Source organism: Photobacterium kasasachensis (assembly GCF_050336885.1).
GTDB lineage: Bacteria > Pseudomonadota > Gammaproteobacteria > Enterobacterales > Vibrionaceae > Photobacterium > Photobacterium kasasachensis.
Window position 1 is genome coordinate 346,029 of the sequence record NZ_JAKJSH010000004.1, and the last position, 115,343, is coordinate 461,371.

90 protein-coding genes (1 of these 90 only partly in view) are annotated in these 115,343 nt (G+C 48.1%); 38 read left to right on the plus strand and 52 right to left on the minus strand.

The window, feature by feature from the left end; genetic code table 11:
* Positions 1–158: 158 nt before the first annotated feature.
* Genes L4D19_RS01575 through L4D19_RS01585 form a run of 3 tightly spaced genes read right to left on the minus strand, consistent with a single transcriptional unit; the run spans position 159 to position 5,326 of the window.
* Positions 159–2,816, minus strand: coding sequence for a M14 family zinc carboxypeptidase (locus L4D19_RS01575; protein ID WP_428450862.1), 2,658 nt, complete (start codon positions 2,814–2,816; stop codon positions 159–161).
* A 9-nt stretch (positions 2,817–2,825) separates the two neighbouring features.
* Positions 2,826–4,316 carry an ATP-grasp domain-containing protein gene (locus tag L4D19_RS01580; protein ID WP_428450863.1) on the minus strand — a complete coding sequence of 497 codons (1,491 nt, stop codon included), beginning with the start codon at positions 4,314–4,316 and terminating at the stop codon, positions 2,826–2,828.
* A complete protein-coding gene (locus tag L4D19_RS01585) occupies positions 4,313–5,326 on the minus strand; it encodes an ATP-grasp domain-containing protein (protein ID WP_428450864.1) in 1,014 nt (337 codons plus the stop codon). Before L4D19_RS01585 ends, L4D19_RS01580 begins: the two co-directional genes overlap by 4 nt.
* 176 nt (positions 5,327–5,502) lie before the next feature.
* Here L4D19_RS01585 and L4D19_RS01590 point away from each other — a divergent pair, with 176 nt between their 5' ends.
* The 4 genes from L4D19_RS01590 to L4D19_RS01605 all read left to right on the plus strand — a co-directional run bounded on the left by L4D19_RS01590 (position 5,503) and on the right by L4D19_RS01605 (position 11,662).
* Entirely contained in the window at positions 5,503–6,621 is a 1,119-nt protein-coding gene (locus tag L4D19_RS01590; protein WP_428450865.1) for a M20/M25/M40 family metallo-hydrolase, read from the plus strand.
* Positions 6,622–6,843: 222 nt separating this feature from the next.
* Positions 6,844–8,556 carry a transporter substrate-binding domain-containing protein gene (locus tag L4D19_RS01595; protein ID WP_428450866.1) on the plus strand — a complete coding sequence of 571 codons (1,713 nt, stop codon included), beginning with the start codon at positions 6,844–6,846 and terminating at the stop codon, positions 8,554–8,556.
* Positions 8,553–9,965, plus strand: a complete 1,413-nt coding sequence (locus L4D19_RS01600; RefSeq protein ID WP_428450867.1) for a sigma-54-dependent transcriptional regulator — start codon at positions 8,553–8,555, stop codon at positions 9,963–9,965. The genes L4D19_RS01595 and L4D19_RS01600 overlap by 4 nt, the downstream gene beginning before the upstream one ends.
* 407 nt (positions 9,966–10,372) lie before the next feature.
* Positions 10,373–11,662 carry a dicarboxylate/amino acid:cation symporter gene (locus L4D19_RS01605; RefSeq protein ID WP_428450868.1) on the plus strand — a complete coding sequence of 430 codons (1,290 nt, stop codon included), beginning with the start codon at positions 10,373–10,375 and terminating at the stop codon, positions 11,660–11,662.
* 84 nt (positions 11,663–11,746) lie between these two features.
* Here the strand turns inward: L4D19_RS01605 and L4D19_RS01610 are convergent, their stop codons facing one another.
* Complete coding sequence (locus tag L4D19_RS01610; protein WP_428450869.1) at positions 11,747–13,051, minus strand: anaerobic C4-dicarboxylate transporter; 1,305 nt, start codon at positions 13,049–13,051, stop codon at positions 11,747–11,749.
* An 894-nt stretch (positions 13,052–13,945) separates the two neighbouring features.
* Here L4D19_RS01610 and aspA point away from each other — a divergent pair.
* Together aspA and ansB are read left to right on the plus strand one after the other, a co-directional pair.
* Positions 13,946–15,376: an aspartate ammonia-lyase gene (aspA, locus tag L4D19_RS01615; protein WP_428450870.1), complete on the plus strand. Its 1,431-nt coding sequence runs from the start codon at positions 13,946–13,948 to the stop codon at positions 15,374–15,376.
* A gap of 70 nt (positions 15,377–15,446) precedes the next feature.
* The gene (ansB, locus tag L4D19_RS01620) at positions 15,447–16,508 is read left to right on the plus strand and encodes an L-asparaginase 2 (protein ID WP_428450871.1); all 1,062 of its coding nucleotides are present in this window, start codon (positions 15,447–15,449) and stop codon (positions 16,506–16,508) included.
* A 137-nt stretch (positions 16,509–16,645) separates the two neighbouring features.
* Here ansB and L4D19_RS01625 read toward each other — a convergent pair whose 3' ends face one another.
* A complete protein-coding gene (locus L4D19_RS01625; RefSeq protein WP_428450872.1) occupies positions 16,646–17,563 on the minus strand; it encodes a LysR substrate-binding domain-containing protein in 918 nt (305 codons plus the stop codon).
* Between the two features lie 377 nt (positions 17,564–17,940).
* Here L4D19_RS01625 and L4D19_RS01630 point away from each other — a divergent pair, with 377 nt between their 5' ends.
* On the plus strand, positions 17,941–19,128 hold the full coding sequence (locus L4D19_RS01630; protein ID WP_428450873.1) for a dicarboxylate/amino acid:cation symporter: 1,188 nt from the start codon (positions 17,941–17,943) through the stop codon (positions 19,126–19,128).
* Positions 19,129–19,206: 78 nt separating this feature from the next.
* Positions 19,207–20,892, plus strand: coding sequence for an NAD-dependent malic enzyme (locus L4D19_RS01635; RefSeq protein WP_428450874.1), 1,686 nt, complete (start codon positions 19,207–19,209; stop codon positions 20,890–20,892).
* Between the two features lie 120 nt (positions 20,893–21,012).
* On the opposite strand, the gene L4D19_RS01640 is transcribed toward L4D19_RS01635, so the two are convergent.
* The 3 genes from L4D19_RS01640 to L4D19_RS01650 form a co-directional block, all read right to left on the minus strand.
* A complete protein-coding gene (locus tag L4D19_RS01640; RefSeq protein ID WP_428450875.1) occupies positions 21,013–21,642 on the minus strand; it encodes a LysE family translocator in 630 nt (209 codons plus the stop codon).
* Between the two features lie 53 nt (positions 21,643–21,695).
* The gene (locus L4D19_RS01645) at positions 21,696–22,559 is read right to left on the minus strand and encodes an SMP-30/gluconolactonase/LRE family protein (protein ID WP_428450876.1); all 864 of its coding nucleotides are present in this window, start codon (positions 22,557–22,559) and stop codon (positions 21,696–21,698) included.
* Between the two features lie 85 nt (positions 22,560–22,644).
* Complete coding sequence (locus tag L4D19_RS01650; RefSeq protein ID WP_428450877.1) at positions 22,645–23,100, minus strand: GNAT family N-acetyltransferase; 456 nt, start codon at positions 23,098–23,100, stop codon at positions 22,645–22,647.
* Positions 23,101–23,376: 276 nt separating this feature from the next.
* On the opposite strand from L4D19_RS01650, the gene L4D19_RS01655 reads away from it, so the two are divergent.
* Positions 23,377–25,230: an ABC transporter ATP-binding protein gene (locus L4D19_RS01655; RefSeq protein WP_428450878.1), complete on the plus strand. Its 1,854-nt coding sequence runs from the start codon at positions 23,377–23,379 to the stop codon at positions 25,228–25,230.
* Positions 25,231–25,326: 96 nt separating this feature from the next.
* On the opposite strand, the gene L4D19_RS01660 is transcribed toward L4D19_RS01655, so the two are convergent.
* From L4D19_RS01660 to L4D19_RS01745, 18 genes are all read right to left on the minus strand, one after another.
* A complete protein-coding gene (locus tag L4D19_RS01660) occupies positions 25,327–25,971 on the minus strand; it encodes a protein kinase domain-containing protein (protein WP_428450879.1) in 645 nt (214 codons plus the stop codon).
* A gap of 135 nt (positions 25,972–26,106) precedes the next feature.
* A complete protein-coding gene (locus L4D19_RS01665; protein WP_428450880.1) occupies positions 26,107–27,366 on the minus strand; it encodes a hypothetical protein in 1,260 nt (419 codons plus the stop codon).
* Positions 27,367–27,530: 164 nt separating this feature from the next.
* The gene (gene tssM / locus L4D19_RS01670) at positions 27,531–30,986 is read right to left on the minus strand and encodes a type VI secretion system membrane subunit TssM (RefSeq protein ID WP_428450881.1); all 3,456 of its coding nucleotides are present in this window, start codon (positions 30,984–30,986) and stop codon (positions 27,531–27,533) included.
* Positions 30,987–30,991: 5 nt separating this feature from the next.
* Positions 30,992–32,134: a type IVB secretion system protein IcmH/DotU gene (gene icmH, locus L4D19_RS01675; RefSeq protein WP_428450882.1), complete on the minus strand. Its 1,143-nt coding sequence runs from the start codon at positions 32,132–32,134 to the stop codon at positions 30,992–30,994.
* 11 nt (positions 32,135–32,145) lie between these two features.
* Positions 32,146–33,468, minus strand: a complete 1,323-nt coding sequence (gene tssK / locus L4D19_RS01680) for a type VI secretion system baseplate subunit TssK (RefSeq protein WP_428450883.1) — start codon at positions 33,466–33,468, stop codon at positions 32,146–32,148.
* A gap of 6 nt (positions 33,469–33,474) precedes the next feature.
* Positions 33,475–33,948, minus strand: coding sequence for a type VI secretion system lipoprotein TssJ (tssJ, locus tag L4D19_RS01685; protein ID WP_428450884.1), 474 nt, complete (start codon positions 33,946–33,948; stop codon positions 33,475–33,477).
* 1 nt (position 33,949) lies between these two features.
* Positions 33,950–34,972, minus strand: coding sequence for a type VI secretion system-associated FHA domain protein (locus L4D19_RS01690; RefSeq protein WP_428450885.1), 1,023 nt, complete (start codon positions 34,970–34,972; stop codon positions 33,950–33,952).
* A gap of 1 nt (position 34,973) precedes the next feature.
* The gene (locus L4D19_RS01695) at positions 34,974–35,654 is read right to left on the minus strand and encodes a substrate-binding periplasmic protein (protein WP_428450886.1); all 681 of its coding nucleotides are present in this window, start codon (positions 35,652–35,654) and stop codon (positions 34,974–34,976) included.
* A 76-nt stretch (positions 35,655–35,730) separates the two neighbouring features.
* Positions 35,731–36,885: a D-alanine--D-alanine ligase family protein gene (locus L4D19_RS01700; RefSeq protein WP_428450887.1), complete on the minus strand. Its 1,155-nt coding sequence runs from the start codon at positions 36,883–36,885 to the stop codon at positions 35,731–35,733.
* 91 nt (positions 36,886–36,976) lie between these two features.
* Positions 36,977–39,589 (minus strand): type VI secretion system ATPase TssH, encoded by a 2,613-nt coding sequence (gene tssH, locus L4D19_RS01705; protein ID WP_428450888.1) that lies wholly within the window; start codon positions 39,587–39,589, stop codon positions 36,977–36,979.
* Between the two features lie 15 nt (positions 39,590–39,604).
* Positions 39,605–40,582 carry a type VI secretion system baseplate subunit TssG gene (locus L4D19_RS01710; RefSeq protein WP_428450889.1) on the minus strand — a complete coding sequence of 326 codons (978 nt, stop codon included), beginning with the start codon at positions 40,580–40,582 and terminating at the stop codon, positions 39,605–39,607.
* Positions 40,564–42,348: a type VI secretion system baseplate subunit TssF gene (tssF, locus tag L4D19_RS01715; RefSeq protein ID WP_428450890.1), complete on the minus strand. Its 1,785-nt coding sequence runs from the start codon at positions 42,346–42,348 to the stop codon at positions 40,564–40,566. The genes L4D19_RS01710 and tssF overlap by 19 nt, the downstream gene beginning before the upstream one ends.
* The gene (gene tssE, locus L4D19_RS01720; RefSeq protein ID WP_428450891.1) at positions 42,341–42,763 is read right to left on the minus strand and encodes a type VI secretion system baseplate subunit TssE; all 423 of its coding nucleotides are present in this window, start codon (positions 42,761–42,763) and stop codon (positions 42,341–42,343) included. The genes tssF and tssE overlap by 8 nt, the downstream gene beginning before the upstream one ends.
* Entirely contained in the window at positions 42,760–44,133 is a 1,374-nt protein-coding gene (locus tag L4D19_RS01725) for a type VI secretion system contractile sheath domain-containing protein (RefSeq protein WP_428450892.1), read from the minus strand. The genes tssE and L4D19_RS01725 overlap by 4 nt, the downstream gene beginning before the upstream one ends.
* Positions 44,134–44,173: 40 nt before the next feature.
* Positions 44,174–45,655 (minus strand): type VI secretion system contractile sheath large subunit, encoded by a 1,482-nt coding sequence (tssC, locus tag L4D19_RS01730; protein WP_428450893.1) that lies wholly within the window; start codon positions 45,653–45,655, stop codon positions 44,174–44,176.
* Positions 45,655–46,164 (minus strand): type VI secretion system contractile sheath small subunit, encoded by a 510-nt coding sequence (tssB, locus tag L4D19_RS01735; protein WP_239411770.1) that lies wholly within the window; start codon positions 46,162–46,164, stop codon positions 45,655–45,657. The genes tssC and tssB overlap by 1 nt, the downstream gene beginning before the upstream one ends.
* 81 nt (positions 46,165–46,245) lie before the next feature.
* Entirely contained in the window at positions 46,246–46,764 is a 519-nt protein-coding gene (locus tag L4D19_RS01740) for an Hcp family type VI secretion system effector (RefSeq protein WP_239411771.1), read from the minus strand.
* Between the two features lie 44 nt (positions 46,765–46,808).
* Positions 46,809–48,176, minus strand: a complete 1,368-nt coding sequence (locus L4D19_RS01745; RefSeq protein WP_428450894.1) for a type VI secretion system protein TssA — start codon at positions 48,174–48,176, stop codon at positions 46,809–46,811.
* A gap of 756 nt (positions 48,177–48,932) precedes the next feature.
* On the opposite strand from L4D19_RS01745, the gene L4D19_RS01750 reads away from it, so the two are divergent.
* The 3 genes from L4D19_RS01750 to L4D19_RS01760 are packed head-to-tail and all read left to right on the plus strand — an operon-like array spanning position 48,933 to position 51,804.
* On the plus strand, positions 48,933–50,936 hold the full coding sequence (locus L4D19_RS01750) for a type VI secretion system Vgr family protein (protein WP_428450895.1): 2,004 nt from the start codon (positions 48,933–48,935) through the stop codon (positions 50,934–50,936).
* Positions 50,936–51,505, plus strand: coding sequence for a DUF6931 family protein (locus tag L4D19_RS01755; protein WP_428450896.1), 570 nt, complete (start codon positions 50,936–50,938; stop codon positions 51,503–51,505). Before L4D19_RS01750 ends, L4D19_RS01755 begins: the two co-directional genes overlap by 1 nt.
* A gap of 2 nt (positions 51,506–51,507) precedes the next feature.
* Positions 51,508–51,804: a PAAR domain-containing protein gene (locus L4D19_RS01760; protein ID WP_428450897.1), complete on the plus strand. Its 297-nt coding sequence runs from the start codon at positions 51,508–51,510 to the stop codon at positions 51,802–51,804.
* Between the two features lie 42 nt (positions 51,805–51,846).
* On the opposite strand, the gene L4D19_RS01765 is transcribed toward L4D19_RS01760, so the two are convergent.
* The gene (locus tag L4D19_RS01765; protein WP_428450898.1) at positions 51,847–52,218 is read right to left on the minus strand and encodes a VanZ family protein; all 372 of its coding nucleotides are present in this window, start codon (positions 52,216–52,218) and stop codon (positions 51,847–51,849) included.
* Positions 52,219–52,298: 80 nt separating this feature from the next.
* Between L4D19_RS01765 and L4D19_RS01770 the strand changes: the two genes are divergently transcribed.
* Both L4D19_RS01770 and L4D19_RS01775 read left to right on the plus strand, forming a co-directional pair.
* Positions 52,299–53,093 carry an AraC family transcriptional regulator gene (locus L4D19_RS01770; protein ID WP_428450899.1) on the plus strand — a complete coding sequence of 265 codons (795 nt, stop codon included), beginning with the start codon at positions 52,299–52,301 and terminating at the stop codon, positions 53,091–53,093.
* 80 nt (positions 53,094–53,173) lie between these two features.
* On the plus strand, positions 53,174–54,112 hold the full coding sequence (locus L4D19_RS01775) for a DUF3179 domain-containing protein (RefSeq protein WP_428450900.1): 939 nt from the start codon (positions 53,174–53,176) through the stop codon (positions 54,110–54,112).
* A gap of 89 nt (positions 54,113–54,201) precedes the next feature.
* Here L4D19_RS01775 and L4D19_RS01780 read toward each other — a convergent pair whose 3' ends face one another.
* Positions 54,202–55,389 carry a dicarboxylate/amino acid:cation symporter gene (locus L4D19_RS01780; RefSeq protein WP_428450901.1) on the minus strand — a complete coding sequence of 396 codons (1,188 nt, stop codon included), beginning with the start codon at positions 55,387–55,389 and terminating at the stop codon, positions 54,202–54,204.
* Between the two features lie 711 nt (positions 55,390–56,100).
* Here L4D19_RS01780 and L4D19_RS01785 point away from each other — a divergent pair.
* The 4 genes from L4D19_RS01785 to L4D19_RS01800 all read left to right on the plus strand — a co-directional run bounded on the left by L4D19_RS01785 (position 56,101) and on the right by L4D19_RS01800 (position 59,406).
* Positions 56,101–56,682: an outer membrane beta-barrel protein gene (locus L4D19_RS01785; RefSeq protein ID WP_428450902.1), complete on the plus strand. Its 582-nt coding sequence runs from the start codon at positions 56,101–56,103 to the stop codon at positions 56,680–56,682.
* A 172-nt stretch (positions 56,683–56,854) separates the two neighbouring features.
* Entirely contained in the window at positions 56,855–57,709 is an 855-nt protein-coding gene (locus tag L4D19_RS01790; RefSeq protein ID WP_428450903.1) for a LysR family transcriptional regulator, read from the plus strand.
* Positions 57,710–57,879: 170 nt separating this feature from the next.
* Positions 57,880–58,767, plus strand: coding sequence for an EamA family transporter (locus L4D19_RS01795; protein ID WP_428450904.1), 888 nt, complete (start codon positions 57,880–57,882; stop codon positions 58,765–58,767).
* 18 nt (positions 58,768–58,785) lie between these two features.
* Positions 58,786–59,406 carry a nitroreductase family protein gene (locus tag L4D19_RS01800; RefSeq protein WP_428450905.1) on the plus strand — a complete coding sequence of 207 codons (621 nt, stop codon included), beginning with the start codon at positions 58,786–58,788 and terminating at the stop codon, positions 59,404–59,406.
* 38 nt (positions 59,407–59,444) lie between these two features.
* On the opposite strand, the gene L4D19_RS01805 is transcribed toward L4D19_RS01800, so the two are convergent.
* The gene (locus L4D19_RS01805; protein WP_428450906.1) at positions 59,445–60,005 is read right to left on the minus strand and encodes a sugar O-acetyltransferase; all 561 of its coding nucleotides are present in this window, start codon (positions 60,003–60,005) and stop codon (positions 59,445–59,447) included.
* Between the two features lie 240 nt (positions 60,006–60,245).
* On the minus strand, positions 60,246–61,139 hold the full coding sequence (locus L4D19_RS01810) for a LysR substrate-binding domain-containing protein (protein WP_428450907.1): 894 nt from the start codon (positions 61,137–61,139) through the stop codon (positions 60,246–60,248).
* Positions 61,140–61,307: 168 nt separating this feature from the next.
* Here L4D19_RS01810 and L4D19_RS01815 point away from each other — a divergent pair, with 168 nt between their 5' ends.
* The 4 genes from L4D19_RS01815 to L4D19_RS01830 all read left to right on the plus strand — a co-directional run bounded on the left by L4D19_RS01815 (position 61,308) and on the right by L4D19_RS01830 (position 66,878).
* Positions 61,308–62,240 carry a DMT family transporter gene (locus L4D19_RS01815; RefSeq protein ID WP_428450908.1) on the plus strand — a complete coding sequence of 311 codons (933 nt, stop codon included), beginning with the start codon at positions 61,308–61,310 and terminating at the stop codon, positions 62,238–62,240.
* 57 nt (positions 62,241–62,297) lie between these two features.
* On the plus strand, positions 62,298–63,521 hold the full coding sequence (locus L4D19_RS01820; RefSeq protein ID WP_428450909.1) for a bifunctional alpha/beta hydrolase/OsmC family protein: 1,224 nt from the start codon (positions 62,298–62,300) through the stop codon (positions 63,519–63,521).
* A gap of 182 nt (positions 63,522–63,703) precedes the next feature.
* Positions 63,704–66,136 (plus strand): ATP-binding protein, encoded by a 2,433-nt coding sequence (locus L4D19_RS01825; RefSeq protein ID WP_428450910.1) that lies wholly within the window; start codon positions 63,704–63,706, stop codon positions 66,134–66,136.
* Between the two features lie 196 nt (positions 66,137–66,332).
* Positions 66,333–66,878: a sugar O-acetyltransferase gene (locus tag L4D19_RS01830; RefSeq protein ID WP_428450911.1), complete on the plus strand. Its 546-nt coding sequence runs from the start codon at positions 66,333–66,335 to the stop codon at positions 66,876–66,878.
* A 134-nt stretch (positions 66,879–67,012) separates the two neighbouring features.
* On the opposite strand, the gene L4D19_RS01835 is transcribed toward L4D19_RS01830, so the two are convergent.
* From L4D19_RS01835 to L4D19_RS01845, 3 genes are all read right to left on the minus strand, one after another.
* The gene (locus L4D19_RS01835; protein ID WP_428450912.1) at positions 67,013–68,629 is read right to left on the minus strand and encodes a pullulanase-associated domain-containing protein; all 1,617 of its coding nucleotides are present in this window, start codon (positions 68,627–68,629) and stop codon (positions 67,013–67,015) included.
* Positions 68,630–69,080: 451 nt separating this feature from the next.
* Positions 69,081–69,986 carry a DMT family transporter gene (locus L4D19_RS01840; protein WP_428450913.1) on the minus strand — a complete coding sequence of 302 codons (906 nt, stop codon included), beginning with the start codon at positions 69,984–69,986 and terminating at the stop codon, positions 69,081–69,083.
* Positions 69,987–70,194: 208 nt separating this feature from the next.
* Positions 70,195–71,226 carry a GlxA family transcriptional regulator gene (locus L4D19_RS01845; protein WP_428450914.1) on the minus strand — a complete coding sequence of 344 codons (1,032 nt, stop codon included), beginning with the start codon at positions 71,224–71,226 and terminating at the stop codon, positions 70,195–70,197.
* A gap of 131 nt (positions 71,227–71,357) precedes the next feature.
* Between L4D19_RS01845 and L4D19_RS01850 the strand changes: the two genes are divergently transcribed.
* Positions 71,358–71,969, plus strand: coding sequence for a LysE family translocator (locus L4D19_RS01850; RefSeq protein ID WP_428450915.1), 612 nt, complete (start codon positions 71,358–71,360; stop codon positions 71,967–71,969).
* Positions 71,970–72,053: 84 nt separating this feature from the next.
* On the opposite strand, the gene L4D19_RS01855 is transcribed toward L4D19_RS01850, so the two are convergent.
* Positions 72,054–73,166, minus strand: a complete 1,113-nt coding sequence (locus L4D19_RS01855) for a methyl-accepting chemotaxis protein (protein ID WP_428450916.1) — start codon at positions 73,164–73,166, stop codon at positions 72,054–72,056.
* A gap of 438 nt (positions 73,167–73,604) precedes the next feature.
* Here L4D19_RS01855 and L4D19_RS01860 point away from each other — a divergent pair, with 438 nt between their 5' ends.
* Positions 73,605–75,680: a methyl-accepting chemotaxis protein gene (locus L4D19_RS01860; RefSeq protein ID WP_428450917.1), complete on the plus strand. Its 2,076-nt coding sequence runs from the start codon at positions 73,605–73,607 to the stop codon at positions 75,678–75,680.
* A 70-nt stretch (positions 75,681–75,750) separates the two neighbouring features.
* On the opposite strand, the gene L4D19_RS01865 is transcribed toward L4D19_RS01860, so the two are convergent.
* Entirely contained in the window at positions 75,751–77,022 is a 1,272-nt protein-coding gene (locus L4D19_RS01865; protein ID WP_428450918.1) for a sensor domain-containing diguanylate cyclase, read from the minus strand.
* A gap of 293 nt (positions 77,023–77,315) precedes the next feature.
* Between L4D19_RS01865 and L4D19_RS01870 the strand changes: the two genes are divergently transcribed.
* Positions 77,316–77,810: a hypothetical protein gene (locus L4D19_RS01870; protein ID WP_428450919.1), complete on the plus strand. Its 495-nt coding sequence runs from the start codon at positions 77,316–77,318 to the stop codon at positions 77,808–77,810.
* A gap of 76 nt (positions 77,811–77,886) precedes the next feature.
* On the opposite strand, the gene napC is transcribed toward L4D19_RS01870, so the two are convergent.
* From napC to L4D19_RS01900, 6 genes are read right to left on the minus strand one after another with little or no spacing between them, the layout of a single operon-like run.
* Positions 77,887–78,477, minus strand: a complete 591-nt coding sequence (gene napC, locus L4D19_RS01875) for a cytochrome c-type protein NapC (RefSeq protein ID WP_428451394.1) — start codon at positions 78,475–78,477, stop codon at positions 77,887–77,889.
* A gap of 14 nt (positions 78,478–78,491) precedes the next feature.
* Positions 78,492–78,926 (minus strand): nitrate reductase cytochrome c-type subunit, encoded by a 435-nt coding sequence (locus L4D19_RS01880; protein ID WP_075766823.1) that lies wholly within the window; start codon positions 78,924–78,926, stop codon positions 78,492–78,494.
* On the minus strand, positions 78,916–79,782 hold the full coding sequence (gene napH, locus L4D19_RS01885; RefSeq protein ID WP_428450920.1) for a quinol dehydrogenase ferredoxin subunit NapH: 867 nt from the start codon (positions 79,780–79,782) through the stop codon (positions 78,916–78,918). The genes L4D19_RS01880 and napH overlap by 11 nt, the downstream gene beginning before the upstream one ends.
* The gene (gene napG, locus L4D19_RS01890; protein WP_160651490.1) at positions 79,782–80,546 is read right to left on the minus strand and encodes a ferredoxin-type protein NapG; all 765 of its coding nucleotides are present in this window, start codon (positions 80,544–80,546) and stop codon (positions 79,782–79,784) included. Before napG ends, napH begins: the two co-directional genes overlap by 1 nt.
* Before the next feature lie 17 nt (positions 80,547–80,563).
* A complete protein-coding gene (gene napA, locus L4D19_RS01895; protein WP_428450921.1) occupies positions 80,564–83,050 on the minus strand; it encodes a nitrate reductase catalytic subunit NapA in 2,487 nt (828 codons plus the stop codon).
* Positions 83,037–83,312 carry a chaperone NapD gene (locus L4D19_RS01900; RefSeq protein ID WP_428450922.1) on the minus strand — a complete coding sequence of 92 codons (276 nt, stop codon included), beginning with the start codon at positions 83,310–83,312 and terminating at the stop codon, positions 83,037–83,039. The genes napA and L4D19_RS01900 overlap by 14 nt, the downstream gene beginning before the upstream one ends.
* A gap of 483 nt (positions 83,313–83,795) precedes the next feature.
* Between L4D19_RS01900 and L4D19_RS01905 the strand changes: the two genes are divergently transcribed.
* From L4D19_RS01905 to L4D19_RS01935, 7 genes are all read left to right on the plus strand, one after another.
* Positions 83,796–84,422: a response regulator gene (locus L4D19_RS01905; RefSeq protein ID WP_428450923.1), complete on the plus strand. Its 627-nt coding sequence runs from the start codon at positions 83,796–83,798 to the stop codon at positions 84,420–84,422.
* A complete protein-coding gene (uhpB, locus tag L4D19_RS01910; protein WP_428450924.1) occupies positions 84,422–85,999 on the plus strand; it encodes a signal transduction histidine-protein kinase/phosphatase UhpB in 1,578 nt (525 codons plus the stop codon). The genes L4D19_RS01905 and uhpB overlap by 1 nt, the downstream gene beginning before the upstream one ends.
* 90 nt (positions 86,000–86,089) lie before the next feature.
* Entirely contained in the window at positions 86,090–87,418 is a 1,329-nt protein-coding gene (locus tag L4D19_RS01915; protein ID WP_428450925.1) for an MFS transporter, read from the plus strand.
* A gap of 136 nt (positions 87,419–87,554) precedes the next feature.
* Positions 87,555–88,589 carry an ABC transporter substrate-binding protein gene (locus tag L4D19_RS01920; RefSeq protein ID WP_428450926.1) on the plus strand — a complete coding sequence of 345 codons (1,035 nt, stop codon included), beginning with the start codon at positions 87,555–87,557 and terminating at the stop codon, positions 88,587–88,589.
* Between the two features lie 199 nt (positions 88,590–88,788).
* Positions 88,789–90,885, plus strand: a complete 2,097-nt coding sequence (locus tag L4D19_RS01925) for an ABC transporter permease (RefSeq protein ID WP_428450927.1) — start codon at positions 88,789–88,791, stop codon at positions 90,883–90,885.
* Positions 90,886–90,903: 18 nt separating this feature from the next.
* Entirely contained in the window at positions 90,904–91,959 is a 1,056-nt protein-coding gene (fbpC, locus tag L4D19_RS01930; protein ID WP_428450928.1) for a ferric ABC transporter ATP-binding protein, read from the plus strand.
* A 115-nt stretch (positions 91,960–92,074) separates the two neighbouring features.
* Positions 92,075–93,976 carry an MOSC N-terminal beta barrel domain-containing protein gene (locus tag L4D19_RS01935; protein ID WP_428450929.1) on the plus strand — a complete coding sequence of 634 codons (1,902 nt, stop codon included), beginning with the start codon at positions 92,075–92,077 and terminating at the stop codon, positions 93,974–93,976.
* Between the two features lie 61 nt (positions 93,977–94,037).
* On the opposite strand, the gene murQ is transcribed toward L4D19_RS01935, so the two are convergent.
* From murQ to L4D19_RS01960, 5 genes are all read right to left on the minus strand, one after another.
* A complete protein-coding gene (murQ, locus tag L4D19_RS01940; protein ID WP_428450930.1) occupies positions 94,038–94,937 on the minus strand; it encodes an N-acetylmuramic acid 6-phosphate etherase in 900 nt (299 codons plus the stop codon).
* Positions 94,938–95,343: 406 nt separating this feature from the next.
* Entirely contained in the window at positions 95,344–95,559 is a 216-nt protein-coding gene (locus L4D19_RS01945) for a hypothetical protein (RefSeq protein WP_428450931.1), read from the minus strand.
* Positions 95,560–95,749: 190 nt separating this feature from the next.
* Complete coding sequence (locus L4D19_RS01950; protein ID WP_428450932.1) at positions 95,750–96,958, minus strand: ammonium transporter; 1,209 nt, start codon at positions 96,956–96,958, stop codon at positions 95,750–95,752.
* Positions 96,959–97,272: 314 nt separating this feature from the next.
* Positions 97,273–98,673 carry a tryptophanase gene (locus tag L4D19_RS01955; RefSeq protein WP_428450933.1) on the minus strand — a complete coding sequence of 467 codons (1,401 nt, stop codon included), beginning with the start codon at positions 98,671–98,673 and terminating at the stop codon, positions 97,273–97,275.
* Between the two features lie 374 nt (positions 98,674–99,047).
* Positions 99,048–99,371, minus strand: a complete 324-nt coding sequence (locus L4D19_RS01960; protein ID WP_428450934.1) for a hypothetical protein — start codon at positions 99,369–99,371, stop codon at positions 99,048–99,050.
* Positions 99,372–100,078: 707 nt separating this feature from the next.
* Here L4D19_RS01960 and L4D19_RS01965 point away from each other — a divergent pair.
* The 3 genes from L4D19_RS01965 to L4D19_RS01975 all read left to right on the plus strand — a co-directional run bounded on the left by L4D19_RS01965 (position 100,079) and on the right by L4D19_RS01975 (position 103,665).
* On the plus strand, positions 100,079–100,279 hold the full coding sequence (locus L4D19_RS01965; protein WP_160651452.1) for a hypothetical protein: 201 nt from the start codon (positions 100,079–100,081) through the stop codon (positions 100,277–100,279).
* A gap of 523 nt (positions 100,280–100,802) precedes the next feature.
* The gene (locus tag L4D19_RS01970) at positions 100,803–102,710 is read left to right on the plus strand and encodes a methyl-accepting chemotaxis protein (protein ID WP_428450935.1); all 1,908 of its coding nucleotides are present in this window, start codon (positions 100,803–100,805) and stop codon (positions 102,708–102,710) included.
* Between the two features lie 70 nt (positions 102,711–102,780).
* On the plus strand, positions 102,781–103,665 hold the full coding sequence (locus L4D19_RS01975) for a LysR substrate-binding domain-containing protein (protein WP_428450936.1): 885 nt from the start codon (positions 102,781–102,783) through the stop codon (positions 103,663–103,665).
* Here L4D19_RS01975 and L4D19_RS01980 read toward each other — a convergent pair.
* Positions 103,658–105,454 (minus strand): sigma-54-dependent Fis family transcriptional regulator, encoded by a 1,797-nt coding sequence (locus L4D19_RS01980; RefSeq protein WP_428450937.1) that lies wholly within the window; start codon positions 105,452–105,454, stop codon positions 103,658–103,660. The genes L4D19_RS01975 and L4D19_RS01980 overlap by 8 nt on opposite strands.
* Before the next feature lie 274 nt (positions 105,455–105,728).
* Here L4D19_RS01980 and exaC point away from each other — a divergent pair, with 274 nt between their 5' ends.
* Positions 105,729–107,249, plus strand: a complete 1,521-nt coding sequence (gene exaC, locus L4D19_RS01985) for an acetaldehyde dehydrogenase ExaC (RefSeq protein WP_428450938.1) — start codon at positions 105,729–105,731, stop codon at positions 107,247–107,249.
* Positions 107,250–107,771: 522 nt separating this feature from the next.
* Here exaC and L4D19_RS01990 read toward each other — a convergent pair.
* The 4 genes from L4D19_RS01990 to L4D19_RS02005 all read right to left on the minus strand — a co-directional run bounded on the left by L4D19_RS01990 (position 107,772) and on the right by L4D19_RS02005 (position 112,783).
* The gene (locus L4D19_RS01990) at positions 107,772–108,980 is read right to left on the minus strand and encodes an MFS transporter (RefSeq protein WP_428450939.1); all 1,209 of its coding nucleotides are present in this window, start codon (positions 108,978–108,980) and stop codon (positions 107,772–107,774) included.
* A gap of 9 nt (positions 108,981–108,989) precedes the next feature.
* Positions 108,990–110,426 (minus strand): Mur ligase family protein, encoded by a 1,437-nt coding sequence (locus L4D19_RS01995; protein ID WP_428450940.1) that lies wholly within the window; start codon positions 110,424–110,426, stop codon positions 108,990–108,992.
* 184 nt (positions 110,427–110,610) lie between these two features.
* The gene (locus tag L4D19_RS02000; protein ID WP_428450941.1) at positions 110,611–111,642 is read right to left on the minus strand and encodes a DUF2955 domain-containing protein; all 1,032 of its coding nucleotides are present in this window, start codon (positions 111,640–111,642) and stop codon (positions 110,611–110,613) included.
* Positions 111,632–112,783 carry an HlyD family secretion protein gene (locus tag L4D19_RS02005; RefSeq protein ID WP_428450942.1) on the minus strand — a complete coding sequence of 384 codons (1,152 nt, stop codon included), beginning with the start codon at positions 112,781–112,783 and terminating at the stop codon, positions 111,632–111,634. The genes L4D19_RS02000 and L4D19_RS02005 overlap by 11 nt, the downstream gene beginning before the upstream one ends.
* 204 nt (positions 112,784–112,987) lie before the next feature.
* Here L4D19_RS02005 and L4D19_RS02010 point away from each other — a divergent pair, with 204 nt between their 5' ends.
* Together L4D19_RS02010 and L4D19_RS02015 are read left to right on the plus strand one after the other, a co-directional pair.
* Positions 112,988–113,269: a hypothetical protein gene (locus L4D19_RS02010; protein WP_428450943.1), complete on the plus strand. Its 282-nt coding sequence runs from the start codon at positions 112,988–112,990 to the stop codon at positions 113,267–113,269.
* A gap of 97 nt (positions 113,270–113,366) precedes the next feature.
* A complete protein-coding gene (locus L4D19_RS02015; RefSeq protein WP_428450944.1) occupies positions 113,367–114,401 on the plus strand; it encodes a helix-turn-helix domain-containing protein in 1,035 nt (344 codons plus the stop codon).
* A gap of 93 nt (positions 114,402–114,494) precedes the next feature.
* On the opposite strand, the gene L4D19_RS02020 is transcribed toward L4D19_RS02015, so the two are convergent.
* A protein-coding gene (locus tag L4D19_RS02020) for a metal-dependent hydrolase family protein (protein ID WP_428450945.1) crosses the window boundary here: on the minus strand, positions 114,495–115,343 show its 3' portion. The gene runs 426 nt beyond the window's last position; 849 of the gene's 1,275 nt are visible here — the last part of the coding sequence; its start codon lies beyond the right edge, outside the window; its stop codon occupies positions 114,495–114,497.

Consider the following 115,343-nt stretch of genomic DNA (forward strand, 5'->3'; position numbering starts at 1 on the left):
TAATAACATCCCTTCAAATGTCGATTGTTATTTGACACATATGCACATCACATCCTAACCTTTTATTAATAATAAGCCTTAATAATCTATTGAATAAAAAAGCCATTTGCACTTATCAACAAATGGCTTTTAAAACCTACTTATACCCAGGCAACCTATTAGTCCCCCTCACGGTACTGCTTTTCCACTTCATCCTGCGGCTCAAACTCATCATACTCAACAGGCATAACCTCTTCGGCACTAAACTTTAGCGACGCTGGGACCGAGTAATTCGGGACATTATCGTAGCTAAAAACTGAATAGTATTTAGGCAAGTTAGCATTGCCAAACCTGTCAAAGGTATAGCTGTCTTTGCCGGCGTAAAGCTTCACACCATCAAACGGTGAACGTGGTGGATGAAAACTATTTCGAACCACATACGAGCCGACAAAGTCGGCGTGTTCAGGATTAGTCCACGTTAATTTGACCAATCCGTTCTCCAGGCTTGCCTGTAGCTCTTGGGGAGCCTCAAGCGCCTGCTTACGCCGCTCAATATATTCAATCACCAGTTGAGGACGCTGCTCGCTGTCGATTGCCTGCCAGTTGACCAGCGCATCTTTTTGACGCGATGCAGACGTGGCACGAATGATCAGATTGACCGTTTTTTTGTCGCGATGGAATGACTCGAGATGCTGTCTGGCCGAGCTATCAAACATAAATATCTGACGTGGCGTTTTCCCCAACTCCTGGCTGCTGACCTCGTAGCCAAGATATTCAATCTTTTCCCGGTGTTTAACGCTACAGAAATTAAGGTCGTCCAGCTCGGCAATTTCCGCCGTGAACCGCATGGGTTGTGATACCCCACTCAAGGACTCACACTCAATGGCAAAATAAGCCTGAGTGATCACGATATCGGATTCGTCACTGATACAAGACAGCGAAAATGCCACCTGACCAAATACCGTCTCACCTTCAGAATCAAACCCGCACTGCAACTCCCCTTGCTGTAACTTATCCTGGCTGATGGTATGGCAATCAGACGCTGCTAACGCCAGTTGATAAGGACGGCGAGTATAAATAAGGTCGAGGCAAGGGCGGTAGTGGATCCCACCACCGAAACGACCATAGCCAATATCAAACTGCATCATTTGTGAATCGTTGCCGAGCGGCAAACTGTCCGGACCTTGCAGTCGAAGCAGCAACCGGCCCTTTTCAAGCTGATCCTGTACCAGCTGTTTTTCCATCGCACTAAAACGCCAGCTTTTCCAAATTCCCTGAGTCAGCTGATCAGAATCAATCGCATCACCCAGCGTCTGCAAAGGAGGTGCTTGATGGATCTCCTCATAGATAGAAAGCTCATTGATATCGTCAGGATTTAGGATTGATACTGACCACTCGCCATAATTCTCAATTTTTGCCCCTACCCGATTCATCGGATACAGCGAGAACACCGCATTCTTAATAATGGCATCAGGCGGGATCCTGTCCATATCAAAAGCAATTACGCCGTAGCACACTCCTTTGGTCTTATTTACTCCGATAAATAGCGAATTATGGCCGAAATGTTCCGCATTATGGCTTTGAGTCAGTTCACCGACATAACCAATTTGCTCCGGTTTAGGAAATAACGTAAAAGCGAACTCATCTTTTTCCAGACAGGTCTTTATTTTCACCTCAGGAGAAAACGGCGATTTTATCCGGCTCACCCGGTTTACTTTACGCAAATTGTAATAATAGCGATGGCCTGATTTTAGCTGCTTGTCGATATATTCATTCTGCGAGGTAATTGCAATTAAGTTTTCTCGGTTGCAATGATATTTCGGCGACTCACTGCGATATACCTGATAATAGCAACCTTCATCATCCGATGAGTGCTCCCAGCATAATATCGCCTGATTGGCCGTTATCTCCCTGACCGTAAAGTTACCCGGTCTAGTTGGGGCCAAATCCGAGTAATTAATGGCATTACCCAGTGCATACAATAAAGCCGGGATATTTTCATCCACACTCTGCGACATGTTAATCAGATAATCGGGAATATTCCTGCTGCCGACTTCCACCACAGCAGACAATATCCCACGATCATAATAATACTCACGTCCGCTACCGTGGATCAGGTTAGCCGGTGGCTTACCACGATGAATACCGTACTGACGTTGTGTGACCTTATATATTTCCTGAGCCATATTGGCACACAGAATGTTTAAGTCTGTCCCTTCAATTTCAGCTTCGTGGTTAAACTTGTGGGCAGGGAAAAACACATTCCCCTGTGAATGATAATCCAACGCGATCCGGATGTTGCTGTGCGCCTCCACAAAGTGTTTGATAGCCTGAGTTTCAGGTTCCGAGAATGGCCCGGGTCCACCATAGATATTCGACTGGGTATCATTTGAGCGACGGAAGTTAATACCAAAGTTACGGTTCAGATCGACTCCAAATGTTCCATCGCCATTATCTCGCCGGTTCTTGCGCCAAAATGAGAAATGCTTGCGAGAATACTCGAAACCATCCGGATTGAGACAAGGCACCATGTATAACGTATTACGGGTCAGCGCTTCGACGACATCTGGATTACTGGGGTAATTATCAAGCAGGTACTGAACAAAATTCACCGCCAGCTCGATACCGATCCACTCGCGAGCATGAATTGTACCGGTATACAGCAGTGCCGGCTTGAGATGGGCGTACGCCACATCCTGCGATACCGTTACCATCATTATCGGCCGACCTTCATGAGTCTCCCCAATGCTTTCCAGCCGAATGAGGTTGGGGTACCTTTCCATTGCCTGAGTCAGGAAGTCAATCGTCTCCTGATAAGACAGGTATTGTTTTTTCATTGCCGCCCCCTAGCAGACAAACTCATGCTCTTCCCAGCACCGAAGTATCGCCTCAAGTTTCTTCTGTTTGAGGTTTCTGAACGCCGTCAACTGCTGCGGTTCATGCTCAAGCGCATATAACACACCGCTCACACCGAGCGTATCGACAATTTCCTGCGACAACACCTTGCCTATACCTTTCACACTCTGAAAGAAAGCCACAAGATGTTCAGGCTCAGGTAGGTGCCCGGCATCAGTCTCGGGCTTAACTTCAAGCTTTGATTCAGAGACCGCTCCAGATAAGGAGTGATGATCTGCCACAGTGACTTCTTGATGATCTTCAATGCCGGTATCAAGAAAACTGTCTGGCTGATTGATTTGAGTTTGTGTTTGTCCGTTGCCAACTGCCCCATGCTCATTACGGTTGTATGGGTTGACTCCGGACAACCGGTGCATATCCTGGAAATTCCATGCCTTACTCGGCCACTCTTCACCTCGAACATGGCGTGTTTCTAGCAAAGAGTACTGCTCATCAGCGGGAGCATATTCACCGGTATCTGTCGAATGACTAGCCTGACCGAAACTAATATGTCGCATCGTACGTAGCAACGAGGAATCAATCTTGCCCAGCTCTTCCCAGTTTTTATGGGCAAAATACGGTTTGTCGAAGCGCTGTGGAGCCAGTAGCCACATCAGGTACTGACCAATCCAGTCACGAATATAGGGGAAGGCAGCAAAGGCCGTCGCACACTCCAAAATGGTGTATTCATCATCGGTACTTACCGCGATATCGCAGGCCCAGTACTCAGCATTGGCTGCCTTCGATGCCCGAACAGCGAGCTCCAACACTTCCTCGGGAACATTCTGATAGTCCATGCTGCCGCCCTGGCTGGTATTGGTCAGCCACTCTCCCTCGGGTGGCCGACGCCAAAATGCACAAACTGGCTGATGGCCCACCAGCATGACCCGGATATCCGCCTTCATTGGGACAAAGTCCTGGATATAGGCGGGGTAATAACGCTTCTCGGAGAATAGACGCACCGCCTCTTCGGCACTGTCAATCTTATGGACAAAATAGCCGCCGTAATTCGACGGGCCATATGAACGCTTCACAATCTTGGGATACTGGGTATTGTTGATGTAAGCCAGCGCCTCCTCAACCAGATAAAAAATCTTGGTTTTAGGGATCGGCAGTTGGTATTTGTGGCAAAAGTGCGTGACGTTTTCCTTGGACTTGTTACAGAACTGGCTATCCAGCGTCGGAATAAACCTCACCTCCGGCAAAGCGCGGGCAATCTCACGGAATGTTTCATAGGCAGTCGCCGGCACATTGCCGATCAGAACATCAATTTTTTTCCTTTTTACTTCATCGATAAAGCGCTGTTTGTCATTCCCCCAGTGATAGACCACCTGTTCAATCTTATCCGGCCACCCCTTGAAGTTAGACTTATCGAAAAAACGCAAAACATGATCGAGGTAAAGCATACCGATCCTGGGTAAAGACTGCTTTGGCATGGTCATAGTGTTTCTTCCTTAACAAGAGGGCTTGAAGTTGCGGCAAGATCAAGGGCAGCGAGATCAACAACGGCGGAATTCAGTTCACTGCGCTGGTCTTCTCTGGTCTTTTCTTTGCAGGCAGTTCGCTCAATTAGATCGACCAAATAGGCAATCTTGGTATCGTTAAAATTGAGCCCGGCTTTTTCCTGATCCGGGGTAGCGAAGGCCGGGATCCCGTTCACTTCCAAGACCACGTACTGCTGATGCTCAATGTCATAAATAATGTCGACGCCAGCCACTTCCAGGCCGGTAACTTTAGCGGCCTTCAAAGCCAGTTCTATCACCTCGGGGGTTGGCTCGCGGCAAATCACACTGCCACCGCTGGTCACATTGGTTTTCCAGCTTCCCGATGCTGCCTTACGGCCGTAGCAGGCCACAAACTTGTTATCGACAATATCTATCCGGTAGTCGGTGAAGTCATTTTCGATCACCCTCTCAATATAGAACTGCGGCGAGCTTTGCTTGGTGATATATGGATGAATCAAGTCCAGATCACGTTCGCTCTCGAGCTTGATGATCCCGTTCCCCCCCCAGCCGTTCACCGGCTTGCAGATAGCCTTACCCTGCCAGAACCGCAAGTGCTCCCTGAGTTGTTCGATATTGTTTTTGTTACAGACAATATAGTCTGAGGTAGGAATGCCGTGTTTCTTCAACAAATGCGCCGTTCGGAACTTATCCTCTGTCAGTTCAAACGCTGCATAGTTATTGATAGTCGGGACCATGCTGCTCAGGGTCTGGTACAAATACACCTGATACGGCGTCTGCTGACCAGCGTTATAAGAAAAGAACAGGTCCAGCTCATCCATCATGTGACCATTGCAAAAAATACTGCCGTTGTGCGCCGAGGCCTCGCCCAGGTCAAGCCCGGTAATTGCCTCTATATTCCTTTCATTTAACTGAGCAACAATCTTGCGCTCAATGTCTGTTCCACCTGAATTCTGATACATCCACAAACCAACACGGGGAGGGGCCATGATTTTCTCCTTAATCATTCAAACCTCAAAATATGCCACTAGAGCACAGAAAGATTACAGCAAGGTAGTAATATGGTTTCATATCATAGTGTCGCATATTGTTGATAACAGTGAGCTAGGTGGAAATTCTCTGCGAGAATTCTGCAGTTCGCTAAATCTGAGGAAGGAATCAAGTTGTGAAAGGTATCAATTACGCTGATCTCAAAGCGTTGATAGAAGAGAACTCATGGACACAAAACAAACAAGGTGTCGATGCGAATGGCAGAATGATGCAGGCTTGGCTGGAAGCTCTGGGAATGACCACCACTGTCTATTACCGGGAAAACATTGGTAACCATTTGCTGTTTAGCAGCACAAAGATACAAGGGCTGCCAAAGCTGCTTCTCTTAGGGCATTTAGATACTGTTTTCCCGCCACATTCCTTCGAAGGTTTCAGAGAAAATGAAGAGTGGATTTACGGCCCCGGCAGCTGTGATATGAAAGGAGGCAACTTTGTCGCCTTGTCTGCACTGCGCCATGTATTTGCCGAACACGGACAGCTTTGCAATGTCGACTTTCTACTAGTCAGTGACGAGGAGACTGGAAGTGACGACAGCAAGGCCATCACCCAAGAACTTGCCACCAGATATGATGCCTGCCTGGACTTTGAAGCTGCCGGGGAAGATCATGAAGTTGTCAACGGACGCAAAGGCGTTGCAACCTATTGTGTCGAGCTTAACGGTGTTGCCGCTCATGCCGGTAACCAATACAGCCAGGGCAAAAATGCCAACCTCGCAGCCGCCAGGCTGCTCATTGCCCTGACCGAGCTGACCGATCTCGAGCAAGGGACCACCATCAACGTCGGCAAAATCAAAGGCGGCATCAGTGCCAACACTATCTCGCCACATGCCCAACTGATGGTTGAAGCACGTTTCACCCAAGCCGACGAGCAACAGCGTGTACTCGAGGCTATCCCCGTGCTGATCCACCAGCATGGCATTGACGGGGTCAGTGCAACCTTGAGCGGCGGCCTGCAGCGAGATGTCATGACGCCATCAACTGAACAGCAAGCCCTCATCGACAAACTTTCCCAACTGCTGGGGTATCCACTCAAGACCGAGCAAAGGGGTGGCGTCAGCGATGCTAATGTTACCTCAGGAGCCGGACTGCCAACCCTGGATGGCTTCGGTCCCTATGGCGATGGTGATCATACTGAGTTCGAACGCGCCTCCAAACGCAGTTTTAACCGCCGTATCGAAGAAGTTACCACAATAGTTCGTCACTATAGCCCCAAACCAAGCACCGTTAACTCTTAGTCGTGCTCCCTGCCCTTAACGAGAAATTCCAGTTCTCAAAGATGTTTATGTTACGCCCTCAATCTTAATTGGGGGCGTTTTCATTTGTCGTTGTTATACCACTTGGCTATTTGCTACAAATATATAAAATATCAATAACAAAGCCACCACGGAACAAGCGGGTTAGCTCGGTGCTGACGGCACATTCAGGCAACTAGACCTTCAGCACTTAAGGACAACAGTATGATTTTCACCTTCCCCAAGGCAAAAAGCCCCCTGACCGGCATCTTTCTGACGAGCATTGCTTTTTTGATCGGCATCTTTCCCCTTTCTGCCGAGGCGGCCGGACATGGCGAGACAATCCGGGTTGGTGGCGATCATAACTACCCGCCCTACGAGTTTCTCAACGAGAAAGGCGAGCCGGACGGCTATAATACCGAACTGACACTGGCTATTGCCGAGGTCATGGGGATCAACGTCGATATCCAACTCGGCGGCTGGGACGAAATGCGTCACCAACTAGAGACCGGTGAAATTGACGCCTTGCAGGGAATGGTGTTTTCCAAGGAACGTGCCAAAGGCTATGACTTCTCGCCGCCGCATGCGGTTATCCACCAGTCCGTTTTCACCCGTAAAGGCTTGCCGACAATTTCTGAGCTCACCGAACTGAAGGACAGAGAGGTCATCGTACAAAGCGGTGGTATCATGCATGATCACCTGCTGCAAAATAGAGTCGGCGCCAAGCTGATCCTCGTGGATACCCATGCCGATGCCCTGAGGCTACTGGCTTCAGGGCAACATGACTACGCGCTGGTAGCGAACCTTCCCGGCCTATACACTGGCAAGGCGCTCGAACTCTCCAACATCATCCCTGCGGGCAAACCTTTCGGAGCCCAGCTCTATGGCTACTCGGTGCTTAAAGGTAAACAAGATCTGCTGGCCCAGTTCAGCGAAGGTCTCGCTATCCTCAAAAATACCGGACGACAGCAGGCGCTGTACGACAAGTGGCTGGGCCCTCTAGAAGATAAGGGCATGGGCTGGAAAAATCTCGGCTTGGCTGCCGCTTTTGTCTCGACCCTGCTGCTGTTGATCCTCAGTATTATCATGTTCTGGAACCGGGCACTGAGCCGGGAGGTAGCAAGACGCACCCAGGAGCAGCAACTGCAACAGCAGCAGCTTATTCAAGCTGACAAAATGACTTCCCTCGGGATACTGGTCTCTGGCGTCGCCCACGAAATTAACAACCCCAGCAGCCTGCTGTTGCTCAACCTGCCGATCCTCAAAGATGTCTACCAGGATGCCGAAGATATCCTGGAAGCCCATTATCAGGAGCACGGTGATTTTCTTATCGGAGGGTTGGCTTACAGCCGGATGCGAGACGAAATCCCGCCAATGCTTGACGACATGCTGACCGGTACTCACAGGATCCGCAGGATTGTCGATGATCTCAGGGATTTTGCCCGCCAGGAGCCGACCGAGCTGAGTGAAACTGTCGATCTAAACGATGTTGTCGCCACAGCCATTCGCCTGGTCGACAATACTATTTCCAAGTCGACCCATCACTTTAACGTTGAATACGCCGAAAACCTGCCATGCTTTGAGGGCAACGCCCAGCGTATCGAACAGGTTGTGATCAACCTGATCATCAATGCCTGCCAGGCACTGGAAAGCCCAGACAACGGTATTTCGGTTCGCACTTTCTATCTGGCGCACGACTATATGCTTAAATTTGAGGTTTGCGACCAGGGACGTGGGATTGATCCCGAGCACCTGCCCCACCTGAGCGATCCTTTCTTTACCACCAAACGGGAACAAGGTGGTACCGGGCTCGGCCTGTCGGTATCTTTCAGCATTGTCCAGGAGCATGGTGGTACCTTGGCCTACGATTCCAAGCTCGCTCAGGGAACCTGTGTAACCCTTTCGCTACCCGCCATTAAAGGAACAACATCTTCATGAATATTAATCGCTACCCTAGTTTTGGCGTCTTGCTGGTTGATGATGAGGCGGCCTTTCTTCGCAGTCTCAGCATTGTTCTGGAACGACGGGGCGGCATCAACCATATTTTCCAATGCCAGGACAGCCGGGAAGTCATGGATATTATCGCCCGTGAGAATATCGGCCTGGTGCTGCTGGATCTGACGATGCCCAACATCTCCGGTGAAGTTCTGCTCCAGCGAATTGTCGAAGAGTATCCGGAAATCGGCGTGATTATCATAAGCGGCCTGAACCAGCTGGAAACGGCAGTGAACTGCATCCGTCTTGGCGCTTATGACTACTTCGTGAAAACCACTGAAGAAGATCGGCTTATCGAGGGGATTAAGCGCGCCATCCTGATGCAGGAAATGCGGCTTGAGAATCAGGAAATGCGTCGTCGCTTCCTTACCGACACGTTAGAGCGGCCAGAGGCCTTTTCGTCGATTATCACCGAAGACAAAGGTATGCGATCGGTATTTCAGTATCTTGAATCCGTTGCCCCCAGCAGCCAGCCAGTCATGATCTGCGGCGAAAGCGGCGTCGGCAAAGAACTGATAGCCAGAGCTATTCACACTCTCAGTGATCGCTCCGGCTCACTGATCAGTGTCAATGTCGCCGGACTGGATGACAACGTATTTGCCGATACCCTATTTGGTCATCACCGCGGCGCATTTACCGGTGCCGACAAGGCCCGAGCCGGACTGATCGAGCAGGCCGCGGGCGGGACGCTGTTCCTGGATGAAATCGGCGATTTAAGCCAGGCATCGCAAGTGAAACTGCTGCGTCTGCTACAAGAAGGCGAATACTATCCGCTGGGCAGCGACAGACCGAAACGACTTCGGGCACGTGTTATCGTTGCAACCCATCAGGATTTGGCACAGAAGCAAAAAGACGGCGATTTTCGCAAAGACCTTTTCTACCGATTGAAAACTCACCGCGTCGATATCCCGCCGCTACGCCAGCGCAGCAAAGATATTCCGCTACTGTTGGAGCATTTTCTTCAGGAGGCGGCAGATGAACTCGGGAAGAACAAACCAACTATCCCCAAAGAACTGCCGGTTCTGCTGGCCAACTATGCCTTTCCGGGCAATATCCGCGAATTACGCGCACTGGCTTATGACGCGATGAGCCAGCATCGCTCGCACATGCTATCGATGGATGTATTCCGTCAGGTTCTGGATCGGGAAATAACAACAACTGAGCCGGAAGATCTGGCCGAGCATATGCTTTTCAACCCGGAGCGACCGCTACCAACGCTACAGGAGGTAGGCGATCTTCTTGTCAACGAGGCCATGCTTCGCGCTCAGGGCAATCAGTCTTTGGCCTCCAAGTTGCTGGGGATCTCGCAACCTGCCCTGAGCAAACGACTAAAAAAGGCCCAGTCTCAATAACCCATTGCCATTAATCCAGAGCCAAGAACTAAGAACCAATAACAGGCTTCTAAACCCCTATAACCAAAAGAAAAGTTATAACCTCTGTCTTATGGGATAAGTTACTGATCACAAATGAATAACATCGATTTTACATCGGTAACTTATTCCTTTGGTTATACCCCTTCCACCAAGCGTCCACCCCCTTTAATATTCTACTTTTCTTTTTTAAAACATAAGGATAGTGGATAAATCCAAAACTGGCACTCTGCTTGCTCTATATAACCCCAGGTACAGTGGGAAACGCCCACTTAGCCGCTTATTAATGTATTACATACAAGAAGATACAGGGTGTTACCTGACTTCAGTGTACCGGCTATCTGGCTATAGAGAACCGGTAGTCAATAAGCAACGGACAAGGAACTAACATGGAACAAGCACAAGTGAAGAAAAGCCAGCCTGGCTTTTGGGGCAACCTGGCCCTGTGGAAGAAAATTCTGGTCGGTATGGTACTGGGTGTCATTGCGGGAAGCATTCTCGGACCTGATGCTGAAGTACTCAAGCCTATCGGTACTCTGTTTATCAACGCCATTAAAATGCTGATTGTCCCTCTGGTTTTCTGCTCGCTCGTCGTCGGTGTGACGTCAATGCAGGATACTCGTAAAATGGGCCGTATCGGCGTCAAATCTGTCGCCATTTATCTCGGTACGACTGCTGTTGCTATCAGTATCGGTCTGGGCCTGGCAACATTACTGACTCCTGGCGAAGGCCTGAATATGGCTGCATCCGCAGCAGCTTCCGAAGCCAAGGAAGCCCCGACCCTAGTGCAAACCATTCTTAATCTGGTTCCAAAAAACCCTATCAGCGCACTGGCAGCCGGCAACATTCTGCAAATCATTGTCTTCGCTCTTGGTCTGGGTGTCGCCCTTAACCTGTGTGGCGAAAAAGCCAAACCAGCTATTGCCGTGTTCGATAGCCTTGCCGAAGCGATGTACAAGCTGACTGAGCTTGTTATGAAGTTGGCTCCTTACGGTATCTTCGGCCTGATGGCATGGGTTGCCGGTAAGTACGGTCTGGATATTCTGCTACCGCTATTTAAGGTGATAGCCGTTGCCTATATCGGCAGCCTTCTGCACGTACTGGTATTCTACTCAGGTGTTATCAAGTTCGTTGGTCGCCTAAATCCAATTCCTTACATCAAGGGCCTCGTCAACCCGGCAGCCGTTGCGTTCACCACCACGAGCAGCTCAGGTACCCTGCCTGCAACGATCAAGTGTGCGCGTGAAGAAATGGGCGTATCTAAAGGAATTTCAAGCTTTGTTCTGCCTTTGGGTGCAACCATCAATATGGACGGTACGGCGCTTTACCAGGGTGTTGCTGCACTGTTTGTTGCCCAGGCATTCGGGGTTGATCTTGCATTTGCCGACTACCTGACCATCATTATGACCGCTACGCTGGCGTCTATCGGTACGGCTGGTGTGCCGGGTGCCGGTCTTATCATGCTGTCACTGGTACTGACCACCGTTGGCCTGCCAATGGAAGGACTGGCAATTATTGCCGGTATTGACCGTATCCTCGACATGGCACGCACCAGTGTTAACGTATGTGGTGACTTGATGGTTTCTATCTTAGTTGGCCGCAGCGAAAACGAGCTGGACACCGAAGTCTATAACAACACCGGTGAGGTCTATGGCCGCACTAGCGAAGAGGCAGCGTAAATCCCGCTAACTCAGCGACACAAAAGCAAAGGCCAGGTAAAGAATACCTGGCCTTTTTCTATCGATTTACCGCCATGATAACGATTAAATGAAGATACCTGACAGGAAGAAGCCAACTGGTACAGCACTAATAATGCCAAGCATACCCGGCAGGAAGAATGGGTGGTTAACGATCAGTGAGCCGTTCCACTTACTGCTCAAGAATGAGCCAGTATCATCGGTTGCGATAGCAAACGCCGTCGTCGGGTAGATGTTAGTCATGTACAGCGCACTGACGGCAACAAAGCTCGCCAGGATAGTACCGGCATCGACACCTAGCGTAGCAGCAATCGGTACTAGCAGCGCACTGGTTGCGCCCTGGCTAAACAACAAGGCACTGGTACCGAAGAAGACAACTGACAACAGAGCCGGATACTCGTTTAGTACACTACCTGCCACGTCTTTAATTTCACCGATATGGGCACCGATGATCGTCGAGCTCAGCCATACAATACCCAGAATAACAATCAGTGATTCCGCCCCGTCTCGGAAAATTGGCGCATGCTTGATATCCGTCAGCTGTACCTTACATGTCATTGCCATCACGAATGAGATAAACAGCATGGTAATAACGATAATATCTTTAGAGCCTAGGGTATGGCCAATAACCGATTTGAACATCAGCATAGCAACAATGAAGACCACGCCGCCCAAAAATAGCATGACAGAACGTTTTGCTTCAGGCGTTGGCTCGGCACCTTTATCTTCTTCTGAGCTAAAGTTGACCAGGCCTTTCTTAACGCGTTCTTGGTAAATTGGATCCTCGGCTAATTCAACACCTTGCTTGCTGGCCACAAAAGCCGCAACTGCCGATCCAACAAGGGCTGCTGGTAGAATTACACAAATGGCATCGAAGAAGTTAACACCCATCTTCTCAACGACAACATACATGGCTGCTGTTGCACCGGAGATTGGTGAAGCGGTAATCGCAATCTGAGAAGCCACAACCGCCGAGCTCAATGGCTGGCTTGGACGCACTCCGTTATCCTTGGCGACCTGCTGGATAACGTTCAATACAGACATTGCCGTGTAGCCCGTACCAGCAAGGGTTGTTAAGGTAAAAGTGGTCGCTGGCGCAAGGATGTTGATGTATTTAGGGTTATTGCGCAGCATCTTTTCAGCACACTTCACCATATAACCCATACCACCAGCTTGCTGCATCACAGACAAGGCCAGAATAACCGACATGATGATTAAAATAACCGAGACGGGGATCGAGCCGGGCGCCAAGCCCATAATATAGACAGCAATCACCATTCCGACGCCGCCCGCCAGTCCGACACCTATTCCGCCCAACCGGGCAGCAAGAATAATACATCCCAACAAGAGAATGATTTCCAACAACAGCATAGTAAGTCCTCTTTCTAGTTCTATAAATTATTTCAGCGCTCTTTAATCAAGACAATTAAGAAGCGTGTAACATCCTTCCAGCCAGTTTTTACCGCTGAATCATTTTGGAGAATGAATAACAGATATTTAAAAGATAAGATTATTGGCAACCACTAATACCAGTCTATTTATTATGTAGAGTTAATTAGAATGCATAGAATAAAGCAATAGGAGGTATTGACAGTAGAAACAGAGGCTCTAATATCTTGCACCTACAATGTCAATTACTTCATCGTCCCCATTTGTGTCAATTCGGCAAAAAATTTGAGCATGAATAATATTATTTTTATCAACTATTTACCTAGCCAACCCAAGCTATTCATCAATCTTATATTTTCTGGATTTACATAGACAATACTTAGCTTTCCACCGGGTTTGAAATGCAGAAAACTATCTGGTTATGCGTAATCAGCATCACTAAAATCCCACCCAGGTCACTGAATATTCAGCAAAACCATACATGACAACCTGTATGCATCATATTGATTACATGCAAGGCAAAACAAACACACACACTGACAAAACAAAAGTCACAACCAATCAAAAAAACCATAAAAAAGCGAGTATATTAACATAAGTTAGATGAGTAATTTTTGGACAATACCTGTTGGATATATATTTGTAGTACATAAAAGTCCTACCTGAATCACATAATAAAATAAGTGAACTAAATCACGCTTCCAGTTGAATTAAAATTCATAGTTATTCATTATTTTCAAACTAAGAAAACACTATTTGATTAAATAATTAGCACTATGCAATAAATGCATTATTGCTTACTTTTAAGCATTTCACTTTGAACAATAAAAAGAACATTGTGTCGGTGTCATTTCACTATCAATAAAGGTAACGGCTATGCTCGACAATTCTACTAAGGTTCGTATCGAAGAAGATCTTCTGGGTCAACTTGAAATTCCGGCATCGGCTTATTACGGGATCCACTCGTTACGCGCCTACCAGAACTTCAATATCTCGTCGATGAAGATTTCTGATGTACCTGAATTTGTTCGCGGTATGGTCTTTACCAAAAAAGCGGCGGCTAAAGCGAACGCTGAGCTCGGTACGATCCCTAGCGATGTGGGCAAGTACATCGTTGAAGCCTGTGATCTGATCCTAGACACAGGTAAATGCATGGATCAGTTCATCTCTGATGTATACCAAGGCGGCGCGGGTACTTCAGTAAACATGAATGCTAACGAAGTCATTGCCAACGTAGCCCTTGAACTGAAAGGCCACGAAAAAGGCGAGTATGACATCATCAACCCTAATGATCATGTCAACAAGAGCCAGTCAACCAACTGCGCTTACCCAACAGGCTTCCGTGTTGCCGTTTATAACAGCATCATGAAAATGATCGGTTCAATCGAACACTTACAAACTGCTTTCGATGCCAAGAGCGATGAGTTCCAGGACATTCTAAAAATGGGCCGAACTCAATTGCAGGATGCCGTACCTATGACGGTCGGTCAGGAGTTCCACGCATTCAGCATCCTGATTAAAGAAGAAATCAAGAACCTGAAATATGCCGCAGGTCTGCTACTTGAAGTTAATCTGGGTGCGACAGCAATTGGTACCGGTCTCAATGCACCTGAAGGCTACCAGGAACTGGCAGTAAAATACCTTGCTGAAGCAACGGGACTTGATTGCGTACCATCTGAAGATTTGATTGAAGCAACATCTGACTGTGGTGCCTACGTCACCGTGCACGCGGCGCTAAAACGTCTGGCAGTAAAACTGTCTAAAGTATGTAACGACCTTCGTCTTCTATCATCTGGCCCGCGCTCTGGCCTTAACGAGCTTAACCTGCCTGAAATGCAGGCAGGCTCCTCAATCATGCCAGCCAAGGTTAACCCAGTGATCCCTGAAGTGGTCAACCAGGTTTGTTTCAAAGTGATCGGTAACGATACTACTGTTACTTTTGCCGCAGAAGCCGGTCAGCTTCAGCTTAATGTCATGGAACCTGTTATCGGTCAGGCAATCTTCGAGTCAATTGAGCTACTCGGTAATGCTTGTGTTAACCTCGCCGACAAATGCATCAGCGGCATCACCGTAAACAAGAATGTTTGTGAAGACTTCGTCTTTAACTCAATTGGTATTGTCACTTACCTAAACCCATTCATCGGCCACCACGAAGGTGACATCGTCGGTAAGATCTGTGCCGAAACTGGCAAGAGCGTTAAAGAAGTAACACTAGAGCGCAAGCTACTGGCCGAAGAGCAGCTAGATGAAATATTCTCGGTGCAAAACCTGATGCATCCAGAATACAAAGCAAAACTATATAACTAATAACAACAATTAAAGGGCTTGAAAAAGCCCTTTTTTTTTTCCCAATAACAAATACAAGGGTGAACTCATTATGAAAACGAATCCAATACGACTGGGTCTTATCATTGCTGGCTTATGTGGTAGTTCATTGTCTTTTGCAGCCGACCTCCCCAATATCAAAATTTTAGCGACCGGCGGTACTATTGCCGGAGCTGGCCAGGCGGCAACCGACTCAAGCTACACCTCCGGCCAGGTGGGTGTTGATCAGCTTGTTGCGGCTGTACCTGAGATTAAAAACTTGGCCGATATCAGCGGCGAACAAGTGGTCAATATCGGCTCTCAGGACATGAACAATGAGGTATGGCTTAAGCTTGCCAAGCGCGTTAATTCACTGTTAGCACAAGACAATGTTGATGGTATCGTCATTACTCATGGCACAGATACCATGGAAGAAACCGCCTACTTCTTAAACCTGACGGTGAAGAGTGACAAGCCTGTCGTACTTGTCGGTTCAATGCGCCCGTCGACCGCCAAAAGCGCGGACGGCCCAATGAACCTTTACAATGCCGTCGTCACCGCTACTGACGAAGAAACCCATGGCCGCGGCGTACTGGTATCGATGAACGATACCGTTTTCGGTGCACGTGATGTAACCAAAACCAATACCACATCTGTTCAGACCTTCCAGTCTCCTAACTTCGGTCCGTTGGGTTATATCCATAACAGTGACGTGAAATATCAGCGCAGCCCTGCACGTCAGCACACCTCAAATACGGTGTTTGATGTTTCCAAGCTAACCGAGCTACCTAAGGTTGGTATCGTCTATAACTATGCCAGTGCTTCAGACCTGCCAGTGAAAGCCTATGTCGATGCCAAGTATGACGGGATCGTCAGTGCCGGCGTGGGCAACGGAAATATGTACCATTCGGTCTTTGACGCTCTGGCGAAAGCAAGCAAAGAAGGCACCATGGTCGTACGCAGTTCACGCACCCCTACAGGCTCAACGACACTTCATGCCGAAGTCGATGATGAGAAGTACGGCTTCGTGGCAGCCGGAGAACTTAACCCGCAAAAGGCCCGAATCCTACTGATGCTATCCCTGACGCAGACCCAGAACTATAATGACATTCAGAAAATGTTCCAATATTACTAATTAACAGATACAAACATTCATGAATGGATAAAACCAGGTAGTATCTAACAAAAAAGGGCTATTCCTATAGCCCTTTCTTAAATGGTAACCCGATATTCATCACCAATATAAATTAAATTCTCGAAATGAGTGCATATTCAAGTGCCATTAAACTTCTGTCCACTTAGTTCTTTCATTGGACTCACTTTGCTCAACTCATTCCACATTGCTTCACATGATGAATGCAGCTTGGAATAATAGCGATAAACATACAAATCCAACGGAACTGGCTCGCGTTCAGTCAATATTTTTAATTGACCTGATGCCAACTCGTCTTTTATCGCATAGTCTGGTAACCAGCTTATTCCCTTACCTTGTAACACCAGTGCTTTAATAAAATCTGTCATCGAAGATGAACACACAGTATTAGGTGTTAACTTGCCATTTGCACGATGTAGAGCTCTTCCCATATAACTTTCTGGTGTATAGTCCAAACAAGGAACATCATCATTATTTGCAAGATCAAAAAGCGGTTCTCCGCTTTCATCCACAGCAGAAACACAATACAGATAACTACGGCCAAGATAGATTGACCGGTAAGGTGCAACTTGTAACCTATCTTCATAAAATGAGAATAGAAAATCGCATTTTCCATCGATCAGTAACTCGACAGCATCATCAACTTCATTGGCATCAACTGATAAGCTGGTATTCAATTTAGGGTCGAACAGACTTGAGTGCAGTTTTGGCAACAAACTGATCGCAATAGAGTGTGCGGCACTGAGTCTGACCGTGTGCCGACCATGGAATGAGCTCCCTGCCAACCGGTTAATCTCTTCATCTATTTGATGCAAAATGGATTGTGCCGTTGTCTTAAACTGCTTTCCGCACAGAGTCAGTTCAATAGGCGATTTACTGCGATCAATTAATACTAAACCTAACTCTGCTTCAAGAGACTTAATTCGTCGACTAAATGCCGGTTGAGTAACATTTCGAACAGTTGCTGCATGAGAAAAATTTTTTAACTCGGCAAGAGTAAGAAAGTCTTGCAGCCATTTTGTTTCTATGTTTTTCATTCGTCATTCTCAGTAGTTTTGGTTCTACGGCAGTTATCATCCCTAAATAACTCAGTACAAAAAACCAGCTATTATTATAGACCATACGCAGGTGCTAGTAGCATCAATTAGTAATTAACATCTGTCTATTAAGTTGATCACAAAGTCCAAAAATAACATGATGCATTTTAATAACCAAGCCATTTTTTTCAGCATTTCACAAGCTCGGTGAATAATCATACCATCCAGATGCAACATCAAAAATAATTATTCACCCTTTGTGTTAACAAAATAAATAACAAGATAGGTACAAGTATATCTATCGCTTTATTCAATAAGAAACAAACCATCAAATTATTATAAGAAACCCGTACCCTAATAAATCAAAGGTCAATGATATGAACTTAATCATTAAGTTATTGTGTGGAATATTAATAGGCATACTAATGGGGATGTTTGCCCCTGAGGTAATTGTTCAAGGGCTGATAACTGCCAAATATTTGGTAAGTCAGTTAATTAAATTCACCATTCCGTTATTAATACTCTTCTATGTTACCAGTGGTATTGCCAGCCTGCCGAAAAATTCGGGGAAGTTGCTCAGCAAGACTGTTGGACTGGCTTATTTGTCAACTCTGGGAGCCGGTATTATTGCGTACATGGTGGCGAAAAGCCTGTTCCCAATCTTGCTTAGCGGCGCCGGGGAACTGCCTGAAGCAGACACCGTTCTCACCCCATTTCTAGCGCTTCAGATCCCGCCGGTCATGAACATCATGACAGCACTCACCATCGCCTTTATTTTTGGCCTCGGGATCTCCAATACCGGTGCCGAGCAACTAAAGAAAGTCAGCGATCAGGGTCGTGACATCATCGAGATGTTCCTGAATAAAGTAATGATCCCTGCGCTACCATTCTACATTGCCGGTGTCTTTGCCGATATGACTATCAAGGGGACGGTATTTGCCACCCTGCAAACCTTCAGCCTGGTACTGATTGCTGTTGTCGCCATGCACTGGTTCTGGCTAAGTTTCCAGTTTGTCACCGCTGGCGTGGCCCTGAAAAAGTCACCGCTGACCATCCTGCGCACCATGATGCCTGCGTACTTTACGGCTGTCGGTACCATGTCTTCGGCAGCAACGGTGCCGGTTACCTTGCAACAAACCAAGCGTAATGGCGTCTCGAACTCTATTGCTAACTTCGTTGTTCCTCTGTGTGCCAACATTCACATGTCAGGCTCGGTGATCAGTATCGCCAGTGTTGCGGTTGCCGTCATTATCATGACCGGCGCAGGCCCGGTTCCAAGCTTGCTTGAAGCCCTGCCGTTTATAGCCATGCTGGGTATCACTATGGTGGCAGCACCGGGCGCACCGGGCGGTGCTGTAATGGCTTCTGTGGGTCTGCTCGGCTCTATGCTGGGCTTCACCGAAGAGATGATTGCCCTGCAAATCGTACTCCATTTGGCCCAGGACAGCTTCGGCACCGCCTGTAATGTCACTGGCGACGGGGTCATTGCCCTGCTGATTGACAAGGTGTCAGACGCCCCAGAAGAAACTGAAGAAGGCTTAATTCCCGTCGAAGAAACCGCCTAACTCTCCTTCCACTGCTGGTTATCACTACAAGGGCTGTTTTAAACAGCCCTTGATTAACAGAATAGGATTCATTGCAACATGTACGAAAACAATAAAACCTTATACCTCCCTTATGCCGGACCGGCGTTGCTTGAAAATGCGCTACTCAACAAGGGCAGTGCCTTTTCACCAGAGGAAAGGCAGAACTTCAGCCTGACCGGTCTGCTACCGGCAACCATTGAATCCATTACCGAGCAGGAAGAACGGGCATACAGCCAATACCAGACTTTCAAAAACGATCTGGATAAGCATATCTACCTGCGCAATATCCAGGATACCAACGAAACCCTTTACTACCGATTGATCGTCAACCACATCGAAGAGATGATGCCGATCATCTATACCCCAACTGTCGGTGCTGCCTGCGAGAAGTTCTCGAACATTTACCGCCGCGGCCGTGGACTGTTCCTCGCCTATCCCGATCGCGGCAGTATGGTGGATATTCTCAATAACGCCGCACGTCAGGATGTGAAAATTATCGTGATCACCGACGGCGAGCGGATCCTCGGGCTTGGCGATCAGGGGATCGGCGGTATGGGTATTCCAATCGGCAAACTGGCGCTCTATACCGCCTGTGGCGGGATCAACCCGGCCAATACACTACCGATTGTTCTGGATGTCGGTACCAACAACACTCAGCGTCTGTCCGATCCTATGTACATGGGCTGGCGCCATCCGCGTATCACCGGACAGGAATATGACGATTTTATCGAAGAGGTGATCCAGGCAGTAAGAAGCCGCTGGCCAAATGCCCTGATCCAGTTTGAGGATTTCGCCCAGAAAAACGCCATGCCTTTACTTAACCGTTATAAAGACAAAGTCTGCTGTTTTAACGATGATATCCAGGGAACGGCTGCGGTTACCGTCGGTAGCCTGCTTGCGGCCTGTAAAGCCGCAAATTCCAAGCTTTCTGAACAGCGTGTCACCTTTGTCGGAGCCGGTTCTGCCGGATGTGGCATTGCCGAAGCCATTGTGGCGCAGATGGTTTCCGAAGGCCTGAGCGATGATAAAGCCCGTGAACGTATCTTCATGGTTGACCGCTGGGGACTACTCACCGACAACATGCAAAACCTACTTAACTTCCAACAAAAACTGGCGCAGAAGAGTGCAACGGTTGATAAGTGGAATAACACCGATAGCATTTCGCTGATGGACGTGATCAGCAATGCCAAGCCGACTGTGCTGATCGGTGTATCAGGCGTGCCTGGGTTATTCAGCCAAGAAGTGATCACAGAGATGCATGCCCATTGCAAACGTCCTATTGTGCTGCCCCTTTCTAACCCGACCAGTCGTGTTGAAGCCACACCGTCAGACATTATCCGTTGGACGGAAGGTGATGCGCTAATTGCAACCGGCAGCCCGTTCGATCCGGTACTCTTTGACGGTAAGAGCTACCCTATTGCCCAGTGCAACAACAGCTATATCTTCCCGGGTATAGGCCTTGGCGTTCTGGCCAGCGGGGCAAGCCGTGTAACGGATGAAATGCTGATGGAAAGCAGCCGGGCACTGGCAGAATGTTCACCGTTGGCTCAAAACGGCCAAGGGGCTCTTCTGCCACCACTGGAGGCTATCCAGCAGGTATCTCGCCATATTGCCCTGGCGGTAGCGAAAAAAGCGGTAGAGCAAAACAAGGCGCCGAAACGCAGTGACGAGCAATTGCTTGAAAAAATCGATGCAACCTTCTGGGAGCCGGAATACCTCAAGTACAAACGCACTGCACTCTAAAGCAACCACTAGCATCTAAGCTAACAGCGCAATCCCTTTCAAGACCTATCTAAAACAGCCAACCCTCAATGATGAGGGCTGGATGTTTGTTTCTTCAGATGGTAACCATGGCCTTTAACATTAGCTCGCCATCACTTTTATCCCGAAGAGAGTAAACAGCCCCCCGGTCAGATAATCAATCATATTTGAAGCCCGCTGGTAGAACTGCTGGGCAGACGGTCTGGAAAAAACAGTCGCCAGAAACAGGTGCCAGACAAGCGTGATCCCGCCCATTAGCACCATACTCATTAAGGTCAATTCTGTTGTCATCGTTGCAGGCATTGCCACAGAGAACAAACTGATCACGAACAGCCCGGTCTTGGGATTTATCATACTGGTCACAAACGATAGCCGAAATAACTGCACTGGCTTTAACGGCGTGAGTGTCTGGCTTACCTCCATCCCTTGCCCTTTCTGTCTTCTGGTCGCAATGATTCGTGTGACCCCGAGATAGAGCAGATACATACCGCCCGTTATCTTCATGACGGTAAACAACCAGGGAAATGTCTTGAGCACAATTAATAACCCGGACGCCCCCAGCGCTGCCCACAGCATCACAGCGACACTCACACCAAATGCCGACCAGATAGCTAACCGACGCTGAAATCGCAATGCCGTGTTCATCGTCAGCAACACATTGGCACCAGGAGTTATTGCTGCCAGCACCCAAATCACAATGATATTCGTTGCAACGTCCAAGTAGTTCGCCATGCTGAAAAGTCCTTTCTTAGCTTAAAATCGATAAATGCTTTCAGTAAAAACAACTAAATAACGGTCACCAGCGGTTCTTCTATTCCCTGCCACTCGACACTGGCTGTCAACACCACACCGGCAGCAGAATCGCTGGCAGCACTGGTCACCACCAGCTGATTTTCCAGCTCGCCGCCGAGCGCAACCATCGTCGGGTTATCAGCCGGAACGGGAACCACATGCGTGACCTGGCCTTCGGTATTGATCCGCAACACAGACTTGCCAGCATACATTGCAACCCAGTATCCACCGAGGCTATCCACGCATGCACCATCCGGCCTGCCTTCAAAAGCTGACAGATCAGCAAATACCTCACTCTCACCATAAGCGCCGGTGGCAGGATCATAGTCAGCCCGGTAGATCACACTGGATCCGGTATCCGCCCAATAGAGAATCTTGCCACAAGGAGAAAAGGCCAAACCATTACAAGTCCAGGCATACATCGGCATGGCAGCCAACTGATCTTCGCCACTCAGCTGGTAAAACTGTCCTTTATCGCCGACTTTCGCCCCGTTGCGGGTACCGGCGATAAAGCGTCCTCCGGGTGCAGCCCTGCCATCATTAAAACGCATTCGGGGATGCGTTTTGACCAATGGGGCAATCAGCTGTCTGTCGGCGTTCCAGTCAGCTAACAGATAAATGCCCGTTTTCGTTGCAAGCACGTAGCCGTCTTCCTGCCACATTGCAACGCAACCAAGCGGATCATCCCAGCGCCTTACGGCCAGTTGGTTATCGCGATAACGCCACAACTCACCATTGGCAATATCAACCCAGAACCAGGATTGTTGACGCCAATCCCAGCGGGGACATTCTGCAAGCGTAAAATCATGTTCAACCAGAGGCTTAAAATCCAATGCCAATTGCCGGGCTTCTTTCATATCAAATCCTTTGCCTGTCAAGTTTTCAGTGAACAACCCTAACTCGAAAAGAAACGGTCACTATAGGGGCAGTGTAACGCTAAAGTTATGCAGTTGGTTCCTTATCTTGGCGCTGTTCTGGAACAATGTCACCAGATGCCAGATCGACCGCCATTTTAAAGTAAGGCACATCGCCCTTATAAAATCGCTCACCGAACGGTTCCATCGCAAAACGATGATAAAATCCGCAGGCCGACTCTCGTGCATCACACCAGAAACGAGTCATATTTTGGGTTTGTAGATCTGTCAAAATCCGCTCGATAACCAGCGTTCCTACCCCCTTTCCCTGGTAATCATGCAGAGTTGCAAACTTCCTCAGCCTGGCGCTCTGGCCATCAATAAACACCGAGGCGACACATACCAGCTTTTCATCGCAAAAAGCCCCGTAATGCAATCCCGCGTCATCTTCCGGCACTCGGCAAAAGTCCACCGGTTTGTCGGGCCAGAGTACCCGGTGGCGGACAGGCAATGTCTGCTCTGCAGTAATAAGTTCAATCTTCACAACGGGTGTTCTCCAACGTTTCTTCATTTTACGAAAACAGGATCAGGCAAGCTTTTGGTAGAATCAGGGCTTAATCGCAATATGATCAAAATGTATAATTCACTTCTACAATGGACGTTTATTGTACGGCAAGTTCTGATAAAGTAACCCTGTATCCGATTTAATCACCGTAACCCTTTGAAGCGGCGATTATCCATATCGTCGCCTCCCCAAGCAGCAACACCCGACTGACCGGCTTTAGCCGCTACTATAAAGCTCGACTGGAAACATCATTCTATGTACAAACGTTTTGAAAAGCTGTCATCAGCATTTCCGCCGCACGAACCCGAACAGCCACCAACTGGTTTATTCGCTTTCTGCCGCTACTATACTCGTGGATTTGAACTCCCACTTATCGCCATGTCCATTCTGAGCGCCCTTATTGCGATAGTTGAAGTGTCTCTTTTCGGGTTCATGGGCCAGTTGGTTGACTGGCTGGCGACTCACAATCCGGATACATTCTGGGCAGAAGAAGGGGGCAAGCTGATGGGAATGGGACTATTGGTCCTGATTGTTGTGCCCCTGCTTGTTACCCTGCACTCACTGATCGTCCACCAGACATTACTCGGCAACTATCCGATGTCCATCCGCTGGATGGCCCACCGCTATCTGCTGCGGCAGAGCATCTCGTTCTACCAGGATGAATTTGCCGGTCGCATCGCAACCAAGGTCATGCAGACGGCATTGTCTGTGCGGGAAACGGTCATGAAGCTGTTAGATGTGCTGGTTTATATTTCGGTGTACTTCACCTCCATGGTGGTGATGATAGGCCAGTCGGATTTCCGGCTGATGCTGCCAATGCTGCTCTGGCTGGCCGCTTATATCGGTATTCAGTTGCGCTATGTGCCGAAGCTCAAACATGTTGCTACCGAACAGGCCGATGCGCGCTCAATGATGACAGGCCGTATCGTAGACAGCTATACCAACATCTCAACCGTCAAGCTGTTCTCCCATACCAATCGTGAAACCGAGTATGCCGAACAGGGAATGAGCGGTTTTATGGATACAGTCTATCGCCAGATGCGCCTGGTGACGGGATTCAATATCTCGGTCGAGGCCATTAACTATCTCCTTGTTTTCGCCATTGCCGGTCTGTCAATTTGGCTATGGATGGATTCCGCTATCACCATCGGGGCAATCGCCATTGCAGTCAGTTTGGCATTGCGTATTAACGGCATGTCCAAGTGGATCATGTGGGAAGTCGGCGGTCTGTTCGAGAACATCGGAACCGTGGTCGACGGAATGAAAACCCTGGCCCAGCCGGTTACTATCGAAGACAAACCCAACGCGCCTAAACTGGACGTCAATCAGGGTGGTATCCAGTTTGACGATGTCAGCTTCCATTACGGTGAAGAAAAAGGGGTTATCGAAAAACTAAACCTGAACATTAAACCCGGCGAGAAAGTTGGACTGGTTGGCCGCTCGGGCGCCGGTAAGTCGACCATGGTGAACTTGCTGATGCGCTTTTATGATATCGAATCCGGCGCAATCCGTATCGATGGTCAGAACATCTCTGACGTCACCCAGGACTCACTGCGCGCTCAAATCGGCATGGTGACTCAGGATACCTCGCTGTTACACCGCTCGATCCGTGACAATATTCTATACAGTAACCCGGATGCCACAGAAGAAGATCTGCTGGCAGCAACACGCAAAGCACATGCACACGAATTTATCACCACGCTGACCGATCCGCACGGTAACACGGGTTACGATGCCCAGGTGGGTGAGCGCGGGGTGAAGCTCTCCGGCGGTCAGCGCCAGCGCGTGGCGATTTCCCGGGTGCTGCTAAAAGACGCCCCAATATTGATCCTCGACGAGGCCACATCGGCACTCGATTCCGAGGTTGAGGCAGCCATTCAGGAAAGCCTGTACCAGTTGATGGAAGGAAAGACCGTGATCGCCATAGCTCACCGGTTGTCCACGATTGCTGCCATGGACCGTTTGATTGTGCTTGATGAGGGACAGGTGGTAGAGCAAGGTACGCACCAGGAACTGATCGAGAGTGGCGGTATCTACGCCCAGCTTTGGGATCACCAGACCGGCGGGTTTATTGGCGATGATATCAGGCCAGTTCAGACAGGTACCTAACTAAAGTAAACACATCTTAGATAATAAATGGCGATGGAATATGAATATCCATCGCCATTTTATTTGATTAAGTTATATGGTTTATAGTCATGAGTGCTACACATAATTCTCTTTCAACCAATCTTGCCATCGTGCCAGTTGAAGCCGGTTTCTAACAGACAGCGAGCTGGCATCAATTTGCTTCAACCATTTTGCCAATGCATACCAGTCATCTGCCGACTCGACACTCCCGATCCCCATTTCTTTCGAACTCCGGGAAAAGCCCGGTGTTAGCTGCCACTCACTAAGCCGACTCAGAGGCGTACCAATAGGCCACGCAGCCCCATAGTCTATTAGGTTGATTGAATCGAGGTGCGAGAGATAGAGAACATTGGAAGGTTTAATATCGCCATGTACCCAACCAGACTGATGAACGTACTCAATTGCACGTACAATCTTAGGGATTAGAGACATGAACAAGTGAATCTGGTCAGAGCTAAACGTTAATACACTCTTTCCGCTAACATAGGGCAAAATCAGTATATTAGGCAGGGTTTCGATAGGTCGGGCAGTATATGGAGAGCGACAATGGTTCATACAAAGTGACTCCCGCTCTATCTGCGCTTTTTCTGCACATTTGACTATTACCTTGCGCCCAGAACGATCGTCATTCGCGACAAACACACGTTCATTCAGCACTTCAACCAGAATATAGCGTTCCAATAAAACGTTGCCAAGACATAAGCTAGGAGTATCAGCCATTAGCAGTCATCATCATAACGGGGAGCAGAGAATGGGCAAAAAATCTTGCCGTGCCAACTGGATATTCCCAGCCGACACGGCAATCTATACACGACGCAAGGCGACAAAGATACCGTTAGACAAAGATACCGTTAATTAAACAGTTGCTTTCCGACGAATAGCATTCTTACGCCACTGATTAGGATCCGGTAGTTTAATATCAGATTTAATCACCGGCCCCCCTGCCATCTGTTGCTTAAGCAACTCATTCTGCCACTTAGAGCTACTGGTGATGCTCAACCCATAGCCTTCTGAGTACTCGCGGATATGCTGTCCGGCAGCCTCTTTCAGTTTCTGGATATATTTCGCTCCTCGCGCATATCGCTGAGACGAAATCTCTTGTCCACTGAAGTTGATGAGCTCTAAAAAGTTATATGGGTGTGCGGCTACGCCAGAATGCAATACTAACGAGGCAAAGATTGGCGTCACCTTCAACGTTCGGCTAAACCACTTGTTAAATGCCGCACAGTCATTAACTATGCCATTTTTGTTTAGTACCCGATCCCTTTCTTCCTTAGCTTTTTTCAGTGTCTTATCAACACTCACCCGCTGAACGATATAGTCAACAAGAGTTCCAATACGCTGCAATGCACCAACCAGTAAACCTATAAGGGTTCCCAGACCACTCACCGCATCACCAGCCATTTTCACAGCAAATTTACCGGAGGTAACCAGCACATCTTTCACCCCCATCATTGCATCACAACCAATATGGTTCTTCAGCCAATAAGCGATATCATCCGGGTGCCCGTCAAGCAGCATAACCCCTTTACCGGCACTCTTTAGATCGAAGTAGCGAGAAGCATTGGTAACCGCCTTCTTAACGCCTTTGTAAAGATCAGCAACATCCTGCACATATCCCCAACCAGGAATGGCAGAGGTAATATCATGCACCAATGTTCCAACCAACCAGCCAGAAAGCTCACTCAAGTAAGAGATAACCCAAGTTACTTCGGCATATTTCTTTTTTAGGTTATTAATAAGTCGGCTAAAAAACGACTCCAGCTTATTGATTATTTTCCTTTTTACTTCTTCCCATTTTCTACCAACCGTCTCAACGGCACCGATGACTGCTCGTCCGGGGCCAGATTGGCTCAATATTGCTGAACACCCTTTTTTGGCCAAACCAGTGATATCATTGGTAATGGTTGAATCATTGACGAAATTATCAAAAACACTACTCGACAAAGAAGGCGTCTTTTGAATCTCTAGCGTGGCTAGATAATTAATAATCCCGACACGAGCTTCATACTGCGCCCTTCCCTGCAAGCTCATTTGAGACAGGTCCCAAGCTTTCGTAACTTCAGCAAAGTTTGTTACGCTGCCTGACGTTGTACTACCGGTAACATTAGTCATTATTATCACCTCTTATACCGACTAAGTTGAACTATCTAAAACTGAATAACAGCACTGAAAAAACATTGTTCAATGCCTGTCAATAGACGACAAAATTGCCGTCTATGATTTCAATATGTTTATCTCAGCGCCTGAACTAAACACATAGATACTGGCCTGCCGACTTAAAGTACCGATGGCAGGTTGAAGCTGGTTAACAGCCCTTTACTCAAAGGCAAATTGCTGTCTTTCAGCGAGTACTTCAAGACCACTTCTTCATCACCGATCTTATAGAGCAGGTTACGTACGGTCCGATCAGTCGTTGCGCTTGAACGACCATCAAATAACATCCTAAATAACGCCCACTGGCCAGAATAGGACTGGCTGGCAATGCGGTTCTCGCCGTTGTAGAAATTGGCCGAGACATAACCATCTTTTCCACTTGATGGCCACACTACGTCATGCCATAACCTCGGACCGTGACGGTAAGAGAACACACTTTCCGTCTCACGAAGATCAAATTTGGTTGCCGTCGTACTCATCGAGCTGGCTTTCAACTGCAGTTGTAAAGCCAACTCCTGACCTGCCGGTCCAAAGAACATCTGCCGGATCTGTTTCGCGCGCTTAATTTGGGTCAATGTTGATGCGCTCAGCGGTAATTTTTCCCCATCGACATCAGCTAGCTTAAGACTGCCATTATCCCAATACGCAAAAGGCTGAAGCTCTGTGGTAATAAAGTTATCAATCCGTCCTTGAGGCTTAAACATGGTTGCAAAATCACTGATTGCTACCTCACCTCGACCTTGTAAGGCAAATGGGAAACGCCCTTCTATCGCCTGACGATAAAAGCCATACACTTGTTCTTCCCACTGGCTATTTAGATAACTAACACCACCATTGACTACGCGTTTCCAGGTTTGCTTACCCAGATCAGTTACCCAGGATGAAACCTGGTGTGGAGTGCTGCTAGATTGGCGACGAAGTGTCACCAAAGGATCCTGACTGCCTGCCGCATGTGCTTTCGCATATCCATACAAGGCTTTGCCTGGATCACTGCTGGTCAGTGCCGTATCAAGATAAGTATTAAGGTTATCGAGTTCGGTTATCAGCTCATCAACCGGAGCACTCTTGCCTTGGGTTGCCATAAAAATTGAATAACTATTGAAAGCCTCATTGACCACATAAGATGGTTGTAAACGGACCAGCTTGTCACCTGCTATACGGTTTACCTTGTCGACCTTTTTCAGAACTTTCGCCGTTGTCTTCAATCCCAGTTGTCGTGCTGCCTTGGTATTCCCCTTGGTGTCGGCATCATTTTCTGATGCCAGAGTAGTGTTATTCACCACCGCATCCAGCACATCAATCAGCGGGCTATTGGCCGGATCCCGAGCGGTTTTTACTGCATAGGCCAGATCCGTCATATTGCCAAAGTCTTTAACCTCAATGTTCTTTATCAGCTCTTTCCACTGGTAAATATAATCGGAGTAGTAAAGTCGCTGCACTTTCTTGCTTAGCTTGGTAAGTTCAGCAACTGATGCGCCGGACATATCGCCTTGGATTGACTTGAACTCTTCAAGCTGTTTTTTCAGCAGTCGGGACTTAACTGATAAATCTATTTTTGAAAAGCCCTGGCGGGTATAAAGCTCTGGTAACAGGTAACCATGAAAACCTGATTTGAAGCGGAACATCGACGAAAATTTGTCACCCAACTGTCGACGTACATCCACCCGGTTACGATACTCTGGCAACGTCTTGATTCGGGCATAGATCAAGCGCTCGGGTGACAACCCCTCGAGGTTTTGAACCGCTATCGAAATTAATTCTTCGTTAGGCTCAAGAGCATGACTATAGTCACTACCAAAAAGATCTGTCATCAACAAACTAAGCTGATTAATACTATCAGCGGAGATCTCACCCTGTTCGTCAAGAGTATCAACCAAATAGCCAATCATTTCGTCCTGATCGAGCCGCTTGGCATCAAACAGCATTTGATAATAGCGCAGCAGTTCAAACACCTTACTAGGGTTACCCAAGCTCACGTAGACATACAGCTCGCTGCTCAGGAGGTCGGCAATTTCAGGCAGCAAGAACAACTGCAACTGCTGCTGGTAAACATGACGGATCTGCTCCGCTGTATCTTCTTGCTTAATACTGACTTTTTGATACCAGTGAAGCGGCTTCGAACCTTGCTGGTCGACAACTCGCAATTCATTGAGTACAGGGATCAACTCTGCAAGGCCATTGTGCCCTTCCTGTAGTCTGTTGACATCGCTACGGTACAGACTCAGCTCAGTTACAGCTTTACTCCTGAATGCTTCATCATCGTTCCAGTTATCCCGAAGCTGCAAGCCAAAAACAGCAATCACTCCTACCAAACCACAGACAAGGGCACAGCGTGCAGCCAGATAGCCATAATGGCGCTGAGTATTAACGCCGACGATATCAGCTTCGGGCAAAATGACATGGCTAAAGATCCTGCTTGAGAACAGGTTTTTGCGGCCCTGCGGCTGGGGTTGGGTAATATCCGCATTAAAAGCAGCCTTTTCGGCCACCAGTTGGGTCAGTAGATCATAACTAGTACCTTTTTGCCCAGTCGTTACCAGATATATCCCCCGTAACCAGACAGCCTGACGAACCCGGTTCTCTCGCCCAATGTTTGTAAGCAGTTCGCTTGCCCGTTCAAAAAATACTGACAGCTGATAGGGTAATGCAATGACTGAGTCCGTTTCTTCTTTGCGCGCTTCACGCAACAGCTGAAATTGCTGCTGCACCAAATTCTTCAGAATTTCCTGGCACGACAGATCAAGCTTGCGCGGATCAAAATGATGCTTCTCACCAATGGGGAAAGTTACACCGAATGGGTTTTCAACATCACGACCGGAATAGCTGGCAAAGAAATTAACAAAATCAGAGATCGTATCTGCTTTGGTAAATACCGGATAAACAGGCAGTACCAACCCAGTTTGTTCGCCAAGCTGAAGAATTGCCTCCTGATGGTTAGTACTCAGAACCAGACGCGCTTTCTTATCGCATTGCAAGAACTGATCACAGGCAATGGCACTGATCACTCCATTCAAAGCCTGTCTTGGACGGTACTTCAACAGCTGTTTGGCCAACTCACGCCACAGGCTTTCATCAATCCCTTCGCTGTCAAACAGACGATGGCCGACCTCAATGACAACGGCATTATCATTGCTCCAAAACCGGATATACTGATCGGTATCGCTCTCACCGATAGAACGGTGCAATACAGGCTCTAGGTTGTTTTGCTGCAATAGGCTGCTCTTGGCATCATTTTCTCCTCCCAGGAGAACATACCAAGGCAAGTCATATATACTTTTCAGCTTATTGCCTCGGATACCATGTAATTGCTGAACAGCCGCCTTGAAAAGCTGACGGATCGTTCTGACATCCTGTTTAAACAAAATTGATTGCTCGTGCTGTTTATCTTTCTCTTTTGAGCGCACCGGTCGATAACAAAAGATCAATGCCAGTAACGCCGCAACCAATATTCCCAGCAAAATAGCAGACTTGTACACAGGATCCGATTCCGGCTCAACGGGAATCCATAGCCATGCCGCTCCAAAGCAAGCAAACAGAACTATCGACAACAAAAATAATGGCTTGTTTAGTTTCATCATTGTTATTACAGCCTATTTCGACGAACAGTTGCATTAAGGCCAAAGCGAACATTTAGTTCATTTTTCAGAAGGTTAGCTTTTGTCATATCCGCCTGATCCGGCACAATAAGCTCAGTACCATCGGTAACCTCATGAAGTACAACAGGATAACCCGCTGCTTTGAGATCTTTTTCTAGCCGCTCGCCATCGGCACGTTCGGCAAATCTAGCAAGTAAAACCTCCCATCCAGCCTTTGGAGGCGTTGTGCTCTCAGACTGAGGCTGTTGTTCTTTGTCAGCTTTAACCAGCCCCAAATCTTCATCAGTACTGACATAAACCAAATCCTTGCTTGAAGAGCCATGGTCAAACCCTTCCATCTTCAGCGAGCTAAATGCCAATAAGGTTGCTTCACTTCGATTGTGGTACCAATACTCTGAAAAAGAGTACGAGCCTAAGAATACCAATAGGGTTATGAGCAACAACTTGGCCGAGCTGAGAAAACACCATGGCTTTTTCACTTCCGGCAACGTTGGCGTGTTAGGAACAAGCAATGCTGACTCTTCACGGTAATAGCGAATAATCGTATACAGTTCAGACTTAAGCTCATTAATTTTCTGGCGTTCGGAGTGACGATATTTTCCAAGAAAACCAAGCATGATCAGCACGTATTGCAACTCGAGAAAATCCACCAGCTTTGCTGGTTGACGACGTGCCTGTTCAAGCAGGTTGAAAAAAACCTCACCGCCATCACGCTGGTTAAATACCTTGCTCAGCAGAGAATGGTTCTCCCAACGCGACTTTTCACCCCAACTGGTATAAAGGATCGTTTCGTCAAACGCAGCGCACAGCACAAAACAGCTCTTTTCGATAACACTCGGATGGTAGTCCAGAAACAGCCCTCGCCGTTTATAATCGGCAATAGCATCTAGCAACTGTTGGCGAAACCCATCAATATCGAGCGGTGATCCCTGACGCGGCAAACTCACCAATAATGAAAGCAACTCACTTGCGGTATTTAGCAGCGGGTTGCGGTAAATTGCCAACTGTTCAATCAGTTTTTCGGTACCACTTAAGTCAAGTGGCGGGGCTTTCTCTTCCGGCCTGGCCTGGCGTACGGGATCAGAGCGACGAATCGCTATCGTCTCTTGCTCATTAAATAATGAAGTCATGCATTTGGTCCCTAGCGAATCACAATAAATTCAATATCGACATCACCGATGCGACTATCAATGTGCAATGCGATCGGTTCGTCTTTCTGAATAAGGTCTCGCCATAGCGGTGACTGAGTATCAATTTCGAAATAGGCAGCATCACTGCGCGCTTTTAGCTCAGACGGTGGAACCGGAAGAGCCCGAAGGGGAACACCAGAAAGCGCGTTTCGGACAAGATCAGCAATTGAACTATTGCCTGCCAGCTTGCTTGCCTGTGGAAACTGATCACTGAGCTTAACCGAGCCCAGCTCTGATGACACAACCAACACAAAACGCCCACCATTAAACAGGGCACGATCTTGGACCAGAGTACGCAACAGGCGACGTTTTTCGAACAAACTCGAATCCCACACAAGGGTAGTTAAACTATCGAGCTGCACTTCACGAAGCAAAATTCTGATATCTGAAAATAAGCCAGCAAACAACGCGTAAAGACGACCATGCTCCCAGCTAGCGTACTCCTGAGGCATCTTCCCTTCCAGCCCCTGCATCTCACCAACAATCTTCTGGCATTCATGGTAAATATCCTGCGGAGCTACCGTACCGGTATCGAGCCAGGACTTGACCGTTGGCAACCAACGTCCCAGCGCCTGCATCCACAAATAATCACGAATCAGGGCTTGGTGGCTTTTACTGCCAGATTCAACCTGTAGGCGCTGAGATATACTTCGTGCCCGATACTGCATCTGGGCATAAATATCATTGACATTATCCTGCAGGTAATCGGATACCGTAAAATGCAGACACACCGGAATGAAAGCCTTATTCAGGACAACCTCACCGTCCGACTTATGCTCGGTTACATGGGCAATAGGGATAACCGTATAATCCTGCAGATCATCCCCTTCCAGTTTTAGCTCTATATTAAGACAAGCCAGCTCAAGCTGGAGAGCTTCACTTTGCTCTCTGCTGGTATCGAACACATTGTGGTCATGGCGATGGTAACGACGATGTTTGTCTTGCTGGCTGCCAATGTCCACCACGCCAGAGCGGTAAATAGGTAGTGCCAGATAAACCAGCTTGTCGTTCGTCCCGGGTGGTACTTCCAGTGCTAAACCATTTTGTACATTAAAAGGCGTACCATCAGGAAATAATCCTTTCGCCCTCTTGATTCCAACTTTTCCGATACTATTTAATGCATTGTCGAGTTCGAGTTGCACCAGACCAAAACGGTTTGGGATCATCAAATCACGATAGTCTTTGACAAAGCCTTCAAGGTAGCGCTCTTGCTGCTGGAAATGCTGCGGACTAAGAAACATACCTTCAGACCAAACAACTTTTTTCTTATCCATTTTTGGTTAGTCCTCTTTACCGGTAATACTTACATTGATGCCATCGACCTTGGCGTCAATCGCAACAGGCACTCCGGGCTGGATCTGGAGAATTGCTTTATTCTTTGCTTCACGAAAGTCGGCAAAGGCTGCCACTATCGCGATATATTCCGTCTCGGGAATTAATGGAATGACCACCTGGCGTTGTTCATTGGGAAGCAAGCTGTCTAGGTTGCGCTTAGAAAGCAACCCTGCTTTAAGCACCCCCTGATCATCGTTATACAGATCAATGAAGCTGGCTTGATTAAAAGCTTCGCTATCCTGAAGTTGGTAAATACGAACTTCCAGCGGAGATGCCAAGCCATCGATATTGGGGTTGATATTATTGGCCGCTTCAATATTAACTATCACCTGTAATGGCGTAGCGTCCTTCCAAAACGCTAAATAACTACATCCGCTGAGCAGGAACACGCTAAGAGCCATTAAGATCTTTTTCGCCATATCACTGTTCTCCGAGGGATTGTTTAATACGTAAACTCTCGCTGAAATACGCTTTGAACTTTAACTGCCATTCCTGATTATCCTGCTGACGCAGGAAGTAGCGCTTATACATTTCCCAATAATCCGGCTTGGAACTGAAAAAACCGGGACGAACCAGATCTTTGAACATCTCTTCAAGGTTGGTCGGAGCCATTTCATCCATTAGCCTGCCAAGCGCCATTTCAGCAGCCTGGATCATCATTTCCTGCTGCCTTGCCTGCATCATCAGGAATTGCTGGGGATCCATGCCGACCGACGGCAAGGCTGCGGGTTCATGCTTTGTAGAACCCTGAGTCAAAGGATTTCCCTGGGTTGGTCGAATACCCGTTACAAACGGAACAGAAGCAAGCAACTCCGATTGTTCGTCAGAAAAGGGGTCATCATCAAAACTGTCATCTTTGAACTGGTCAATATGCTTGTACTCAACTGTCGGCAGCACTTCCGGCTCCATATCAGCGAAGGGATCCAATTCAACATTTGTCGCATTGTCCGGAAACGCCGAATCGGCAAATGCGGTAAATGACAGCTCTTGTTCCTGTCGAAGCGTTTCAGCCTGCACAGGCTGTTCCTTTACCGGACACTCACTGCCAAAAGGATCATCCGCCCAATCCCCCAATGATGATGTTTCTGCAGCAATGGAAGGTTTGCTCTCCGCACGCTCGGGCACAAAACAAGATACCATTATCCGGTACTGACCAAGATCCAGCACATCGCCATCACTAAGGCTGGAGCTGTTATCCCTTCCCAGCGGCTGGTTATTACCGTTGATATACAACCCATTCGTGCTGACATCCATGATCTGGTAACCGCGGCTACCGCGGTTAATAATCGCATGCGTACCCGAGAGCGTTCTCGAGGCATCCGATAGTTGCATCGTGGTACCGAAGGAACGCCCAATACTTCCTCCCTCTTCCGGAAAGTTCTTGGTCCATTCCGAAATAGGCTCACCATCAGGAGAGCTTATAATTCTTAGTGATAATGGCATATTACCTCTCCTTACACAGACCAACTGCTTGATTAAACTCACCGATAAACAGCGGGTACTGCTTGGTAAATTTCTTTGAAAAATATACCCCTAGAGGCTTTTCCTTAACAGCATTACGAGTAATCGCCCGATGGCTGATCCCCATGCTTTCAATCGCCTCTTTCATCACGAATTCATTGGCAAGCACCGCCGCAACTTCTCCAGTCAGCAGTAGCTCTATCAGCGTGGTCGGGTGACGCGGTTTTTTCTCAACCCGATAGCCCGACTTGTGCAGCCAGAACCACTTGTTCGAACCAAAAATAGCCGTAACTACAGCCTCTTTCTTGAACATCACACTTTCAGTATCAATCGAATCGGACAAGCTGAACCAGCTCCATACCTGGTTGAGCACAGGCGTTGAAAAGTCAGCATAGTTGTCACGAATTTCATTTTGTGATGCCAAGAAAAAACCATGATGCTCTCCCACTTCGACCAATATCTGCGCCCGATCCCAGTCGGTCATAGTGATCTGATACGGTTGCTGCATCACTTTCATAATACATTTGAGCTTTTCAATACCCGGTCCTTTCATCTGACCAGTCTTCTGGTACTGATAAGGGCGCCAATCCTGGGTAACAAGTAATAATCGCTCCGGGCGCACTTCACTATGGACATCAAAGCTAACGCAAGATGCCCAAAACATTATCAAAGCAAACTGAAACCTTCGTGGATAAAAAAACATCATTAAACTTATTGTTGCTCCTGCATCAATTTGCCTTCTAAGTTGTGGCCAGACTGAAGAACTCTTCAGTAAAACAGTGCGCCAGAGTGCTGTAACGGTGCTTTATGAGATAAGCCAACCGGTTAAATACCAGTGACTGAATCAAATCCGGGTAACTCATCCCCTCCCCCGCTAAATCGTGGCAAACGATGCTTAAATTTCTGCCTTCTGGTCGTTTGAGATCCGGTTTAGGGTTCGCCTCAAGGACAAACAACCGACCTTTTGAGTCCATTCTCAAGTCAACACGAACCAACGTATGCAATCCTAGTTGGCTGAAAATTTTAGAGCCGATTCTAGTCAGCTCTCGACGAAGTTCGTGTTCCTCAACTTTCAACAACCTCTCTGCTGTGATGGGTTGGAGATCCATGGAGGTAAAAATCATCTCGTCTTCAGCGAGTACACGCTCTGTGACAGAAAATGAGAATGGATTATCATGCTCCACTAACGCACCGTCCTTGAAAACGATTGGCCCGGCAACGGCAACAACAAACTCCCGGCCCGAGAGGAACGGCTCAATCAGCACGGTATTACAAGTTGCCTCCTGCACTCGTTTCACCGTCTCTGACAGTTTCTCCCGCTTAAAAACAGGATGCACATGAATCGACGCCCGCCCGGAAACCGGCTTGACTATAAAACCTTGTCCGAATTCCTGCTCGATTAAGTCCAGCATGAGCCGCTTGGCATCGTCATTGACACTTTCACCGTGACCAATAGTGATAAATGGTGCAGTCGGGATCCCGGCAGCTTGGATTTCATGTTTGAACAAATGCTTGTTGTCCAGTATCCCGGCCGTCATCGGTGAATGCCCAACATACGGCACCCCCAGCATTTCCAACATTGACGGTAAATGACACATGGGATCAAAACCTTGTAAGCCACCGCTGTTAGTAATAACAAGATCAATCCCTAAGTCTTTCAATGTCTGAGGGAGTGCCAAGTTCTCTGCCAGCACCGCTATGTGCCGAAAACCGGACTCTCGCAACGCATCAGCCATATCGCAAGCAACTGGCTGATACGTTTTGGTCGAACGCGGGCTTAGGTTCTCATAGATATAATTATCCGGTTGTGCCTTTTCGCCTCCGTGCACAACCGCGATTTTTAGTGAACTTCGAATCCATTGAAGTTGTTTCGTATTAAATGGACTATTCTTCACTATCTGCCCTAACCCTGATTAATCTCTAGTTTTTATGCACTAACCGATACCAAACCATCTTTAAAATACCGCCCATACTAACGTTGGTACTTTATTTGATCTCGGTTGCAATCCCGCCATCTACAACGCAGACATCAATCTGACTCACTATCTGTCCTTGGCTCAGGCGAACAATGCACTGAGTGGCCAGTTCCGGCATCAAAGTTCGATTAATGATCTGCTCAATAGCCCTTGCACCAGTTTCCGGTGAAGTGTTCTGAGCAATCAGGTGCTCGATTAACGCATCACTGTAACTAAACGTTGCACCATAGTGCTCCTTGACTCGCTTCTCGATACGGCGCAATGACAAGCGGGCAATTTGAGCCATTTCATCATCGTTCAGCGGGAAATAAGGTATAACCGTCGAACGGCCGATAAAGGCTGGCTTGAAGTACTGCTGCAAGGCAGGGAAAATCGTTTTGGTCAGTTCCGGAACTGCCGGTCTTTCCTGCACGCAGGCATCTACCACAGCACTGTCTGCTGCATTCGAGGTCATGATGATGATGGTGTTTCTGAAGTCGATATTCCGACCTTCACTGTCAGAAATCGAGCCTTTGTCGAAGATCTGATAGAACAGATCATGCACCCCTGGGTGGGCCTTTTCCATTTCATCAAGCAGCAAGACTGAATACGGATTTTTCCGCACCGCTTCTGTCAATACCCCACCCTTGCCATAGCCGACATAGCCGGCTGGGGACCCCAGAAGCATTGATATCTTGTGCTCTTCCTTAAATTCCGTCATGTTAATCGTGGTGATATTTTTCTCGCCACCATATAACAAGTCGGTCAGCGCCAGGGCCGTTTCTGTTTTACCAACCCCGCTCGGTCCACACATCAGGAACACCCCAATTGGCTTGCGAGGATCAGTCAGTCCGGCTCGGGACATACGGATAGCCTGAGCGATCTCTTTTATGGGTGCAGTCTGGCCAATAACCCGCTCACCGATGCGCTCTTCCAGATGCAGTAGGCGCTCGACCTCATCCTTGACCATATTTCCGACAGGGATACCGGTCCATAAAGAGATAACCTGAGCTATCGTCTGGGTGTCCACTTGAGGCATGACCAATGGTGACTCACCCTGGACCTCATGCAACTCAGCCAATTTCTGCGCAAGCCGCTGCTGCTCGCCACTTTCTGCAAGCGCATTGCCAGCCAGAAATGCCTCATCAATTTGATTCTGTAGTTCAGTGATTTCAGTGACTAGGGTTTTCTCTGCCTCCCAGCGTTCTGCCAGTTGGCTATGCTCATCTTCCAGTTTCGCCAGCTTCTCTTTCACAACCACTAGCTTATCCGCACCATTGGCCAACATGGCGTGCTCACGCTCAACCGCCATGATTTCATTCTTGGCGTAACGAATTTGCTCACCCAGCCCATCTAGCTGTTGCGGCAGTGCACTCTGGCTTAGTCCGATCCTTGAGCATGCGGTGTCCAGCAAACTGATTGCCTTGTCGGGCAGTTGGCGCTCAGGCAGGAAGCGAACCGACAGTTTCACAGCTGATTCAATGGCTTCTTCCAGCACCTTGACTCTATGGTGCTTTTCCAAGCCTCGTGTCACGCCGCGCAGCATCTGGATTGCATCTTCTTCATTCGGCTCACCAACCGCTACCAGCTGGAAACGGCGCGTAAGGGCGGCATCTGTTTCAAAATACTGCTTGTATTCCGCCCATGTCGTTGCCGCAATGGTGCGAAACTCACCGCGGGCCAAGGCCGGCTTCAATAAGTTGGCGGCATCATTCTGACCTGCGGCACCACCAGCCCCGATCAGAGTATGCGCTTCATCGATAAACACAATAATGGGATGAGGTGATTGCCTAACCTCAGCCAGTACATCTTTGAGGCGATTCTCAAACTCACCCTTAATACTTGCGCCGGCCTGGAGCAAGGCCAGGTCCAGAGTACGCAATTCAACATTCGCCAGCGACGGTGGCACATTTCCATCGACAATCTGCTGTGCGAGGCCTTCAACAATTGCGGTCTTGCCAACGCCGGGATCCCCGACCAGGATCGGGCTATTTTGCCGACGACGACAAAGAATATCGATAGATTTTCGGATCTCGGTATTTCGGCCCGAAATAGGGTCCAGTTCACCGTTCCTCGCAGCAGCAGTCAAGTTATGGGTATATTTGTCCAGTGCTACAGTACCTGCCTCTCCCCCCGCAGGAGCATCTGCAGAACCGGTAGTGGAATCAGGTCGTTGAGTCGGCTGTTGCTTGGCAGCGCTCGCTTTCAGTGACTCCGATGACAGAGTGTTCAACCAGTTACTTAATTCACCATTATATCCACCTTGCTCCATCCGCTGTTTCATCACCAGCAGAATGTGGTAGCCATTAACTTCACCGTGGCGATGATTAACAGAAGCCAGCAACCAGGCATCTTTAATCAGTTCCACCAAGGTCGGAGACAACGCCGGAGAGCTATCATTTCCCCGTGACAAACTGTTCAAATGACGGGATAGCAGATCCACCACCTGATCGCGACCAATATTCCCTTGCTGCAATAACTCAATCCAGCCACTTTTGGGCTCATTCAGTAGCTGATTAAACCAATGTTCTTGTTCAATACTAAAATGAGTACGGGCCATGCAATCGCCCGCTGCAGCTTCAAGTGAACTTTTTAATGGTAAGGCGAGACGTTTTACCAAGCTCTGTAATTCAACATTGATCATGCTGTATCCTTGCTGTTATTTAAGTGGCATTACCACGTGTTCTCGGGTTATTTGCTTCGGGGCAAGCCAAGTCGATTGCGCCAGACGAATATCAGAACGGCTGCTGGCGCTTAGGCGCAAACCGGGCAGATACTTACCATCAACCTTTATCATCAGCTTCAGCTTGAGATCGACCCCCATGTAATGCCGAACAAATGCTTCTATCGCTCTGGCCAGTTGATGGTCATCTCGGATCTGGTTAAATTGATGGTTATTATTCGGTTTGATCAGTATCTCAAGGTACTGGAAGGCGGTAACGGCACTCTTTCCTACCAGCGCACCAAAGCCTAATTGATTGTTTTGGCCTGTTTTTCCCAACTTAGTCACGCTACATGGCAACAGTGGTACATAATCCACATCACCATATTCAACATCAAAGTCGTACTCAAAGTAGTCAATCAACAATTGTTTCAAAGTCAGGGGACATGACAATTTCATACCAAACAGGCCCGAATATTGGACCAAATGGCCAGAAGGAAGAGTACGATTATTACCAAGATCACCATTAAGGTTCGCCAACATAGCCGTCAATGACATGCTATGACGATTCCAGTCAAAATGCTCTTCTTCGGCCTGGGCCGCCATATCATTCTTGAGTTCTGCCTGACAGTGCAAACGATAATAGCGGTTATTAAACCCATTCAAAAAATCAACCAGCGCATAGTTGCCCTGCTCAAACAGTTCCTTAAGCGACTCGTTATAGCTTGAACGGGGCATGACCCCCTGGCTACCGGACAGCGCTGGCAAGTCGCAGGTAAATGCCCATTGGCTGGCAACCGGGTTGCTGGCTTCGACAATATCTGCCTGCTGATACGCAGGTAGCAGGCTGGCTGTGAACGATACAGTTGGCCTACCCCCCAAGGTGGCAGCCTCATGCTTAACCAACTGCATAGCACGATGAAGGTCAAAAGTGTATGGCTGCTCAAGAAGCCGAGTCAGAGCATATTCTTGCACCCGGACCTCCTTGGAAATACCTTATGTTCCCCTTCAGAGCCTTCAAGCATTATCACCACTTGGGTAAAGCTATTAAACCCGGCGAAAAATGCAAAAAAGCGGTCTAGCAGCCGAGACAACAACTCGATACCACCTCCCCCCAACTCCTTGGTGCTGAGGGTAATACTGATACGAGTCCCGTAGGCAAAACAGCTTTTGCCTGAAATTCGGATCGGCGCCACTACCTGTTCTTGCTCAATACCTTGTATCGCAGCGATATAGGCCATGTTTTGCGAACTTTCGGTATGATTATATAAATTCAGCATTGCCTTGAGCGATGCTACTGGATCGTCCGCTCCTAACAGGGAATGGTAGTTAAAGTGGAGATGGGCAAGCAAAGGCCAGGCATTTTGTTCAGCCGATTTGATTCGGATCTGCCTGGTCGGACGGCGCAGCAATTGCAACCGTGCTGGTAGAGAAATGGAATCGCGACAGCTCACCTGGCTAGAAATCGATAGGTGCCCGGCAATCTCTCCATCGGAACAAGTTGTCGATACCAGCCAAGTACGTGCTTCACTGTTAGCACTTTTATGCTCAAGATCGGCCACCCGCAAGCTACTTTGCAATACGGATTCACTGTGCCAGTCCTGTACCAGCTGCCACCTGAGGCCTGTCTCTGCCCCTTTATATTTTTCACCGTACAAGGGCGGTACCGAGCAGCTCTGTCGCTCTGTGACATCAAGCACCTGCTCTATGGCAAACAACTGAAGCTGTTGCAGACCGCCAGCATCCAGCACTAACGGGTACTGACTATGGCCAAAGTCTATGCTGAGCGGTTCAGCCGTCATCGATTGTAAGTTAATAATCGGAGTACAAAACAGGTGAAAGTTATCCGCTCCAAGGCTTCGTGACAGATCGACCGCCATATCATCAAGAAACAGCTGGATCTTTATCTCATTGGTGTTGGCATATTGCAGCGACTGGGCGAGATCCAGAGCAATAACATGAAATCGCTCTGGAAAGGTAAAGAACTCTGTCAGTAGCTGAAAACCACCAAAACTACGTGCACTATACGGTAGAACTTGTTGCTGGCTTTCAAAACCAACGGGTTGCAACGCATCGCTACCCAGCGATATCCGTTGCTCGCCGTACTGAACGCAGATCTGCTTAACCCCTCCTAACAGGTGATCATACAACCGGAGAATCGACTGCGTCTCACCGCGTAGGAATAGCTCCAAGGATGTCAGATCAAGATCGGAAAACAATATACTCGGATCTGTAGTCTGAAGCTTAATTTCCAGCATCGCCTTAGCATACTCTGCTCCGTGCGGTTTCTCAGTATCAAAAGGTGCCATCGCCACATGCGCAGAAGTTATCTTGACCGGATACAAGGTCAAATCCTGACAAGTTCGAAAAACCGTCGTATCTATATCTGCATCCGATATGCCAAGGTGGGTACCTTTCGGAATAAAGTGTCTGGCACTAACCTCATCAGCAGGCTGCATTTTCAAAATACTATATGCCGGGATCGGGCGAAGATAATGCGGAAACAACAATCGAAGCAAACTATCGGTCAGCTGTGGAAACGAGTCATCCAACCGCTGCTGCAACCGGGCATTAAGCAACGCTACGCTGTCAATCAAGCGGGAAATCTGCGGGTCATCAACACTGTCGTCACTGATCCCCAGAGACTTGGCAGCTCCAGGATGGCGGCGAGCAAATTCACCCGCCTCCTGACGAATAAATGCCAGCTCTTGTTCAAAATAACTTAGTAATGACTCAGACAAGGTTCGTTTTCCTTACATCTAAACTACTGGTGGTAAAATCAAGGCTAGAATCAAGCACCACCACTTCATCACCAAACTTGCTGCTGATAAGCCCCTCGATCCGGAACTTGAGCTTATTGGTAGCAACAGAGTTTTCGTCCAACTCGATAACAACATCTTTCAGTCGCGGTTCAAACTTAACAATCAGCTGCTTAACGTCATGAAGAATCAGCTCACTACTACTCTTGCCCTGACTGCGCAATGAACTCACCATACCTAATGTCGCAATCGATTCATGCACCAGAGAGCTCAACTCAGGGCTCTCCCACATCGGAGCCCTTGCCGACAGCACAGCAGACAGGTTTTCAATGATGGCATCACGAATATCATCCACATCCCCACGCCATTGACCTTTTAGCTTAGCCATCAAACTCATACTGTCTCTCCCAGCTTGTCGGACGAAACATCAGTCATTAGCGTGATATGGGTATCGAGCATTTCATACTGGTATTGCGGCTGCAGTTTGATTTCGCAGCGGTAACGAGTCGTGTCATGCCGATCTGCGATAAAACGAACCTCCGCATGCTTGAGCGGATAACGCGCCATTATTGATTCGTCGCCATAATCGACATTGCTGATATAAGTCTGCAACCATCTATCCAGTTCGCGCTGGCATGTTGCCGCGCTGTCAAAACTACCGACCTGATCCCTCATTTGGGCTTTGATATAATGACCAAAGCGACAGGCCATCAAGTTGGTTTGTAACATTCCGCTAGTTTTGCTGGCTTCACTGACAGGCTTCCATACTGACTGGTTGCTAAATAGTCCCAGCTGGCCACTAAGATAGAGGCTAGAAACGGGAACGAACCCTTGATCGGCCCAAAAGCTATCACTCTCACTGAATATATCGATACGCGCTTTTAGTGGCGAACAGGCACTGCCATTTAAATCTATCAGCACCCCATGGTTACCCGTTGCATCATGTGCCCGCAAAAAACCAAACCAACTGATCCGGTCAAATTCACGGATCACATTGGCTGCCAATAAATAAGCCGCATTGCCCCATAAGACACTGTTGTTAGTGTTTGCTTCACTGAACACAAACCCAGCAGGGTAATGCTGCCAAGGGGCTCGAACCCGGTATTCAGGTAGGACCAAATGTAGAAATCGGCTCGAATGATGTTCACGCAATAACTGCCAGCTCTGAAGATCCAGGCTAGTCAGAATACGATCTATCCTGGCATGATCATGGGCTAATCGAGACGGGTCATCTCCGAAGAAATAATTATCGACACCCAGTACGACGGGACACAGCGAACGTTCTCCGAGCTCAGCCAGTAATTGCAGCGTATAAAGATCATCGAAATCACACTTTTCATCCAGATCAGAATGAACATGATGATCAACGACCAGCAACCCAAACGGCTGACCACCTGCAGTATCCAGCTCTTTGGAATACACTTTTTTAAACAGTGCACTGCGACTGATTTCAAAAGACTGGTTCAGATCCGTCGATAGCATATTCCAGCTGTAATCCAGCAGTTTCACTTTGATCCGGCGGCTCGAGACAGGGAGCTGAACCAGGCTATGCAACCCAGACCAGGTCGCTTCAAGCTGCTTAAACTCGCTGGCCTGAATAACCGCGGAAAGCTGCTCGCTCATGAGTTGATCCAGTTGAGAAATAACACGGCTCAACTGTGCCTTAAATTGACTGGTATCGTGGTGCCTTGCATGCTCAAACAGCATTCGCCAAGGCCCTGAGTCATTCAAGACATTGGCGGATGATGTTGGGTTGGTCACTGTCATATAAGCTCCGCTCGGGAGCCGAAGCTCCCGAGTATATTAATTAGCCTGGAATATTGGCGACCATGCGTAGCGAGGTCGTAAGCTCTTCCATCTGCAGCCAAGGACGAAGGTGAGCAATCGCGGAGTAGCTCCCCGGACGGCCAGCCTGCTCCTCGACGATGACACGTGCTTCGACAAGTGGATACTTGGCTTTCGCCTCGTTACCTATCGCATTCGGGTTTACATATTGCTGAACCCAGTTGGTCATCTCTTTCTCGACTTCGTTGGCATCAACGTTCGAGCCAATACGGTCGCGTCCCATCACTTTCAGGTACTGAGCAATACGACTGCTCGCCATGGTGTATGGCAGACGTGCAGAAATCGCCGCATTCGCTGTTGCATCAGGATCAACGTAAGTCTTTGGCTTATGAACTGTTTGGGCACCCATGAATGCTGCATAATTAGTGTTCTTATAATGCACCAAAGGCAAGAAACCTAAGTCACTCAGCTCTTTTTCGCGTTCGTCGGTCAGGTTAACTTCTGACGGGCACTGCTGTTGCAAATCACCAGCCGCAGAGTAATAAGTGAAGTTAGGCAGATCTTCAACTTTACCGCCGTTATCCGCACCACGGATTGCCGTACACCAGCCGTACTGGCTATAGGCTTGGGTCAATAACAGGCCAAATTCATATGCAGCATTGCTCCAGACGAAGTCATCTTGAGACTGAGGTACTGCCTTGCCATTTGCATCAGTGGCAAACTCTTCATACTGGAAAGAACTAACAGGTACAGTACTCTGGCCATAAGGCAGGCGTGCTATCGTTTTCGGCAGCGTAAGGGCGACGTAACGTGAATCATCACTTTCACGGAACGCATTCCAGCTAGCATAGGCAGGTGAGTCAAAGCCGGCTGCCACTGGTTTGCCTTCGTTGAAGGTCTCGAATGACTCAAAATCAAACATGCTGGCATTGGCTGCCGCGATAAACGGAGCATGCGACGCTGCTGCGACTTCTCCCATATAGCGGAGCAAGGCGACATCTTCATCACCATATCCAAACTCATAATCACCTAGCAATACACCGTATGGCTGACCACCAGCCGTACCGTACTCTTCCTGGTAGATTGTGGTAAATAAACGGCTACGATCGATAGCAGGGGCATCTTCAAATTGCTCAAGTAGCTCTTCTTTGGTGTAGTCTGCCAACTTGATCTTTAAATCTGGGCCCAGTTCGCTGTTTTTAACCAACTTTTGCAGGCCTAGCCAAGTACCTTCCAGCTTTTGGAAAGCCTCATCTTTCATCACAGTCGATAACTGCTCTGAAATTTTCACGTCCAAGGCTGCGATAGCTTTCTCAATCGTCAAGGTCAGGTTCTTGTCCCACGTAACCGTTCCTTCCAGCGCTTGCGATGTCAATACAGAGAGCAACTCTTTGGTGGTATCGACTGGAGTTTGTGTCGTGGCAGAAATCGCACGATCTAGGAAACTGGCTTCTACACCAGCAGTTTCAGCTTGCTGAGCTACACTTTGTTGTTCTGTCGACATTATTCAGCCTCCCCTTTTTCAACACCTAGTTCACCGGCAAGATGCTGGATAGCATCCGTACTTTGCAGCAACTCTTTTAGCAGTCGCTCCAGATCACGAGAACGATCGGCTTTGCTCAGTAACACTTTCAACTGGTTTCGCGTCTCAACCAGTTGCTTTAACGGGTCGATGTTCTCAACCAGGTGCTCGGGATGAAAATCCTTCATGGATTTGAAGTTCAGGTTTACTTCAAACTGGCTATTATCGTCTGCCAGTTTGTTATCGACTTTATAGGACAGACTTGGGTTTATCTGTTCCATCACGGTGTCAAAATTATCTTTATCAACACCGGTAAATTCACGCTCTTCCAGATCGACTTTTTCACTTTCTGGCTTGTGTCCAGAGAAATCACCAATAACACCCACAACAAAAGGCAGTTCTTTTGTTTCAGTTTGACCATTGGTTTCGACGTCATAAGTGATGCTGACGCGGTTTTTGCTAACACGCTTATGTTGCGAATTGAGAGCCATGCTTCCCTACCTTTTGATTAATGATGAAGCCTAACAAAACAGAGCCGTGCGCCACTCTTACAGCAGCGCACTACAAGCAGGTTACTTAGAACCTGAAAGCATCTTGCCACCAGGAACGTTGTAAGAAACAAGACCACCTTTGTCCATTTTGCCGCCATTGTCTTCATGCCAGTGCAGCTGATCAAGCTGAACATAAGAAAGTGCAATACTTTCAAATGGTTGTGAACCGTCAGAACCGCTCACATTATATGAAACAAGACGAGCTTCGTTTAGCTTCACCTGGAAATAAATTTCAGCGCCTGAGCCATCACGTGCCGGCTTAGTAAAAACGATCTCAACATCTTTACCTGCAGTACCAGGACTGAATAGGAAAGACAGTAGATCTTCTGAAGCACCATCCACTTCTTTGGTGATATTTACTTCGCTCATGGCAACCATACCTGAGTCAGCATTCGTACCGTTACCAATGTCCATCGCTACATTACGCATTGCACCCCAGCTATATGAGCTCAGTGCGAACCATCCTTCACCCGGCAATCCTTCAATGGTTGCACCACCATCAACTTGAACACCGTCGATACGCATATAAATGCTCGCCATAATTTCTATCCTCTTTTTTTATGATTAAGCAGCAACAGCACGCTCTACCACTGCAAAGCACCGCTAGATTTCGACTGCTGTTCTGTCTTCTGTGGTTCGTGATTAGACGTTTTCTCTGTTTCGATAACAGGGGAAACAGGCTTCTTTTCTGCTTCTGGCTCCAGTTTTTTGCTGCTCACCGATGTAGGCAACTCGGAGGCCTGAGGCACTACGTGTTTTATTTCCGGCAGAGAGGTTTCTCCGTCTTCATCCAACCCTGTCAGGTTGAAAACACGGTCAATCGTCTCTTGCTGATTCGATAACAGCTCGGCCATTAATTCTGGCAGCGGCATATACCCCCAACGTATAGCCTTCTCAAGCAAGTAGGCCACCGGGCTGTGAGGTTCGGTCTTTTTGAAATAGTCAGCGATATCTCGTAATTGATGAAAAGCTTGGTCACGACTAATAACTTGCTGACTGGCAAGCGAAGATATTGAAACAGTCGGCGTAGCCGCAGGTGATTCTTGCATATCAATATGTCCCGAAGTGATTTCAGGTACAAGCTTATCAAGCTGCTCTGTTGTGACGACTGAGGTAGATTGAGCACCTTTCTCCGGCGAAACTGCCGGCTTCAGCCCAGAAACAAATTCGATCGCGCGCAGAACCTTATCTATTAAGCCAATAACAAAATGAAAACCGACAACTGACAGGCCATTCTGCTTACAAATGTCAGTAACTTTCAGCTCTATCGCTATGAAGCTCTGCTTTATTGCTACTAGGTTGTCAATCAGCGCGACAACCCTAGCCTGTTCATTCAGAGCAAGGTTATGGTACTGGCTTTTAAGGTTGGATAAGTTTCCTTTGTGCTCTTCACTCTGGTAACGGGAATAATCCAGGTCACCAATCAACGGGGTCATCACCAAAGGCAAATACAATAGCCCAGTATTCTCGCTCTCACCGACCAGTTGAACAAAAGCTTTTACTTTAAATGCGTGGACTTCACGGGAGCGTTCATCTTCTCCCTCTGATTTAATTTTGTTATCTGGCAAAATCGGTTGGAGTGATTCCCAGTGAGCCGTCACTAACTCCTGTAACCAAGCTACCGTTTCTTTAAGCCCGGACAAACTAGGGTCGATAATAGTTTGTGCAGTCATCATCCAACCTGCCAACTCGATATCTCGAGATGATGAAGAAAAAACACTTATTAGGCTGGAAGACAGTACATCCCAATTATTACCATTTTCATCCAGTAAAGAGTCAAGTTCACTCGATTCCGGGTGCTGGGTTAGCTTTCTTAAAGATGTCTGCGCTAAGTTGAATTCGTTTCGGAGTGGACGGAATGCTTGTCGGTCTGATTTTAAATACAAACCACAAAAACTATCTTCCATCAATGGTGACAGTAAACTCTGACGATGGCTCTCAGTAAATTTCATAGTATCCATCACTTATATTATTAGTAGTTATTAATTCAATAAGCTATTTCGATTCCAGAAAAACACTTAATAACAAAAAAAATGTTGCACACCGTTCACCACCATGTTAGGAGCATGCATATAGTTGAAAGATATCTCTTGTTATTTATTATTTACCAACTGAATCATATAATTTTTGAATGCTATCAGCTAATTATAGCTTTTAATAGTATTTCCTTGCCTCATCAGACCACAAGGGAATTACGTACAAAATTATAGACATTACTCACAAAAATTAATAAACATACACTTGTCATGTTCTACAAATAAAAGAAGAAAACTCTGCTTGCTATAACAAACTAGTAAATATCCCTTAGAAAGCAAAATGAAATCGATTTCAATTGCTAATAATGGCTCAATTCCGATACATCCCTACAGGGAATAAATTTCAATAATAGCGTAAAGTTTATCAGGCAATTGAAAGATGCAGATAAAGCACAACTTTGTCTGCATCACTCACATTCAGTATTAGCGCTACCGCTAATACCGAGAAGATCAACGGAGCTTACTTATTAAGTAGTATTTCGAACATGTATTATTGAGGACATTTATACGTCAATAAACACTTATCTCTTGTTTAACCACACAACCTAACAACATTGACAAGCAACATTGCATTAACAATGTCGCCACATGGGCGACTTCCTACACAAGTGAATTTGCTTTAACATAAGCCAATTGTTGAGGGATCTTCTAGAACAATAAGAGAGCCATTACATGTCTGCCCCCAATTACAATGATGAACAGCGACCTATTCTTGCTAAGTTGGATGGCAAAGGGCCTTATATCGTCACCCAACTAATAATAAATGAGCTAATTTCAGATAGCTCAAACTTCACCGCGACTCTCGTGTCAAAAAAAGATTTATCAGAAAAGCTGCTTGGTAAAGTTCTAGATATTCAATACTCGCCAGGTATTGAAGGTCAGAGACAAGAATCTCGGCGTTTTTTGGCCCTTATCTCATCAATAGAAAACCTTGAATTTAGCATCAGCAAACAACTTTATACCTACCGTATCGAAGCCATCGATCCGCTCTCCATCTTTGCTTATCGGACCACCAGCCGAAGTTTTCAGGACATGACGACAAAACAGATCATTGATGAGATCTTGTCCGATTCCGGCTTACAGAGCTATTTCAAGCTCTCACCTCGAGAGGCAGGAGTTACACATAACTACTGCACTCAATACAATGAGAGTGACCTTGCGTTTATTAGGCGCTTACTTGCATCCGAAGGCTGGCACTATCATTGTGATCATAGTGGACAACGCCCTACCGTTATCATCGCCGATAGCAACCAGGATTTCGCTAAAGCAGAGAATAGCACTGTGCCATTTATTGTTCAGGCAAAGGACAAAACCTTTTCGATCAGTAAGTGGCACTACAGAAACCTGCTTGGTACCAGTAAATTATCGTTAGCCGATCATAGTGAAGAACTGGCGGAGTGTTTAACCAGCGGCGAGAGAAATAGTACCCAAGCTAATAACAGCGCACTCAGCGAGTACTTTTTTGGTCAGGGCTATACAACCAAAGGGGACATTAGAGACGCCGCCAAAAAGCAAATGGAAAGCCGTGACAGCCGTAAGATAACCATTCAGGCCAGCTCAGCAATTCCGTCTCTTGGGGCCGGCTTGCGCTTTACCCTCACTGACCATACCGAATCCTCGTTCAATCAGGAATATCTAATTACCCAAGCTGAACACATCTTTGAGGCCAATGAATCTGGCTCTCAATCCGAATATCAGAATAGCTTCCAATGTGTCCCTACCTGCTTAACCTGGCGACCAACATTTATTGATAAGCCACGTATACACAGTATCCAAAGTGGTGAAGTCAGTGGTCCGAGTGGGGAAGAAGTCAACCAAGACAAACTGGGCCGGATCAAGGTGCACTTCCATTGGGACAAAGACGGGGAAAAAGATGAAAATAGTTCATGCTGGATCCCTGTCGCCCAGCCTACAGCCAGCAACGGCTTTGGAGTACAGTTTATTCCTCGTATTGGCGACGAGGTGCTGGTCAGTTTTATTGACGGTGATCCTGACCGCCCGGTGATTTCTGGCTCAATCTACAACGGAAAGAACAAACCGCCATACAGCACTGCGACACAAAGCGGAATCAAAACAAGAACGACCCCTAACGGCAGCAGTGACACAGCCAATGAGCTCAGGTTTGAAGATAAAAAAGACAATGAAGAAATCTTTCTCCAAGCCGAAAAAGATTTCGTCGTCAATGTCAAAAACGATCTAAAACAAACTGTCACAGGGTTAGCCAGCCTGGAATCAGAAAAAACCGTAGGCTGGAAAAGCAAAGAAGCAATGAGCCTTGAGTCTGAAGATCAAATATCTGCCAGCGCAAAAAAAGAACTATCACTAGAATCTGATGCTTCCATCACTAGTAAAGCCGGAAAGAATGCAGAGATAAGCGCTTCATCCAAAGTTACTGTTGATGGCCAAAGCATTGATATCTCAGGTCAGACCAAAATCACACTCTCTGTTGGCAGTTCCTCTATCGAACTTAGCCAAAGCGGGGTTAAAATTTCAGGGGCCCAGGTAGCAATTAGCGGACAGGCTAAAGCAGAAATGAAAGCCGCCATGATTTCCATTGAGGGGCAGGCTAAAACAGATGTCAAAGGGGCATTGGTAGAAGTAAACGGTAGCGCAATGACGCAAGTTAAGGCGGGCGCAATGGTTCAGATCCAGGGTGCAATAGCTAAGGTTAACTAATGACTTATTTGAAAATTCCACATCACTCTGTTGATGACATTTTGTCCTGTTATGAAGCCAATGAGGACATACTCAAGTTAGCTGAACAGTATCGTCAACCTGCAGCATTAATTGATGCTGCCATCGAAGCAGAGCTGTTTAGCGATATTGCCATTTTCATTGCCCATGCCCTTCCTGTACGAGAGGCGATCTGGTGGGCATGCTGCTGCGCTGATCAGCGAAAAGACTGGAATCCAGATGAAGCCAATGCAGTCCGCGCGGCAAAGGCCTGGGTACATACCCCGGATGAAACCTCTCGCCGATTTGCTGAAAAAATGGCTGAACAAGCCCAACTGCAAACTGGGGCAGGCTGGGTAGCCCAAGCGGCTTTCTGGAGCGGGGGGAGTATGATTGCACCGGGAGAGCCCGTTGTACCGCCACCGGAATATTTATATTCCCATGCTGTAGCGGGTGCGGTAAATCTTTGTGCCGTATTACCTGATGGTCTGGATGCAAAGCCACGCTACGCAAAGTTTTTCAAGATAGGTTTACATATCGCTCAAGGCGGTAATGGCCAAATAGAGGCGTAACTATGTTACCAGCAGCGAGAGCGACAGACATGCATGTCTGTCCAATGCAAACCCCGGCAGTGGTTCCAATTCCCCATGTTGGCGGGCCACTGATCCCATTACCGACAACAGTATTAATCGGTAATATGCCCGCAGCAACCCTAGGGCAAATGTGTGTCTGCGTCGGACCACCAGATAGCGTCATAAAAGGCAGTGCCACCGTACTTGTAAACAGTAAACCGGCAGCCCGTATGGGTGACACTACCGCCCATGGCGGAACCATCATTCTAGGCATGCCAACTGTATTGATCGGTGGCTGAGGTTAATTAAAGCAACTTTTCATGAAGCGGGCTGTTATTGCATTAGCTATTTACACGATCAATGTGTGGAAACAGCCAGCTGACCACTGTAGCCAAGATCACTCCGCAGATTAAGCCGCCACCGTTAGCGGCCAGATCCAGCCATTCACCATAGCGATTGACATAGGGCTGCAAGATTTCAATCCCGCCACTCCAGCCAAATAAAAACAAACCAATCACTGGCCAGTGCTTCGGTTTTCTTAAGGCAACGGCAAATATCAGTGCCGCATAGGCAATAAAATGGTGGGTTTTGTCTGTCCCCGGTACACTCGGTAAACTCACCAAAGGCGTAAGAGAAAGGTAAGTAATAACGGCTAACAGAAGAAGCGTAATCGCTAGCCAGCGCCTGTGGATCAGGCGAAAGATGAATGTCATTGTATTCCTTGCCAAGCCTTGTATGGATAATTAACAACCTGCAGTATATAGAAACCACCAGAGATAGAAATTCCTTTACGATGAAGAAAATCTACCAGCCGCTCTTTGATAACAACAACCCGCCGGGGGAGATTTTCTTTGGCCACGAAGTCTTTCTTCCCAATACCACGACACCACGCCACAGCCACTCGTGGGGTCAACTGCAGTTGATCAATGGGGGGATTTTAGAGCTGACTACCGACGAAAAACGCTTTCTTTCACCTTCGCAATATGCCGTCTGGGTGCCCGCCGGTATTGAACACGAAAGCTTTATGCGACGTAGTTTGAACTACTGCTCTATGAATATCGTATCAACGCTGGCCGATGCACTTCCCCATTATGCCTGCCTGCTCGAAGTCAGTCCGATCATGGAAGCCATTGTCGGAGACTTAAAACAACGGCGTATTACCGTACCAGAGTCAGAACAAGATTTACGCTTAGTGAAAGTATTGCTGGATCAGGTATTAAAAGCCAAAGAGCACGATCAGTTTCTGCCCAATAGTGATGACAAGCTGCTCAAGCCGATTTTGCAGGAGCTTGATCAAGATCCAACCACTACAAAGTCAATCAAAGATTGGGCTGCCCAGCTACATACGACCGAGCGTACGCTGGCAAGGCACTGCCAGGACAAGTTGGGAATGAGCTTCACCGAATGGCGTCAACGGCGGAAATTTATCTACTCGCTCCATCTATTGCGCAAAGGGCTCTCAGTCAAAGAAATCGCATTCACCTTGGGTTATCACCAGGCATCCCCATTTATTACGCTATTCAAACGGCATGCCCAGTGCACCCCGGAGCAATACAGACAACGGTTTTATCCTCGAACGGAACAATAATCAAGGAGATTATCTAAAAGTAAAATGAAAGATCCCTACCAAGACTCGGTCTATATTTTATGAGCGCGATAGGGGGAACAATGAAGCTGTTGTTAACACTTTTCTACGGACTTATCTTCACTCTGCCGTTAAGTATGCAAGCCGCATCGCTTAACGGCTTTACTCTTGATCGCCTTACGATTCCTGCAGAGCAGATCCTTTCTGGCGGCCCAGGAAGAGATGGCATACCCGCGATTCTCACTCCGCATTTTATTGATGCCAACAAAGCGCGTTTCCTCAAACAACACGACACTGTGCTTGGCCTGACGATGAACGGCAAGAGCAGGGCCTATCCAATCAAAATTCTTAACTGGCACGAAGTTGTCAACGACAGTATTGACGACCGCCATTTTGTTATCAGTTACTGCCCTCTATGTGGCTCAGGAATGGCTTTTCTTGCCAAACCTGGAAAGCAAGTACTCACATTTGGCGTATCTGGGCTGCTCTATAACTCAGATGTCCTCATGTATGATCATCAAACAGAATCACTATGGTCACAAATTCGCGGCAAGGCGATAAGCGGCGTTGCCTCCGGCACCTCCCTGACACAATACCCGCTGACACTGACCCGCTGGAAGCAATGGTTAGAGGATCATCCCAACACCAAAGTCCTTTCGACGAAGACTGGCTTTTACCGCAGTTACTCTCAGGATCCCTATGCAGGTTATAGCCGTACACCGCGCCTGTATTTTCCGGTTGCCAACCAGGCACCATCAACTTATGCGGTAAAAGAAACTGTATTGGGATACAAAGGCAGCAAGCAGAACATTGCCTTCCCGTTTTCTGAACTAAGGAAGCATGATCAAGAGAAGTTCAGTTATCAATTCGAAGGCAAGCCGTTAACTATTCATTGGGATAGCCAAAATCAGTCGGCTTGGATCAGTAATTCAACCGGCCAGCAGCTCAGCTCAACCATGCTGTACTGGTTTGCATGGTATGCCTTCTATCCGGATACGGAAGTCTTTAAGGCCAGCAAGTAGACAATACTGGGTTTGAAAGGACATCAAAGAGGGAGGAGGAATCGAAGGCGTCCCTGCCTTCATCTGTATTTAGCTTATCATTGAGTGAATTAGATTGCGTCTTCGACAGGAACCAAATCTTCCTGTTCTTCTTCCTGCTTATCGGAAAGCTTATCTATCATCAGAGCAATAACACCGTCGCCAGTGACATTACAGGCGGTACCAAAGCTATCCTGTGCCAGATGCAATACAATTTGCAGGGCAATCATCTCTTCGGTAAACCCAAGCATCGATCCCAGCAAACCAACAGAGGCCATTACTGCCCCGCCGGGTGCGCCCGGTGCAGCCACCATGGTAACACCCAACATGGCAATAAATGGCAAGGCTTCAAACAAGCTTGGTACTGCACCAGCGCCTGTCATGATGATGACCGCCACTGCGACGCTGGCAATACTGATCACCGAACCAGACATATGGATATTGGCACACAATGGCACAACAAAATTGGCAATAGTGTTAGATACACCATTTCGCTTGGTCTGCTGCAGAGTAACCGGAATGGTCGCCGCTGAAGACATAGTACCAATCGCAGTGAGGTAGGCAGGCATCATGGTACGCAACAACGTCAATGGGGATTGCTGCATCACTGCACCAGCAGTAATAAACTGAACAGCTAGCCAGAACCAGTGCATCGCGATAACAGCCAGCAATACCAGACTAAACGTGTGCAGTGTGGCAAATACCGTCCCTTTGACCGTCATATCCGCAAAAACACCTGCAATATAAAATGGCAATGCCGGAATAATCACTTTATTCAAAAACAGCTCAATGATATCGCGGCCCTGATCACTCATTCTTTTCAGCTGATCGGCGTCTGTGCTTGATATCCCCAGCCCGAACATAAAGGCAATGGTGAGTGCCGTCATGATATTCATTACTGGTGGTATTTTAAGTTCAATAAAAGGCGCCAGAATTATCTTCACGTCGGGCATTTCCCCAGCTCCGCTTAATAAAGCCGGAAATAAGTGCTCAGCGACAGTGAACGCAAATAACCCTGCCCCCAACGTTGACAAATAGGCCAACCCGACCGTTTTGCCCAACAGTTTTCCTGAGTTTCTCGGTAAATTGGCAATACCGCTTGTAACATAGAATAGAATTAACAAAGGAATAGTGAACTTAATTAACTGACTAATAAACACCTTTACCGTTATCAACCCTTTTATTATCACATCGGGTGCAACCATCCCCAACAATATACCTAAAATTATTCCACACAATAGCTTAATAATTAGCTTCATTATATCGACCTGTCTTTTTTGATTTCGTAAAGAGACACTTTAAAATCTTGGCAAACCGTCTCTTCTAAACAACCTTGTTACAATCGCATCAATTGACACCAGTTTGTGGAACGAACTATTATTTTCTTCCTGTTCAATATTTAGGCTCGTTCCAACCATGGCTGTTGAGGCTGTGCCAAAGTAGATATTCATCAAAAAAAAGCAATAAAAAAGCCCTGCATCATCAAAGTGACGAGCAGTTACTGAATAATATTCAATAAAAGCTCATATTGAGACAATAATCTGAATATTATCCATCTTTCGTATAATTATTGAACGTTTATAGTTGCTCATGATTACTGGTGATAGATTCACCTACAAAATTACTGTGCCACGGTCGCTAACAACCAATTTGCAACAATTACGCAAAATGCATGTTTACAAGTTCACCCTCACACGCGGTAGTGCTGCATCTAAATATTAAAAACTTCTTCAAAACAGTATTCACCCACTTTATAAACAAGGTGAGAAACTCCATAAAAATACACATTCAATTCGTAAGCCGCAATAATAATACCCACAAAGAATAAGTGATAAATTTGACACAACAACATAGAAACAAATAACTGAAAGTTATGATCAAAATCAAAAAAATAATATTCAAAAATATAGGAAACATATTTTATATCTTTTATTATCCGTGCCGAACACATTAGTAATATTGGAAATAAAATGAGAAAAACAATTATTGGTCTAGGGATCATTACGGCACTATTCCCGGCACTAGCTAATGCAGGAAATGTATATATCGGTGCTTCAGTCGGACAAGCAAACTATAACGATTTAGTCACTTCAGATATTGATAATTCACTATCTTCTGCAGGTATCGACCTTGATGATTCAGATACTGGATTTAAACTATTTGGTGGCTTCCGTGCCAATGACTACTTCGCGTTTGAGCTTTTCTATGCCAACCTAGGTGAAGTATCAATGAACTTTGGTGACACTTCATCCTTTATGGGTATACAAGAAATGACCGTTGAGCAAGATACGCTTGGTGCTTCCCTTATCGGTATACTCCCTGTAACAGATAGTTTTGAGTTGTTCGGCAAAGTTGGCTTCCATGCGTGGGACTCAACAGTTAATCTTGACAGCAATGTATCAATCGAAGGTGCTGATGGCACAGACCCTATGTTTGGTGCAGGCATCGCGTATAAATTCAGCAGCGTTTCAATTCAAGCAGAATTTGAACGCTACCAGCTAGATGAAACAGATGTGGATCTTATGTCAATAGGCCTTGCCTACCACTTCTAATAACATTTACATTTATGAGGGTATGTTCATACCCTCATTATTACCTCGCCAGTATTTACAGCTTTTTTACTCCCATCAGTAACACCTCAGCACACAAGCAAGTCGCTCGCCCTATTGCTATTTATTTCCCATCACTCAATACTTCCATTGGGCAATTAAGGACAATAGAACCATGCTTAACAAAACAACCATCGATCAATGGCGTGTCTTTGCAACAATTATTGAAACGGGAAGTTTCTCCAATGCTTCAAAGCTGCTTTTTAAATCGCAACCGGCGCTAAGTTCAACAATCAAGAATTTAGAAAGCATTACCGGAAAAAAACTGTTTACCCTAGAGGGGCGTCGCGCAGTCCCCAGTCCCTTTGCCCTGCAGCTATTGCCGTTGGTAAAAACCTTCCTCGCCGAAGCAAACTTGCTTGAACAAACAGCCTGCCAACCGACCGAGCAAGCCAACAAAACACTCGCGCTGGCTATAGATAGCCTTTTCCCGCCCGAGCGTTTGGCGCAAGCAATCGATATATTTACCCAGCGACATCCATACACAAACCTTAAGATCTACGAAACGACCTTGTCTCTTGCCAAAGAAATGCTCGAAGACAATCACGTAAGCGCCATCATTTCATCGCTAGTGCTTGCAAGCCACACGTCGGCTCCAATCGCTTCAATCAGTAAACATCTTGTCGTAGCCCATTCACACCCGTTAGCTCAAATGGGCAATGTAGAACTTCAGGATTTATCCAGCTACTGTCAGGTGATCCTGACCGATCTCGGCTCGAGAACAAACCTCTCAACAGGTCTACTGCCAGGCAGACAGAAGATAGCAACAAGTAACGTCTCAAGCTCTGCCAACCTTGTGCGTCAGGGTGTTGGCTTCGCCTGGCTTCCAGAAGCCGTTATAGATGACAAGACAATGGCAAGAGTTCAACTCGACGGTTACGCAACACGTGAAGTGCTGCTTCAATATACCTATCACCCTAGCCACAAAGATATTGTTCTACTCGTTGAGCTAAAAGAATTACTCCAATAATAACTATATCAACAGTAAATTTTCCAATTAAGGACATACACTCGGAATAATACATCATGAAAATCTATAATTATCATAAGAAATAGCGATGATTATTTTGCTGATATAAGATTGAGTTAATCATAAATAGATGCCAAAGTTCTTTGAGTCACATTGAGCAGGCATCTCCTATGCAATATTTAAAGAATATATTATTAACAGCTCTTGCACCTATTATATGGGGTTCCACCTACATCGTTACCACAGAATTACTTCCAGAGGACCAGCCATTTACTGCTGCACTTATTCGAGCTATTCCTGCTGGATTAATTCTCCTATTGTTATTCCCGGCTCGTTTAGGACGAGAGAATAGATTAAAAATGCTCATTTTATCTGTTCTGAATATTGGTATTTTCCAGGGATTGCTTTTTGTTGCCGCCTACCGGCTGCCGGGAGGTGTTGCGGCGGTTGTTGGTGCCATGCAACCAATTATCATCATGTTAATCATATGGTTAGTGGATCAAAACAAACCCAGATTTACGGTACTGGCTAGCGGTATCCTTGCCATCGCCGGAATGTCGGCAATCTTCGTTAATAACAGTACATCCTGGGATCACATCGGCTTGATGGCTGCGTTTGCCGGTACAGTCTCCATGTCACTAGGCACTTTTCTATCTAAACGCTGGGGATCACAGCTTCATATTATGTCATTTACCGGATGGCAATTATTACTAGGCGGTATATGCCTTGTCCCGTTTGCTATCGCCTTTGATACACTTCCATCAGACATTACGTTGAACAACTTCATTGGTTATTTCTATTTAAGCTCATTTGGCGCATTACTAGCTTATTCCTTATGGTTCAGAGGCATTAAAGCCTTGCCATCCACCTCTGTATCCTCATTAGGCTTACTTAGCCCGATAACAGCACTCACGCTCGGCTGGATAATTTTAGGAGAGGATTTAGATATCAAACAAATCGCTGGCGTGGTGACGGTTCTGGTATCAATTTTATTTATCGTCAATCAATCGAATAAGGCCAAGAAAACGCCAACACACGTTTTATCGAGTAACAGTTAATCTCAAGGAGACTTATCAATGGATACTTCACGCATACAACATTACTTAGAAAGTCGTTCAACAACCGGAAAATATGATCCGGATAAAAAAATCACTGCAGAAACAATCTCTGAATTGGTCAGGCTTGCAACGTACTCACCGTCGGCTTTTAATCTACAAAACTGGAAATTCGTTGCTGTTCATTCCGAAGAGCAGAAATCCAACTTATGCCAGGCTGCATATGGGCAACAACAAGTTAAAGATGCTTCAGTGACCTATATAGTCTGTGGTGATCTGGAAGGCTACAAAACACTAGAAGACGCGCTTCAACCATCGGTAAGCGAAGGTATCATCACCGAAGAGATCAAGGCAACATGGGTCGGTATGGTGACAGAGTCGCACCAAGACAATTCAGAGCTTCGAAGAGACGAGGCCATTCGCTCAGCGTCACTTGCATCCATGAGCCTGATGTTTGCGGCAGACGAGCAAGGGCTATCCACCGGCGTTGTTGGCGGCTTTGACACTGAGGCGGTTCAATCAGCATTTAATCTGCCATCGTCTATCCTTCCGGTTATGTTAGTTACTGTCGGCTACCCAGCAGAAGGAAACTGGCCGCAAAAAATGCGCAAACCGCTACAGGAAGTGTTAGAGATTATTTAAGGTGAGTGATTCTGCTCACTCACCTTTACTCTGAAGACTTATTGCTTGGGTGGAATTTCTTTAATTGGCTTGGCAGGCGACCCGACACATACTGTGTTGGAAGGCAAATCCTTATTAACAACACTGCCAGCCCCAACAACCACATTATCGCCAATCGTCACGCCCGGACACACAGTGACATTGGCTCCAAACCACACATCGTTACCTATGGTAATGCTCTTGGCAAATTCCTCGCCAGAAGCTCGTTCAACCGGATCAAGCGGATGCCCGGCAGTCGCTATGACTACCCCCGGTGCCAGCAAGCAGTTATCGCCAATATGAATAGGGGCACAGTCAAGGATTGTACAACCATGATTGGCATAAAAGCCTTTGCCCGCCTTGATGTTGTAGCCGTAATCACAGTTAAACGGCGATTCAAGGCACGCATCGCTCTCTTGCCCTAATAATTCGCTAATAAGTGCCTGTCGGGTCTCTGGTTGGCTCGGGCTAAGGTGATTTAGCTGATGACACAACTCTTTGGCTTTCTGGCGCTCTGCTAGCAACTCGGCATCCCAGGCCTGATACATCAAACCTGACAGCATTTTTTCTTTTTCAGTCATCGTATTTCCGCATTATCCAATACTTAAGTTGCCAATATTATGAAGTTCATGGCCTCTATAATGTGAGAGAAAAACACCACCAGCACACCAAAATATACACCGGATCACATTCCGTGAGACGCCTGATCTCACGCTGTTAATCAAACCAAAGCGCCAGGTAATACACAAAACGAACCTATCTGCGTCCGTTATGTATCCACAGCCTCAAAACAGTCTCAAAGTGCTCGTGCTCACACGAAGTTATTTCGCAAACTCACCTTTTAGCCAGTTACGCAACGTCAGCACACTTTCGAGCTTCAGCTTCTCGGCAGTACAAACGAAATAGAACTCCTGATAAGGATTGAGTACCGGCTGACCAACCTGTACCAGCATGCCGTGCTTAATATCATCCCGAACAAACTGCTTATGGGTGATCAATACGCCAAGGCGACGGATCGTTGCCTGCACCGCCTGAATAGATGCGGTAAATGTCAGGTTCTTCTGCTGCTCGGGTATTGGTAATTTATTAGCCTGGCACCATACCTGCCAGTCATTTTTGCGGCGTGGATTGGTTGCGTATATCGCAGGATATCTGGCCAGCAGTTCATCTGGCCTTGGAGAGGTACTCGAGCCAATTAGGTGCGGGCTGCAGACCATAATCAGCTCATCATCACCCAACTTTTCGCAATAATAGTCCTGCCACTCATCTGGTTTGCCGTGAAGCAGTGCGACATCAACACCTTCACGGTCCAGGTCGAAAACCTGAATAAGATTAGAGATTCGAATATCAATATGAGGAGCAAGTTGCTGGAAGTCGGACACCCGGGGGATCCACCAGTGAAGTGCCAGCGAGTTGACCATGTTCAGAGTCAGACGATTCCCCTGTCCCTCACGGGCCAGAGATTCGCTGGCCTCGACAATCTGGGTCAGTGCAGGTGCGACCTTGCGGTAATACTTTCGCCCCTCGTGATTCAGCTCAACCCGACGGCCAACACGGCGAAACAACGGCAGGTTCAACTGAGCTTCCAGCGCCTTGATGGCCTGACTGACAGCCGAATGACTCACGCTCAACACATCGGCCGCCTCGGTCATACTTCCGGTTTCAGCAACGGCAACAAAAGCATAAATAGACTTTAGTGGGATCAGCTTTCTCATATGTAAGTTTTTCTAACCATTTTGGTTAGTATTATTCGCTTTTTTGCTCAACACAAGCTGACTAGACTGTTTATAGCCCCTGACTGAGCAACTTCGGAATTCCAGTTTTGCTTCCGGCACCTTTCTTTATCACCTGCTAGCTCAGGCAACATCAGATGGAGGACCAGAATGACCACCGACCTACGCCCCGTTTTCTTTATGCTGGCATCCACATTTAGCCTCTCGCTAAACGGTTTGCTGGCCAAACTGCTCAGTGACATGTTTAGCACCGAAGTATTGGGGTTTCTGCGTTTTTTTCTTCCGGCACTGCTAATGCTGCTCATGCTTAAGATGACATGCTGGACCATACCGGATCGCAACAACTGGCGAACGATTTTGATCCGCTCGCTCTGTGTTGTCGGCAGTCAGATGTGTTTTCTTATCGCATTGGATACCCTTAGCCTGGTAGAAAGCGTGGTGCTATTTAGTACTGGTCCCCTTTTTATACCTTTGTTAGAAAAACTGTTACTAAAAACACCTGTCAGAGCCATTACTCTCAGCTGTCTTGCTCTCACCTTTACTGGCGTAATCCTTCAGGCAGGCACTCCCACAGGTATCGAACTCCGCCCTGCTCTGCTTATAGGGTTGGCAGCAGGATTCTTCAACGCCTGTTCCCAAGTGACCCTATTCAAAGGCAGCAAAGGGAGCTTACCAGCAGCGGCCCTCAATGGCTGGTGCTTTCTCATTGCCGGGCTATTGATACTTCCATTGGCTCTTGTTGATATCAGCCGCAATGATTTCGCTATTATGCAATCGTCAGCTTCCGAGATTCAGCACCTCGCTTTTCCACTTATCATCTTACTCACGGCCTGTATCGTCAGTACGCAAATGTTCCGGGCAAAAGCCTACCGTCTGGCACACTCCGGCTCTCAACTTGCACCGCTTATCTTTACCAATCTGATGTTTGCCGTCATCTGGCAAATTAGCTTTTTTGACCAACAGCTATCCGGGGCAAAAATCATCGGTATAGGCCTCATCGTACTGGCGACCATCATCAATACCTTTGGGCCGAAATGGATGCGCTTTTATCGTCAGAAAAATATGACGGCTGATCAGCAGTAAAGCCTAAATCACGTAGTCTATGATTGACTCATATTCCGCCATCAATGAGTCAGCATTATGCCTAAGCATATCAAACTGGAATTTACTGGCAGCGATGGTCAATCCATCGCCGGATTACTGGAGTTGCCAGACAGCAATCCCCATACCTTTGCCCTGTTCGCCCACTGTTTCACCTGTGGCAAAGACGTTGTATCGGCATCCCGTATTGCACGATCCCTAACTGCGAATGGCTTTGCCGTTTATCGATTTGACTTTACGGGGCTCGGCAGCAGTGACGGTGACTTTGCCAATACCAACTTCTCGTCCAATATCGCCGATCTTATCCATGCTGCGAACTACCTGCGTGATCATTACCGCGCGCCTGCCCTGCTGATAGGCCACAGCCTAGGAGGAGCAGCCATGCTGGCCGCCGCCGAGTCAATTCCCGAGGCCAGCGGCGTGGTCACCATTGGCGCGCCGGCAGATCCTCAACATGTCACCAAACAATTTGCCTGTCAGACAGACACGATCGAAAAGCAAGGGATTGCCGAAGTCAGCCTAGCAGGCCGTCCCTTTACCATCAAAAAGCAGTTTCTCGATGATCTGGCCGAACAGAATCAACCCGAAAAAATCGCCAAGCTTGGGAAGGCATTGCTTATCTTTCACTCACCAGTCGATAGGACAGTATCGATTAACGAAGCCGAAAAGATCTACCGCTCAGCCAAACACCCTAAAAGTTTTGTTAGCCTCGATGGTGCCGATCACCTGCTTACCAACGCGGCCGATGCAGAATATGTCGCCTCGACAATCGCTACCTGGTCATCGCGCTATATCACGGAGCCAGAAACTATTGATCAGCAAGATAACCCACTGACCAAAGGCAATGTGCTGGTAGAAGAAAAAAATCAGCAATTTACCCGAACAGTCTTATCAGACAGCCACGTATGGCTGGCCGACGAGCCCACATCCGTCGGCGGCAGCGATCTTGGCCCCGATCCCTATGAGCACTTGCTAGCCGCATTGGGTACCTGCACCTCAATGACCATTCGGATGTACGCCAACCGAAAACAAATCCCGCTCGAAGATGTCACCGTTGAGCTCAACCATAGCCGACAGCACGCGAAGGACTGCGAAGAGTGTGACGAAAAAGACAGCCAAATTGAAGTACTCTCCCGCTACGTCACACTCAAAGGGGCGCTCACCGAGCAGCAACAGCAGCGATTACTGGAAATTGCCGACCGTTGCCCGGTGCACCGCACTCTGCACAGTGAACTAGAAGTGAAAACAATTTTGAAGGAGTAATGGCACTCATCAGTACCTCACAGCAACGGCCCCGGTTGTTTTCTTCATAATGCAACCGGTTTAACATACTGCATTCGATGACCGTTCTATGATAAAACAACAATAACAACCAAAAAAATCAAAGTGTTAATTGTAACGGTAGCTTAATTGCCGTACTCGGCTCGGGAAGGAAATGGATTTCGATGCAGACACCTCAGTACACTCAAACCCGCTCGATAAAACAACTACTCAGCTATGGTGCTCTCATCATCGTGCTGTTTCTCGGCACTTTCTTCTATGCCGAGCGAACACTTAATCATAAACGAGCGCAACTTATCTCCCTGGAAATTAAAATTCTTAATGCATCCAATGACATGCTGATGATGCGCCGACATGAAAAAGATTTTATTGCAAGAGCGGACTCGCAATATCAGAAAAAAATGACAGCCGCTTATGAGCATATCGTCATCACCCTCAACGATATCCATAACACGATTCAGGCCAACGATCTGGCAACTGACTACGATCCCCAAGTTACCCTGGACTCAGTCAATACCTACTACCAAACGTTCTCCACCCTTGCTGATATGCTTGTTCTAATACGTGGAAACGGCGAGAAGCCAGGGTTAATCGACAAGCTCAAAGACAGTACCCTCAGCCTGGAAAAGGAGGTCAACGCATCGAGAAATAAACGGTTAGATGAGCTGACACTTACTACGCAGGATTTGATGTATCAGTTTTTCTCAGACTTCGAGGCAGATGTACTTCGAGAAATTGATACAACACTGATTCAAATCAATAGTGAAATCGCCCAAACACCCAACTCGACTTCACTGAGTAACGCATTTAATCAATTTAGTCTTGATTTCTATGCCCTTCAGCGCGCCTTTAAAGTATTTGGCTACGATCACAACCAAGGCAGGCATGGTGAGTTAAGAAATACCATTCACATACTCGAGGACAAACTCAACGCGCTGTTTTCTGTCATTCCGCAAAAGATTGCGGAGGAGCTAAGCTATTTCGAACTCATCAAGCTCCTTGCCGGTGTTGTCTTGTGCCTGTCTATCATTTCCGTTCTGCTCTATGTGGTTCATCAAACAGGCAAACTGGAAAACCAACTCATCAATGCCCGTGAACACGAGAAACAAGCCAACAAAGCCAAAAGTGCTTTTCTGGCCAATATGTCACATGAAATCAGAACACCGCTCAATGGTATTTTAGGGATGACCGAAATCTTGTCAGACTCCCGTCTCACGGCCATCCAAAAGGACTACCTATCAACAATCAATGCGTCTTCACAAACGCTGCTGATGCTTATCAATGATATTTTGGACCTCTCCAAAATTGAATCCGGCCACCTTGAAATCTGTCCGCATACCTGCGCAGTTAAAGAGATCCTATTCGATACTGCAGCCCTGATTGCGCCCAAGGCACAGCAAAAGAATATCGATATTCATATCGAACTTGACCCATTGCTGCCTAACTACATCAAAGCCGACGAACAAAAGCTCCGTCAGGTCATCATGAATCTTGCTTCAAATGCAATTAAATTCACCGAAAAGGGCTCTATCACATTCTCGGCCAGACTGGTTACACAGACGAATCTATCCACGACGGTCTACTTTTCTGTCGCCGATACCGGAATTGGTATCGACAAGGATAAACAACAACAAATATTCGATGAGTTTAAGCAGGAAAATGCAGACACGTCAGCTCAATATGGCGGAACAGGCCTTGGCCTGGCCATTTCAGCTAAGATGGTCGAGCTCATGGGGGGAAAAATCCAACTTATCTCAAATAAGGGTCAGGGAAGTCAGTTCTATTTCGACGTTAAGCTCAATAATGACGAACAACAGCTATCAACCGATGAGCCCATAGATATTGTTTATTTCACCAAGGCGACCAATGCGCTGCTGGTCGATGAAGTTCAGCGCTTCGGCCATCATGTCACAATCGTTCAAAGCGCCTCGGCCATACCTGCGTCATTACAGCAAGTCGGCTTGATCCTTGTTGATAATTTCGAGATGTTACAAGACGTTGAGAGTAACTACTCTCAATACCCTATTATTTATATTCGACGCAATACGGAAACTATCAGCACTGAAACTATCAACGGCTCAAATAACAATACAGCATTTGTTACTGCCCCGTTGTTTGGTACCCGACTCAAAAAAGCACTGACAACAGCCGTGAATCATGACGTATCAGAGCCTGCTAGCCCCCCAACGGCCCCGCAAACGCTTAGAAAGAAAGTCCTCATTGTCGAAGACAACAAAGTTAACCAACAAGTTGCCTGTATCAACTTGAAGAAGATTGGGCTCGATTACATTCTGGCAAATAACGGACAGGAAGCGATAGAATGCTATGAGCTTCATCATGAAGCTATCGGCCTCGTGCTAATGGACTGTATGATGCCTGTTCTCAATGGTTTCGATGCCACCCGATCCATTCGCCAGTTCGAAAATGACAACGGCTACCCTCGCACACACATTGTTGCGTTAACCGCCTCTATCCTGGATGACGATATTCAAAAGTGCTTCGATTGCGGAATGGATGATTATCTGCCGAAACCCTTTAAGCGCGAAGTCCTTATTGAAAAGCTGGAAAAGCAAGTGGGCCTGGTAGATGAATATTAGGGGTTAAGAAAACATAACTGAACTAGGCCAGGGCTGTCTGGCCTAATGCTTTCAAGGCATGCTCAAAAGCGGTTTGGTGAACAGTGCCTCTGGTTCTTAATTCGCATTCCTTTGAGAGTTATCAATACCTAACGCATCTATCCGATTACACTTAGCCCTATCTACAGCGATACTGATATTCCAGCGAAGGTAAACGATGACCGAACTCGAAAAAATGGTAAACGGCGAAGACTTTGACGGTCTCGATCCAGAGATCACCGCACTCAGAAACCAAGCTGCGACATTAAAACAGCAGATCAACAATAACCCCGGCGATGCCCTGCAAAATTTGATGGAACAACTTTTAGGCTCCTTCGGCGAAGGCAGTATTGTGACGCCACCCTTTTTGTGCGAATTCGGAAAAACAATCCATATCGGCAGTAATACCTTCCTCAACATGGGGGTTACCATGCTCGATAATACCGAAATCCATATTGGCGATAACGTGCTTATCGGGCCAAATACCCAGTTCTATACCCCAACCCACTCGCTGGACTATCAAAGCCGTCGTCGCTGGGAAACAACCTGCAAGCCTATTGTGGTTGGGGATGACGTATGGATCGGCGGCCAGGTGGTGATCTGCCAAGGTGTCACCATCGGTGCCCGCTCTGTTGTCGCGGCAAACTCGACAGTTACCAGAGATGTTCCACCAGATACCATGGTAGGCGGCTCACCGGCCAGGATCATTAAAAAGCTTAATTAGGACAGCAGAGCCAAGCATTAATAACTGAAATGGCCTTTTTCAGATGAATGAAATAGGGGGAAGTATTGATCTGTTTGGACACGGAGAGCCCGACAGGCAATACTGCCTGCCGAGACACAATACTAAAACAGCAATCATTGATAGATGATATTCGTATCGCCATATGTGATTGTAGAAAATAGCGGTGCAGACAGGTCAAGAGTCATATTCCCATCAACCGATTTTTGCTCGCCTTTATGGAGGATGATATTAGCACAACCGGTATGACCTTCTTTAATCTGCAGATCAAAGTACACCCCGTAATTCGGATCATAACCGCGCGGTGGCAACGGATTGTTCCAACTGACCCCAGCAAGCTGTGAGTCCATGATGGAGTCACAAGTACTATCATTCCAGATATGCATACCCCAACCGGCGTAAGCTTCTTCTGGTGATGGGCTATTAAACTCATCGTACATTCTAAAATAAACAAGCCGTGTCTTGGCAAGGCCGTCAATCACTGGTTGTTCATCACTGTTCGCGTTCAGATCAGCGTGGATACGTTCACTTCCTGGGCGCTCTGGCATACCGTACACCGCTAACTTAATCGTACCACTCTCACCTTTGGCCAAGTTGATATTATTGTAATTAGCATCTGTGTTATATTCATCAACTTTGTTACCAAATCGATACGATTTGCGCACAGACGAGCTCGGTATCAAATCCAAAGACAGATAAGTGCTGTCAATTTCATCGAATCCACGCAGTATGTAAGTTCCAGATTCAACATATTCATAGGCGTTGGCGGCCGTACAGTTCTCATTTTGAGTTACTTGGGTACTCAGCCTGTAACTGGACTCGCTCAAAGATAACTTGAATGAAGGGCTATACTCTTTTGTTTCATCACAGTGGTAACTGTTTCCCCATTCACCGTATAGCTGGTCAAGCTTATAGGCCTTATGACTATTCTTCCAAGGGCTGTCAGGTGGAATAGAAACGCTCCCTGGCAGTACTGAAATATTACCATTGCTATCCTGGTACTTATTAAAACCACTAAGCAAAGCAACCAGCGGGTTGTAAGAGTTAGCACTTCGGTCAACCAACTTTACTATACCGATGCCAGGAGCAAACCATAGATCCTGATCAAGCCCCACTTGAGTTGCAACACTGCCGTTATCCGGGACGTCGATGTAAACATCCAAGCTAAGACGGTAACTTATATGCAGAGCTTCGTAGCTGCCCGTCGGTGTCACAATAGTTTCTACCCCTTTATATGACCAATCAGCCATGTAATAGCCAAAAGCATTACCCACATTAGGTGAAATTGTCACGCCCATCGCAAGATAGCCATCCATACCTGTCATCGCACCAATCACTGAAAATTCAGGCAACAAGAGAGCTGGATTTTCGGACAGGTCCAAATTCACCTGATAGTTTTTGTTATCAACAACAACTTCGTCGATATAAATATTGTCAATATAAAGCGCGTTATCCTGCTGGCGAATCGTCTGTCTAAAACCGCTGTGATCCCATGTTAGATCAACGGTTTCTTGACCGTTTGAACTAACCACGCTGCTGCTTGATAGCGAAATGGTATCGCTGGAGTCTTTAACATCAAATCGCCACAAAGCACCACTTTGGGCTGGCATGTACAGGTTTGAAAGTGTTGTTGCGGAAGTGTTGCTCTTACCATTTTGTTCGTTGTCGGTGCCGCCACCACAACCAGCTACAAGGAAGACAACTAAAAAGAGCAAAGCTCCTTTGATGTTCATATTTACATTCCTTTCGTTAAACCACTGAACTGCTGGACAATCAAACATCCAGAACTAAGTTGGGATTCAACTGGTTCTTGCGTAATAGCCCTTATCGTGTGCGTATACGGCATGCACTAGCTATAGTGTTCAACGTTACTCTGATGGTGGGCAAGCTTGTTATGAACGCTGTGATCTGGGTTATCAAATACCAAAGGGAGATGCAGACTATTCACGTCAATACCAATAAAGGCACATTCATGCGTAGTTACGTTATGCTGTTTGAATAGCCTTTGTGTTCGCCGAACCAGCTTCGACGAATATGGTTGTATAGAACAATCAATCAAGTCAATGAGTTAGAGAGTCGCTAGAAGCATAAATTGATTCGTTTCTCACACCGTGGTTAACAAACTTTCGTGCAGCAACATTGATATTACCGCATTTAAACATTTACCTAATGACGGTGAGTAGCTCACCGACCAGAACGTAAAAATCGCTTAAGTTTAAAACTGGTCCAAGAAGTCGTTTGCAACTCAACATTACATTTACCCGCTCTCCTGACATTTAGGATATTGCCAACAACCATCAGCAAGCCACCCAGCATAACTGCCACCTCAACAGCTTCGCCATAAAACAACATCCCCACCACAGCAATCAGCGGCAGACGCAGAAAATCGAGTGTCACAACCACACTGGCATCGGCATACTGCATGGCCTTGGCAATACAATAGTGCGCGGATAAACCTGTGAGCCCAACGATGAGCAAGTAAAGCCACTCAACCCCTTGCGGAGTCTGCCAATCAGGCAGCATCAACACCAGGCTAATCGGTAACTGAAGAAGAGACATATAAAACAGGATAGTTATCGGAGACTCGGTCAAAGAAAGCGACTTAGTCGCTACATATGAAGCCGCAAAACTGACCGCGGCCAGCAATACGATCAAAGAAGCAGGGTTAAATACCGCGGCTGTCGGCTGAATAATAGCGATAACCCCCAACAGCCCCAGACCAAGCGAGACGATCTTCACCTTGGTCAGTTTCTCCCCCAGAAATACGCAGGCAATCATCAGCGTCCACAGCGGAACTGTAAACTCAAGCGCAAACACTTCGGCCAACGGCAGCAAAGTAATACCGAGAAACCAGCAATACTGACCGAGGAAGTTCATGAGGTTTCGGCCAAATTGCAACGCGACACGCTCTGTTTTCAGCAACCTCTGCTGACGGTGATAAAACACGATAGATACAATCACCGCCAGTCCGATCAGGCTACGGAAAAAGAGCATCTCAAAGGGCGAAATACTACCGCCCAGCTCTCTGACCCCAATAGCCATAAGCGAAAAAGACAATAATGTGCCAACCATCCAGTACACAGCAATCATCAAACACCTCGTAGCCTTGATCTCGAAAGGATAGCCAGTGCCTTAAACCGCGGAAAGATGTTACTACACCTATGTTACATAACAGGAGCTGCGTTTTATAACAGGAACGTAGCTTTTAAAGCAGGAACATGGATTTTAAAACAGGCACTTAGCATCAAGAAGAACGATCAACATTACCAGCTTTTGATAATCATATTTTTAACTGCCGTCACAGCTCACAACTTATTTTTCTCAATTTGCTCGGACTGATCCCGTAACGTTTACGGAATAACTTACACAGATAACTGACATCATGAACCCCAACCTCGTCAGCCAAATACTGCAAGCTATGATCAGAGTTAATCACCCGCCAGTGGACATGCTTCAGGCGCATTTCAGCCCAGTACTCTCTTGCCGTCAGACCCAAACTTTGTTTGAACAATCTGTCGAGCTGTCGTCGGCTGATAGCCAGCATATCGGCTAGTTCATCGACCGTCTTAGGCTCGGCCAGTAACTGGCGCATCAAACTGATCGCCCGTCCGACATGCCGCCCGGCCGTATTATTAGCCCGTATATCTTCATCCAGAGATTTGAGCTGATGCAGCTGGCCACGCGCCTCGTCCACCAGCATATCAGCCAGCCCCTTTAATGCCTTGGCCCTACCGCAGTGACGTGCCACCAACTCGACAGCCAAATCCACCGCTGCACTACCGCCAGCACAACTAATCCGCTTACCGTCAATGCAATAGAGCTGTTCTGTTTTAACTGCAATTCTCGGATAGGCAGTACGAAACTCCTGAACATGCCGCCAATGAACCGCAACACTATGATCATTTAACAACCCGGCAGCCGCAAACAGAAAGCACGCATTATCGATACTCACCAATGCCACGCCCTTGGCAGCAGCCTCACGTAACATACCGCCATAAATTTCCGTGAGTTGCTGGCTGCTTCTGGCACTACGGCCACCGAACACCACTAAATAATCGTAAGCCTCCAGCGCAACCTCATCGGCAGTTCTCTGTACCACCACTGGCACACCGCTGCTCGAGATTACCGGATCCTTGCCCAGACCAACGATTTCCCAAGAGCAATAACGTTGCCGACTATGATCTTCTTCGTCAGCCGAAAAACGCAACTTATCGAGGAAGCCACCAAACGGCAGCATATTAAATTCGGGCAGTGGCAAAAGGAGAAAACGCACGTCCGGCGAAGGGGGAACCGATAGGGCTGTACTACGTAAAATATCTGATTCAGTCATTCATTGTTCGCTCGTGGTATGAACGTCTTAATATTACCCTATAACGTCCAAATAGAACCAAATTATTATGCACTTTCCACCCTATACTGTGCGCATCACTTTTGGTTACTCGATGAAAGAAAGGAGCAATTATGGCTTTAGAGACCTGGTTGATTTATCTGGTTGCCGTTATCGGTTTGTCCTTTGCTCCTGGCCCCAACGGTTTGTTGGCGCTCACACATGGCGCAATGTACGGGCACAGAAAAACACTGGCGACAATCTGTGGCGGTGTACTTGGCTTTATTGTGCTGATTGCAATGTCTATGTTCGGCATCGGGGCCGTATTACTGGCATCATCGGAAGTTCTAACCGTATTTAAATGGCTAGGCGGGGCGTATCTGATTTGGCTCGGGCTTCAGCTCTGGCGCTCGCCGCCTATAAGTCTCGCTCCCATTGAGGGAAAAGCTGCAAAAAGCCCTATGGCTCTGTTCAGGCAAGGCGGACTTGCGGCAGTTTCAAACCCGAAAGTGTTGTTATTTTTTGGCGCTTTCCTGCCCCAGTTTATTAACCCCGAGCAGGCACTGCTGCCGCAGTTTGTTGTCATGGCGGCAACGTTCGCGGTGGTTGAATTTACGGTTGAATACCTGCTTGCCCGTATCGCCTACAAAATCCGGCCATGGCTGGAACGTAGCGGCAAACGTTTTAACCAGGGGTGTGGCGGGATCTTTGCCCTGCTTGGCGCCAGCCTACCTCTGGCGCAATAACCCAATTTGGAAATATGTGCGGGTAAGTGAAATACGGAACTTACGGAATAGGAACCTCACTTATCCGCACAGCCAACCCTGCCTCTAGCCCAGCGCTCCGGTAAGTTTCAACAATACCTGTTCAACAACAAGATACTGCTCTTCCATTAGCGCTATCTGCTCACGAGCTGCCTTATCATTGCCTTGGGTAGCCTGCTCAACAGCTGCTTCGGCATGTTCATGCACCCGCTTATGCGGTACTTCAAGCGACATAAACAGACGGTTTCCTTGGAACTCCTGACGGACATTATCTGAGTAATACCATTTACCGATACCGCATTCCTCGGATGATATAACCGAAGGAAGCACTGGCTGATCCGGGCTGTTGACGAACTTTATGATATCACTACGCAGGAAGGTCTCATCTATCATCGCCAGCTCAAGCTTAGAACGCCAGTTGGCGGCTTCCAGGTCGGACTGTGTCTTCCCAATTCGTGCCAACTGCGTCCCAAGATCATCCATGGTTACCGCCGTATCGCCTGCCACCAGATCAATCCGGCTAGACAAGGTTTGATTTAAATCACCAAGCTGAGAGGAGCTCTGAGTCAGGCTAGATAAGAACACATCCGCATCTTTAGCCGATGCGCCTGTTGTACCGGACAATGCACGTACTTCATTAGCCACAATCGCAAATCCACGGCCATGTTCTCCTGCACGTGCCGCTTCAATTGCCGCATTCAGAGACAGCAAGTTCGTCTGCTCGGCAATCTTACTAATATCGCTGATCACAGCCGTTGTTTTCTTGATCTCGGCATTTAAAACATCAAAGGTACTCATCTGCTGTCCCTGCAACTGAGTCAGATCGGTGAGTTCACCTGCCAGCTTTTCAATGCGTGTTTTGGCTTCGTGTGAGACGGATACAGCCGCACCAATGGCCAGACTACTTTGAAGCAGGTTCTCATCCAACCATTGAAATGACTTACGCATTCTTCCCATTCGCTGATATAGCGCGGTTAATTCAGTTTCAAAATGTTGCTGAGTAGCAAGTGCTACTTCGAGTTCCTGTTCCTTTTGCTGTAATTCCTTTTCTTGATGCAGGGAAAGTTCTCGTTGCCGTTCGAGTTCATCGTTTAGCTGGCTAACTTCAGCAACCATCTGCTGATGATTAACTGCATTTTGTTTTGTTAATTTATTAGAGAAAAAAGAAATCACACCCATTACACCGCGTCCTATTACCCATATCAACTACTGGTCTGGTTACAAACCTTAAGTTGCATAATACATGCAACTTAAGGAATTTGCGATAGGAAAAGTATAATTTCAGTATCTTACAAGCCTTTATTAGAAGCCGAAAAATACGCATATTGACACATAGCTAAAACAAACCTAGTGCAAATATCATTATTAATATAATGGTTAATAGTTACGCCAATAAGCTGACGAATTAAATCAAAAAAATGACTATTAATTAAATTCCAGATATAAAACAAAACACACTGAAATAACAAGCATTATTAAAATAAGTAGAAATGAAAATATAATTTTACAATTATTTGATAAATCCAGAGTTGGCAGACTCACTTTTATAATAAAGCCTGTATAATTCACGCCAATAATTAAACCCACTGATATAACTATTTACCAAGAGTTAATATTGTGAAATTAACAATAAGAGCCAAGCTAACAACAATATTATGCCTCCCATTGCTTATTATGGGAGGGTTCTTTATCACAAGCTTAATTGATACCAAAGAATCCGTTCTCGAAACTGAAAAGACAAACGTAAACAACAAAGTCGCACAACTCTTAAATGACAATTTAAAAGGCCAGGTTGATACGGTTACCCTCGCCCTTAGCGACTTTTATGAAGATACCAAAATCGATCACATCAAAGGCATACTGGCGACTGAAATCACTGAATTTCGCAGCACGTTCGAGTCAATATATAGCAACAGTGCCTCGGTAACTGAAGCCGAAGATCGAATTCACACCTTCATTAACGAATACCGTTGGAATAATGGCCGCTACCTGCTGGCCTATGATGCGACATCCATAATCAACAAAGCCAATGGCATTAATACCAAAATTATTGGCAACAGCTCTTATGACTCGACCGATAAAAAAGGTACCTATTACGCCCGAAATATCGTTAACGTCGCCAAAAACAACTCAATCGGGTTCACCAGCTATTACTTTAATAATCCTGTCACCGGCAATATCGAGGAAAAGCTGACAGCTGCTTTTTACTTCGAGCCTTTAAATCTGGTTATCGCCACCGGTGAGTACATCAGCACACTGCGAAAAGATGAAATACAGGCTGCACTTGATACCATCAGTTCCAGTAAATACGGTCAAAACGGCTACTTCTGGGTACAGGACAAGAATGGCAAGATCCTCGCCCACCCTAAAGCATCTATTGTAGGAACCGTTGTCCCTTCGACAACAAATAAAGTTGCCAGAGAGCTCAACGGCAAGTCAGAAGCATTTGTAAAAATTGCCTATGAGAACCCAACCACAAAGCAGACCGAAAACAAAATGGTCTATGCCAGGAAGATCTTCCCCGAGTGGGGCTGGACCATTGCCACTGGTACCTACGAGAGTGATGTCACCAATATTCAGGAAAACCTGACTAACGCAACAGCTGACATCTTCAACCAGAAAGTCTATATGAGTATCACTATTGCAGGTGTGCTCATGGTTATCGCCTTACTGGTAGTTGGCTGGGCGATTAACGCCATTGTAAAAGGCCTTATTGTTCTTAAGCAGCGCATCGATACCCTGTCAACCGGCGAAGCTGACCTGACTTCCCGTCTTGCTATCACCTCACAAGACGAGCTTGGCGACATCAGTCACTCAGTTAATAACTTCATTGTTTACCTACAATCGATGCTGCTAGACATTTCGCAAGCCTCAAGCCATATCACTCACAGTATTGAACAACTCAATGTCCAATCAGAGCGTAATAATCAAGCCTTGATCAGCCACGCTTCCGAAACGGATCAAGTCGTCACCGCTGTGACAGAAATGAGCTCGACGGCTGAAACCGTTGCCCAAAGTGTCACGGAAACTGCGGCCAATACCCAAAAAGCGCATGATGTAGCCATGTCTTCGAAAGACACGGTACTTGAAGCCTCGAACAGCGTCATTGCACTGGTTGACGAAGTGGATGCAGCGTCATCAAGCATCAATACGATGAACGAAAATACCCAGCAAATCGTTAGCGTACTTGGCGTGATTGGCGATATTGCCGAACAGACGAACCTTCTTGCACTGAATGCAGCCATCGAAGCCGCTCGCGCCGGTGAACAGGGCCGCGGCTTTGCTGTCGTTGCCGATGAAGTGCGTTCACTTGCAGCTCGCACCCAAACCAGCACCGCAGAAATCAACGAAATTCTGACCAAGCTGCGCCAGGATGCCACCAATGCTGTCTCGGCGATGGAGGTAACTCGAGCAAGCTGTGAACGAACAGCGGCCAATACGGCCAATGTCACTGACAGCTTGGATGCGATGACCAACTCGATCATCACCATCAACGATCTCAGCTCTCAGATTGCCACCGCATCTGAAGAACAAAGTTCGGTCACCGAAGAAGTCAGCCGCAATATGAACAATATCCGCGGCATGGTCAGCGAACTCACCCAAAACGGACAAGCAACAGTAGACAGTACACAAAATCTTGCCGCAGCCAATGCCCAGCTAAGCATGCTGGTCAGCAAGTTTAAACTGCAGTAATTATTCGTTCCCGAATAGACTCAGCCCGCTATAAAGCGGGCTGTATTCACTCACTCTCACCTCTGCCGATTCAAAGCATATCTTCAGTCGCAACAACAACTCGGTTTTTGCCTTGGTCTTTGGCGTGGTACAGTGCTTTATCAGCCGCCGTCAGCAGCTGCTCAAGACTGGAAATATTGGAAGAAAGATAAGAGGCGCCCATACTGACAGAGAAGCCGACTGAGGTGTTCTCGGCCGTTACTCTCAACCTGGAGACATTATTGCAGATACGTTCGGCAATTCTGACCGCCTGCTGGATATCAGTACTCGGCAGCACCAGGACAAACTCCTCACCTCCCCAGCGGCCGATGAAATCACTTTTGCGGATGCTTTGTTTACAACTATCAGCAAATAGCCTCAGTACTTCATCACCGACATGGTGACCATATTGATCGTTAATAGACTTAAAGTTGTCAAAATCAATCAGCACACAGCACAAAGGGTTATTAAGCATCCGATCATGGGCAAATTGCTTTTCCAAAAGCTCCATCACGGCACGGCGGTTAAGCAGGTTAGTTAGCCCATCATAGTTGGCTCTGTGCTCAAGCCGTTCACGCAGCAACTGTTGCTCGGTAATATCCATCGCCGTTACCTGCACCACCTGCTCGCCATTCCACAGAATTGGCCTCGACAGGAGGCTAAGCCACACCGTTGAACCATCACAACGAAGACTCTGTGCCTCAGTTTTGATCGACGGCTTTTCACCAATTAGAAGCTTGTGGTTATCTTTATGAGCTTGGAGGTGATGGCTCTTGGCAATTAACGGTAATATCGACGGTTGAGCCATTAACGCCTGTTCATCATCAAACCCCAGCATCTTGGCATAGGCCAAGTTGCAAAATAGTGGCTTGAAGTTCTTATGAACTAGGATGCCTTGAATTGAGCCATCAACCAACGCGCGGTAACGCTCTTCACTGGCCTGTAACTGGCGCTGAGTTTCCACCTGCAGGCTCAGATCAATCAGTGTCACCTGCATAGCTTGTTGCCCTTGCCATTCAATAACATGATCAACGGTCAAAACAATGATTTCATTACCTTCGTTGTCAACATTCTTGTAGGTACGCACTCCCGGCTTGGTCTCTCCAGCCATCGTCGCCTCGTAGGCAAGAATGGCATTTTGCTGCTCATGAGGCACAATGAGATCCAATAAGCTCGGCAAAGCAAGGATATCCTGACCATTGTCATAGCCGAAATAACGAGCATAATTATCGTCCGCATAAAGCGGCTTAAACCCCCGGTGAATAACAACACCATAGTGGGATTCAATAAATAATTGTTCGTTTAAGGCAGCATTAGGATTCACAGGCACATCGCTTATAAGTGAGTTTGGAAAATGGATTCTAGCCCCATCCCCTATTAGCATCAATTCGCCACCAAAATACCTTAATGCTGAAATTATTAAGTTGATCGCCAGCACACAAATTGGAACCGTCATCACAATTATTTGCTCGCATGATAGCAATCGTTTGCATGCATTATCCAATATTGCTAACTGATTGTTGCCGGTAAACCTATTTGCTTCATACAGAGTTAGACAAACTTCCAACTCGGTGCCAAGTTTATTGACTAGGATAAATCATAAGCTCGGAGCTATTTATGGCAGAACAAAGCGAGAGTATCGATAATAACTTACCGCGCCATTACGGTTTCAATACTCCGCAACGACTTTTTGTAGGCTATACGTTGGCTGTACTGGTAGACCTGACGGTATTGAATCTCTTCGAGGAATACTGGAGCTATGTAACAATCCAGTCTTTCACCGTCTCTCTGGCTGCCGCCATCTTGCTGCAAGTCCTTCTAAAGCTTTCCATCGCAGCCGAACACCGACTGGCCAACTACTTCAAAAGTAAACAGGGCCTGGCCCCGAAGGTCTACCGAGGACTATCCACCTACATCATACTGGTTGGCTCGAAGATTATTATGCTGGAAGCGATCAACATCTTGTTCGGTGACAAGGTCGACTTTAGCGGCCCGCTTAACGGTGTCGTGGCCTTCTTCGCTGTTATCTTCGCCATTTTGATTGCAGAAATATCAATCAGCAAAATTTACTTTGCACTGGAGGACAAAGCCAAAGATGCGGCTGATGAATAAAAATCACGTTATTGGCAAGAATAAAAAAATCCCCAACCAATTGCTCGATTGGGGATTTCCATTGCTTGTTATATAACTAGATAGATTTCTCTATCTTATGGCCTTTCGGTAACTGGTGTGCGATACCTTTGTGGCAGTCTATACAGGTTTTGCCTGCATCTTCTGCCTCGTTGTGGATCTTGGAGGCAACGGGCTTCTGGGTAGTGAGATCCATATACTCGAAGTTATGACAGTTACGACATTCTTGCGAATCGTTGGCCTTCATCCTCTCCCACTCGCGTGAAGCCATCTCGAAACGATGATCCTCAAACTTCTTGGGCGTATCGACAATACCAAACGCCTTGGCGTACAACTCTTTACTGGCCTGGATCTTACGTACCATTTTCGGCACCCATTCTTTAGGCACATGACAATCCGGACAGGTTGCACGAACACCACTGCGGTTGTTGTAGTGAATGGTTCCGACATATTCCTGATAGACGTTATTCTCCATTTCATGACAACTGATGCAGAAGTCTTCCTGATTGGTCATTTCCATTGCGGTATTAAACCCGCCCCAGAATACGATCCCCACCACGATACCTACCGTCAGTATGCTTCCAATTGCGAAATGGCTCGGTTTTCTGAACCATATCCAGAAGCGCTGGATAAAGCCGGGTAGCTTAATTCCCATACAACCTCCTATTGGCCAAATTTACCGGCAGGCTGAAAGGTATTTTCAACCAATGGCGTCGCATCGACCTGGGTAACATGGCATTGCAGACAGAAGTAACGTCGTGGTGCCACATCCCCCAGCATCTTGTTGTCGCGGTCCATATAGTGAGTCGGACTGACGCGTGGTGCGCCCGATTTACGGTACTTATCCACATCGTGGCATTCCAGGCATCCGTTGTTACTCGGATTGAGCTGTACCTGATCAGTGGAGTGCGGGATCAACGGAGGCTGGTTAACATAATCAAGTGCGAGACGATCCTGTTTTTTCGGCACTTGCTTAATCGCCTCCACCTCATTGCTTTCGCCAATGCCCTGATCGCCACGTAGCGAGGTAACCTCAGCGAATGCTGCTAAGCTAACAAATGCTGCAAGCAGTGCAGACACAACAAACTTACCCTTCATATTTGGCTCCAATTCTTGTTTTAAATTCCAATACCTTTTCGGAACAGACATCGATGCATCGTCCGCAGCTGATACAGTCCTGGCTCATCACCCGGCGATCGCCCTCTTTAAGCGGCTGGCGCAGTATTTCCGGCTCGGGACACACGTTGAAGCAGTCCATACACTTGTTGCATGCCTCGCGATTAGTGGCCGTTACCCGGAGCAGGCTCTTGCTGCCTATCACACCGTAAGTCGCGCCCAGTGGACACAGGTGTCCACACCAGCCGTGTTCGACCAGCAGCAAATCCAGCGCAAACACCAGCACGATCAGGATCCAGCTCGCCCCCATGCCGAAAATCAAACCACGGTGCAACGCGGCAACCGGATCAATCCAGCTCCACAGCACGGTGCCCGACACGGCACTCCCCAGCAGCAACACCGGCAATAGCCAATAACGCAGTCGAGACGACCAGTTGTAGCTGACCTTAAGCCCCAGCTTGCGTCGCAGCCATGCAGCCAGATCCGTCACCATATTCAGCGGACAAACCCAGCCACAAAAGACCCGCGGCCCAATTACGGCATAAAACACCACCACGATCAGTGCGCCCAGCAAGGCCGTCAGCTCAGGCAGGTGCCCGGCAGCAATGGTTTGCAGCAAAATCAGCGGATCCGTCATCGGAATGGTGTCAAACAAAGAGCTTGATGACAGGTTGCCCCGCAGCACCCCCAGCGTCGGACCAACCATAAACAAGCCGATGATCAGCAACTGACAGCTTCGGCGTAGCAGCAAAAAGCGGTGGGCTTTCCACCAGCCCAGCGTTTTCACTGCCGCCTTGCCAGCATCTTTGGCGTGATTTTTCGCATTACGTATTGCCATTACTGACCTCCCCCTGCGCCTTCAGGTTTGCGAACGGGCAGTGTCAGATCTTCCGGGACCAGGCTTTCACCCTGTCGGGCCTTTTCTTCCCAGCCCAACCGGTAATGCTGCCCCATCTGTCCTTTCGCCAACGCCGTCGGTACCACCTTGATTGCCGCCTCATCCAGCACACAGGCCTGTTCGCATTTACCACAACCGGTACAGACATCTGAGTGCACGGTAGGGATAAACTTGGCATGGTAACCCGTTCGCTGGTTGCGTACCGGCTCCAGGGTGATCGCCTCATCGATCAGCGGACAAACCCGGTGGCAGACATCACACCGCAATCCAAGCCAGTTCAGGCAAGTTTCATGGTCTATCAGTACTGCCGTACCCATTCTGGCGTCATCAATGTCCGTCAGGGCATGATCAAGGGCGCCACTCGGACAGTCGACAACACAAGGGATGTCTTCACACATCTCGCACGGTATATCCCGAGCCGTAAAATACGGCGTTCCGGTCGCGACCGGTGAGAGGAGTGTCGCCAGCTTCAAGGTGTCATAGGGACAGGCCTGAACACACAAGCCACAGCGCAGACAAGCCTGAAGGAAATCAGGTTCATCCAGCGCACCCGGCGGACGGATTGGCACCCCGACATCGGCCTGGCTTTGCCTAGACTGCAACCCCAATACCGTAGCCGCGGCACCGACGCCAACGGCAGTCCGAACAGCGTCTCGCAAGAAACGCCGGCGGCTGTCTGAAGTTCTAAAGCGCGAAGTCTTCATCGCTCTGTTCCTGTCTGTTAGGCCTTAACCACTTTCACCGCACATTTCTTGAAGTCGGTTTCTTTTGAAAGTGGATCCGTGGCATCCAGCGTGAGCTTGTTCGTCAGCTGGCTGGCATCGAAGAACGGCATATATACCAAGCCCTGCGGTACCCTGTTCCGTCCCCGTGTTTCGACATGGGACAGTACTTCCCCGCGACGTGAGGCAATCTTAATCGCATCGCCACGGCGCAGACCGCGCTTCTTGGCATCCAGCGGATGCATATACACCACAGCATCGGGGTACGAACGGTAAAGCTCAGGCACACGACGCGTCATCGAGCCGGTATGCCAGTGTTCAAGAACCCGGCCTGTAGAGAGCCAAAGATCATATTCCTCATCCGGTGATTCCGCGGCCGGCTCATATGGCAACGCAAAGATCACAGCTTTTTTATCCGGCTTGCCATAGAAGGCAAACTCTTCACCCTTGTTGACATAAGGGTCATAGCCTTCGGCATAACGCCAGACGGTTTCCTTGCCGTCGACTACAGGCCAGCGTAAACCTCGAGACTGGTGATACATATCGAACGGAGCCAAATCGTGGGCATGGCCACGGCCAAAGTAGGCATATTCTTCGAACAGGCCTTTCTGGACATAGAAGCCAAAGTCACGCGATTCGTCATTGAGCTGATCCGCCGCCAGCTCGTCAGTACTGAACTTATTGACCGTACCGTTTTCAAACAGCACTTCGAACAGTGTCTTGCCTTTGAGCTCAGGTTTCTTGGCGATCAGTTCCTGCGGCCACACTTCCTCGACCTTAAAACGCTTAGAGAACTCCATGAGCTGCCACAAATCAGACTTGGCCTCACCCGGTGGCGAAATCTGCTGACGCCAGAACTGGGTTCGACGCTCGGCATTACCGTAGGCACCTTCTTTTTCCACCCACATAGCGGTTGGCAAAATCAAATCCGAGGCCATGGCCGTGACAGTTGGGTAGGGATCGGAAGTAACTATAAAGTTGGCCGGATCGCGATAGCCTGGCAGACGCTCCTGGTTAATATTAGGTCCTGCCTGCATGTTGTTGTTACACATCACCCAGTAGGCATTGAGCTTGCGGTCTTTGAGCATCCGGTCCTGAAGAACCGCATGATAGCCGGGTTTCGGCGGAATCGTCCCGGCCGGAATATTCCATTTGGTTTCGCACATCTCACGGTGCTTGGGATTCATCACCACCATATCGGCCGGTAGGCGATGGGCAAAGGTACCGACTTCACGTGCAGTACCGCAGGCCGAAGGCTGGCCTGTCAGTGAAAACGGACCACAGCCCGGCTTGGAGATCTTACCGGTCAGCAGATGAATGTTATAAACGAGGTTGTTGGCCCAAACGCCGCGGGTGTGCTGGTTAAAGCCCATTGTCCAGTAAGACACGACCTTAACATCAGGATCCGCGTACATCTCTGCCAGCTCGTTAAGCTGATCAACAGGTACACCTGACAGCTCGGAGGTATATTCCGCGGTGTAGGTAGAGACGAACTTGGCATAGTCATCAAAGCTCATCGGCGTTGATTTCTTACTGCCTGGGTTTTTAGCGGCTTTTTCCAGCGGGTGGGTCGGACGCAAGCCGTAGCCGATATCCGTGTCACCCTTGCGAATATTAACGTGCTTGTCGAGGAAGTCCTTGTTTACCTTGTTATTGGAAATAATGTAGTGGGCGATGAAGTTAAGGATCGCCAAGTCGGTTTGCGGGGTGAATATGATTGGGTTATCGGCAAGTTCATAGCTACGGTGAGTAAAGGTCGACAACACCGCCACTTTCACCTTGTCTGACGACAGTCGGCGGTCTGTCAGACGAGTCCATAAGATGGGGTGCATCTCTGCCATGTTCGAGCCCCAAAGTACAAAGGCATCGGCATGCTCAAGATCATCGTAGCTACCCATCGGCTCATCCATACCAAAGGTACGAGCAAAACCGACAACAGCTGATGCCATGCAGTGGCGAGCATTGGGATCGATATTGTTCGAGCGGAAACCGGCCTTGTACAACTTGGCGGCGGCATAACCTTCCCAGACTGTCCACTGCCCCGAGCCAAACATCCCAACCGAGGTTGGTCCTTTTTCCTTCAGTGCCTGCTTGAATTTATCCGCCATCACATCGAAGGCTTCATCCCAGCTTACCGGCGTAAACTCACCGTCCTTATCGTAAACCCCGTCGGTTTTACGCAACATCGGCTGGGTCAGGCGGTCTTTACCGTACATGATCTTAGGCAAGAAATAGCCTTTGATACAGTTCAGCCCCTTATTTACCGGTGCGTCCGGATCCCCCTGGGAGGCCACCACCCGGCCGTTTTGCGTCCCGACCAGCACGCTACAGCCGGTACCACAGAAACGACACGGTGCCTTGTCCCACTTAACATTCTTGTCTTCACCAGCAGCTTGGGCAACAGAAACAGGTATCGTCAAACCCGCTGCTGCCGCGGCGGCTGCCGCTGCGTTGGCCTTTAAGAAACTACGTCTACTGACTGTCATTGTTGGCTTCCTTAAGCTCAGATTGCTCATCCATTTGGTGGTACACCAGAGTGACGGTTATTACGCCGGGCAATGTTTTGATTTTCTCGAAGCGTTCTACCAACCCGTCTTTGCTGTCTCCCTCAAGCACCACAACCATCTTTCCTACTTCATTGCTTACAGGTACTTCGGCCCCTTTCAGGCTCTCTATGGTTTTCTTTACCGATTCGGCATGCTCGGCCGACACATACACAACCAAACTGCAGACATGGTAATCATTCATTTATTGAGCCCTCCCAAGCAGGCATCACACCACTCCAAACCACTAAGGAGCGCATGTATAAGCGGCAAAACACGGATGACAGGTAGGGTCTAGGTTACGATTTGGCCCTGCCACTTAAATACGCATTTTTTGTGTGGACTATTAATAATTTATGCTTAAAAAATCGACAAGGCATACCTCTTAGGGGGTAAAGGGTATACCTCTTTGAGATAGATCAAAAAAGCAGCAATACCGGGGTCACATTTACAACAGATTTCATAAGGTGACGCCGTCACCTAGCACCCGATAATGACTCGGTCATAATTTGGATTAACGTAAAACAGGAAAGATATAAAAAGTAATAATTGAGATATTTGTCACTTACGGCAAACCATGTTCATGATTCTGAAATATATTTCGAGACTGGCATCACACCACGTTATGAGTAAATTGAATGCACCAGATCAATTTGCGAGGATTCCCAAAATAACAAAGGATGTGAAAATGATTTCTGTCGCCCTGGTCGATGACCACATCATGGTACGTTCCGGCTTTGCCCAGCTTCTTAACGTAGAATCTGATATTGAAGTGAAGGGGGAATATAGCTCGGCCAAGGATGCCTTCTCCGCACTGTCACGAGCTGAGGTTGATGTCGCGGTAATTGATATCTCCATGCCGAACGAGAGCGGACTGAGCCTGTTAGAGCGTCTGAAAAAAGACAATCCCGACTTTCGCGCTATTATTCTCAGCATCTATGATTCGGCCTCATTTGTCAGCAAGGCGATTGAAGCCGGAGCCTGTGGCTACCTCTCTAAGCGTTGTGGCCCGGGAGAGCTGGTTACGGCCATACGCACTGTTGCCGGCGGCGATCGCTACCTGTGCGCAGATGCCTTGTTCAACCTCAGCAATGCACCGGCCGAGCCCAAAGCACTGGATGAACTTACCAAACGCGAGCGTGAGGTGTTCAATCACCTCATCAAAGGAATGGATGTCAAAGAAGTCGGAGTGGCACTTTCCATCAGCCACAAAACCATCCATGTCCATCGAGCCAACATTCTCAGCAAACTGAACTTGTCCAACAACGTTGACCTGATCCGATTCGCCCTCCAGCACAAGCTACTGGACGAGTAATGAAAGAAAAAAGCCAGACCCTGGGCAAATATTTCTCCTTTGCCTTCAGCTTTGTGATTTTTACGATCAGCTGGTTCTGCCTCTGGAGTATCAGCAGCTATCTTTCGCCCGATCTTTTCCTGGCCGGGCTCTTTCTCCCTGCCGGGCTCAAGCTGGCCGTACTGGTACTGACGCCCCGCCGCTTCTGGGCGCTTTATCTCGTCAGCGAACTGGCTATCAGCGGCTGGCTGCTATCGATGCTCCACAGCGAACCTCACGACTGGCTCTTGCTGCTCAGCCCTTTTGTCAGCTATTTCCTCGCCTTCCCCTTTTCTTCATTCTGGCAAGAACTGACTACCTATTGGCAACGACTGCTGGCACTGGTTGCACTGGTTCTGGTTCACGGCCTGGCAATTGGCCTGATGATACTGCTGCTCAGCAAACCTCTGGCCTTCCCTGCCGGTTACGCCTTCTCAGGCACCATTAGCGCGATTACCGGCGGGATCCTGCTGACTCCGTTTTTCTACCTGCTCTATGACTATCTCAACAAAGTCTGGGAACCGTTGAGCCCGACTCTGATCCATCAGGAAATCACCATCAGGCCCTCTGCCCTGTTGTGGACGATTGTGTTTTTCTCTATCGGCCTATTCGCCGAACTCACCTTCATCGATCAGATGGAACCACTGGTTTTGCTGGTCATGCTCTTGCCCAATATATTTATGGCCTACCGCTATGGCTGGCAGGGCGGGGTACTGGCTTCGGTAATGAACAGTATATTGCTAACCACAGCACGGCAGATCTCCGGCTCTTTCTCCAGCGATCAGGAACTGAAAGTTTTTATCACAACCCAGGCATTGGTAGGACTCGGACTCGGGATAGCCATCAGCCGCCAATACCTGCTGGCCCAGCGGCTACAGCAGGTCAACCAGGAACTGGCGCGGGAGCTAAATAACAAGCAACACCTCGCCAGACAACTGGTTCAGGTCGAGGAAGATATCCGCAAATCCGTTGCCAGGGAGCTCCACGACGAAATCGGCCAGAACATCACGGCCATCCAGATCCAGGCCATGCTTGCCAACCGAACCTCACTGGACGAGAACACCAAAAGCATTGCCGACGCCATCCACTCCTTGTCAATGCGTATCCATGGCTCGACCCGACAGTTGTTAACCCAGCTTCGCCCGCAAATCCTTGATGAGTTAGGGCTGGAAAACGCCTTGCGTCAGCTTTCTCACGAAATGAAATTTGCCGAGCGCAATATCGACTTTCAATTCAATATCGGTATCGCCAACCATAAGCTGGATGACATTACCGCCGTGACCCTCTACCGCATTGTGCAAGAGTTACTCAACAATGTAAGCAAGCACTCACAAGCAACTGAAGTGCAGCTCAGTCTGATGCCGGGAACCACGTTCAGCCTGGAGCTGCGTGACAATGGCTGCGGCCTGCCCGACAACTGGCGCACCAAGGGACAAGGGCTGAAAGGTATCGAGGAACGAGTCAGCGCATTGGGGGGAAGCCTCTCCATCCAGTCCGGATCCGGCACGCGATTTATTGTTAACTTGCCCACAAAAATGCCAACAACCGAGACAAACTAGGAAATTTTCCTAGGCATTTAAAAACCTGTCTCATCCATTTCCGTAATCGTTTACGTACTATCGATTCAGCAATAGGGAGATAGCGCCGCCATGATGGGTTTTCTAACATCAGAACAGCCTGCGCAGACCATATCGGACAAACAACAAGTTGACGCCACCTACAAACACTGGCGCTTACATTTGATGTTTTCGATGTATATCGGCTACGGCGTTTTTTATTTCACCCGAAAAAGTCTGAACTTCGCCATGCCGGCAATGCTGGCAGATTTAGGCCTGACGCATTCAGATATCGGCTTTCTCGGCACCCTATTCTATATCACCTACGGGATCTCGAAATTTGTATCCGGCATGGTGAGTGATCAGTCCAACCCAAGCTACTTCATGGGACTGGGCTTGATAGCAACAGGCATCATCAATATTTGTTTCGGATTAAGCTCGTCGCTAATCATGTTCGCCGTATTGTGGACATGCAATGCCTTCTTTCAGGGCTGGGGCTGGCCACCATGTGCCAAGCTGCTCACCACCTGGTATTCACGTTCCGAACGTGGTTTCTGGTGGTCAATCTGGAATACCTGCCACAACCTGGGTGGCGCGATGGTACCACTGCTAATTGGCTTTGCCAGCGTGGCCTGGGGTTGGCGCTACGGCTTTATTATTCCCGGTACGATCGGGATAGTCGTTGGCCTGATGCTGTGCTTTAACATGCGTGACAAGCCAACCACCATGGGCCTGCCGACAGTCGGGCAATGGCGCAACGACGAGCTGGAGCTCCAACAGGAACGCGAAGGGCAAGGGTTGTCATTTCGGCAGATCCTGACCACCTATGTGATTGGCAACAAGTATATCTGGTTACTGTGCAGCTCCTACCTGTTGGTGTATGTGGTACGGATAGCAATCAATGACTGGGGCAACCTGTATCTGACAGAACGGCACGGCTTTGACCTGCTGACAGCCAATACCGCGGTATCTATGTTTGAAGTCGGCGGCTTTCTGGGCTCACTGTTCGGCGGCTGGGGATCTGACCGCTTCTTTCACGGTAACCGGGCCCCGATGAACCTGATTTTTGCGCTGGGGATTTTTATTTCCGTCGCCGCGCTTTGGCTGAGCCCGATGGACAGCTTTGCCGTGCTATCGGGCTGCTTCTTTGCCATCGGCTTTTTTGTCTTTGGCCCGCAGATGATGATCGGCATGGCGGCCGCCGAATGCTCGCACAAAGATGTGGCGGGTACGGCAACCGGGTTTGTCGGCCTGTTTGGCTACCTGGGAGCGGCATTGGCCAGTTACCCGGTATCACTGATTATTGAACAATTTAGCTGGGAAGGCTTCTTCAGCGTAATTACCCTGGCCGCGGCTTCTATCGGCCTGCTGATCTTGCCTTTCGTCAAAGCACAACAGCGCTCTGCAGCAACAACAACCTAGCATTCGGGCTCTCCCCTTTTGTTATTGCAGATCTGCTGACGAATACAAATTTACCGCAGGGTTGCGGTAAACAGCTCAATGCATCCTACCCACGATCTCTGGCATTGAGACTATAACAAAAGCAGAGGAAACAATAATGAAAGCAAATACTAAACGCAGCTTGCTTGCTGCCTGCATCCTTGGTTCGGCAATGGCAGCTCCCCAAGCCATGGCAGATGGCCGCCTAGTTGTTTATTGCAGCGCTACCAACGCAATGTGCGAAGCGGAAACCAAAGCTTTTTCTGAAAAATACGACGTAAAAACTTCATTCGTGCGTAACGGCTCGGGCAGTACCCTAGCTAAGATTGAAGCCGAGAAGAAAAACCCGCGTGCCGATGTCTGGTACGGCGGTACACTTGACCCACAGTCTCAGGCGGGTGAAATGGACCTTCTACAGGCCTATAAGTCGCCTCAGCTAGAAAACATCATGGCGGACTTCCGCGATCCTGCCAAGCGTAAAGGCAACTACTCCTCTGCTGTCTACATGGGTATTTTGGGTTTCGGTGTCAACACAGAGCGTCTTGCCGAGAAAGGCCTGGACATTCCGCGCTGCTGGAACGATCTGACCAAGCCTGAATACAAAGAAGAAATTCAGATTGCCGATCCGCAAAGCTCGGGTACCGCCTACACCGCACTGGCGACCTTCATCCAGCTATGGGACGAAGACAAGGCATTCGACTACTTCAAGAAGCTTGATAAGAACATTTCCCAGTACACTAAATCCGGTGTAACACCATCACGCAACTCTGCCCGCGGCGAGATCGCGATTGGTATCGGCTTCCTGCACGATTACTCACTGGAGCAATCCAAAGGAGCACCGCTTGAGTTAATCTCGCCATGTGAAGGTACAGGCTACGAAATTGGCGGTGTCAGCATCATCAAGGGTGCACGTAACATGGACAACGCCAAGCTATTCGTTGACTGGGTACTGTCTAAAGAAGGCCAGCAACTGGCATGGCAGAAAGGTAAGTCATTCCAGATCCTGACCAACACCCAGGCAGAGCAGTCGCCAAACGCACTGGATCCGAAGAAGCTTTCTCTGATCAACTACGACATGGAAACCTATGGTTCTTCAAGTGAACGTAAGCGTCTAATCAACAAGTGGGTGAACGTCGTTAAGATGGGCGAATAATCCCCCTGGCAACCCCATAATCATGAGCAGCAAATTCCTGCTGCTCATTTTCAACCAATTAACTCACAAGAAGGTTTCTTGGGGCTTCGTGCACCCTGAAATCCACTAATTACAGTTTATTAAACAATAAGAACTGTGACAAAACTGCAATAAAAACAGCAACAAAAATAAAATCAAACAACTAAATTGGTACTGAACAATGAATGACTTAGCAGCTGACATCCCGTCAAGACAGCTCCAAAGTTCAGAACAGCGTGATCCGGTCTTTTACTGGATAATCGCGCTAGTCGGGGCTTTCGTGTTACTGCCATCCTTCGCCCTGGATTACGGGATTTTTGAATCTACCTCGCAGGAGTTCAAAGATGCTATGGGCTGGAGCAGCATGAACATTTCATGGCTGTGGTTCGCCCTGCCGTTAGCGCTATTGATCCGCCCGTTCAAGGCGCAGAACAAATATGCCAAAAAGCGCCATCACTTCGACATCGGCTACACCAGCTTCTGTATGCTCTTTACCCTGATCACATCCTGGTACACAGAGCAGGGGCTAGGCTATGCCACGATTATTCTATTTATTGCGCTTGGCTGCGTGCTCACTCTGGCACTCGCGCGATTGGAATACCTGGGCGGTGATGTCTTTGTCATCGGCGCGCTTGTCAGCATCGTCTCGCTAATCTCCGTCTTTATTATCTATCCGAGCGTTGCCATTTTTGTTCCTATGTTCAAAGACGACATGGGCAACTTCGTGATGTGGCAGTTCATCGATATTCTGTCCCGCTCGCAGATCATCCAGATCATCCTCAACTCAATCACGCTTGGTACTTCAGTCGGGATCACAGCCACTTTCTTCGGCCTGATCTTTGCGATTTATACTACCCGGATCGCCAAGCGTTCGGCTTTCATTGCCCGTATTTTCTCAATCCTGCCAATCGTTACTCCGCCGTTTGTTGTCGGCCTGGGTGTAACCCTTATGCTGGGCCGCTCGGGTTATATCACCGAGCTGATGGTCGACTGGTTTGGTCTGCAGCAAACCAACTGGCTATACGGTTTTACCGGTATCTGGATGGCTCAGGTACTGGCTTTCGCACCGATGTCATTTATGATCCTCGACGGGGCAATGAAATCGCTGCATCCGTCACTGGAAGAGGCGTCCTATACCCTGCGAGCCAACCGCTACCAGACCTTCTTCAAAATCGTCATGCCACTGCTAAAACCGGCGCTGGCCAACTCTTTCCTTATTATCTTCGTCCAATCACTGGCCGACTTCAGTAACCCGCTGGTGCTCGGCGGCAGCTTCGATGTGCTGGCCACCCAGATCTACTTCTACATCGCCGGTGCTCAGCTTGACTACGCTTCGGCCAGTACCCTGGGCGCAGTACTGCTATTGTTCTCACTGGCTATCTTCGTGATCCAGTATGTCTGGATCGGCAAGCGCTCCTACGTCACCATTTCCGGTAAATCCTATCGCGGTGATGTTCAACCACTGCCGACATCACTGAAACACGGTGTCACCGGTACTCTGTATTTCTGGATGGCATTCAATGTGTTGCTGTACGGCAGCATTGTTTACGGTAGCTTCACCGTTAACTGGGGTGTGGACTACAGCCTGACACTGGATAACTACATCAACCTGTTCGGTATGGGCATGGGTGAAGGTGCATGGCCATCGCTTATCACAACCATGACCTACGCCGGTATTGCAGCGCCTATCACTGCATTGTTCGGACTACTTATTGCCTACATTGTTGTGCGTCAGCAGTTCCATGGCAAAAAAGTCATCGAATTCGCCACCATGCTGTGTTTTGCCGTACCGGGTACCGTTGCCGGTGTGTCTTACATCCTGGCGTTCAACGATGCGCCGGTCTACCTGACAGGTACTGCGGCTATTGTGGTGATCTCTATGGTAATGCGTAACGTCCCCGTCGGTATTCGTGCCGGGGTGGCAGGCTTGGGGCAGTTGGACAAGTCGCTCGACGAAGCCTCGCTCAGCCTGCGTGCCAACTCGTTCAAGACCATCACCCATATCCTGATCCCGCTACTGCGCCCGGCCATCCTGTCGACGCTGATCTACAGCTTCGTCCGAGCCATGACAACAGTCAGTGCGATTATCTTCCTGGTCACACCGGAAACCCGCGTTGCGACCTCTTACATCCTTAACCGAGTCGAAGACGGCGAATACGGTATTGCCATCGCCTATGGTTCGATTCTGATTTTCGTGATGCTCGGCATCATCCTAACTTTTGATTTCCTTGTCGGCGAAGCCCGTGTTTCGCGCTCAAGAGCCAACAACCAAGAATAACAACTGGAGACACTTCCCATGGCAAATGACAACTTTGTAGTACTTAAAAATGTCTGCAAGCGCTTTGGCGACAACACGGTAATTGGCAACCTTGATCTTGAAATCAAAAAAGGCAGCCTGGTTACCCTGCTCGGCCCTTCCGGTTGTGGCAAGACTACGGTACTTCGCCTGGTGGCCGGTTTGGAAAAACCTACCAGCGGCCAGATTTATATCGACGGCGAGGATGTCACCAACACCTCAATCCAACAGCGGGATATCTGTATGGTATTCCAGTCCTATGCACTGTTCCCGCACATGTCGCTGCATGACAATGTCGGCTACGGCCTGAAAATGCTCAAGCTACCCGCAGCCGAGATCAAGCAGCGAGTCGATGAGGCCCTGAAGCTGGTCGATCTGGAAGGGTTTGGCGATCGTTTTGTTGATCAAATCTCCGGCGGCCAGCAACAACGTGTTGCCCTGGCCCGTGCCCTTGTTCTCAAACCCAAGGTGCTACTATTTGATGAACCGTTAAGTAACCTTGATGCCAACCTGCGTCGTAACATGCGGGAAACGATCCGCGAACTGCAGCAAAGGTTCAACATCACCTCGCTTTATGTTACCCACGACCAAACCGAGGCCTTTGCGGTCTCCGATACGGTTATCGTCATGAAAGACGGCGATATCATGCAGCAGGGCTCGCCTGACGAGCTGTACAAGTCTCCGGCTTCTATGTTTATGGCGAACTTCATGGGTGATGCCAACATCTTCTCGGGAAGCTATGACGGCCAGCATATTGATATCAACGGCTACAAAGTCCCGGCAGATCCAGATGTTGTCGACGGCAAGCCACCGGGTAGCTACAAGATTGGTGTTCGCCCGGAAGCTATTTTACTGGCTCATGAAGGTGAACCTTGCCAGCAGTGTATTGTTGAAAGCGTAGTGTACATGGGCTCCATGTATGAAGTCTCGGTACGCTGGCATGATCAGGAGCTGCTGCTACAACTCAACTCCTCGCAGTTCGATGCCAATCTGTCCGACCATGCGTACCTGACGATTAACCCGAGCAACCTGTTCCTGCTGGCAGAAAATAGTTAAATACCGTTAGCAACAATCACAATCACCTCAAGCGCCTCTAACCCCACGAGGCGCTTTTTTCTGCCCAGATCGCTCTCTATACCCTTCGCCTCTGATAGAATACAACCCGAAACATATGAAAAATAACAATTCAAGGACAGTCGCCGTGAGCAAGTCAACCTCTGCCGGGTCCCCGGTTCACTCGCAACAAACACCTAATTCTCAACATCCCGTTCTTACCCAGATCAATGTCTTTCCCGTTAAATCCATCGGAGGACTCAGCCAGTCTCAGGCATGGGTAGAAAAACAAGGACTCTGCTTTGATCGGCGTTTCATGGTAGCCAAAATAGACGGCAGTATGCTCACTGCCCGTAAATATCCGGAGCTGGTAAAAGTAACGGCAACCCTGCAGCCCCACGGGCTGACATTGAGCTTTCCGGATATGTCACCATTGGTCCTGAAATATGCCGACTTTACGATGAACGAGGCCAATACACAGGTTTGGAATGACTCCTTCAGTGCCTATACGACCCTATCAAAAGCCGATGCCTGGTTCAGCCATATTACTGGCGAACCCGTCCGCTTGCTTTACACTGGCGAACAGTCGAATCGAGTACGTCCCAAGATCCAGCAAAATGTCAGTTTCGCTGATGGCTATCCGCTACTGGTGATCAGCGAAGCCTCACTCGATGCCCTGAATGAACGTAGCTCACAGCACCATACCATGGATCAGTTCCGTACCAATCTGGTTGTTGGCGGTACCGAGGCCTTCGCCGAAGACAGCTGGAAACGCATTCGAATTGGCGAAGTCGAGTTTGAATCGGTGAAGCCCTGTGCGCGTTGTATTCTCACCACGGTCGATCCCAAAACCGCCCGCTTTAATGAGCAAAAAGAACCGCTGGCCACACTATCCAAATTCCGCTCTGATTCATCGGGTGATGTCTATTTCGGCCAAAACCTCATCGCCCTGAATGAAGGCGTAATTAAGGCAGGTGATAGAGTAGAAATACTTGAATCCAAACCTAAAGAAGAATACCCCGACAACAGCGATCTGAACCTGACGCTAACCTGCGTCGAGCGTGAAGAAATTGCCCGCGATTTTTGCACATTCTGGCTCGAACCAACCAAACAGCAAACACTACCGGCCTACCAGCCCGGCCAACACCTGCCACTTCAGGTCGAGATCAACGGTGAGTTTATTGCCCGTCGCTATACACTTTCTTCGAGCCCTTCACGACCAGGAAAGTACGCTATTTCGGTAAAACGCATCAACGACGGACGGGTCTCAAACTGGCTCCATGACCACTTGATGGTCGGCGACACATTGGTTGCCGAGAAACCAGACGGTACTTTCCACCTTGGCCTGCATACCGACAAGCTATTATTGCTCTCGGCTGGCAGCGGGGTGACCCCAATGCTCTCCATGTTGCGTTATCTTGCCGATCACGATCAGATCCGTGATGTCGTGTTTTACCACCAGTGCCGAAGCCAGGCAGACATCCCTTATCAGCCGGAGCTTGAAGCATTGGCCGAGCAATATCCGCAGCTGAGGGTACATATCGCACTTAGCCGCCCTGAGAACACATGGACTGGTCTCAACGGGCGCCTCTCGGCATCACACCTAGAACACATTCCGACTTTGGCAGAACGTCAGGTCTTTGTCTGCGGTCCCGACAACTTTATGGCCGATGCCAAACACCTGCTTACCGAAGCCGGATTAGATGAATCAAACTATCACCAGGAGGCCTTCGGTCCGGTCAGAGGCAATGTCGAAGCTAACAAAGCCGTCACGATCAGCCTCAATGGCAACCTGTTTCAAGGAGATAACCAGCAAACCTTACTCGAACAGGCTGAAAATGCCGGGCTTTCTATATCAAACAGCTGCCGTGCCGGGTTCTGTGGTGCGTGCAAAGTGACGCTGGAATCTGGCGAGGTCGAACAACCGGACGTACCGGCGTTACTGCCTGGAGAGAAGGAGGACGGCAAGGTACTTGCGTGCTGCTGTATTCCTAAGACAGACGTGGAGGTTAGGTCCTAGGTTCCAAGCGAATTATGAAGCTCCTCTTCAATAGCAATGAAGAGGAGCAAAATGCCGAATATCAGCGTTCAATCGCCTTACGGATAAAGCCGTTATTGTTGACCAGCAGTAATTTAGCTTCTTCAGCAGACAGCTGAGCCAAGATCATCACAATGGCGGTCTTACAATGACCGTTACAAGCCTCCAGCGCGGTTTCTGCTTCTTCACGGTTGCACTCAGTGGCTTCCATTACAATCTTCTTTTGTCGCTCGACAAGTTTTGCATTGGTAGCTTCAACATCAACCATCAGGTTGCCATACACTTTACCAGTTCGGATCATTGCCCCGGTGGTCAGCATATTGAGTACCAGCTTCTGCGCCGTGCCCGCTTTCATCCGGGATGATCCTGTTACCACTTCGGGACCGACCACTGGCGTAATACTGATATCAGCCAGCTCTGTCATCTCACTTTGCGGGTTACAACTGATACAGGCAACAGTGGCACCAACAGATTTGGCATAGCTCATCGCTCCCTGCACATACGGAGTCCGCCCGCTGGCTGCAATCCCAACCAACACGTCGTGCTGATTGAAATTGAGCGCCTTAAGATCGCCGGCACCGAGTTCGCGGTTATCTTCGGCATTTTCGACCGCTTTGAAGATAGCCTGATGTCCTCCGGCAATCAGACCAACCACCTGTTCTGGTTTGCTTCCATAGGTTGGAGGACACTCACTGGCATCCAGAATACCCAGCCGGCCGGAAGTGCCAGCACCTGAGTAAATCAGTCGTCCGCCTTTTTGAAAAGCTGCAGCAATCACATCCACAGCCTGGGCAATCTCCGGCAACGCCTGTTCGACCGCCAAAGCTACCTTTTTATCTTCGTCATTAATCACTTTTAGCATGTCGAGCGTATTCAAGGTATCAATGTGCTGGCTGGCGGTGTTACGGCTCTCCGTCACCATCTTGGATAGGTCAATCTTCATCGGGATCTCTACAGTCACAATCACTATACCCAAGCTACCTCAAAATGCTCGTTTCAGCGAGAATTACTTGGCTTGTAGGCTAGGCACCGATTAGAAAATCTAGTGGCTCTAAATTAATAATCGGTAACAACGCATAGAAGCCAAGTAAACTAGCCCTTTGGGAGTGAGCCAGCGACCCCATTTCTGTGTCAAATAACGTTGAAAGGGAAAGCCATTCCTACCGTCATTTTCCTTGAACTGAGCTCGCTGGACTCACTCTGAATCCTGCATCTTGAGGTAGCTTGGGTATATTGTCTGTAATTCTACGAGATAAACGGCAGGGGCAACATAGCTATGCCTAATAACTGAGGCTAACTTGCATAATAAATAAGTACTAATCTAATGAGATTATATTAAGAATTAACTATTACTTATCAAAGGTTAAATACTTAGTTCTGTAGTCTGCCGCTTTGGCGAAAATAACAATAAACACCATCACAACTAATAACCCTGGTGCATATTCTATCTTTTCGTTTTCAATGAGTTGATAACAGCAAAATAAGAAGAAGCCATTAACAATTAATAAGTTAACTGCATGAATGACCGGATGTTTAACAGAAAAGCTTGCATACAACTTAAACATGTTCTACTGCCTCATCTACAGGAAGAGATTAAAACATCATGCATATTCTCGGACTTTGAATACTGCTATTTGTCTTGGGTGACAAAATTGTCACTTAAGTCTAATCCATTTTGTTCATTTGTGTGCTCAGAAGGCAAAAAAATGCCTGACACGTGGTCAGGCATTAATAAGAAACATCAGGTTATCGCAGTTAGTCTAAGTTGATTGCCCCAATTTTGTGGATAGACAGATCAGCACCGTTGTACTCTTCTTCATCCGTCAGGCGCAGACCAACCGTCTTCTTAATTATACCGTAGACAATAGCGGCGCCCACCACGGCAACGATAATACCAGCCAGCGTACCAATGAACTGGCTTGCCAAGCTAACTCCGCCAAGCCCGCCAAACGCCTCGCTACCAAAGATACCAGCTGCGATACCGCCCCATGCACCACATACACCGTGCAACGGCCATACACCCAAAACATCATCAAGCATGAGCTTGTTCTGGATGTAGGTAAATAACCAGACAAACAAGGCACCCGCCACCGCACCGGTAACCAGTGCACCAACTGGATGCATCAGATCAGATCCGGCACACACTGCTACCAAACCGGCTAACGGTCCGTTGTGAATAAAACCGGGGTCGTTCTTGCCGACAAACAGCGATGTAATGATCCCGCCGACCATTGCCATCAGGCTGTTTACCGCCACCAAACCACTAATGCCATCCATTGTTTGCGCCGACATCACGTTAAAGCCGAACCAACCCACGGTCAGGATCCATGCACCTAATGCCAATAGCGGGATATTGGACGGGGCAAACGCGATCAATCGACCTCCACGGTAGCGACCATTTCGGATCCCCAGCATGGCAACCACGACTAAGGCAATCCACCCACCGACACCGTGAACAACCACAGAGCCGGCAAAGTCATGGAATGCCGCACCAAATGTCTCGGTCAACCAATCCTGAAAACCATAATTGCCGTTCCAGATCACCCCTTCGAAAAACGGATAGACCAACCCTACCGTGAAAAACGACCCGACCAACATAGGATAGAAACGAGCACGTTCTGCAATACCGCCCGATATTATCGCGGGGATCGCCGCAGCAAACGTCATCAGGAAGAAGAACTTCACCAACTCATAGCCACTGTTGGCACTTAACTGCTCGGCGCTGGACAAAAAGGTAATGTCATAAGCAACCCAGTAGCCAATAAAGAAATAAGCAATCGCAGAGAAGCCGAAATCGGCGATGATTTTTACGAGCGCATTAACTTGGTTTTTTTGTCTGACTGTTCCTACTTCCAAAAAGGCAAAACCGGCATGCATGGCAAGGACCATAATTGCCCCTAGCAATATAAATAACGTATTCGAGCTTTGGATCAATATTTCTACAGCACTGTTGAGGTTTTCCACAAACGACTCCACATCCTTGTTGATTAATCTTGTTTGCGTTGTGGTTATTGCAGATTTTGTGCCGCTTTGACCCATTTCAGGGTTCCAATTTGGACCACCTAACAAAAAATCATCTAACATTTTGTTTTATATACAATAAGAAGAAAAGCATGATGCACGAAATATGTGCATCACATATCAGCAATAGTAGCAATGTTGCATATTTTATTCTGAGTTTGACTTAAGCTTGCGCTCTTGATTGGTGCAAACCAACAGGAAATGCACCTTTATAGTGCTTTGGCTATGAATTACGCCAATAACATTCAGCTCATCATTTACCCAACCGGTTTTAGCCTGGCTGTAAAGTGACGCAGCACTGGTGGCTCATACTCGAACCTCAGTCCTTTGATGTCACTAGCCCGTTTGCAGACCGCGATCAGTGCATCGGCAATATAGTCCATGTGATCATTGGTATAGACACGGCGCGGAATGGTCAGCCGCATCAGTTCAAGCGGAGTGGGCTTCTGCCTGCCCGTTTCGGGGTCGCGCCCCAGCAGCAATGAGCCAATCTCGACAGCGCGGACGCCGGCTTCAAGATAGAGCTCGTTGCACAGGGCATGGGCCGGAAACTGCTCCGGCGGGATGTGCGGCAGAATCTTCTTAGCATCGACGAATACTGCATGGCCCCCCGTCGGGTACTGAATAGGAACACCCGCTTCACGAAGACGCTCACCGAGATATTCAACCTGACTGATCCGGTAGTGCAGAAAGTTCTCGTCGGCCCCTTCATATAGACCACGAGCCAGCACTTCCATATCACGTCCGGCCATACCGCCATAGGTCACAAAACCTTCCATCGGCACGCAACGAGTTCGTACGGCCTGAAAAAGCTCCTCATGATCACGGATACAGCAGAGGCCGCCGATATTGACCATAGGATCTTTTTTGGCCGACATCGTTAGCATATCGCCGTATTGATACATCTCACGAATGATTTCAAGGATAGAGTGGTTCTCGTAACCCGGTTCACGCTGCTTGATAAAGTAGGCATTCTCACAGTAGCGGGCAGAATCAATGACCACCGGAATGTCATTGTTTTTCGCGATATCATAGACAGCCCGCATGTTGGCCATCGATACGGGCTGCCCTCCCGAGCTATTGCAGGTAATGGTGGTAATAATGGCGGCAATATTCTTCGAGCCGTAATGTTCGATAGTCGCTTTGAGCTTATCGAGGTCAAAATTCCCCTTCCAGTCTTCATAGATATCGGTATCAAAAGCTTTCTCAGTCAATACATTGATCGCCTTGCCGCCGTTGAGCTCGACATGCCCTGCCGTGGTGTCGAAATGATAATTAGAAATAAACACCGGCTCATCACCACCACGGACGGTTTTCATTCGTTCTATCAAACACGGAAACAGGATTTGTTCTGCTCCCCGCCCCTGGTGAGCAGGAACTGTCAGCTTGTACCCGAAGAAGTGTTCTACCGCCTCGCACAAATGAAAATAGTTACGGCTACCAGCATAGGACTCATCTCCCATCATCAGGCCTGCCCACTGTGTATCACTCATCGCCCCTGTGCCGGAGTCGGTCAGCAGATCGATATAGACATCTTCGCTTTTTAGCATAAACGGATTGTAACCAGCCTCGATTAGAGCCTCGCGACGATCATTTTCATCGGTCATACGGATCGGCTCTACCATCTTGATGCGAAAAGGTTCAGGAATACGTTTCATAGACGTTGCCTCATAAATAACGTTACGGCCTGCTGACGAACGAGCACAAAAATGTAGGTAGTGATGGAGTTACAACGCTGAGGCAGAAGGAAAATCGTGAGAGAGGCGAAAGTCTTGGTTATACCAAGACGGAAACTCAAGTGTTGTGTCTGGCGAATGCAAGCAGGTTTGGCTCATCATCTCCTCCTTCCCTTAAGTAAGCTTATAGCAGCTTGATAATGGGCGAATCACGAACGGATACCTGCGTTGAGTATAGTTAGAGGTCGGCGATAAACGAAACAGCCGCAATAAAATCCCTTTATTGCGACTGCCTAGTGATCGTGTATATCCATTAAGCTTTTTTCCAGTAAAACTTTCTCCAAATTCAGTTTTGGTCATGAACGGTTTGATGGTATCAGGCGATGAGCCGATGCCATGTTACCTTCACCATCAGTGGCATTAATCGTTACCGAGCGTGCTGATTCACCGTTGCTGTGAACAAATACGCGCCCGTTATCAGCCGTTACATAAGACTGATTGGTATCACCCTGGATGGATACCGTTGCACCGGCTTGTGGCTGGCCTGCTTTTTCAACCACAACCCAGGCACCGCCTTTTTGTGGTGAGACATCCAATGTCAGTTCATGTTGGAAATCGGCCAGGGCTGCACCAGAAAAAGTGGCTGTGGCTAGGGTAAGAGCGGCAATTGATTTTTTCATAACGTCCTCACTTTCGAGCTGTTGTCTGTATGGTGTTTCGCAGTCTGTCTGCGTGTTGATAATCATCATAGGCGTGACGAACCTCACACTCCATAACGTATTTTGAGAGGTGTTGTTCGAAAAATTTGAGCAAGAATTTTGAATGTTATCCGGTCTGAGAGGGAGTTAGACTAATAGTTTCACGCTAAGCCAAGTAATCATCACTTTCAGCCAACATGCAATAAAAAACATATAAATCAGTCACTTCTGATTATCAAAAGACCACACCTAAACTTGCGTCACATTTTTATGCAAGAAAAATGTTTACAGGACACAAATTTATGGTTAGTGTTTTGTGGTCTGCGACTCAGACCTAAAAATGATTTTCGAAGAACACTTCACACTCCTAGCTTCTCGCCAAAGCCTGCTGTAAAGAAGAACCTCCTAAAGATCATATCGATGATTTATTTCCACTGCCGTCGTGTATGCCAAACAAACTGAACAACTCTGATTGGTTCAGATAATGACTTCGTTTGGTATCGTTGCAATCGACCATGCAGTGAAGCGCTTTTGAGTAGGGTGAACTCATAGCGGTAAATAGATAAAGGTCAATGAGTTAAAACGATAACAACCGCTAGCCGAGGGCTGCGGGACTAACTTATCTACTCAATTTGATAGCCACAAGCATAACGCTCTTAAAGCATTGTTTGGGCAAAAAAGGAAAAATTATGATTTCACAAACCGGTATTATCCGTAGCTTCAATATTAAAGACAAAACAGGCCTAATTACTTGCGATCTTGGCGGCGATATCCGTTTTGATGCTGCAAATATCAACAGTGCTTGCCAACCTGTTTCTGGCAGCTTGGTTGAGTTCATTATGGATGACTCAGCAAGCAAACTACAGGCAGTCAACATCCGCTTTATCTAAGCGAAGAAAACTGTATTTCCTACGCTGTGGCACTGTCTGCCGCCACAGCGTCAGAATTATTCACATTAAATATAAGCACTTTGTTTTATACTGTCATGAGACACTCTGTGACTTTTATTCCAAAGACAAATACGATTCTAAATAACAAGCGATAGACTACCCGGGTCGTCATTATTTTGACGTCGCGTTAATAGCATCCAGCCATATCAATAGTTAGAACTACAATTCTACTCAATCCAATACTTTACTCTATTTATTAGAGTAAAAGCACCAATAATTAATATAAAACCCTAAAGATAATTATGGAAAATCAAAAGCATTATTGAAAAATAAAGTTTCAAGTGGAAAATAAAAAAGCCATTCTCAATTAGTATATTTCACTCACAACTATTTTTCTGTATTATGCCCATCCCAAAATATATAGACATATAAAATATTCACTCTCATTTGATTTACTGACAAATTTGTTAACTAATCAAGTGAAGAAAGTGCATCATAAAATTAATATCAAAGATGAGGCTGTATGAAGGGTCTAGGGTTTAAACATTCGCTGATCGTTTCAATTGCATTATGGACAATTTTGTCAATTGGAGCAGCAAACTATATTTCTTACTTGAACCAAAGGGACGGATTAATTAATGAGGTAACACGTTCAACTGTTACTTTTGTTCGAGACCAAAGTTCATCAATTGAAGAATTCATTCATCAAAAATCTCAAGGCTTACATAATCTCGCTTCGAAATATAAAGTGAATAATTATACCGACGGACATATCCAGCGCATGATTGACGGTGCTGCAATTGCTAATCTCAGTAACTTAATGATTGGCTTTAACGATGGTGTCGCTTACAAATCCACACCGGATCCGAAATGGGTCAACTATACCAACCCAAGCACCTACGACCCAAGAAGACGTCCTTGGTGGACACAGGTCAGCAATGGCTCAGGCGTGGTATTTACTGATGTCTACGCCGACAGCTCAACCAAAAAACTAATGATCAGCTTTGGCGAGACGGTAAATGAAGGAATATTATTAGGCGATATCGAACTCGATTTATTAAATGATGTCGTCAAGTCAATCGATATTCCAGGCTCGGTTTCAATGATTATTGATAGTGACACAACAATACTCGCCACATCGACGGGCACAGTTGAAAATGGAAAAAAACTCACCAATTATTCACATCTTAAAGATATCGCACTTTCAACTGTTTCGAGTGAGCAATTAGTTCGGGATTATATAAATTCTGCCGGATTAGATAAAACAATGTTTACTCATGAAATAATCATTGGAAATAAAAAGTGGTATCTGATGATTGGGCTAGATAAATCGATCACCTATGCCTCTCTCGACTCGGCCCGTGAAGATTCACTGTTTACAACAATTGGCTTTGTCATCTTCGGCATTATTCTGGTACTGATGCTCCTTAAATGGCTCTATACGCCCATTCTGCAATTAAAAGACACTGTCGTAGGCCTTTCGCAAGGAAATGGGGATTTAACTCAGCGTCTGGATGTAAAAACCGATGACGATCTGGGTCAAATAGCAGCTGGTATAAATCAGTTCATCGAAAGCCTGCAAAAAATGATGCTGGAAATTGAGGCCGCCTCTCATCATTTGCATTCAAATGTGGCAGCCCTGCAAGCTCAGACTGACGACAACACCAAGATATTGCAAAGCCATATCACAGAAACCGAGCAAGTGGTCACGGCTGTAGAGGAAATGAACTCCACCGCCGAGTCAGTCGCCGTCAATGCAGCTGAGGCCGCTCAATTCACCCAAGAGGCCAATCTGACCAGCGAGCAATCAAAAGGTATTGTTAACCAGGCCCAGGTCACAGTTGCGGCGCTAATCAACGACGTTGATGCCGCAGCCAGCAATGTCCAAAAGATGAGTGATGAAACGCAAAGCATCAATGCCATCTTGACTGTTATCGGTGAGATAGCCGAACAAACTAACCTACTCGCACTGAATGCGGCTATTGAGGCAGCTCGTGCCGGCGATCAAGGCCGGGGCTTTGCCGTTGTTGCCGATGAGGTTCGTAATCTGGCTAGCAGAACCAAGGCAAGTACTACCGAAATCGAAGAGGCGCTTGAGCGACTACTTCAGGGAAATCAGTCTATGGTTGAGGCAATGAATAACACCAAAGCCCGTTGCCAGGAAACGGCCAACGGTGCCACCGACGTTGCAGCCAGCCTGGAAACGATGAACAATTATGTGTCAGAGATTAACGACCTGAGCGCACAAATTGCGACTGCGGCAGAAGAACAGAGCAGTGTGACGCAGGAAGTGAGCCGTAACATGGCTGCCATCAGCGAGATCGTCACTCAACTTGATAGCGGCGGTACACATACTGCCGAAGAGACAGCCAATATCGCGGCGGTAAACGCCCAACTTGCTGCCATTGTGGGTAAATTCAGGCTGAAGTAACACTCGATATTATTTCCTGGTTAGCAGATAATTAGCCGCAAGAAGTCTTTATTTTTACGTGGATGTAATAATGTTTAACTGGGAAGGGGTGAGTGAATTTGTTGCTGTGGCCGAAGCGGAAAGCTTTACCGCAGCAGCAAAACGACTGGGTATATCAACGGCTCAGGTCAGCCGCCAAATCAGCGCATTAGAAGCAAGACTGGCAGCCAAGCTGTTTTACCGCACGACCCGCAAAGTATCAGTCACTGATGTCGGCCGGATTTATTACCAACACTGCCGTCAGGTACTCGACGGACTTGAGGAAGCAGAGCGAGCCATTAGTAACCTGCAAAGCTCGCCACGTGGCAAACTCAAGGTAACCGCGCCTGTCACCTATGGTGAAGGAACGATTGCTCCGCTCATCAATAACTTTGCTCAGCAATACCCCGATCTAGACGTTGAATTTCACTTATCAAACCAGAAAGTCGATCTGATTGACGAAGGTTTCGATCTGGCGATCCGACTCGGCAAGCTTGATGATTCCAGTATGATGGCCAAGCGGCTGGGTTCCCGTACCCAATATGTCTGCGCCTCGGAGACCTACCTGACAACCTATGGTGTGCCCTACTCACTATCTGAGCTGGAACAGCATAACTGCCTGCGGGGAACCCTGGATTACTGGCGCTTTCAGGAGCAAGGCAAAGCTCGCAATATTCGGATCAAGGGAAGTCTGCGCTGCAACAGCGGCCATGCGCTGACCGATGCTGCACTGAAAGGGCTTGGCATTGTCCAGCTTCCGGATTATTACGTACAGCAATATCTCGACAATGGCCAGCTGACCGCACTACTAACCCAGTTTACCGAAAGAGACGACGGGATTTGGGCCTTGTACCCGCATAACCGTCATCTGTCACCGAAGGTCCGGATGCTGGTTGATTACCTTGATGAGCAACTTAACTCGCTTGCGGTCAGTTAATCCCCAGCTTCCTGAGCTTGCGATACAACGTATTACGGCTGACACCCAACATCCGCGCGGTTTTGCTGATATTGCCCTTATTAGCATGGTAGGTCTCAAGCAAGGTATCCGAAATCGTTGTTCGCAAGTCTTTGCTCGGTATTACTTCCTCATCATGAGCAGAAACCTGTTTTAGCAAAGGCGCGGCAATGTGCTGTGGCAGATGGCTCAAGGTAAGCAACCGGGCATCGTCCGACAACAATGATGCCACCCGCAACACATTATCCAGCTCGCGGATATTGCCGGGCCAGTTATAGGCCGTCAACAGCGTCATCAAGTGTTCACAGATATGCTGTTCTGCCGTTTGGTGTTTACGGTGAATAGCAGCGATCAACGCCTCGCAATCCTGACGCTCGCGCAAGGCGGGTAGCGTCAGGATCAACCCATTCAAACGGTAATAGAGGTCCTGGCGGAACAGGCCTTGTGCCACCAACTCCTCAAGATTTTTATGGGTTGCGGCGACGATTTGGATATCTACCTTGCTAGGCTGGTTACAGCCAATAGGCACGACTTCCTTTTCCTGTAGCACATGTAATAGTCGACACTGGGCTGCCAGCGGCATATCGGCAATTTCATCTAGGAACAGAATCCCCTTATCGGCCTGGCGAACCTTGCCCTGGTAACCTTGCTTGCTGGCACCGGTAAACGCCCCCGGCGCATAACCGAAGAGCTCCGATTCAATCAGATCTTGCGGCAATGCCCCACAGTTAACCGCCACCAGCGGGCCGGTACGGCGCTGACTATGGCAATGTAACTGTTTGACGAATTCGCCTTTACCGACTCCCGTCTCACCCAAAATCAGCAGGCTGACGTCTTTGTTGATCAACTTACAGGCCTGCTGCCACGCCTGCTCCATCCGGTCGTCACCATAATGAAGCGGGCAAGACGGTGAGTACACAGGAGAAGATCGGGGTACTGTCTCCGCTTTTCGGATCGGCTGGCAGTTAAAGACCAGCTCACCGGACGGAACCAGCGAACGACTGACAGTTTGCAGCGAGCTATCCATCAATACATCAATATGGCACCCCAGCATCTGCCGGTGATCCAGCAAGCGGGCCGCAACAGCGTTATGGGCTACTACATGGCCCGCTTCATCTGCGATAACAATCCCCTGCCAACCACTGTTTAGCAACTGCTTATCTAAGGCGACATCGACCCTGATTTTACCATTGGGTACCTGACACAACAGGCTGTTTTCGATTAACTGAACCATATTCTGGATCAACATCTGTGTCTGCGTCGAGTGCACTTTCTGTTCGCTGGTGATATCTAACACTCCCAGCAACTCGCCGGACGAGCTAAATACCGGTCCGGCCGAGCAGCTGATAAATCGGTGCTTGCGAATAAAGTGCTGATCCCCCACTACCATAACGAAACGTTGATCGGCCAGTGCCGTACCGATGGCATTGGTTCCCTTCAGGTTCTCCTGCCAGCAGACCCCCGATTCAAGGGCAATGCTGGTCAGGCGTTGTTCAAATCGGGACTGCCCCCATGCACGGATGATCACGCCTTCCTCGTCAGTCAGTATCAGACGGCTGTTAGTGCCGGCAAACATCTGATTAAACAAAGGGACAGCCAGCTGCTCTACCGCCGCTGTCAGATGCTTCGCACGGTGTTGTCGCTGAACAAGCTGGTCTTGCTCGAGCCGGATGTGTTCTGGGACATGCTGCTCATCAAGCCCTGCCTGCTGGCTGCGACGCCAAGATTGTTCCAGCCAGTCATGCTGGGGAGAATCAACGAATGGGTGCATAGATTAACTGTTCCATGTTGTCACAGAGCAAGTGTGCCATTTTGTAACAGTTGAACAATTTCAACAGCGTGGCGTTCTCATCTGTGAATGCAGAGGTTATCTCATAAAATTTTATTAATCATAGCGTTACATTTTATTAACAACAAGTCTGCCATTCTGGCCTGCTGTTTGCGTTAGTAAGAAACAAGAGCAACACAACAAAACATGCTTAAAAACAATCAGCTGTATCGATACAGCCACTATTTCGTGAACAGAAGCAAAGAAGGAACGACCTATGATCTACGCGCAACCAGGAACCGACAATGCTGTTATTACATTCAAGCCTCAGTACGACAACTATATTGGCGGAGAATGGATCAAGCCTGTCAGCGGAGAGTATTTCGATAATGTCTCGCCAGTAAACGGCGAAGCCTATTGTCAGGTTGCCAAGTCAGGCGAAGCCGACATTAATCTTGCACTGGATGCCGCCCACAATGTACGCACCAGTTGGGCTGCTACCAGCGTTACCGAACGCGCCAATATCCTGCTGAAAATCGCCGATCGTATCGAACAGAACATCGAGATGCTGGCCGTTGCTGAAACCTGGGAAAACGGCAAGCCAGTACGAGAAACTCTTGCGGCCGACCTACCACTGGTCGTTGATCACTTCCGCTACTTTGCCGGTTGTATCCGGGCACAGGAAGGCTCTGCTGCCGAGCTCGACGCCAATACAGCAAGCTACCACTTCCCGGAGCCTATTGGTGTCGTTGGCCAAATCATCCCGTGGAACTTCCCAATGCTGATGGCAGCATGGAAACTGGCACCTGCGATGGCAGCTGGCTGTTGTGTGGTCCTGAAACCAGCCGAGCAAACACCGACTTCGATACTGGTATTGATGGAAACCATCGGTGATCTGATCCCGGCTGGCGTAGTTAACATCGTCAATGGCTATGGCCATGAAGCAGGACAGGCACTGGCCACCAGTAACCGTATCGCCAAGCTGGCCTTTACAGGTTCAACCGAGGTCGGTAACCATATTCTGAAATGCGCAGCTGACAGCTTGATCCCGTCAACGGTCGAACTGGGCGGCAAATCTCCAAACATCTACTTTGGCGATATTTTCGATCATGAAGATGCCTATCTGGACAAGTGTATCGAAGGGATACTGCTGGCCTTCTTCAATCAGGGAGAAGTCTGTACCTGTCCTTCTCGAGTATTGATCCATGAATCCATCTACGATGAATTCATCGCCAAAGTCGTCGAACGCGCACAAAACATCAAACAGGGTAACCCGCTCGATACCGACACCCAAGTCGGAGCGCAGGCATCAAAGGAACAGTTCGACAAGATCCTGAGCTATCTGGAAATTGGTCGTAATGAGGGCGCCGAAGTACTGGTGGGCGGCAGTGCCGTCGAACAGAGCGATGGGCTGGAGCAAGGTTACTACATTGCCCCGACCATGCTAAAAGGCAACAACAAAATGCGGGTGTTCCAGGAAGAAATTTTCGGCCCGGTCATTGCTATCACCACCTTCAAAGATGAAGCCGAGGCACTGGAGATTGCCAACGATACCGAGTACGGCCTGGGTGCTGGAGTATGGACTCGGGATACCAACCTCGCCTACCGCATGGGACGTAAGATCGAAGCAGGCCGGATCTGGATCAACTGCTACCACGCCTATCCGGCACATGCCGCCTTTGGTGGTTACAAGAAGTCAGGTATCGGCAGGGAGACCCACAAGATGATGCTTGATCACTATCAGAACACTAAGAACCTTCTGGTTAGCTATGACGTAAACCCATTGGGCTTCTTTTAACTCATTGACTAACTTCTAACCATCCTCCCAGCAGGCCTACTCCCCGCAGGCCTGCTGATTGTTGAGTCAAAAATTACTCATATCTCCGCTATATCTCATCGCTGCTAACTTGTCCCTTTGAAGTTCGGTAACAAAATGTAAATAACGACAGCTTTACGTGCCAGACACATGTAATATTCAGCGCGTATCAAGCTAGTAGTTGAGAAACTACGCGAGTATTGTTTTGTTGAAGGGGTATCACGTATGGAATGCCAATGCACCCAAATCGTCCGTGTAAAACGGAATTTCTGGCAACGTATGGTCTATAAGTCCATCCACCGCTGCACACAGTGCGGAAGAGTATTTAAGCTATAAGCATTACTCTGCCAGAGCAAAATAACTAATACTAGAACGGTGCATATCGAACATCGTCATTGGCTATGAAAGTCCACAAGAAGCAAACACACAAAGAAAAAGCCACATAATGTGGCTTTTTCTTTATCGAACGACTTTGCCTCACCCTCGCCAATCTTACATTAGCAACTAATCTTCCCGGGGGAATAATGTACTGACCATGAGCAGGCTAACTGTACATAACGCCCCCATCAACAGATACGCCATCGACAACCCAATCGCAGCACTGCTCCACCCAGCCAGTAGATAAGTGAGTAACCACCATAGGTGCGTCAGAGAAAAGTGGGCGGCAAAAAACGCCGGAGCATCTGCCTCTTTGCACGAACGGGTCACCAATACCCCAGCAGGGGTCTGGATGCATGACATGCCAATTCCCAATAGCAGACACACAGCCACAAACCCCGGCCATGACGGTGTCAGCGTACCCAGAAGCAGTGCCAGTGAAATACTCACACCACCGATAAGCATAAACGGCCTGATATTACGTTTTTCCAGCCAGGCGGGCAGCTTGAGAGCAATCAGCATAGAACCAAAACCGACTACGGCCATTGCCAATGCCGTTTCTCTGTCTCCACCTTCCAGTATCTGATTGACATAGACAACCGTATTAACAATCACCATGGCACTGGCACCGGCGGCAGCCAAATAGGCAAACCACAAGGCCCTAAGCCGCGGTGTCATCAGATAAGACTGAATGCCGAACTTCAGGTTATTCCATACGCCCTTGCCGTGATCCACAGCCATAACCGCAGGCAGGGTACAGCTAATGATCAGCACACCCGACAACACAAAAGTGCATGCATCCAGAATGAACAGATCGCGAAAACCTATCAGCAGCAACAGCATCGCCGTCAGTAATGGGCTGATGATCTGTTCCAGATCATACGCCATTCGACTGTAGGATAGCGCCCGGAGGTACTGATCTTTATCCGGCAGAATTTGCGGCAGCGTAGACTGAAACAACGGGGTAAAGCCCGCCGAGCAGGCATTAATCACAAAGACCAAAACATAAATCTGCCAGCTCTGGGTAACAAACGGCAGACAGAGGATCAACCCTGCCCGGATGATATCCAGCGCAAACATGAACTGCTTTCTTGGCAGCTTGTGGGCGATGGCACCGAAAACAGGTGCCAGGCCAACGTAGGCGATCATCTTGAGCGCAAACGCCGTTCCCAACACGGCACTGGCATCCTCGGCCTCAAGCTCCCAGGCCAGTAACGCCAGCGTCAGCGAGCTGATCCCGGTACCAATCAGCGAAATCACCTGGGCACTGAGCAATTTCAGATAGGTGGTATTTTTCCGCATAGGAAGCGGCGTACTTATCGATTCAGCTGCCATGTTGTTTGCCTACCTGTTACCAGCAGCCTGCATCAACGCCTCAAAATCGCCGATATAGGGCTGAGGGGCGTTTTTATTGCTGCTGATATATTGATATTTCTCAGGACCTTTGCCACACAGCAACAGCACGTCATCTGGCATCAGACACGAAACAGCATGTTCGATAACCCGCTCGCGGTCCGGGTGAGTACTGCTGTTGCCACTCACTGCCTTGCTGCCCATTGCAGCAAACAAAGCCTCCTGACACACTCCCAACGGGTTGTCGGTGGTAAAGAACGCATGATCCGAATGTGTGCTACACAACTCACCGATAGCTGCCGCATCGGCCAGTCGGTCACCCGTTACTCCAATCACGGTATACACCCGGCCTTGGCTATGACACCTCACATTATCCAGCAGGTTACGGAGGCTATCGTAATTATGAGCATAATCGATAATCGCCGTGGCACCATTTTGCAACGGGTAGACCTCGCTTCGACCGGGGGCATGATCCATGGTGGCCAGCATCTCAACAGCTGTTGAAATATCAATATCCATGGCCGTCAGCATTGCCAATACCGCAAGGGAGTTTTCAATATTGAAGGTAAACGGCAGGGAGGTACTTACCGAATACTGCAGACCTTCATAATTCAGCCTGAACTGCCCACCATGACACGACGAGGCAATATCAGAGGCAAACATATCCGCACTTGGATCCTGCATACTGAAGGTCACCACCCGAGCCTTGCTGCGGCAACGCTCGATCATCGCCAATGCTAGTTCATCATCAAGGTTGATAATCGCCACACCGCCGGGCTTAAGGCGATCTATCAGGCGAAGTTTGGCCTGAATGTATTCATCTCTGCTTCGGTGGTAATCGAGGTGATCGCTGCCGATATTGGTAATGACCACCACGTCGAAGTCGACGATACTTACCCGATCCTGAGACAGGGCGTGACTGCTCACCTCCATCACATTGTGGGTCACACCCGATTGCTCCATGGCATGAAACAGATTCAGCAGGCTGATGGCATCCGGCGTGGTATTGTCCAGCTCAACCTGTTCATCACTGTATTGGCAGCCCAATGTGCCGGTGTAGGCAGACTTGAACCGGCGGTTCAGCAAAGCATTCAGGCAATAGGCGACGGTAGTCTTGCCGTTGGTCCCCGTCACACCTATCTGCATCAGCTTATCTTGCGGATACTGGTAATACTGATTAATCAAACTGACACTATTGCTAAAACTGGGTGTCAGCAGGCAGGGAACATCAAGCTCTAACGGTTTGTTGGCAATCACGCCAACAGCGCCTTTACCGATCGCCTCATCGACAGACTGGTGGCTGTCCCAGTTCGGGCCCTGACGACAGACAAATACATCGCCGGGAAGAATTTTCTGACTATTGCTCTGAAACCGGACAGCACCCAGCTGACGCAGTTCATTTAGGTTCGTTGTGTGGCATTTATTCATTGTTATATCTGTCGCTCAGGCTAAGGCAATCAGCGGCCTTGTATGCATTCGATTTGTCGTCTCGTCGCTTCTTACAACGGTGAGGTTATTGTATGGGTTCATTGCCCATCAATGTAATCGAACATCTTGATTAACGTTATGAGCGGTATCAATAGGAGAGAAGTAACAGAGCAGGTAAATCACTCTATTCGCTAGCGTGCCTGTCAACCAACCAAGCCACCAATACCAGATATGTACTTGCCATCAGGATCTGGCCAATACGCGCATAGAAACTGACATCTATCTCTTTGCCGCTAGCAGAAATCACTGAACCAAATACCACTAGCATCGCAGAGAAGATACCGGCATACACAGGTGCCTTATGCGGCTCCTCGTACAGCTTATGTGCAAACAGCAAGGTAAACAGTGTCATCATGGCCAACAGAAACGGGAACCAGGGAGTGATAACCAATAGCTCATAGGCAACAATTGCCAATCCCCCTCCTGCAACATTGGTCATCAGGAGGAAAGCGCTCAACTTAATACTGCCAGACCGGGTAAGCTGCAGTGACAGGATGCCGATAAATGCCAATGTCAACAGAGCACCGCTAATCTGGAAATAATAGAAGTACACAATGACCGGGAAACTAATTGCCAGCGCCTTCAACGCACAACCAACACGCAAGGCCTCTGACTGTTCTGCATTCCGGCTTTGCCCCGAGGGCAACTCCGATACGGGAACCGGTTCAGGCACGATCTGGTGCATCAGCCAAAAAATTACCACCGCCCCGATACCGGAAACCATCAATCCCTTGCCGAGCAGCAACGCTGCAGCCGGATGAATGATCCCCATATAGGGCACCAATAACACTGCAATCATTAGGATCATGGCAAAAAAGTTCCATCGCGGATCCTGAAACAGGTAATAAGCCCAGAACATCAGCAGCCCAACCAACAGCAGCAGGATAAGCGGATATTGTGTTACTCCGTTACTGACCCCCAGCGCAATGAGCACTGTCACCACCATCGCCAGAAAAAGTTCATCAAACGTTTCCCGGGTCGGTACCGGTCTGTCGACAAAAAACTTTGCTACAAACACCGGCATAATATAGGCAAGCGTCCAGTCAATACTGTATGCCAGTACAATCGCCAACATGACACCAAGTGTATATCTGAGAATACGGCGTCGAAGTAAACCGTACGATTCCTCTCCGACTGCAGTTCGATTAGCGGACATAGGACATCCAGCTAATAAAGCGGATCCACAGCCTGCCGAATATATTCATCACGGAATCCCTCTCGGTATATACCATGATATCCGCCTGGCCGCCTACCCGCAGCAAACCGCTTGGCCGATCATCTTCAAAACGGATCACCACAGGAAAACGCTGACTCTGTCGCAACCATCCCGACTGGTTGGCAACCGTTGCCAGCTGACCAGAAGTCTGAGGCTGGCCCCAGTGAATACCATATTCAATACTGGCTACCCTTCCCCGGAATATTTCGCCAGGGGCATTATCCAAGGCGATTTCGACCAAATCACCGCTACGGATATTGCCTAGGCTATTCTCACGGTAATATGCCTCTATCCAGCTATCTTCACCTGAGACGAAAGTCATTAATGGCTGGCCTTTGTTCGCGTAGGTCCCTTCATCAAGTCGAAAATTAGACACCCCGCCCATGGCCGGAGCCCGAATCACCGTTCGCTCCAAATCCAACTGGGCTTTCTGCAGAGCCAGCAAAGCCATCTGCATCTCAGTATTTTCGTCGCCGGCCTTACCCAGTTTCTGTTGAGCCTGTACCAGCTCTGCTCGGGCCGTTTTCACCTGCGTCCTGGCATGCGCCACTGCAGCACGGGTTTTATCGGCATCCGCCTGAGTCACGATACCTTTATCAGCCATTGCCAGAACACGCCCTGCCTGCCGCCGGATATTATCCTGGTTGACCAGTGCATCAGATAGTTTGGCCTGTGCCGCTTCCACTGATGCAGTCTGTACGCCAATGTGCTTGCCGGCTTCCTCCAGTCCCTGCTTTGCTTTCCTAACAGCTATCAGATAATCGGTCGAGTCAATTTTTATCAAGGGTTCACCGGCCTGTACCAAATCGTTGGGTGCCACGCTCACCTTGATCACCTCACCCGAAACCATTGGAGCCAGCGGAATCACGTTACCTTGTACGCGTGCCATGTCTGTGCAGGGAATAATCCTGTCTGCAACCAGGTAGAAGACAAATAATCCGATACAAACCGACAGCACGATCGAGGTAACAAAGCGGGGAGAAAAGCTTCTCCCTGCTACGGGTTCCTGATGGTTGTGGCTTGTCTCTTCGGCAACAGTAGAAGGTGTCGATTGCTGTAGTTCCGGTTCTTTTGGGCTCATTCCGACCTCGTCAGATTCACTGCTCATTGCAAGCAATAAAATGTGTGCTGCAATACTATCTAGACCCAAAATTTATTTTTACCATTTAGCGCCATCAGAAAAAAGAAACCAAAGGTTCACCTTGGCGCAAAATGATAAATATAAATATGTTCATTTTTTATACTTCATCTCGTCCGACAAACCACATCACAGCGAGAAATGAAGATGAAAAACATCTGGGCCAAAATCAAACAGTTCCTGCTTACTCCCTACGGCAAGGCGTACCTGGTGTTTATTACCCTTACCAAGCTCTATTTGGTGTACAAATGGGCGCTGGACTATGTCAGAAAGTTTGGCGGTGAGCTATTTGAAATGATCGGTGCCTCGGTCTCTATGGGTGAGAACGTCAGCGTACTGAGCTTTACCGCCATCTGCGGCTACTACACTGTAGAAGCTGTTATCAGTATCTTCCGCACCTCACCAAAGCCGCAGATCACTCAAGCCTGATACCAAGCTCAATAATTCTCTCTCTTCTCTAGGGCTGCAAGGATGCAGTCCGACAAGTATACTCTCTGTTGATGAGTACACTCGCGGAGTAAAAGGAATGAACCAAGGCCAACTGGTCCCGCTGATCAAAACCGTCCATGCTGCGACCCTGATTGAAATGCTCAAGCATTTCGAAGCTGATATCTACCCGCTCCTCAAGACAGCAGGGCTCCCCGAAGACATTCTCCAGACCCAGCACGAATTTGTTCCCGAAACGCCTATCAAACACCTGCTGGCTTTGATGGCCGAGAAGGCCGATCCCGATCATTATGGCAATTTGCTCCGAACAGCAATCCGGGAATACTTCATTCCGAAAATGCTCAGGCACTTACGCAGTCCGAAATCGATAGGTGAAGCCATCGAGCAAATGCAAATAGCGGTGCAACATGACTCCCCCTCCGCCAAAGTCAGCCTCGAATACTTCAACGACACCCCCTGGTTCTGTCGCCACAAGCCAACAGAGGTGTCGGAAGGCTTTCTGTGGGCAGAGGTGTTTGCCATTTTGTTCCTAATCGAATTTATCCGCTTTGCCAGCAAAACCCAATGGCAGCCGGGATGTATTGCCGTGCAATCACCCAATGCCGACAAGTTGGCAGAGATTCTGAACAGCCCCGACACGGTTCTCTATAGCAATCGCAGCCTGGCTGCTATCGAACTATCCAATGACTTGTTGGCAATGCCCTTCAACCTGCCGGTCCGCTTTACACCGGTCGACAGACAAACCAATGACCCAAAACCTCTGAGCTATGTCGAAACTGTGTATCTGGCTCTGGCCCCTTACCTGTCCCGACAAGCCCTGTCGATTCAGCAAGCCGCCGCTTTAATGAATACCAGCCCCCGTACTCTGCAGCGCCGTCTGTCAGGGGAGAACACCAGTTACAAAAGCATTCGGGAAAACATCATGCTGGCAACCGCCTGCCAGCTGATGGAGAGCCGGCAATACTCGCTGACCGATATCGCCTCCGAGCTGGGCTATGCCGATATTGCCCACTTCTCACGGGCATTCAAAAAGCTGACCGGCTTTCCACCCAAGGACTACCGCAAGCGCTTCAGATCCAAAGAGCAGCCGCTAGCGAACAGTTCCCGCGAATAGCCCAGTAAGCGGCCCCTCGGCCAAACCTCTTCTGGAGCAGGCAACAAAAAACCGCCTCATAGGAGACGGTTTCAAATCTGGCCAGATATTGGTTTACAAGGCACGAGTATCTTTGAAAATATCCCCGCCTTTTATCACCACCTTGATATTGTCCGGGTTGGCAAGAATATCCAAATCCTCAACCGGGTTACCACTGATAAGAAGCATATCGGCAAACGATCCTTCACGAATAACACCAATATCACCCTCCGGATACGGGTCCAGAAACCCGGACAGTTTCAATAACTCGCCGGCATCCGAGGTCGCCTGTTTAATGCCGCGAAAAGAACCGAAGTATTTCTTCCGTGCCGAAAACTCGGCATTCTGTTTGGCATGTACTTCCGGCGTTCCGACTAAGTCTGTGCCAAAGGCACATTTGAGGTTGTATTTCTCGACCAGTTCAGCCTGCTTGAGCAAGCCTCTCCCAACCCGCTCGGTCTTCTGATAGAGGATCTCGCTATCAAGTGGGATCATCCGGTTGGCGATCAGCTCGGCAGTCGCATACTGCGGCACAATCCAAACCTCCTTATCCAGGCACAACCGTGCAATATCGTCATCCATAAAAGTCGCATGCTCTAAGGATTTCACCCCTTCTTCCACCGCAATCTTCATCGCGGGACCGGCATGAATATGGCTGCAGACATACGAGCCGTAATTGGTCACGGTTTCGACAATCGCCCTTAGCTCTTCACGGGTGTACTGAATCGTATCGAGTGGATCAAACAGTGATGACGCCCCGCCGCCACCAAATATTTTAATCTGGGATGCCCCCTTAAATATTTGATCGCGGGTTCGCTTCAGACACTCCGGCACGCCGTCAGCCAGCACCAGGTGACCCTGACGCATAAAGCTCGAATCCTCCAGATTCTGACTGAAGTTAGAACGCTGGGTTCTGTTCTGCCG

Bases quoted from the DNA above. Each gene is read 5' to 3' on its own strand.
- L4D19_RS01855 (WP_428450916.1), bottom strand. From the start codon at position 73,166: ATGGGTGTGATTTCTTTTTTCTCTAATAAATTAACAAAACAAAATGCA.
- L4D19_RS01785 (WP_428450902.1), top strand. From the start codon at position 56,101: ATGAGAAAAACAATTATTGGTCTAGGGATCATTACGGCACTATTCCCG.
- L4D19_RS01905 (WP_428450923.1), top strand. From the start codon at position 83,796: ATGATTTCTGTCGCCCTGGTCGATGACCACATCATGGTACGTTCCGGC.
- L4D19_RS01665 (WP_428450880.1), bottom strand. From the start codon at position 27,366: ATGACTAATGTTACCGGTAGTACAACGTCAGGCAGCGTAACAAACTTT.
- L4D19_RS01870 (WP_428450919.1), top strand. From the start codon at position 77,316: ATGGCAGAACAAAGCGAGAGTATCGATAATAACTTACCGCGCCATTAC.
- L4D19_RS01600 (WP_428450867.1), top strand. From the start codon at position 8,553: ATGAATATTAATCGCTACCCTAGTTTTGGCGTCTTGCTGGTTGATGAT.
- L4D19_RS01790 (WP_428450903.1), top strand. From the start codon at position 56,855: ATGCTTAACAAAACAACCATCGATCAATGGCGTGTCTTTGCAACAATT.
- L4D19_RS01915 (WP_428450925.1), top strand. From the start codon at position 86,090: ATGATGGGTTTTCTAACATCAGAACAGCCTGCGCAGACCATATCGGAC.
- L4D19_RS01960 (WP_428450934.1), bottom strand. From the start codon at position 99,371: ATGAAAAAATCAATTGCCGCTCTTACCCTAGCCACAGCCACTTTTTCT.
- napA (WP_428450921.1), bottom strand. From the start codon at position 83,050: ATGACAGTCAGTAGACGTAGTTTCTTAAAGGCCAACGCAGCGGCAGCC.
- L4D19_RS01780 (WP_428450901.1), bottom strand. From the start codon at position 55,389: ATGAAGCTAATTATTAAGCTATTGTGTGGAATAATTTTAGGTATATTG.
- L4D19_RS01845 (WP_428450914.1), bottom strand. From the start codon at position 71,226: ATGACTGAATCAGATATTTTACGTAGTACAGCCCTATCGGTTCCCCCT.
- L4D19_RS01810 (WP_428450907.1), bottom strand. From the start codon at position 61,139: ATGAGAAAGCTGATCCCACTAAAGTCTATTTATGCTTTTGTTGCCGTT.
- L4D19_RS01945 (WP_428450931.1), bottom strand. From the start codon at position 95,559: ATGTTTAAGTTGTATGCAAGCTTTTCTGTTAAACATCCGGTCATTCAT.
- L4D19_RS01595 (WP_428450866.1), top strand. From the start codon at position 6,844: ATGATTTTCACCTTCCCCAAGGCAAAAAGCCCCCTGACCGGCATCTTT.
- L4D19_RS01745 (WP_428450894.1), bottom strand. From the start codon at position 48,176: ATGAAATTTACTGAGAGCCATCGTCAGAGTTTACTGTCACCATTGATG.
- L4D19_RS01980 (WP_428450937.1), bottom strand. From the start codon at position 105,454: ATGCACCCATTCGTTGATTCTCCCCAGCATGACTGGCTGGAACAATCT.
- icmH (WP_428450882.1), bottom strand. From the start codon at position 32,134: ATGACTTCATTATTTAATGAGCAAGAGACGATAGCGATTCGTCGCTCT.
- L4D19_RS01580 (WP_428450863.1), bottom strand. From the start codon at position 4,316: ATGACCATGCCAAAGCAGTCTTTACCCAGGATCGGTATGCTTTACCTC.
- L4D19_RS01990 (WP_428450939.1), bottom strand. From the start codon at position 108,980: ATGGCAGCTGAATCGATAAGTACGCCGCTTCCTATGCGGAAAAATACC.
- L4D19_RS01830 (WP_428450911.1), top strand. From the start codon at position 66,333: ATGACCGAACTCGAAAAAATGGTAAACGGCGAAGACTTTGACGGTCTC.
- L4D19_RS01775 (WP_428450900.1), top strand. From the start codon at position 53,174: ATGAAGCTGTTGTTAACACTTTTCTACGGACTTATCTTCACTCTGCCG.
- L4D19_RS01965 (WP_160651452.1), top strand. From the start codon at position 100,079: ATGATTTCACAAACCGGTATTATCCGTAGCTTCAATATTAAAGACAAA.
- L4D19_RS01575 (WP_428450862.1), bottom strand. From the start codon at position 2,816: ATGAAAAAACAATACCTGTCTTATCAGGAGACGATTGACTTCCTGACT.
- L4D19_RS01835 (WP_428450912.1), bottom strand. From the start codon at position 68,629: ATGAACATCAAAGGAGCTTTGCTCTTTTTAGTTGTCTTCCTTGTAGCT.
- murQ (WP_428450930.1), bottom strand. From the start codon at position 94,937: ATGAAGATTGACCTATCCAAGATGGTGACGGAGAGCCGTAACACCGCC.
- L4D19_RS02015 (WP_428450944.1), top strand. From the start codon at position 113,367: ATGAACCAAGGCCAACTGGTCCCGCTGATCAAAACCGTCCATGCTGCG.
- aspA (WP_428450870.1), top strand. From the start codon at position 13,946: ATGCTCGACAATTCTACTAAGGTTCGTATCGAAGAAGATCTTCTGGGT.
- tssM (WP_428450881.1), bottom strand. From the start codon at position 30,986: ATGATGAAACTAAACAAGCCATTATTTTTGTTGTCGATAGTTCTGTTT.
- L4D19_RS01695 (WP_428450886.1), bottom strand. From the start codon at position 35,654: ATGTTTTGGGCATCTTGCGTTAGCTTTGATGTCCATAGTGAAGTGCGC.
- L4D19_RS01690 (WP_428450885.1), bottom strand. From the start codon at position 34,972: ATGCCATTATCACTAAGAATTATAAGCTCTCCTGATGGTGAGCCTATT.
- L4D19_RS01645 (WP_428450876.1), bottom strand. From the start codon at position 22,559: ATGAAAGAAGCCCGGCAATTGGCATTGGATTTTAAGCCTCTGGTTGAA.
- L4D19_RS02000 (WP_428450941.1), bottom strand. From the start codon at position 111,642: ATGTCCGCTAATCGAACTGCAGTCGGAGAGGAATCGTACGGTTTACTT.
- L4D19_RS01975 (WP_428450936.1), top strand. From the start codon at position 102,781: ATGTTTAACTGGGAAGGGGTGAGTGAATTTGTTGCTGTGGCCGAAGCG.
- fbpC (WP_428450928.1), top strand. From the start codon at position 90,904: ATGGCAAATGACAACTTTGTAGTACTTAAAAATGTCTGCAAGCGCTTT.
- L4D19_RS01760 (WP_428450897.1), top strand. From the start codon at position 51,508: ATGTTACCAGCAGCGAGAGCGACAGACATGCATGTCTGTCCAATGCAA.
- L4D19_RS01770 (WP_428450899.1), top strand. From the start codon at position 52,299: ATGAAGAAAATCTACCAGCCGCTCTTTGATAACAACAACCCGCCGGGG.
- L4D19_RS01765 (WP_428450898.1), bottom strand. From the start codon at position 52,218: ATGACATTCATCTTTCGCCTGATCCACAGGCGCTGGCTAGCGATTACG.
- L4D19_RS01605 (WP_428450868.1), top strand. From the start codon at position 10,373: ATGGAACAAGCACAAGTGAAGAAAAGCCAGCCTGGCTTTTGGGGCAAC.
- L4D19_RS01970 (WP_428450935.1), top strand. From the start codon at position 100,803: ATGAAGGGTCTAGGGTTTAAACATTCGCTGATCGTTTCAATTGCATTA.
- L4D19_RS01935 (WP_428450929.1), top strand. From the start codon at position 92,075: ATGAAAAATAACAATTCAAGGACAGTCGCCGTGAGCAAGTCAACCTCT.
- L4D19_RS01800 (WP_428450905.1), top strand. From the start codon at position 58,786: ATGGATACTTCACGCATACAACATTACTTAGAAAGTCGTTCAACAACC.
- L4D19_RS01610 (WP_428450869.1), bottom strand. From the start codon at position 13,051: ATGCTGTTGTTGGAAATCATTCTCTTGTTGGGATGTATTATTCTTGCT.
- exaC (WP_428450938.1), top strand. From the start codon at position 105,729: ATGATCTACGCGCAACCAGGAACCGACAATGCTGTTATTACATTCAAG.
- L4D19_RS01635 (WP_428450874.1), top strand. From the start codon at position 19,207: ATGTACGAAAACAATAAAACCTTATACCTCCCTTATGCCGGACCGGCG.
- ansB (WP_428450871.1), top strand. From the start codon at position 15,447: ATGAAAACGAATCCAATACGACTGGGTCTTATCATTGCTGGCTTATGT.
- L4D19_RS01815 (WP_428450908.1), top strand. From the start codon at position 61,308: ATGACCACCGACCTACGCCCCGTTTTCTTTATGCTGGCATCCACATTT.
- L4D19_RS01825 (WP_428450910.1), top strand. From the start codon at position 63,704: ATGCAGACACCTCAGTACACTCAAACCCGCTCGATAAAACAACTACTC.
- L4D19_RS01925 (WP_428450927.1), top strand. From the start codon at position 88,789: ATGAATGACTTAGCAGCTGACATCCCGTCAAGACAGCTCCAAAGTTCA.
- tssH (WP_428450888.1), bottom strand. From the start codon at position 39,589: ATGATCAATGTTGAATTACAGAGCTTGGTAAAACGTCTCGCCTTACCA.
- L4D19_RS01655 (WP_428450878.1), top strand. From the start codon at position 23,377: ATGTACAAACGTTTTGAAAAGCTGTCATCAGCATTTCCGCCGCACGAA.
- L4D19_RS01755 (WP_428450896.1), top strand. From the start codon at position 50,936: ATGACTTATTTGAAAATTCCACATCACTCTGTTGATGACATTTTGTCC.
- L4D19_RS01740 (WP_239411771.1), bottom strand. From the start codon at position 46,764: ATGGCGAGCATTTATATGCGTATCGACGGTGTTCAAGTTGATGGTGGT.
- L4D19_RS01750 (WP_428450895.1), top strand. From the start codon at position 48,933: ATGTCTGCCCCCAATTACAATGATGAACAGCGACCTATTCTTGCTAAG.
- L4D19_RS01795 (WP_428450904.1), top strand. From the start codon at position 57,880: ATGCAATATTTAAAGAATATATTATTAACAGCTCTTGCACCTATTATA.
- L4D19_RS02010 (WP_428450943.1), top strand. From the start codon at position 112,988: ATGAAAAACATCTGGGCCAAAATCAAACAGTTCCTGCTTACTCCCTAC.
- L4D19_RS01820 (WP_428450909.1), top strand. From the start codon at position 62,298: ATGCCTAAGCATATCAAACTGGAATTTACTGGCAGCGATGGTCAATCC.
- L4D19_RS01725 (WP_428450892.1), bottom strand. From the start codon at position 44,133: ATGACAGTGACCAACCCAACATCATCCGCCAATGTCTTGAATGACTCA.
- uhpB (WP_428450924.1), top strand. From the start codon at position 84,422: ATGAAAGAAAAAAGCCAGACCCTGGGCAAATATTTCTCCTTTGCCTTC.
- tssE (WP_428450891.1), bottom strand. From the start codon at position 42,763: ATGAGTTTGATGGCTAAGCTAAAAGGTCAATGGCGTGGGGATGTGGAT.
- L4D19_RS01900 (WP_428450922.1), bottom strand. From the start codon at position 83,312: ATGAATGATTACCATGTCTGCAGTTTGGTTGTGTATGTGTCGGCCGAG.
- L4D19_RS01630 (WP_428450873.1), top strand. From the start codon at position 17,941: ATGAACTTAATCATTAAGTTATTGTGTGGAATATTAATAGGCATACTA.
- napH (WP_428450920.1), bottom strand. From the start codon at position 79,782: ATGGCAATACGTAATGCGAAAAATCACGCCAAAGATGCTGGCAAGGCG.
- L4D19_RS02005 (WP_428450942.1), bottom strand. From the start codon at position 112,783: ATGAGCCCAAAAGAACCGGAACTACAGCAATCGACACCTTCTACTGTT.
- tssK (WP_428450883.1), bottom strand. From the start codon at position 33,468: ATGGATAAGAAAAAAGTTGTTTGGTCTGAAGGTATGTTTCTTAGTCCG.
- L4D19_RS01805 (WP_428450906.1), bottom strand. From the start codon at position 60,005: ATGACTGAAAAAGAAAAAATGCTGTCAGGTTTGATGTATCAGGCCTGG.
- tssC (WP_428450893.1), bottom strand. From the start codon at position 45,655: ATGTCGACAGAACAACAAAGTGTAGCTCAGCAAGCTGAAACTGCTGGT.
- L4D19_RS01660 (WP_428450879.1), bottom strand. From the start codon at position 25,971: ATGGCTGATACTCCTAGCTTATGTCTTGGCAACGTTTTATTGGAACGC.
- L4D19_RS01840 (WP_428450913.1), bottom strand. From the start codon at position 69,986: ATGATTGCTGTGTACTGGATGGTTGGCACATTATTGTCTTTTTCGCTT.
- L4D19_RS01640 (WP_428450875.1), bottom strand. From the start codon at position 21,642: ATGGCGAACTACTTGGACGTTGCAACGAATATCATTGTGATTTGGGTG.
- tssJ (WP_428450884.1), bottom strand. From the start codon at position 33,948: ATGGCGAAAAAGATCTTAATGGCTCTTAGCGTGTTCCTGCTCAGCGGA.
- L4D19_RS01920 (WP_428450926.1), top strand. From the start codon at position 87,555: ATGAAAGCAAATACTAAACGCAGCTTGCTTGCTGCCTGCATCCTTGGT.
- tssB (WP_239411770.1), bottom strand. From the start codon at position 46,164: ATGGCTCTCAATTCGCAACATAAGCGTGTTAGCAAAAACCGCGTCAGC.
- L4D19_RS01955 (WP_428450933.1), bottom strand. From the start codon at position 98,673: ATGAAACGTATTCCTGAACCTTTTCGCATCAAGATGGTAGAGCCGATC.
- L4D19_RS01850 (WP_428450915.1), top strand. From the start codon at position 71,358: ATGGCTTTAGAGACCTGGTTGATTTATCTGGTTGCCGTTATCGGTTTG.
- L4D19_RS01625 (WP_428450872.1), bottom strand. From the start codon at position 17,563: ATGAAAAACATAGAAACAAAATGGCTGCAAGACTTTCTTACTCTTGCC.
- L4D19_RS01585 (WP_428450864.1), bottom strand. From the start codon at position 5,326: ATGGCCCCTCCCCGTGTTGGTTTGTGGATGTATCAGAATTCAGGTGGA.
- L4D19_RS01880 (WP_075766823.1), bottom strand. From the start codon at position 78,926: ATGAAGGGTAAGTTTGTTGTGTCTGCACTGCTTGCAGCATTTGTTAGC.
- L4D19_RS01995 (WP_428450940.1), bottom strand. From the start codon at position 110,426: ATGAATAAATGCCACACAACGAACCTAAATGAACTGCGTCAGCTGGGT.
- napG (WP_160651490.1), bottom strand. From the start codon at position 80,546: ATGAAGACTTCGCGCTTTAGAACTTCAGACAGCCGCCGGCGTTTCTTG.